General features: G+C 58.4%; 92 protein-coding genes and 4 pseudogenes. 21 read left to right on the top strand and 75 right to left on the bottom strand.

Annotation, left to right across the window (positions count from 1 at the left end; genetic code table 11):
• The first annotated feature begins 207 nt into the window (after positions 1-207).
• Positions 208-1,449 carry an NAD(P)/FAD-dependent oxidoreductase gene (locus B9Z45_RS08900; protein WP_108406868.1) on the top strand — a complete coding sequence of 414 codons (1,242 nt, stop codon included), beginning with the start codon at positions 208-210 and terminating at the stop codon, positions 1,447-1,449.
• Positions 1,450-1,614: 165 nt separating this feature from the next.
• On the opposite strand, the gene B9Z45_RS08895 is transcribed toward B9Z45_RS08900, so the two are convergent.
• The 7 genes from B9Z45_RS08895 to B9Z45_RS08865 all read right to left on the bottom strand — a co-directional run bounded on the left by B9Z45_RS08895 (position 1,615) and on the right by B9Z45_RS08865 (position 10,283).
• A complete protein-coding gene (locus B9Z45_RS08895; RefSeq protein ID WP_108406867.1) occupies positions 1,615-2,757 on the bottom strand; it encodes a glycosyltransferase in 1,143 nt (380 codons plus the stop codon).
• Between the two features lie 29 nt (positions 2,758-2,786).
• Positions 2,787-3,977 (bottom strand): Wzz/FepE/Etk N-terminal domain-containing protein, encoded by a 1,191-nt coding sequence (locus tag B9Z45_RS08890; RefSeq protein WP_233252143.1) that lies wholly within the window; start codon positions 3,975-3,977, stop codon positions 2,787-2,789.
• A gap of 92 nt (positions 3,978-4,069) precedes the next feature.
• Positions 4,070-6,619, bottom strand: a complete 2,550-nt coding sequence (locus B9Z45_RS17370; RefSeq protein WP_233252142.1) for an SLBB domain-containing protein — start codon at positions 6,617-6,619, stop codon at positions 4,070-4,072.
• Between the two features lie 77 nt (positions 6,620-6,696).
• Positions 6,697-7,419, bottom strand: coding sequence for a polyprenyl diphosphate synthase (uppS, locus tag B9Z45_RS08880; protein ID WP_255561998.1), 723 nt, complete (start codon positions 7,417-7,419; stop codon positions 6,697-6,699).
• A 235-nt stretch (positions 7,420-7,654) separates the two neighbouring features.
• Positions 7,655-8,173 (bottom strand): transcription termination/antitermination protein NusG, encoded by a 519-nt coding sequence (locus tag B9Z45_RS08875; protein ID WP_233252141.1) that lies wholly within the window; start codon positions 8,171-8,173, stop codon positions 7,655-7,657.
• Between the two features lie 240 nt (positions 8,174-8,413).
• The gene (locus tag B9Z45_RS08870; RefSeq protein WP_108406864.1) at positions 8,414-8,716 is read right to left on the bottom strand and encodes an H-NS family nucleoid-associated regulatory protein; all 303 of its coding nucleotides are present in this window, start codon (positions 8,714-8,716) and stop codon (positions 8,414-8,416) included.
• Positions 8,717-8,990: 274 nt separating this feature from the next.
• Complete coding sequence (locus B9Z45_RS08865) at positions 8,991-10,283, bottom strand: hemolysin family protein (protein WP_108406863.1); 1,293 nt, start codon at positions 10,281-10,283, stop codon at positions 8,991-8,993.
• 85 nt (positions 10,284-10,368) lie between these two features.
• On the opposite strand from B9Z45_RS08865, the gene B9Z45_RS08860 reads away from it, so the two are divergent.
• Positions 10,369-11,196 (top strand): symmetrical bis(5'-nucleosyl)-tetraphosphatase, encoded by an 828-nt coding sequence (locus B9Z45_RS08860; RefSeq protein ID WP_108406862.1) that lies wholly within the window; start codon positions 10,369-10,371, stop codon positions 11,194-11,196.
• A gap of 57 nt (positions 11,197-11,253) precedes the next feature.
• On the opposite strand, the gene B9Z45_RS08855 is transcribed toward B9Z45_RS08860, so the two are convergent.
• From B9Z45_RS08855 to B9Z45_RS08745, 23 genes are all read right to left on the bottom strand, one after another.
• Positions 11,254-11,892, bottom strand: a complete 639-nt coding sequence (locus B9Z45_RS08855) for a Smr/MutS family protein (protein ID WP_108406878.1) — start codon at positions 11,890-11,892, stop codon at positions 11,254-11,256.
• 56 nt (positions 11,893-11,948) lie between these two features.
• Complete coding sequence (locus B9Z45_RS08850) at positions 11,949-12,353, bottom strand: group II truncated hemoglobin (RefSeq protein WP_108406861.1); 405 nt, start codon at positions 12,351-12,353, stop codon at positions 11,949-11,951.
• Between the two features lie 36 nt (positions 12,354-12,389).
• On the bottom strand, positions 12,390-14,909 hold the full coding sequence (locus tag B9Z45_RS08845) for an ABC transporter permease (RefSeq protein ID WP_108406860.1): 2,520 nt from the start codon (positions 14,907-14,909) through the stop codon (positions 12,390-12,392).
• A gap of 112 nt (positions 14,910-15,021) precedes the next feature.
• A complete protein-coding gene (locus tag B9Z45_RS08840) occupies positions 15,022-15,933 on the bottom strand; it encodes a formate dehydrogenase accessory sulfurtransferase FdhD (RefSeq protein ID WP_108406859.1) in 912 nt (303 codons plus the stop codon).
• A 70-nt stretch (positions 15,934-16,003) separates the two neighbouring features.
• Entirely contained in the window at positions 16,004-16,342 is a 339-nt protein-coding gene (locus B9Z45_RS08835) for a hypothetical protein (protein WP_108406858.1), read from the bottom strand.
• Positions 16,343-16,356: 14 nt separating this feature from the next.
• Positions 16,357-17,535 carry a formate dehydrogenase subunit gamma gene (locus B9Z45_RS08830; RefSeq protein WP_108406877.1) on the bottom strand — a complete coding sequence of 393 codons (1,179 nt, stop codon included), beginning with the start codon at positions 17,533-17,535 and terminating at the stop codon, positions 16,357-16,359.
• A 17-nt stretch (positions 17,536-17,552) separates the two neighbouring features.
• On the bottom strand, positions 17,553-17,777 hold the full coding sequence (locus tag B9Z45_RS08825) for a hypothetical protein (protein WP_108406857.1): 225 nt from the start codon (positions 17,775-17,777) through the stop codon (positions 17,553-17,555).
• A gap of 2 nt (positions 17,778-17,779) precedes the next feature.
• Positions 17,780-18,382: a formate dehydrogenase FDH3 subunit beta gene (gene fdh3B / locus B9Z45_RS08820; protein WP_108406856.1), complete on the bottom strand. Its 603-nt coding sequence runs from the start codon at positions 18,380-18,382 to the stop codon at positions 17,780-17,782.
• 18 nt (positions 18,383-18,400) lie between these two features.
• Positions 18,401-21,361: a formate dehydrogenase subunit alpha gene (locus B9Z45_RS08815; RefSeq protein ID WP_108406855.1), complete on the bottom strand. Its 2,961-nt coding sequence runs from the start codon at positions 21,359-21,361 to the stop codon at positions 18,401-18,403.
• A 49-nt stretch (positions 21,362-21,410) separates the two neighbouring features.
• A complete protein-coding gene (locus B9Z45_RS08810) occupies positions 21,411-21,617 on the bottom strand; it encodes a formate dehydrogenase (protein WP_108406854.1) in 207 nt (68 codons plus the stop codon).
• Positions 21,618-21,833: 216 nt separating this feature from the next.
• On the bottom strand, positions 21,834-23,789 hold the full coding sequence (locus B9Z45_RS08805) for a TRAP transporter large permease subunit (protein WP_108406853.1): 1,956 nt from the start codon (positions 23,787-23,789) through the stop codon (positions 21,834-21,836).
• Positions 23,786-24,409 carry a TRAP transporter small permease subunit gene (locus B9Z45_RS08800; RefSeq protein WP_108406852.1) on the bottom strand — a complete coding sequence of 208 codons (624 nt, stop codon included), beginning with the start codon at positions 24,407-24,409 and terminating at the stop codon, positions 23,786-23,788. Before B9Z45_RS08800 ends, B9Z45_RS08805 begins: the two co-directional genes overlap by 4 nt.
• A gap of 71 nt (positions 24,410-24,480) precedes the next feature.
• Entirely contained in the window at positions 24,481-25,614 is a 1,134-nt protein-coding gene (locus tag B9Z45_RS08795; RefSeq protein ID WP_108406851.1) for a TRAP transporter substrate-binding protein, read from the bottom strand.
• Between the two features lie 144 nt (positions 25,615-25,758).
• Entirely contained in the window at positions 25,759-26,385 is a 627-nt protein-coding gene (locus B9Z45_RS08790) for a molecular chaperone (RefSeq protein WP_108406850.1), read from the bottom strand.
• Between the two features lie 10 nt (positions 26,386-26,395).
• A complete protein-coding gene (locus tag B9Z45_RS08785) occupies positions 26,396-28,543 on the bottom strand; it encodes a 4Fe-4S binding protein (RefSeq protein ID WP_233252139.1) in 2,148 nt (715 codons plus the stop codon).
• A complete protein-coding gene (locus tag B9Z45_RS08780; RefSeq protein WP_108406848.1) occupies positions 28,470-29,168 on the bottom strand; it encodes a DUF3306 domain-containing protein in 699 nt (232 codons plus the stop codon). The genes B9Z45_RS08785 and B9Z45_RS08780 overlap by 74 nt, the downstream gene beginning before the upstream one ends.
• The gene (locus B9Z45_RS08775; protein WP_108406847.1) at positions 29,165-29,722 is read right to left on the bottom strand and encodes a DUF3305 domain-containing protein; all 558 of its coding nucleotides are present in this window, start codon (positions 29,720-29,722) and stop codon (positions 29,165-29,167) included. Before B9Z45_RS08775 ends, B9Z45_RS08780 begins: the two co-directional genes overlap by 4 nt.
• Positions 29,723-29,945: 223 nt before the next feature.
• A complete protein-coding gene (gene fdhF / locus B9Z45_RS08770; RefSeq protein ID WP_108406846.1) occupies positions 29,946-32,744 on the bottom strand; it encodes a formate dehydrogenase subunit alpha in 2,799 nt (932 codons plus the stop codon).
• A complete protein-coding gene (locus B9Z45_RS08765) occupies positions 32,741-34,468 on the bottom strand; it encodes an NADH-ubiquinone oxidoreductase-F iron-sulfur binding region domain-containing protein (RefSeq protein WP_108406845.1) in 1,728 nt (575 codons plus the stop codon). Before B9Z45_RS08765 ends, fdhF begins: the two co-directional genes overlap by 4 nt.
• A gap of 127 nt (positions 34,469-34,595) precedes the next feature.
• On the bottom strand, positions 34,596-35,906 hold the full coding sequence (boxA, locus tag B9Z45_RS08760; protein WP_108406876.1) for a benzoyl-CoA 2,3-epoxidase subunit BoxA: 1,311 nt from the start codon (positions 35,904-35,906) through the stop codon (positions 34,596-34,598).
• A gap of 336 nt (positions 35,907-36,242) precedes the next feature.
• Positions 36,243-37,670 carry a benzoyl-CoA 2,3-epoxidase subunit BoxB gene (gene boxB, locus B9Z45_RS08755; RefSeq protein ID WP_108406844.1) on the bottom strand — a complete coding sequence of 476 codons (1,428 nt, stop codon included), beginning with the start codon at positions 37,668-37,670 and terminating at the stop codon, positions 36,243-36,245.
• Positions 37,671-37,757: 87 nt separating this feature from the next.
• The gene (boxC, locus tag B9Z45_RS08750) at positions 37,758-39,416 is read right to left on the bottom strand and encodes a 2,3-epoxybenzoyl-CoA dihydrolase (RefSeq protein ID WP_108406843.1); all 1,659 of its coding nucleotides are present in this window, start codon (positions 39,414-39,416) and stop codon (positions 37,758-37,760) included.
• Between the two features lie 157 nt (positions 39,417-39,573).
• Positions 39,574-40,488, bottom strand: a complete 915-nt coding sequence (locus tag B9Z45_RS08745) for a helix-turn-helix transcriptional regulator (RefSeq protein ID WP_108406842.1) — start codon at positions 40,486-40,488, stop codon at positions 39,574-39,576.
• Between the two features lie 321 nt (positions 40,489-40,809).
• On the opposite strand from B9Z45_RS08745, the gene B9Z45_RS08740 reads away from it, so the two are divergent.
• Positions 40,810-42,369: a benzoate-CoA ligase family protein gene (locus B9Z45_RS08740; protein ID WP_108406841.1), complete on the top strand. Its 1,560-nt coding sequence runs from the start codon at positions 40,810-40,812 to the stop codon at positions 42,367-42,369.
• Between the two features lie 95 nt (positions 42,370-42,464).
• On the opposite strand, the gene B9Z45_RS08735 is transcribed toward B9Z45_RS08740, so the two are convergent.
• The 4 genes and pseudogenes from B9Z45_RS08735 to apbC form a co-directional block, all read right to left on the bottom strand.
• Positions 42,465-43,700: an ATP-binding protein gene (locus B9Z45_RS08735; RefSeq protein WP_108406840.1), complete on the bottom strand. Its 1,236-nt coding sequence runs from the start codon at positions 43,698-43,700 to the stop codon at positions 42,465-42,467.
• On the bottom strand, positions 43,700-43,942 hold the full coding sequence (locus tag B9Z45_RS08730; RefSeq protein ID WP_233252138.1) for a PAS domain S-box protein: 243 nt from the start codon (positions 43,940-43,942) through the stop codon (positions 43,700-43,702). Before B9Z45_RS08730 ends, B9Z45_RS08735 begins: the two co-directional genes overlap by 1 nt.
• Before the next feature lie 20 nt (positions 43,943-43,962).
• Positions 43,963-44,208, bottom strand: a complete 246-nt coding sequence (locus tag B9Z45_RS08725) for a hypothetical protein (RefSeq protein WP_146180902.1) — start codon at positions 44,206-44,208, stop codon at positions 43,963-43,965.
• 86 nt (positions 44,209-44,294) lie between these two features.
• A pseudogene (gene apbC, locus B9Z45_RS08720) lies at positions 44,295-45,386 on the bottom strand (iron-sulfur cluster carrier protein ApbC); the annotation flags it as partial.
• A gap of 94 nt (positions 45,387-45,480) precedes the next feature.
• On the opposite strand from apbC, the gene metG reads away from it, so the two are divergent.
• The 7 genes from metG (at position 45,481) to panC (ending at position 53,087) form a co-directional block, all read left to right on the top strand.
• Positions 45,481-47,574 carry a methionine--tRNA ligase gene (gene metG, locus B9Z45_RS08715; RefSeq protein ID WP_108406836.1) on the top strand — a complete coding sequence of 698 codons (2,094 nt, stop codon included), beginning with the start codon at positions 45,481-45,483 and terminating at the stop codon, positions 47,572-47,574.
• A 27-nt stretch (positions 47,575-47,601) separates the two neighbouring features.
• Positions 47,602-48,339, top strand: coding sequence for a YoaK family protein (locus B9Z45_RS08710; protein ID WP_108406835.1), 738 nt, complete (start codon positions 47,602-47,604; stop codon positions 48,337-48,339).
• Positions 48,340-48,378: 39 nt separating this feature from the next.
• Positions 48,379-50,058 (top strand): SulP family inorganic anion transporter, encoded by a 1,680-nt coding sequence (locus tag B9Z45_RS08705; RefSeq protein ID WP_108406834.1) that lies wholly within the window; start codon positions 48,379-48,381, stop codon positions 50,056-50,058.
• Between the two features lie 76 nt (positions 50,059-50,134).
• A complete protein-coding gene (locus B9Z45_RS08700) occupies positions 50,135-50,341 on the top strand; it encodes a DUF3460 family protein (RefSeq protein WP_108406875.1) in 207 nt (68 codons plus the stop codon).
• Between the two features lie 63 nt (positions 50,342-50,404).
• Entirely contained in the window at positions 50,405-51,262 is an 858-nt protein-coding gene (locus B9Z45_RS08695; protein ID WP_108406833.1) for a ScpA family protein, read from the top strand.
• 85 nt (positions 51,263-51,347) lie between these two features.
• Entirely contained in the window at positions 51,348-52,217 is an 870-nt protein-coding gene (gene panB / locus B9Z45_RS08690) for a 3-methyl-2-oxobutanoate hydroxymethyltransferase (RefSeq protein ID WP_108406832.1), read from the top strand.
• A 21-nt stretch (positions 52,218-52,238) separates the two neighbouring features.
• Entirely contained in the window at positions 52,239-53,087 is an 849-nt protein-coding gene (gene panC / locus B9Z45_RS08685; protein ID WP_108406831.1) for a pantoate--beta-alanine ligase, read from the top strand.
• On the opposite strand, the gene B9Z45_RS08680 is transcribed toward panC, so the two are convergent.
• The 4 genes from B9Z45_RS08680 to B9Z45_RS08665 all read right to left on the bottom strand — a co-directional run bounded on the left by B9Z45_RS08680 (position 53,084) and on the right by B9Z45_RS08665 (position 55,391).
• The gene (locus tag B9Z45_RS08680; protein WP_108406830.1) at positions 53,084-54,088 is read right to left on the bottom strand and encodes an NAD(P)H-dependent glycerol-3-phosphate dehydrogenase; all 1,005 of its coding nucleotides are present in this window, start codon (positions 54,086-54,088) and stop codon (positions 53,084-53,086) included. The genes panC and B9Z45_RS08680 overlap by 4 nt on opposite strands.
• A gap of 27 nt (positions 54,089-54,115) precedes the next feature.
• A complete protein-coding gene (gene secB, locus B9Z45_RS08675; protein ID WP_108406829.1) occupies positions 54,116-54,589 on the bottom strand; it encodes a protein-export chaperone SecB in 474 nt (157 codons plus the stop codon).
• A 125-nt stretch (positions 54,590-54,714) separates the two neighbouring features.
• Positions 54,715-54,975 carry a glutaredoxin 3 gene (gene grxC, locus B9Z45_RS08670; RefSeq protein WP_108406828.1) on the bottom strand — a complete coding sequence of 87 codons (261 nt, stop codon included), beginning with the start codon at positions 54,973-54,975 and terminating at the stop codon, positions 54,715-54,717.
• Positions 54,976-54,989: 14 nt separating this feature from the next.
• A complete protein-coding gene (locus B9Z45_RS08665) occupies positions 54,990-55,391 on the bottom strand; it encodes a rhodanese-like domain-containing protein (RefSeq protein WP_108406827.1) in 402 nt (133 codons plus the stop codon).
• 114 nt (positions 55,392-55,505) lie between these two features.
• Between B9Z45_RS08665 and gpmA the strand changes: the two genes are divergently transcribed.
• From gpmA to B9Z45_RS08650, 3 genes are all read left to right on the top strand, one after another.
• The gene (gpmA, locus tag B9Z45_RS08660) at positions 55,506-56,249 is read left to right on the top strand and encodes a 2,3-diphosphoglycerate-dependent phosphoglycerate mutase (protein ID WP_108406826.1); all 744 of its coding nucleotides are present in this window, start codon (positions 55,506-55,508) and stop codon (positions 56,247-56,249) included.
• 104 nt (positions 56,250-56,353) lie between these two features.
• Positions 56,354-57,805, top strand: a complete 1,452-nt coding sequence (locus B9Z45_RS08655) for a S41 family peptidase (protein WP_108406825.1) — start codon at positions 56,354-56,356, stop codon at positions 57,803-57,805.
• Positions 57,806-57,823: 18 nt separating this feature from the next.
• The gene (locus B9Z45_RS08650; protein ID WP_108406824.1) at positions 57,824-58,579 is read left to right on the top strand and encodes a molybdopterin-synthase adenylyltransferase MoeB; all 756 of its coding nucleotides are present in this window, start codon (positions 57,824-57,826) and stop codon (positions 58,577-58,579) included.
• 13 nt (positions 58,580-58,592) lie between these two features.
• Here B9Z45_RS08650 and B9Z45_RS08645 read toward each other — a convergent pair whose 3' ends face one another.
• Complete coding sequence (locus B9Z45_RS08645) at positions 58,593-59,090, bottom strand: thermonuclease family protein (protein WP_233252137.1); 498 nt, start codon at positions 59,088-59,090, stop codon at positions 58,593-58,595.
• Positions 59,087-59,611, bottom strand: coding sequence for a MarR family transcriptional regulator (locus B9Z45_RS08640; RefSeq protein WP_108406823.1), 525 nt, complete (start codon positions 59,609-59,611; stop codon positions 59,087-59,089). The genes B9Z45_RS08645 and B9Z45_RS08640 overlap by 4 nt, the downstream gene beginning before the upstream one ends.
• 119 nt (positions 59,612-59,730) lie before the next feature.
• Here B9Z45_RS08640 and B9Z45_RS08635 point away from each other — a divergent pair, with 119 nt between their 5' ends.
• From B9Z45_RS08635 to B9Z45_RS08620, 4 genes are read left to right on the top strand one after another with little or no spacing between them, the layout of a single operon-like run.
• Positions 59,731-60,717, top strand: a complete 987-nt coding sequence (locus B9Z45_RS08635) for a tripartite tricarboxylate transporter substrate binding protein (RefSeq protein WP_108406822.1) — start codon at positions 59,731-59,733, stop codon at positions 60,715-60,717.
• 28 nt (positions 60,718-60,745) lie between these two features.
• Entirely contained in the window at positions 60,746-61,717 is a 972-nt protein-coding gene (locus tag B9Z45_RS08630) for a tripartite tricarboxylate transporter substrate binding protein (RefSeq protein WP_108406873.1), read from the top strand.
• 19 nt (positions 61,718-61,736) lie between these two features.
• Complete coding sequence (locus B9Z45_RS08625) at positions 61,737-63,077, top strand: sulfatase (RefSeq protein WP_108406821.1); 1,341 nt, start codon at positions 61,737-61,739, stop codon at positions 63,075-63,077.
• Positions 63,078-63,100: 23 nt separating this feature from the next.
• A complete protein-coding gene (locus tag B9Z45_RS08620) occupies positions 63,101-64,786 on the top strand; it encodes a SulP family inorganic anion transporter (protein ID WP_108406820.1) in 1,686 nt (561 codons plus the stop codon).
• Positions 64,787-64,812: 26 nt separating this feature from the next.
• Here B9Z45_RS08620 and B9Z45_RS08615 read toward each other — a convergent pair whose 3' ends face one another.
• From B9Z45_RS08615 to B9Z45_RS08570, 10 genes and pseudogenes are all read right to left on the bottom strand, one after another.
• A complete protein-coding gene (locus B9Z45_RS08615) occupies positions 64,813-65,769 on the bottom strand; it encodes a putative transporter (protein ID WP_108406819.1) in 957 nt (318 codons plus the stop codon).
• Positions 65,770-65,774: 5 nt separating this feature from the next.
• Positions 65,775-66,173, bottom strand: a complete 399-nt coding sequence (locus B9Z45_RS08610; protein ID WP_108406818.1) for a cupin domain-containing protein — start codon at positions 66,171-66,173, stop codon at positions 65,775-65,777.
• 68 nt (positions 66,174-66,241) lie between these two features.
• On the bottom strand, positions 66,242-66,706 hold the full coding sequence (locus B9Z45_RS08605; RefSeq protein WP_108406810.1) for a pyridoxamine 5'-phosphate oxidase family protein: 465 nt from the start codon (positions 66,704-66,706) through the stop codon (positions 66,242-66,244).
• Between the two features lie 10 nt (positions 66,707-66,716).
• Positions 66,717-67,253 carry a GNAT family N-acetyltransferase gene (locus B9Z45_RS08600; RefSeq protein ID WP_108406817.1) on the bottom strand — a complete coding sequence of 179 codons (537 nt, stop codon included), beginning with the start codon at positions 67,251-67,253 and terminating at the stop codon, positions 66,717-66,719.
• 30 nt (positions 67,254-67,283) lie between these two features.
• Positions 67,284-67,838, bottom strand: coding sequence for a cysteine hydrolase family protein (locus B9Z45_RS08595; RefSeq protein WP_108406816.1), 555 nt, complete (start codon positions 67,836-67,838; stop codon positions 67,284-67,286).
• Between the two features lie 5 nt (positions 67,839-67,843).
• Positions 67,844-68,338 carry a DinB family protein gene (locus tag B9Z45_RS08590; RefSeq protein WP_108406872.1) on the bottom strand — a complete coding sequence of 165 codons (495 nt, stop codon included), beginning with the start codon at positions 68,336-68,338 and terminating at the stop codon, positions 67,844-67,846.
• A 95-nt stretch (positions 68,339-68,433) separates the two neighbouring features.
• Positions 68,434-69,306: a hypothetical protein gene (locus tag B9Z45_RS08585; RefSeq protein WP_108406815.1), complete on the bottom strand. Its 873-nt coding sequence runs from the start codon at positions 69,304-69,306 to the stop codon at positions 68,434-68,436.
• A gap of 140 nt (positions 69,307-69,446) precedes the next feature.
• The gene (locus B9Z45_RS08580) at positions 69,447-70,052 is read right to left on the bottom strand and encodes a hypothetical protein (RefSeq protein WP_146180900.1); all 606 of its coding nucleotides are present in this window, start codon (positions 70,050-70,052) and stop codon (positions 69,447-69,449) included.
• A 340-nt stretch (positions 70,053-70,392) separates the two neighbouring features.
• Positions 70,393-70,974: a DUF429 domain-containing protein gene (locus B9Z45_RS08575; RefSeq protein ID WP_108406813.1), complete on the bottom strand. Its 582-nt coding sequence runs from the start codon at positions 70,972-70,974 to the stop codon at positions 70,393-70,395.
• A 4-nt stretch (positions 70,975-70,978) separates the two neighbouring features.
• Positions 70,979-71,188: pseudogene (locus B9Z45_RS08570) on the bottom strand (blue light sensor protein); the annotation flags it as partial.
• 137 nt (positions 71,189-71,325) lie between these two features.
• Here B9Z45_RS08570 and B9Z45_RS08565 point away from each other — a divergent pair.
• Positions 71,326-72,876: an IS91 family transposase gene (locus B9Z45_RS08565; protein ID WP_108406812.1), complete on the top strand. Its 1,551-nt coding sequence runs from the start codon at positions 71,326-71,328 to the stop codon at positions 72,874-72,876.
• Positions 72,877-73,017: 141 nt separating this feature from the next.
• On the opposite strand, the gene B9Z45_RS08560 is transcribed toward B9Z45_RS08565, so the two are convergent.
• From B9Z45_RS08560 to B9Z45_RS17365, 6 genes and pseudogenes are all read right to left on the bottom strand, one after another.
• Positions 73,018-73,557 carry an SbmA/BacA-like family transporter gene (locus tag B9Z45_RS08560; RefSeq protein WP_233252136.1) on the bottom strand — a complete coding sequence of 180 codons (540 nt, stop codon included), beginning with the start codon at positions 73,555-73,557 and terminating at the stop codon, positions 73,018-73,020.
• Positions 73,558-73,561: 4 nt separating this feature from the next.
• Positions 73,562-73,960 (bottom strand): cupin domain-containing protein, encoded by a 399-nt coding sequence (locus B9Z45_RS08555; protein ID WP_108406811.1) that lies wholly within the window; start codon positions 73,958-73,960, stop codon positions 73,562-73,564.
• Positions 73,961-74,028: 68 nt separating this feature from the next.
• Positions 74,029-74,493, bottom strand: a complete 465-nt coding sequence (locus tag B9Z45_RS08550; protein WP_108406810.1) for a pyridoxamine 5'-phosphate oxidase family protein — start codon at positions 74,491-74,493, stop codon at positions 74,029-74,031.
• Between the two features lie 10 nt (positions 74,494-74,503).
• Positions 74,504-75,040, bottom strand: a complete 537-nt coding sequence (locus tag B9Z45_RS08545) for a GNAT family N-acetyltransferase (protein WP_108406809.1) — start codon at positions 75,038-75,040, stop codon at positions 74,504-74,506.
• Between the two features lie 42 nt (positions 75,041-75,082).
• A pseudogene (locus tag B9Z45_RS08540) lies at positions 75,083-75,559 on the bottom strand (isochorismatase family protein); the annotation flags it as partial.
• A 71-nt stretch (positions 75,560-75,630) separates the two neighbouring features.
• Positions 75,631-75,888: a DinB family protein gene (locus B9Z45_RS17365; protein WP_233252135.1), complete on the bottom strand. Its 258-nt coding sequence runs from the start codon at positions 75,886-75,888 to the stop codon at positions 75,631-75,633.
• 6 nt (positions 75,889-75,894) lie between these two features.
• On the opposite strand from B9Z45_RS17365, the gene B9Z45_RS17360 reads away from it, so the two are divergent.
• Complete coding sequence (locus tag B9Z45_RS17360; protein ID WP_233252134.1) at positions 75,895-76,098, top strand: hypothetical protein; 204 nt, start codon at positions 75,895-75,897, stop codon at positions 76,096-76,098.
• Between the two features lie 99 nt (positions 76,099-76,197).
• Here the strand turns inward: B9Z45_RS17360 and sodC are convergent, their stop codons facing one another.
• The 8 genes from sodC to nudB form a co-directional block, all read right to left on the bottom strand.
• Positions 76,198-76,719 carry a superoxide dismutase family protein gene (sodC, locus tag B9Z45_RS08530; protein WP_108406808.1) on the bottom strand — a complete coding sequence of 174 codons (522 nt, stop codon included), beginning with the start codon at positions 76,717-76,719 and terminating at the stop codon, positions 76,198-76,200.
• A gap of 698 nt (positions 76,720-77,417) precedes the next feature.
• Positions 77,418-78,242 (bottom strand): DUF429 domain-containing protein, encoded by an 825-nt coding sequence (locus tag B9Z45_RS08525; protein WP_108406807.1) that lies wholly within the window; start codon positions 78,240-78,242, stop codon positions 77,418-77,420.
• 1 nt (position 78,243) lies between these two features.
• A complete protein-coding gene (locus tag B9Z45_RS08520) occupies positions 78,244-79,125 on the bottom strand; it encodes an EamA family transporter (RefSeq protein ID WP_108406806.1) in 882 nt (293 codons plus the stop codon).
• Positions 79,126-79,168: 43 nt separating this feature from the next.
• Complete coding sequence (locus tag B9Z45_RS08515; RefSeq protein WP_108406805.1) at positions 79,169-79,591, bottom strand: BLUF domain-containing protein; 423 nt, start codon at positions 79,589-79,591, stop codon at positions 79,169-79,171.
• Between the two features lie 3 nt (positions 79,592-79,594).
• On the bottom strand, positions 79,595-80,305 hold the full coding sequence (gene folE / locus B9Z45_RS08510; RefSeq protein WP_233252133.1) for a GTP cyclohydrolase I: 711 nt from the start codon (positions 80,303-80,305) through the stop codon (positions 79,595-79,597).
• Between the two features lie 103 nt (positions 80,306-80,408).
• Positions 80,409-81,638 (bottom strand): cardiolipin synthase ClsB, encoded by a 1,230-nt coding sequence (clsB, locus tag B9Z45_RS08505; RefSeq protein WP_108406803.1) that lies wholly within the window; start codon positions 81,636-81,638, stop codon positions 80,409-80,411.
• 2 nt (positions 81,639-81,640) lie between these two features.
• A complete protein-coding gene (locus tag B9Z45_RS08500; protein WP_108406802.1) occupies positions 81,641-82,393 on the bottom strand; it encodes an endonuclease/exonuclease/phosphatase family protein in 753 nt (250 codons plus the stop codon).
• Positions 82,393-82,848, bottom strand: coding sequence for a dihydroneopterin triphosphate diphosphatase (gene nudB, locus B9Z45_RS08495; RefSeq protein ID WP_108406871.1), 456 nt, complete (start codon positions 82,846-82,848; stop codon positions 82,393-82,395). The genes B9Z45_RS08500 and nudB overlap by 1 nt, the downstream gene beginning before the upstream one ends.
• 53 nt (positions 82,849-82,901) lie before the next feature.
• Here nudB and B9Z45_RS08490 point away from each other — a divergent pair, with 53 nt between their 5' ends.
• Together B9Z45_RS08490 and B9Z45_RS08485 are read left to right on the top strand one after the other, a co-directional pair.
• Positions 82,902-83,507, top strand: a complete 606-nt coding sequence (locus tag B9Z45_RS08490; RefSeq protein WP_108406801.1) for an ATP-binding cassette domain-containing protein — start codon at positions 82,902-82,904, stop codon at positions 83,505-83,507.
• 350 nt (positions 83,508-83,857) lie between these two features.
• Complete coding sequence (locus B9Z45_RS08485) at positions 83,858-84,304, top strand: RNA-binding protein (RefSeq protein WP_108406800.1); 447 nt, start codon at positions 83,858-83,860, stop codon at positions 84,302-84,304.
• Positions 84,305-84,582: 278 nt separating this feature from the next.
• Here B9Z45_RS08485 and aspS read toward each other — a convergent pair whose 3' ends face one another.
• From aspS to B9Z45_RS08430, 11 genes and pseudogenes are all read right to left on the bottom strand, one after another.
• Positions 84,583-86,397: an aspartate--tRNA ligase gene (gene aspS, locus B9Z45_RS08480; protein ID WP_108406799.1), complete on the bottom strand. Its 1,815-nt coding sequence runs from the start codon at positions 86,395-86,397 to the stop codon at positions 84,583-84,585.
• Positions 86,398-86,449: 52 nt separating this feature from the next.
• The gene (locus B9Z45_RS08475; RefSeq protein ID WP_108406798.1) at positions 86,450-87,124 is read right to left on the bottom strand and encodes a DUF502 domain-containing protein; all 675 of its coding nucleotides are present in this window, start codon (positions 87,122-87,124) and stop codon (positions 86,450-86,452) included.
• 24 nt (positions 87,125-87,148) lie between these two features.
• The gene (locus tag B9Z45_RS08470) at positions 87,149-87,496 is read right to left on the bottom strand and encodes an FmdB family zinc ribbon protein (protein WP_108406797.1); all 348 of its coding nucleotides are present in this window, start codon (positions 87,494-87,496) and stop codon (positions 87,149-87,151) included.
• A gap of 128 nt (positions 87,497-87,624) precedes the next feature.
• Positions 87,625-89,100 carry a sodium:solute symporter family protein gene (locus B9Z45_RS08465; protein ID WP_108406796.1) on the bottom strand — a complete coding sequence of 492 codons (1,476 nt, stop codon included), beginning with the start codon at positions 89,098-89,100 and terminating at the stop codon, positions 87,625-87,627.
• 24 nt (positions 89,101-89,124) lie between these two features.
• Positions 89,125-90,702 carry a ubiquinone biosynthesis regulatory protein kinase UbiB gene (ubiB, locus tag B9Z45_RS08460; protein ID WP_370445821.1) on the bottom strand — a complete coding sequence of 526 codons (1,578 nt, stop codon included), beginning with the start codon at positions 90,700-90,702 and terminating at the stop codon, positions 89,125-89,127.
• A complete protein-coding gene (locus B9Z45_RS08455) occupies positions 90,699-91,211 on the bottom strand; it encodes a hypothetical protein (RefSeq protein WP_233252132.1) in 513 nt (170 codons plus the stop codon). The genes ubiB and B9Z45_RS08455 overlap by 4 nt, the downstream gene beginning before the upstream one ends.
• A gap of 96 nt (positions 91,212-91,307) precedes the next feature.
• Entirely contained in the window at positions 91,308-92,297 is a 990-nt protein-coding gene (locus B9Z45_RS08450) for a Tim44 domain-containing protein (protein WP_108406794.1), read from the bottom strand.
• Positions 92,298-92,336: 39 nt separating this feature from the next.
• Complete coding sequence (ubiE, locus tag B9Z45_RS08445) at positions 92,337-93,068, bottom strand: bifunctional demethylmenaquinone methyltransferase/2-methoxy-6-polyprenyl-1,4-benzoquinol methylase UbiE (protein ID WP_108406793.1); 732 nt, start codon at positions 93,066-93,068, stop codon at positions 92,337-92,339.
• Positions 93,069-93,078: 10 nt separating this feature from the next.
• Positions 93,079-93,498 carry a gamma-butyrobetaine hydroxylase-like domain-containing protein gene (locus tag B9Z45_RS08440; RefSeq protein WP_108406792.1) on the bottom strand — a complete coding sequence of 140 codons (420 nt, stop codon included), beginning with the start codon at positions 93,496-93,498 and terminating at the stop codon, positions 93,079-93,081.
• 41 nt (positions 93,499-93,539) lie between these two features.
• The gene (locus B9Z45_RS08435) at positions 93,540-97,415 is read right to left on the bottom strand and encodes a DUF3683 domain-containing protein (protein WP_108406869.1); all 3,876 of its coding nucleotides are present in this window, start codon (positions 97,413-97,415) and stop codon (positions 93,540-93,542) included.
• Positions 97,416-97,582: 167 nt separating this feature from the next.
• Positions 97,583-98,088, bottom strand: a pseudogene (locus B9Z45_RS08430) (IS3 family transposase); the annotation flags it as partial.

Below are 98,088 nucleotides of genomic sequence, written 5' to 3'. Positions count from 1 at the left end.
ATCGTGAAAAGGCTCTCGGTGAAGGTGTCAGCGCCGCGCATCATGTGTCCGTGTAGTTGCTCAACAATTAACGTTTCTCAGGGGCTCGGCGTGGACCTAAACATGGGAGTATTTCAGCAGCCTGCTAAGGGCCATTATAGAATTCAAACGAATCCAAAATTAAAGAGGATACAAGCCCTTGTGCACACCCACCAAGCTCTGCAACCTATGAACACCCCTGCCGAATTGTTACCCCCACGCTGCGAAGTGCTGATCATCGGTGCGGGCCCTGCAGGCTCTGCAGCAGCCATCACCCTGGCCAAGGCAGGGCTTGACGTGGTGCTCGTTGACCAACACGCCTTTCCCCGCGACAAGGTCTGTGGTGATGGCCTGATTCCTGACGCCCACCAGGCTCTGGCAAAACTGGGAGTTCTCGCTGAAGTCATGCAACTGGCTCAACAGGTCAGTCATCTGTCGTGCACCAGCCCACGGGGCAAACAAATAGACATTGAGGGGACGTTGGCTGTACTGCCGCGCAAACAGCTTGACGACATTGTCTGCAAAGCCGCCGTGGTTGCAGGGGCCCGGATGTTTGCCCCTCTGCGCTTTGCCCAACTGATTGAGGAAGACGGCCGAGTGGTCGGTGCCACCCTCAGCCAAGGCACGCACACCAAGAGCATCCGTGCCAGTTGGGTGATCTTGGCCACCGGCGCCGTACCTGCTGCGTTGACTGCAGCAAGCATCTCACATCGCCAGGGCCCCAGCGCAGTCGCCATGCGCTGCTATATCAAAAACGAAGCCATGGCCAACCAGATCACGAAGCTGGAAGTCATTTTTCACAAGTCCCTTGCACCCGGCTACGGCTGGATTTTCCCCTGCGGCAATGGCGTATTCAATGTCGGCGTCGGCGTATTCAACACAGGCGGTGGCCTTTTCGGATACCGCCCCACAGCACGCAGCAAAGTGGCTGATACCAACTTGCGCGATATGTTCGACAAGCTCAGCGAACTGTCCGAGTCTGCCAACAAGTTGATCCAGGGCGGCGTACAACTCGGGCCCCTCAAAGGCGCGCCACTGCGCTGCACACTAGAGGGCGCACAACTGTCGCGACCTGGGCTGATCGTGACAGGCGAGGCAGCAGGCAGCACCTACGCACTGACTGGCGAAGGCATTGGCAAAGCCATGGAAACAGGCATGCTCGCGGCCGAAGCCATCTTGCTGGGACCGACATTGGACGACACCCAGACGCGCGCACATTACCAAAACCAGATCGATGCGCTGCGCCCCCGCTTCAAACTTTATGAGCGGGCGCAAATCTTCAGCATTCACCCTTGGCTGGCAGATGTTGTCATCTGGCGCGCCCAAAAAAGCGCTCGACTGCGCCAACGCTTGAGTGGTGTGTTGAACGAAACCAGCAATCCTGGTCAGTTGTTCACGCTCAAAGGCTTGGTGCGCCTGTTCACGCACTGAACCTCACACCTATAACGGGTCTTTGCTGACCGCCCCTCGCAATCAAGGGCGCATCAGATTGAAGTATGGCCACTGGAAGTTTGCCAAACGAGCACTGCTTGCCCCTACGCTGGCTCAGACGGATGAATGCTGTCCGTTACGGCTCTCAATAGCTCAGGTTTCAATTCAATTGTTGCCACCACCTTGGTTTTTGACCAATGGCTTGAACAACAAAAATTGGACTGGCGAACACCAACGCTGCCTCACCATGCGGGCATACATGGCGACATAACCCAAGCTCAGTGCCACGTACAACACAGTAGACCCACTTTTTGACGCATAAGTCAAATTGGCCAGGACGATGGCAGTCAGGGTCATAAACCCAATCAGTGCACCCGTGATCGAATTTCGGACGGCGTTGGAGTAATGGCCAAACCATCGGGCCACATAGCGCCGCTTGACCAAACTGTGAAAATGCAAACTGTCGGGCATGCCAGGGTGATCTTTGCGCACCTTTCGGCGAAAAATGCTGAAGAGCACTTCGGTCACAGGATGAACACAGACAGCGAGTGCCGCAAAGGTGGAAACACCCGGATTGCGTTCTACCAGCAGCACAGCCACCCAGGCCATTGCAAAGCCGATGAAGTAAGCCCCACCGTCACCCAGAAAAAGCTTGCCAAAGGGCCAATTGACCCAAAAGAAACCCCACACGCAAGCGGCCAAAACCAGTGACACCCTGGCCAGCGTGATGTCCCCCACTTGCCAGGCAATCATGGCGTAGCCAACAAATGCCAAGGTGGACATGGTGCTGGCCAAACCATTGAAACCGTCAATGATGTTGACGCTGTTGGCTACACCCCCCACCACAAAGGCCGTAAAAATAACTGACACCAGCGTGAACTTCATGAGCCAGTCCACCCCCCAAATATCAACCCGACTGATGGCGTAATCGGTCATCCACCAAGCCAGCAGGCCTGAGGCCATGGTCGCCAGCAAGCGCGGCATGACGCCCACGCGCTTGGTGATGTCTTCGGCAAGACCAAACAAAAATGCGGGCATGCCGGCAAACAGGATGGGGGCCAACATGGTTTGCACATCTGGCGGAGATTTGGCCCAAGCCATGGTCAGGCCCAACACGATGGGAATGCCCCCAATGCGGGGAGTGAGTGCCGTGTGGAACTTTTGAATGCCGTCGGTAAAGTCCATGCTGAGTTTGCCGTGCCAACTTTTGGTCAACACCAGGAAAGCGCTCAGCAACAGGGTCGTCGTGAAACCCCAGCCTGCAGCATGCAATGCCGGTGATTCACAGATGGCCTGAACGATGCTCATGGGTTGGTTGAACCGGTTTACAACCGTGCTCAGCTGGCTTTGCCCAAAGCTTTGGACCAAGACGCCTTGAGCTTGCCCAGCTTTTGGGCGGATTCCGGATCTTGTGTGGCGTTGCGCAAAGCCTGACGGATGAAAACAAAGAGCAGCAAGGCAAAGCCCGCGGCCAAAGTGGCGATGATGGCAATCAGGGCTTTTTTGGGTTTGGCTTTGCGCTCGGGGGGCTGGGCTGCATCCAAGACCTGGATGACGGCGCCTTCGCGCGATTCGTCGATCTTCGCCACTTCAAACTGTTTGGCAAACAGTTCAAAAAGAGTTTCTTGGTATTTGAACTCGCGGTATTTGGACACGTAGTCGCCCTGCCCGGCAGTGGCAGGTTCATCTTTTTCTTGTTTGGCCAGTTGGGCGCGCAGGTTCGCCAGTTCGTTCAAAGCCAGCTTGAAGTCAGGCGCACTTTCAGCCAAATAGCCACGCATGGCACCCAGTTTGACTTCTTGGACAGTGACTTGGGCTTTCAGCCCAGCCACTGCTGCGACCGCCGATGTGGGGTTGGATTTGAGCACGCTGCCACTGATGCCCGTGGCACGCAGCGCCTGCTCTGCAGCAATCATTTTCTCTTTGACCTGGAGGAGTTGTTTTTCAAAGAAAGCGCGCCGTTGCTGAGCTTCTGTCACGGCCAGGCGGGCCAGCAATTTTTGCAGCTCATCCACATGTGCGTTGGCCAGATCAGCAGCAAACTGGGGGTCTTTGTCATCCACTTCAACAGTGATCAAACCATCTTTGCCACTGGTGGCCCGGGTGCTGCCGGTCAATGCCAAGCGGGTGTCGGTTTTGAATTTGCTTTGGTAGCGGTCTTGCAATTTGAACCGCTCGATCAACACATCTTGCACGCTGTTGCTTTTCATGAAGACAAGGTACTGATCTGCAGGACTTTTTATACCCGCTGCAGCTCCGGCCAAGCCGCCCAGCCCGCCCAGACTGGCCAGCATGCTGGCGGCAGCGCTTTGCTGCTGTTGCGGTGGCAAAAACTTGACCGTGGCGGTAAAAGTGGGAGGCACGGTAAAACTGATGCCCAATGCAGCCAGTCCCACAACCAGCGGGCCAAGAATGAGCAGGCGCAGGTTGTCAAAGATCGTTTGCAGCAGATCGAGCAAACTGATCTCGTCTTCAACTTCTGTGGGGGGTGTGGAGATATCGGTCACTGTGCTTATGGGGTTGTTCAATTACAAGGTCAAATGATGGATCAGGTGGTTGTTCAGCTGACAAGTGCTGGCAGACACCTGCACGCAGCAAGCATGTTTCCTGCTGGTGAATGTCAGTTTCTGAGTGTTCTGATAGCCGCTGCACCGATTCCCAGATTGCTGAAGATTTGGGTCCAGTCGCGCAGGCCGCGAACAAGGAAGTTGTAACCGCTTTCGCGGTCAACCCTGGAGGGCACGACAACGGTATCGCCTGGCATGACCTTAAGGCTTTCGAAGCTGCTGAAGAAGCCTGTGGCACGGCGACCCAAAACAGAGCCATCGGCACGCAGTACGAAGGCTTCGCTGACTTCAGCGTCTTCGGTCAAACCAGCTGCTTTGATGATGTCGCCCACGGTACGACCCGCTTTGTAGATCATCACGTTTTCGTTGTTGACGCTGCCTACGGCTGAGACAAACGCAGGCAGGCTGGGCACCAAAATGGCGTCACCATCTTCCAGAGGCAGGCTGGGCAGCACATTCAGCTGATTTTGCAGCAGTTTGAATGACGAACTGTCCAGCGTCAGGGACCGATCTGGCAGGGTTTCGTTCATGACGGCAGGCTCAAGCTCCAGAGACACACGTCCTTGGCTGCGCATGCTTTTGAGTTTATCAATCTGCGCGCGTTGCTGAGCCTGTTGCTGCTGCTGCAATGTCGCAGCTTGTGCAGCGCGATCACCCGTGAGGTTGGCGGCCAAATTAGCGCTGGCAGTCAAGGATTGTGCCTCCATGCGGCGAATGACCAGGTCAAGGTTTTGTTGCTGCTGTTTACGCACCGATTCACGGGTGAATTCGGCACCAAACAAATAGGCTTGAGGCGTGATGCCCCCAACGCGACCAATAAGTTGCGACAAGGTTTCGCCAGGCTTGGCTTGGTAGATACCGGGCGCAGCCACCTCACCCTCCACGCGCACCATACGGGTTTGGCGCTCGGTGGGCATTCGCATGTCTTTGCTGCCCACGATGGTGACGACGTCCCCCGCCTGCAGCAGCAAATTGTGCACGGGGTCTTTTTGGACCACGGCTTTGCCGAGGTTGAAGGGGATCAATTCGGTGCGCAAGTCATTTGGGTTCAGCCGCTCTATGACTGCGTAGTCCCAGTTGATCTGGTCGACCATGCCGCGCACGCGTTCGCCGATGCCGGCCCCTGCAAGAATATCTTTATTTCGGGTTGGGCCCCCAGTGATGATTTCAGTCGCCATACCCACGTCTTCGGGCATTTGTTGCGCTTTTTCGATGGCCTGGATTTGTGGGGCTGTGAGGCCTTGGGCTTTGAGGCTGGCCGAACGGTTTTGCACCAACTGGTTTTTACGGCGGTAGTAATCAGAAGTGATGAGTGCTTCACGGTCGGGGATCAGGTCTTGCACACGCATGCCGTTAAACCACGCGTTACGCAGGGGCTGAGCCACCGTACCCTGCAACGTGACAGCGTTGCCAAATGCGGGGCGGATGGGCAGCAGGGTGATGACATCGCCGTCCTTCAATGGCTGAGCCAGACCTTGGGCATTGAGCGCCACGTTTTGCACTTGGCGCGGCGCTGCAGTTTGACCTGGATCAATGCGCTCGATCAAGGCTTTTTGCAGACTGGCCAAGATGGGCACGCCACCGCTCAGGGTCAATATCTCTTGCAAAGTGGTACCCGACTTGATTTCATAAATGGTACTGAGATCAATCGTGCCAGTCAGCGCAACGCGAGGGCCAGCGGGGGGGATCATGATGACGTCGCCAGGTTGCAGTGCGGCATCTTTCGATTTATCGCCTTGACCGATGAAATCGTACAAATCCAGCGTGGTGATGGTCTTGCCACCACGCTTGAGCTGGATGCCACGCATGCTGCCGTTGGCTCCAGGGCCGCCACTGGCAAAGACAGCATTGACCAGGGTCGCCAAACTGTTGAGGTTGTAAGTCCCGGGTTGCTGGGCTTGACCCACCACATAAACGGTGATGCCGCGCAGTTTGCCCAGGCTGGCGTTCACAGTGACATTGTTGAACACAGTGGCCACTTGCTTGCGCACGGTGGCTTCAAGGTCTTTCACCTGGACGCCACTCAAGTTGAATGTGCCGATTTTGGGCAGGTTGATCTGGCCGTTGCGGTCAATGGTTTTGCTACCCGAGTAGTCAAACGCACCCCAGATTTGAATGCGGACTTCATCGCCTTGGCCCAGCACATATTCAGCGGGCGCAGGGGTTGCAGCATCGGCCATATAGGCTCGGGGGTTGTCAAACAAATCAACACCAAAGTGAGGCAACAAACGCCCCGTGCTTTCTTGCACAAAACGCTGAAACTGACTGGGCTGCTGGGGCTTGCGAGGGGGCAACGGCTCTGGCAGTTGACGAAGGGCATCTGCAGCACCCAGATCAATATTCAGCGGAAGACCGGACGGTGTTGATAAGGCGCCCCCCAAACCTTGCAAGGCGCCAGCGCCTGTGCCCATGCCCATGCCTGCGCCTGCGCCTGCGCCTGCGCCTAAGGCAGCAATGGCTGAGGCAGCGTCCATGCCCACTTGGGGTTGCGCTTGAGACTGTGCGGCCAAAGGCAAGCTGAAGCTCACCCAGGCAAACAGGAGCAAAGCGCTGAGTGAGGCGGAGGTACGTCGTGCAATTTGCGAAATGTGTGTGGTGGGCATGAAGAAGGTCAATAGAACACGTGAAAGGCGGTTGGATTTACGGGCGAAGTCAGTTTGCCAGATCAAGCTACCCCTGCTCAAAGCGGTGCTGACGAGCCGAAGCGACGGTCACGGCCTGCAAACCAGGCCACCGCTTGCTGAAGACGCTCTGGTGAAAAGTCTGGCCAGAGGTCATCTGTGAAAAACATTTCGGCATATGCCGCTTGCCAGAGCATGAAATTGCTGATCCGGGACTCTCCGCCGGTACGCACGAGCAGATCAACTTCTGGCGCGTAACCATTGCTAAGGTAGTGAGCCAGGGCTTCTTCGGTCAGGGCTTGCAGACTCTCTTCAGGGTGTGCTTTTTGCCAGGCTTGGGCGGCCTGGATCACATCCCAGCGACCACCGTAGTTGGCGCAAACGGTCAGGGTGATTTTGGTGTTGTGGGCCGTTTGTTGCTCCGCCCGCAAAATCAATTCCTGCATGGCTTGCGAAAAGCGACTTTTGTCACCCACCAGCTTGAGGCGAACGCCATTGGCATTCATGTCGTTGACCTCATTTTGCAAATAGGACATGAAAAGACCCATCAGGCTGGAAACCTCTTCATCGGGACGCTTCCAGTTTTCGGTGCTGAAAGCGAACAGGCTCAGGTGGGCAATCCCCATGTCGGAGCAGGCGCGTACGATGTCACGCACGCGTTTAGCCCCAGCTGCGTGCCCGAGTGCTGCGGGCATAAAGCGCTTTTTGGCCCAGCGGCGGTTGCCATCCATGATGATCGCTATGTGCTGAGGCAATGGGTTACTGGGGATGGGGTTGGACAAAACAAGTCTCTTGAAAAAATCAGTTCTTTATTTTATAGGGAATTGTCAACCATTACCTTTTTCAACTTTTCACATTTTCCCACGAAAAAACATCGGTTTTTGAAGACCCAAAATTATCATTGGCTCTTGACCGCCTCTGTTCAGGATTTTGTGGGCGCCTGCCATCTCGGTACCATTATCTAACAGCGTCCGTGACGACCGCAACATCGCCATGCATGCGTCAATTCATCCAGGCTCAAGTATTGACTTCGACTTGGTGGTGTTCGAGCTGGACCACGGTTGGACGACCCAGGATTTCGAGAAGAACGGCAACCCGTTTGCTGGAGACACTTTGGATCAAGCCTTCAATGCCACCCAATGCGGTGTGTTTGAGCCGCACGGACTGCCCGGGCTTGAGGTCACTGAGCTCTTGCAGAGTGGCGTGGTTACGGTCTTGTTCGAGTTGGCGAATGCGTTGCACCAAGGTGTCGTGCAGCATGGCAGGCTCAAAACCGAAGCGAACGATGGTGGCAACGCCTTTGGTACTGCGTACCGCCGAAATGCTTTGTTCTGGTTTGCTGGGCCTGAACAGCATGTAGCGAGGAAACATGGGCTCAAACAAAGCGACCGGGCCTTGTTCGGTTTTTTTAAACTTTTTGTAGCGCGGCAAATAAGCCTCGAAAGCTTGTTGCTCCAGGTTGACCAAAGCGATTTGCTCTTGCCTGGGTTTGGTGTAGGCCAGGTACCAGCGGTCTGGCGGTGAGGTTTCGCCCATTGGTTGGTCAGTGCTTTTCGGGGGCTGGGGCATGCAATCTATTTATCAGGCATTTGGATGATTCATTTTAGATGGCTTGCAAGATTGAAAGCTTGACCCTATAAGACGATGGCAAAAAAACTCCGCTTGCGCGGAGTTTGATGGATTTCCCGGGATAAGGAAGCCGATAGGCTGAATTAATCCCGGTGAATCAGTCTGCTTTGTAAAATGGCATTCAAATTACAAAGAAACCGATTCGATTCAAGCAGTAATGACAAATGCGGCGCGGTCTTTGCCATCAATCCATTTGGGGGCTTTGCCACGGCCTGTCCAAGTTTGGCCAGTGGCAGGATCGCGGTATTTGGCTGCGACTTTGCTGACCGTTTTGGTGGCGCCTGATTTACCAACGCGGCCAGGAAAAATATCTTGAACGGTCAAACCGTATTCAGCCACCAGTTCTCGCACTTTTCCGAGGGCGCTTGAAATTTCATTTTGACGGGCCTGGGCAATGGCTTGCTCCAGTGCTTCGCGTTGGGCCAATAATTCTTTGTAGCTGGCAGTCATGTTCAATCCCGATAAAAATAAAGAACCCTAAATATACACCATGTCATGGGTAAATATTTGGTTATTTGGGTATAGATCGTGTTTTATATTGAGGGAATCATTGATGCATGAATGATTATTTAATTCTCAATGAATGCATCTGAAATTGATAGTTAAACGATTGAAAAATGGGCAGAAACCACAATACTTGCGCACATCCAATTTACGCAAGAAAGAGGGAATGAACAATTGCTGCCAACTTAAATCAGGAAAGCCCCCCTGCTCACAGCGGAATTCAGCTGGCCTTTTTTGAGGCTGAGACCTTCTCGATCCGGCGGCCCTCAAGAGTGACCACTTGAAATCGCCAGTTCGCGATTTCGATCACCTGACCCAGGGCGGGCAATTGACCCAGCGCGTACATGAGAAGACCCGCCAGCGTGTTGTAGCGGTTTTTGTCTTCTGCCGGCAGTTCCTTGATATCGAGGCGCGCTTTGAGCTCATTGACCGGCATGATGCCGTCGAGCAGCCAACTGCCGTCGTCGTTTTGGGTGGCCCAGGCGTCGGTTTGGGTGTCCGGCTTGAGCTCTCCGGTGATGGCTTCGAGCAAATCGAGCGGCGTCAGCAGCCCCTGCACCTCGCCATATTCATCCACCACAAACAGCATGCGGCTGGATTGGTCACGCATTTGTTCGAGAAGTTCCATGCCCGTCAGGGTCTCGGGCACAAAGTGGGCGGTTTGCGCATGGTTTTCAAGGCTTCGCTCGTCGCTGTGCGGCAGCGCCAACAAGTGAGAGAGACTGATGACGCCGATGATGTGGCCCAGCCCATCCCGGCAAACGGGGTACCAGGAATGGTTGCCCTCATCGCGCATTTGGTTGATGCGGTCCATGGCTTGTTGTGGCGTGAGGCTCGCTTCCAGCCACTGGATATCGCCGCGGGGCGTCATCATGGACGTGAGGGCCCGGTCGTCGAGGTGGAACACATTGCGAACCATTTGGTGTTCGTGCTCCTCGATCAGTCCGGCATCAACGCCTTCAACCAGGCTGGCGGTGATTTCCTCTTCGGTCACGGCACGACTGCCTTTGCTGTCGATGCGCATGAGTTTGAGCATGCCCTGGGTGCACAAGGAAAGCAGTTTGACAAACGGTCCAGCGGCTTTGGCCAGCCAGGCCATGGGACGGGCCACCAGTCGGGCGACGGCCTCAGGGTAAAGCTGGCCGATGCGCTTGGGCACCAGTTCGCCAAAGATGATGGTGATGAAGGTGATGAGGGTCACGACAATGGCGGTGGCCGAGATGCCTGCGGCGGCTTCGGTCAGGCCCAACTCAACCAATTGCAAAGCCAGTCTTGCACTGAAAGCAGCTTCGCCCACGATGCCGTTGAGCACGCCAATCGAGGTGATGCCCACTTGCACGGTCGACAAGAACTGGGTGGGCTCTTCAAGCAGTTTGAGCGCGGCTTGGGCACCTTTGTCACCAGCCTCCTCCATGGCGGCCAGGCGGGCCTTGCGGCTGGAGGCCAGTGCCAATTCGGACATGGCAAACACCCCGTTGAGCAGGGTCAAAAACGCAATCAGTAAGAAATCCATAGCCGCCATTGTGCCAACAGTGGCCGATGGCTCTTGGCATTTGTGCTTGCAAGGCAATTTGGGACAATGCACCCATGAGGTACATATGGCTATTTATTGGTTAGGCGATATTCAAGGCTGCGATGCACCCTTGGGCCGAATGCTGGACACGCTGGGCTTTTCGCCAAGCAGGGATACCTTGTTTGTCTTGGGCGACTTGGTGAACCGTGGGCCAGCATCTCACGAAGTGCTGCGCCGTTTGATGGCGTTGGGCAGTTCGGTGCACTGCGTGCTGGGCAACCATGACATGCATTTGCTGGCCGTGGCGGCCGGTGCTGGGCGGCTCAAGCCAATGGACACGCTGGACGGCGTTTTGAACGCCAGCGACCGAGCTGCCTTGCTTGACTGGCTAAGGCACCAGCGCATGGCCATTTGGGATCACGGCGTGCTGATGGTGCATGCGGGGGTGTTGCCATCCTGGTCGGTGGCGCAAACTTTGGCCTTGGCAGCCGAGGTGGAGTCGGTGCTGCGCGGGCCCGATTTGACTGACTTCTTGCACCAGATGTATGGCAACGAGCCGACAAGCTGGCGCGATGACCTGACAGGGGTCGCGCGCTTGCGCATGGTGGTGAATGCTTTGACGCGTTTGCGTTTTTGTTCTGCACAAGGCGTGATGGAGTTCACAGCCAAAGAGGGCGCAGATGCGGCGCCGGCAGGCTTCATGCCGTGGTTTGATGTACCGGGGCGCAAAACGTCGGATGTGACGGTGGCTTTTGGCCACTGGTCGACCTTGGGTCCACTTCAACGCACCGATGTCTGGGCGCTGGACACGGGTTGCGTCTGGGGAGGCTGCCTGAGCGCCATGTGTTTGGGGGCTGATGGGCAGCGCGAGTTGATTCAGGTGAAGTGCGAGCAGGCGCAAAACCCGGGGTGAATGCCTCACGGCTTCAGGCATTGGGGCTGACCCCGATGAAACACCGACAGCAAGTTTTCAGTGGCCCGGTTTCAACAGCACCACCAAGGCGCCAGCGCCGCCCTCTGCGGGTTTGGCCTGGACAAAGGCCATGACCTGGTTTTTTTGAATCAGCCAGCTGTGCACCTTGGATTTGAGGACCGGTGTTTTGCCGGGGGAGCCCAGGCCTTTGCCATGAACCACGCGAAGGCAGCGCAGGCCTTGACGCTGGGCAATGCGAATAAACTCGGACAGCGCCACACGGGCTTCGTCGCTGCGCAAGCCGTGCAGGTCGATTTCACGCTGGATGGACCAGTCGCCCTTGCGAAGTTTCTGGGTCACATCGATGCCTATGCCTGGGCGCCGAAAACTCAAAGCGTCATCGGTCTCGAGCAAGCTGCTCACATCAAACCCATCGCTCAGGGCGTCTCGCAACACGGCTTGTTCGTCTTTTTGGCGCTGCGCGGCCACGGGTGCCGGGGCCGGTGATCTGATGCTGGCCTGGTCACTCAGAGGCATGCACTGGACGATACCGACCGCACGTGCAAACAGGTTAGCCTCGGCTTCGCGCTGGCGAGCCATCGCAATCCGCGCGACCTCCTCGGACCGCGCTTTTTCGTGGGCCTCGGCCAATTTTTTCTGGACCTTTTTGAGGTCTTGCAAGGAGTTGATTTTCACCCTCGGATCGTGCCACAAAAGCAAGCCTTCTGACGCGACGTCAGGGGCAATATTGGTCATCCGCCTCGGTTGCGCATCCAGTCGGCGGTCTTCAGAAAGCTGGCGTTCAAGCGTTCGCGCAGTACAGGGTCAACCCGTGTTTCCTGCATGGCCTGGTCCATGCAGGCCAGCCATTGGTCACGCTCTAGGATGCCAATCGAGAACGGCATGTGGCGCATGCGAAGACGAGGATGGCCAAAGCGTTCGGTGTAATGCGCTGGGCCACCCAGCCAGCCGCACAAAAACCAGAACAGCTTGTCACGCGCATCCTGCAAGGTGCTGCCGTGGGCCGCGCGCAAGGCTTGGTAGCCAGGCTCCAAGTCCATGAGGTCGTAAAAACGTTCGGCCAATGCCTTGACCCGGGACTCTCCACCCATCCACTCGAACGGACTGTCAAAAGGGGCTTTTTCTTCAATTTGCATAGGCTTGTCGTATGACCGTGACAGTGTTTTGGGGCATCACTCGGCAGCTTGCCGCAAGGTTTGCATGACAGGTTGGCGTAGCACACCGGACAGGCTCAGGCTACCGGCGGTCCATGCAAGCAAGGCACCCAAACCGCCTCCGGCCAGGGGCGCCCAAAGCGGCGGTTGCCAGGCAAATTCAAATGCAAACCGGGCCAATGCCCAACCCACCACCAAGGCCATGCTGCTGGCCATGAAGCCAGCGAGCCAACCGAGACCCAGCAATTCGGTGCGCTGCACTTGGGCCAGCAAAGAGCGCCCGGCCCCCAGCGCCCGCATGATGGCGTATTCGCGTTCGCGTGCCTGGCGACTTGCCCCCACGGCAGCCAAGAGCACCATCAGGCCAGCGGCCAGGGTGAAGGCGAACAAATACTCCACCGCACGAATGACCTGGTCCATGACCCGCTGCACTTGGGCCAAGGTGCTGCGCATGTCGACACTGGTGATGTTGGGGAACTGGTTGACCAGGGCGTTCTCAAATCCGGGTTGACCTGCCGGTGACCTGAAGGCGGCCATGTAGGTCATGGGCAAATCCGGCATTTGCGAAACCGGGAACATCATGAAGAAGTTGGCGCGCATGGAGGTCCAGTCCACCTTGCGCAAACTGGTGATGCGGGCCTCCCGGGCCTGGCCTGCGATGTCAAAGCGCAATTGGTCACCCAGCTTGAGCCCCAGCGTGTCGGCAATGCCTTGTTCCACGCTCACACCATCGGCCTCTTCAGCCAGCCAGCGGCCAGCTGTTAAAGGGTTGTGCTCGGGCAAGATGGCCGAATGAGACAGGTTGATTTCGCGGTCAATCAGGCGTTTGGCACGCTCGGCTTCAAAGTCGGCGGGACCGATTTCACGGCCATTGATGGCCACCAAGCGGCCCCGGATCATGGGAAACCAATCGGGCGACTGCACACCGGATTTTTTCAGTTGCCCCAGAAAGTCTGTGGTTTGCTCGGGTTGTACGTTGATGACAAATCGGTCGGGTGCGTTGGCAGGCGTGGACTGGCGCCAGCTGGCAATCAGGTCGGTACGCAGCAAAACCAGCAAGGCCAGCGCCAGCAAACCCACCGACAAGGCACTGACCTGGACCACGGCAAACACGGGGCGAGCTGCCACCTGGCGCGTGGCCAGCCGCAACCAACGCGGGGCTTGCTCTCCAGGAATGGTGCGCCTGAGCAACCACAGAGCAGCGGCAGCCAAACCAGCAAATACCAGCAAGGCCAGCGCGAAGCCCCCCACGGTGATCAGACCCAAAGTCAGGTTGCGGCTGACCATCAGCAGGGTCAGGGCAAAGCCCACCAGACCCATGAACAACACCAGGCCCGAGCGCACTTGCAAGTTACCCAGGTCACGTCGGATGACGCGCAATGGTGGCACCTGGGCCAACTGCAGCACAGGCGGCAAACCAAAAGCCACCAGCAGTGTGAGGCCCATGGCCATGCCCATCAAGGCGGGTTGTGCGGTGGCTGCAGGCAATTGCGCATCGACCAAACCCGCCAGCAAGACCACAAAACCCAGGTGCACGGCATAACCCACCAGCACGCCCAAGGCGCTGGCCAGCAAACCCGCACCCAAAAACTCCAGGCCATAACTCAAAGTAAGTGTGCGCTGGCTTTGGCCCAAGACGCGCAACAAAGCACAAGCGTCCAGTTGCCGTTCTGCAAAGCTTCGAGCGGCCAAAGCCACGGCGACGGCGCAAAGCAAAGCGGCCAACAGCGCGACCAGGTTCAAAAATTGTGCGGCTCGGTCCAGCGTTTGGCGCATTTCAGGGCGCCCACTGTCCAGCGACTCGATCTGCACGCCGCGCACATGCAACTGCTCCACCTCAGGCCTGGCCCATTGCACAAAGCGCTCCGCAGCCACGGCATCACCTGCCACCGCCATGCGCCAAGTCACGCGGCTGGCCGGTTGCACCAAGCCGGTCGATGCCAAGTCGGCTGCATTCATCATGACGCGGGGTGCAAACGTCATGAAACCCGCACCCCGGTCGGGTTCGCGTTCGATGACGGCCGAAATGAGAAAACTGCGCTCACCCAAACCAAGCATTTGCCCGGTTTGCAGGTTCAGGTTATCGAGCAAAGCGGGGTCGACCCACACTTCGCCAACAGGAGGGATGGGGGATGCGCCAGTTGTGGGGGATGCCTTGAGTTGGCCTCGCAAGGGATAGCCGGTCTCTACCGCCTTCAAGGCGACCAAGCGACTGGCACCGCCTTGCGGGACCAGGGCGCGGGCCATGGTCGGAAAACTCACATTGGTATTGGTCTGCAAGCCCATGCTGCGGGCTTGCAGCACAAAGGCGGCAGGCGTGCTTTGGTCACTGACAACGACAGCATCGCCACCAAGCAATTGGCGGGCATCGCGCCACAGACCGGACTGCATGCGGTCGGCCAAAAAACCCACAGCCGTCAGAGCTGCCACGGCCAAAGCGACCGAGAGCATGAGCAGTTGCAATTCACCCGCACGCAGGTCGCGCCATAAATTGCGCCTACCTAGCCGAAGGCCGTGCATCCATCCTTGTTGTTTCATGCCGCCACCTTACCGCACAAGCCAATCACGGCGATCTGACAAGGCATTTGCAGGCCCTTTTTCAGCTGGCTTGAAGAACGATTGTCGGCAGCATGGGCAGCGTACGTGCAGCCTAAAGGAGGCGCACGCCGAGGCCTGCTAAGGGCTTGGCCAGTTCGTTTTGCCAAACCAGACGCTCGGGGGCACTGAAACACAAAAAGCGTTTGTTGGTGGCTCGGCCAATGGCACACAGGCCCAATCGGTTGGCGACATCCAGGCCCATTTGCGTGATGCCGCTGCGGGACACGACCACCGGCACACCCATTTGCGCGGACTTGATGACCATCTCGCTGGTCAAACGGCCAGTGGTGTAGAAGACCTTGTCTTGTCCACCCACATCGTTCATCCACATCCAGCCAGCGATGGTATCCACCGCATTGTGACGGCCAACGTCTTCGACAAACATGAGCATTTGCTCACCCTGGAAAAGCGCGCAACCATGCACCGAACCCGACGATTTGTAGGTGGTTTCCTGGACACGAATAGCGTTCACCAGCCCATACAGTTGAGCTTGGGTGATTTGGGCGGGTGGCAGTTGAATCTCTTCGATGTGCGCCATCAAATCACCAAACACACTGCCCTGGCCACAACCGGTGGTGACCACTCTGTCAGCACTGCGTTGCACCACCACTTGGGACCCAGGTCGGGTTTTGACTGCGGCCACACCCGGTTCACCCACCTCGCCCTCGCCAATGGTCCAGTCTACTGTGATGGATTCAATCTGATTGACCGAGTCGATCAAACGCTGGTTTCGCAAAAAACCCAATACCAGCCATTCGGGCTCAGCGCCCAGGGTCATCAGGGTGACCAGTTCTTTTTTGTCCAGGTAAATGGTCAGCGCCCGCTCTGCAGGAATTTGGGTTTCGGATTTTTCACCAAACTCGTTGCACACGTTCACCGTGCGGGTCAGCGCCGCACGGGCGCTGGTGAGGTGAGGCTTGGGCAGGGCCAAAGAGGCGACGGAGGCGTTCATAACAACAGACATGGCGTGAGCCTAACGTAAAAGTCCCCCGCCGTTACCGACGGGGGACTTTCGGTAACGTGCAAAAAGGCGATCAGCCTTTTTTGGCAGGTGCAGCGGCAGGCTTGCCCGCTGCAGGTGCGGGCGCTGCAGGTGCAGCAGCCGTTTGTTCTGCAGGCTTGTAAGCACCAGGGTCGGTGCAAGCAGGCGTGGCTGTGGGCGAGGCCTTGCCTTTGCCCTGAGTTTTGTAATAGTGGGCAGCTACTTTCTCGCGCGATTTGCACAATTGAAAGTCAGCCACTTTGTTGCCGTGCGCTGTTTTGGCAGCTGCCTCGGCCGCTTTGGCCTTGGCCTCTTCACTGAGGGCCGGCAGTTTGGCTGCGGCGCTCAAGCTGACAGCCAGTAAAGACGCAGCAAGCAGGTATTTTTTCATGGGTTTCTCCTGGCTCAAACTGAAGCCGTTGAAGCAGATGAAGTGGGTGCCGCAGCAGCTGGCACAGAACGCTGGGTGGGGATCTTGCCAGCCTTGATGTCGTCGTACCAGAGCTCGTGGTGCTCTTTGGCCCAAGTCTCGTCGACGTAACCTTCACGCATGGCCTTGTAGGCACCGCGCATGCCGATGGTGCCCATGTAAATATGTCCGATGAACATGGCCATCATGAACAAGGTGGCCACACCATGAACCATGTTGGCGATCTGCATGGTGCTGCGCTCATAAATCAGACCTGGGATGAGCATGTCAAGCACTAAGCCCGATGCCACCACGATCACGCCGAGGAACAGCACGCCGCCCCAGAACACCACTTTCTCGCCGGCATTGAATCGGTGCGAGGGCACCTCTTCACCAGATAAGAGACCACCGCCCTTGAGCAGCCAGACCCAGTCTTCCTTGCTGGGCATGTTGTCTTTCAGGAAGGTGACAAACACCACGACCAGGGACACCGCAAACAAGGGACCTGCAAAGTTGTGCAGGTTTTTCAGTGCATAGGTCAGCCATCCAAACAAGGTAGCGCCCATGATGGGCAACAAGAAGTATTTGCCATAGGCCATGACAATGCCCGAAATAGCCAGGGCACAAAAAGCGATCGCGTTGGACCAGTGGGCCGAGCGCTCGAATGGGGTGAATCGTTCGATCTTGCGTCCGGTTTCCTGCCCATGCAATTCCATCGTTCCCTTGCTCATGTAAAACAGGGCCATGGCACCAATCGCAATCAGCAACAAGGCTGCACCACAGGGAATGATGATGTTGTTTCGCACCTGGCGCCAAGATTCACCGGCCGAGGCCAGGCGCGAGCCGGGGTATTGAACAAAAGGCTGGATCAGGTTGCCTGCTTCCGGTGCCTGACTTTTGGGCAGGCTGATGTAACCCGTCACGCCTTGCCCCACGGCACGCCACATGGGCGCGTTGTTACCAGGCTGGACCTGGCCCCGCTCGGCATTGCTTTGGTCTTTGTATTTCGGATCGGCATCGGCACCCGGCGCGATCTGAAAGATGTTGGCGCTTTTCACGCCCATGGCAGTTTCAGCCGGAGCAGCAACTGCTGCAGGTGCGACCGGAGGCGGCGTCTGAGCAGCCACACCCAGCGCAGCAAGCGCCAGCCCGAAAGTCAGTAAGAAGCGACGCATGAACTTCTCCTTGGCGCTCACTTGGGCGCGCGGACGTGGTCGTTCATGCCGTAAGTGGCACGGGCCTTGAGGTGGTTGGACCACCCGTCTTTGTCACCGGCTTTCCAGCCGGGATCGGTGAAGGCGGCAACGCCTGTTCCATTTTGAACAGGCTTGTCGGTGCGGTGGCCCAGTGTGTCTTGCGCCTTTTCGCCACAAGCTGCCAGCAAGGCCACGCTGCAAATGAGGAAAGCTGTTTTCATGCTCAGGCTCCTTGCTTGGTTTGGTTGCCGTAGGCGGTGCCCCAGCCCCAGACCTCGGCACCCTTGCCGCGCTGAACCACTCGGCCACGCAGGATGTCGGCCACCACATCGCCGTCACCAGCGAGCAGGGCTTTGGTAGAGCACATTTCGGCGCAGGCAGGCAGCTTGCCTTCGGCCAGACGGTTGCGTCCGTACTTGTCGAACTCTGCCTGGCTGCCGTGTTCCTCTGGGCCACCGGCACAGAAGGTGCACTTGTCCATCTTGCCGCGCACACCAAACGTGCCTTGCGAGGGGAATTGTGGCGCGCCAAACGGGCAGGCATAAGAGCAGTAGCCACAGCCAATGCAAATGTCCTTGTCGTGCAGAACCACACCTTCGTCGGTTTTGTAAAAACAATTGACGGGGCAAACTGCCATGCAAGGTGCGTCCGAGCAATGCATGCAAGCCACCGAGATCGATTTTTCTCCTGGAACACCGTCGTTCAGGGTGACCACACGGCGGCGGTTCACACCCCAAGGGACTTCATGTTCGTTTTTGCAGGCAGTGACGCAGCCGTTGCATTCGATACAGCGCTCTGCATCGCAGATGAATTTCATTCGTGCCATCGTTTTCTCCTTGAGCGCTTAGGCTTTTTCGATGTTGCAGACGGTGGTCTTTGACTCTTGCATCATGGTGACGCTGTCATAACCATAGGTGGTGGCGGTATTGACCGCCTCGCCGCGAACAATGGGCGCGGCCCCTTTGGGGTAATGCGCCAGCATGTCGGCACCTTGCCAACGACCCGAAAAGTGGAAGGGCATCCACACCGTGCCGGTGTCCACGCGTTCGGTCACCAGGGCTTGCACGTTCAGACGTGCGCCTGTGGCACCCAACAACCAGACCCGGTCACCGTCGCGCACACCGCGATCGGCCGCCGTCTTGGGGTTGATCTCGACATAAGCCTCTTGCTGCAACTCGGCCAGCCAAGGGTTGGATCGGGTTTCTTCGCCCCCACCTTCGTACTCGACCAGACGACCCGAAGTCAGGATCAGCGGGTACTTCTCATGCACCTTGTCGGCGATGTTCTTGTCCTGCACGGTTTTGAACAGGGTGGGCAGTCGCCAGAAAGCTTTTCTGTCGTCGTGCGTGGGGTACTTGGCCATGAGGTCTGGCCGCGTACCGTACAAAGGTTCGCGGTGCTGCGGAATCGGGTCAGGGAAGTTCCAAACCACAGCACGTGCCTTGGCGTTGCCAAACGGGTGACAACCGTGGCCTTTCATGAAAACGCGAATCATGCCGCCCGACGAGTCGGTCTTCCAGTTCTTGCCTTCGGCCTTGGCTTTTTCAGCTTCGCTCAACTCATCCCACCAGCCCAGTTTTTTCAGCAGGATGTGGTCGAGTTCGGGGTAGCCCGTGGTGATATCGGCGCCCAGAGAATGCGAGCCATCTTCGGCCAGCAGGCTCTTGCCTTCACGCTCCACACCGAAGTTGGCGCGGAAGTTACCACCGCCCTCCATGACGTGCTTGGAGGTGTCGTACAGGTTGGGAGAGCCCGGGTGCTTGAGTTCGGGCGTGCCGTAGCAAGGCCATGGCAGGCCGAAATAATCACCCGTGAAGTCGTAGCCGGTTTCCTTGTCTTTGCCGCCTTTGGCCTTGAGGGTTTTCACGTCGAACAATTGCATGTTCTTCATGTGCGCCTTGAGCCGCTCAGGGCTTTGCCCTGTGTAGCCGATGGTCCAGACACACTTGTTGATTTCGCGCAGGATATCCTCGGGCACAGGTTCTTCCAGGCCCTTGATCTTTTGCATTTTGTAGTTCTTGCTCAACTCTTTCGCAAAGCCAAGCTTCTCAGCCAACTGGTGCATGATCATGTGGTCTGAGCGGCTCTCCCACAAGGGGTCGATGACCTTCTCGCGCCACTGCAAGGAGCGGTTGGATGCCGTGCAGGAGCCACTGGTTTCAAACTGGGTGGCAGCGGGCAACAGGTACACGGCGCGGTTGGGGTTCAGGTCTTCGGCCTTGCCGGGCATCGCGGCCATGGCAGCAGTTGCCGATGGATACGGATCTACCACCACCAACAAATCGAGCTTGTCCATGGCGCGCTTCATGTCGAGGCCACGGGTTTGCGAGTTGGGGGCATGGCCCCAATAAAAGACACCGCGAAGGTTGCTGTCCTGGTCGATCAGCTCGTTGTTCTCGAGCACACCGTCAATCCAGCGGGAGACGGTGATGCCATTCTTGCCCATCATGGCGGGGCTGGCGAATTGCTTCTTGATCCACTCGAAATCCACACCCCAGGTGCTGGCGAAATGCTTCCAGGAGCCTTCGGCCAGGCCGTAGTAACCGGGCAGCGAATCGGGGTTGGGGCCCACATCGGTGGCGCCTTGGACGTTGTCATGGCCGCGGAAAATGTTGGTACCGCCGCCGGACTTGCCGACGTTGCCCAAGGCCAGTTGCAAGATGCACGAGGCGCGCACGATGGCATTGCCAATGGTGTGCTGGGTCTGGCCCATGCACCAGACAATGGTGCCCGGGTTGTGGTCGTGCAGCATTTTGGCGACCTTGAACATCTGGTCTTCTTTGACGCCGCAGGCTTCCTCGACCTTGTCGGGCGTCCACTTGGCCACCACATCGGCCTTGATGGCTTCCATGCCATACACACGGTCGTTGATGTATTTTTTGTCTTCCCAGCCATTTTTGAAGATGTGGTACAGCAAGCCAAAAAGGAAAGGGATGTCGGTGCCGGAACGGATTCGCACGAACTCGTCCGCCTTGGCCGCTGTGCGCGTGAAGCGTGGATCGACCACGATCATCTTGCAACCGTTCTCCTTGGCATGCAGCATGTGCAGCATGGACACGGGGTGGGCTTCGGCGGCGTTGGAGCCGATGTACAACGCGACTTTGCTGTTTTGCATGTCGTTGTACGAATTGGTCATGGCGCCATAACCCCAGGTATTGGCCACACCCGCAACGGTGGTGGAGTGGCAAATACGGGCCTGGTGGTCGCAGTTGTTGGTGCCCCAGAAGCTGACAAACTTGCGCAGCAAATACGCTTGCTCGTTGTTGTGTTTGGAAGACCCAATGAAGTAGACGCTGTCGGGGCCGCTGGCTTTTTTGAGCTCCAGCATCTTGGCGCTGATTTCGGTCAGGGCCGTGTCCCAGCTGATGCGTTCGTATTTGCCCTTGACCAGTTTCATCGGATAACGCAAGCGGTACTCGCCATGACCATGCTCACGCAGGGCTGCACCCTTGGCGCAGTGGGCGCCCAGGTTGATGGGCGAATCAAAAACCGCCTCCTGGCGTACCCAGACACCGTTCTCGACCACCGCATCGACCGCGCACCCGACCGAACAGTGGGTGCACACAGTGCGTTTGACTTCGACCTTGCCCGCACCGATGTTGGCCAAGCCAGTGGCTGCCTGGGCTTTTTGCACCAGGCTCAGCTGGGATGCAGCCAGACCAACGCCAACGCCCAAACCTGAACGGCGCAGAAAACTGCGTCGGTCCAATGTGGGCAACGCCTGCGACAAACCACGGCGCAAGCTGTGGATGAACGGAGAGGATGCAGCGCCGGCAGTGCCGGTTTGTTTTTTGGTCAGCAACATGGAAGGCTCCAGTTGGGAGGGATGAAAAGGGATGAAAACAAAAGCAGGATCAGACGCGGGTGGTCTTGTAATACTGCTGAACGTGCTCGCTCAGGGTGTACCCACCACCCCGCGTGGGTTTGGGCAAGGCTGCAGTGGTGGGTGCAATCGACTTGACCACACCGGGCAGCGCAGCAGTAACTGCGGCCACAGCACCCACGGTGGCAGCACCCGAAAACAGGCCACGACGCGAAAGGGAAGTTGTTTTGGAAGACATAAAGACTCCATTAAGTGATTCACAAGCAGAACGCCAGCGTAGGCAAGTCGCTGCACAGGTCATGGTAACGGCTCAAAGGATTCGCCTCAAGCGGAAAACCCTTACTTCGCCATGATCAGAGTCAAGCTGGTGACTCCTAAAGAGTACAAAGTCACAACAAAAGGGCCAACACACACAGAATCAATGCGTTGTGTGTGTTGGCTCACCTTTGTTTTTTTATTTGTAAAGTACTTCAGGTAGCCACAAGCCAATCGCCGGGAACATGTAGAGCAACACAATCGCCAGAACCTGGATCGCCATGAAAGGCAACATGCCAGCAAAGATCTGGTTCAGCGTCACATGCGGTGGGCTGACCCCCTTGAGGTAGAAGGCGGCCATAGCGACGGGTGGGCTCAGAAAAGCGGTCTGCAGATTCAAAGCCACCAGCAAGCCGAAGAACAGCGGGTCGATGCCAAAGTGCGGCAACAAGGGAATGAAGATCGGCATAAAAATCACGATGATCTCGGTCCACTCCAATGGCCAGCCCAGCAAGAAAATAACCACTTGAGCCAGGATCATGAACTGCACTGGTGTCAGGTCCATGCCCAGCACCCAGGTGTTGATGATCTCCTGCCCCCCCAACAGCGCAAACGCCGCCGAGAAAATGCTCGAGCCCACAAACAGCCAACACACCATGGCACTGGTTTTGGCGGTCAGATAAACCGACTCGCGCAACACCACATAGTTCAGCCGACGGTAGGCGGCCGCCAGCAACAACCCCCCTAACGAACCCATGGCCGCCGCCTCGGTCGGTGTGGCCAAGCCAAACACAATGGTGCCGAGTACTGCCAGGATCATCAGGGCCAAGGGGAAAAATGAACCCAGCAGCATCTTGAAAATTTCAAGCCGCGCAAAGCTGAAGTAAGCATAGAAGAGGGCCAAGGCCACGGCACAACTGGCCAAACCCACCCAGAAGGAGGTCGGTGCAGCCTGACGCTCTGCTTCGGCCACGGGGGCTTCAGCAACAGCGCTGGCGACAGCAGGAGCTTGTTCTTTGGCTGGCTCAGCGGTCACCGCATCGGGTGCGGCCTTGGCCGTTTCAAAAGATCCTGGAGGTGTTTGCAAGCCATCGGCTTCGGGCTCAGCCAGGCCGCTGACGCTGTCCTCTTCTTTTTGATCATCAACAGAGTCAGCCAGCTCACCGCCCATGGCCACCACACCTTCCACCACCTCGGGAGGCAATGGGGCCGTGACCTTCAAATAAATGGTGCCCATGATCGCAGCAACTGCCAAAACAGGCAGCAGTGCAATGGCCAAGTGGTTCAGCAAATCGCGCATGGGCACAGCCGCATTGCGCTTGCCTTTGAGGGCACCGATCAAACCTGGCAACACGTTGTTGCTGATGTCTTTGGAAACCACTTGTGCAAATGCAGGCAGGGGCACGATGCGGTCTTCAGCCGACATGGGCGGTGCCATATGGGGCTTGATTTTGGCCAGAATCACCACGTACAGTACATACAAGGTAGCCAGCATCACACCCGGGAAAAATGCTCCCGCATACAGCTTGACCACCGACACACCGGCAGTAGCGCCATACACGATCAACATGACCGAAGGCGGGATCAAAATACCCAGACAGCCACCGGCCGTGATGGCCCCTGCGGAAAGTTGCACGCTGTAGCCAGCGCGCAGCATGGCGGGCAAGGCCAGCAAGCCCATGAGCGTGACCACCGCACCCACAATGCCCGTGGCGGTTGCAAAAATAGCGCAGGTCACGATGGTGGCCACCGCCAGAGAGCCCGGCACACGGGCCATGGCCAGGTGCATGCTCTTGAACAGCTTTTCGATCAGGTTGGCGCGTTCAATGAGGTAGCCCATGAAAACAAACAACGGGATAGAGATCAGCACGTCGTTGGACATGACGGAGTAAGCACGCTGGACCATCAGGTCCAGAGTTTGCTGAATCGCCAGATCGGGGTTCTGACTACGGTAGGCGATCCAAGCGAAGATCATGCCCATGCCCATGAGGGTGAACGCAGTGGGAAAACCCAACATGATCGCCACCACCACCAAGGCCAGCATCAGCAAACCCAGATGCCCACTGCTCATCTCGGAAGGTGCGGGCAACAAAACAAAGGCCGACAAAACGACCAAGGCCATGATCGTCAGGCCAAACCAGACTTCTTTTTTCATTTGTGATTTCCCTTGCCGGTCACCAATGCATCAAGCTTGGCGATGTCTTCGTCCTTGACGTTGACCATTTCCTTGAGTTTTTCGACATCTACCTCGTCCACGTCATCACCGCGCTTGGGCCACTCGCCTTGTTGGATACAAACAATGCATCGCACGATTTCAACCAAGCCCTGAGCCAGCAAAAAGGCGCCAGCAATGGGCAAGATGGTTTTAAAAGGGTAAACCGGTGGGCCGTTGGCCGTGATGTTGGAATGCTCGTTGATGGCCCAGGATTCGGCGGCAAAACCGTAGCCAGCATAAGCCAACGCCACCACACCAGGAATGAAAAACACAATGTAGAGCGTCAGATCCAGCCAAGCTTGTAAACGCGGCGGGAAAAAGCCATAAAGCACATCGCCACGCACATGACCGTTCTTGGACAAGGTGTAGGCACCCGCCATCATGAAGAGCGAGCCGTACATCATGCTCATCACGTCAAAAGCCCAGGGGTGAGGATTGTCCAGCACATAGCGGGAAAATACTTCCCACGAAATCAAAAAAGTCAGCGCCATGATCAGCCAGGAAAAAAACTGGCCAACCCATGTGCTGATTTTGTCAATGAAAAGCAATAGATTTTGCATAAGGGTATCGCGTAAATGAATCAGCCATCCAGAAGGTCTGGATGGCTGATCGGATCGGATCGGTTAAAAAATCAACCTTTTTTCGGTGCAGCGGCTTTGGCTCCGAAGAAGTGATTCACCGCCATGCGACGGCTGATGTTGGTGTCCTGGTCCCACTTCACAGCGCGGGCTGCAAAAGCTTTTTGAGACTCGACGATTTCCTTGAACAAGGGGTTTTCAGCAGACTTCTTTTCAACAATTTCGGTCCAAATCTTGAGTTGATCTTGCAGGATGGCATCTGGTGTCTTGTAAAACTTGACCTTGTCCTTGGTCTGCAACTCAATGTAGTCCTTGGAGTAACGGTCAATGGCTTTCCAAGACATGTCGGCAGATGCGGCTTCCGTGGCGCCCGCAATCACTGCTTTGAGCTTTGCAGGCAAAGCATCGTACTTGGTCTTGTTGAACATGATCTCGAAAGTCTCGGCGCTCTGGTGGTAGCTTTGCAACATGCAAACCTTGGAGACGTCCGGGAAGCCCAAAATACGATCAGAAGTGGCGTTGTTGAACTCGGCACCATCCAGCAGGCCACGGTCCATCGCAGGCACGATTTCACCACCTGGCAAGGCGTTCACGGCAGCACCCATGGCGGTGAAAAGGTCAATGGCCAAGCCGTTTGTACGGAACTTCAAACCCTTGAAATCGGTCGACTTGGTGATTGGCTTTTTAAACCAGCCAAGCGGTTGAGTGGACATCGGACCGTAAAGGAAAGACTGCACGTTGCCGCCAATGGAAGCGTACAACTTGGCCAGCAATTCGGCACCACCGCCGTACTTGTGCCAAGACAAAATCATGTTGGCGTCCATGCCAAAAGCAGGGCCGGAGTTCCACAAAGCCAAAGCATTTTGCTTGCCATAGTGGTAGCCCAGCACGCCATGACCACCGTCCAAAGTACCTTTGGAGACGGCTTCGAGCAAGCCGAATGCAGGCACCACGGCACCGGCGGGCAAGACTTCGATCTTCAGATCGCCACCAGTCATGTCATTGACTTTTTTGGCGTAATCCAAAGCGTACTCGTGGAAGATGTCTTTGGCAGGCCATGTGCTCTGCCAACGCATGGAAATTGGGCCGGTTTGGGCCTTGGCGACCATGGGGGCAGAGATGGCACCAGCGGCCAAGGCTGCGCCTTTGAGAAGTTGACGACGGCGTGGGGTTTTGTTGTCTGACAAGGTGGATCTCCAATCGTTGTTGAACTTGCAAGCGTGTAATAACGGCTTGGAGGATCATTATGCGATTGCCACCCTGCGAGGCACTAAGTGAAAACCCGCGTACGGATCGTCATTTTTTTCAATTTATAGCGCAAAAAGTTTCAATCACTCGATCAGGTCAAACCCTTGCGACTCCACGCTGATGAAAGCTTCGGTGAAAGCGGCCACGCGGGCATAAAAAACTGCCCGAGGCTGTTCTTGCAGCACTTGGCACAGGGCTGGCAACCAGGGTTGGATGTGCTGTGTAAAAAAAGCTTGCTGGCGGGTCAGGTTGGAGACGGACACATCGTCGCCTGCAATCAAATACCGCATAACCTCAAAGACATAGGCCACATGGTCTTCGGTTTCAGACATCTCGCCGTTGCGGGCCAGGCCGAGTTCTGCCAAGTCGTCGCGCAAGCGCACGAGGGGTTTTTCGTTCAAAAATCCACTCAGGTAATGCGAACCAAACAAATACACCTCGGGCTTGCCCACGCCGCCAAACAGGCTATTGAATTCGGCGGCCACCTGAACCTGGGTCAAGCTGCGGGCACAGGCCACCAACTCTCGCCACGGCTCTTCCAGAAATCCACCCGCATCGGGCGCCTCGGTCACGGCCACTTGCAACTGCCCCAAAAGCGCATCGTCAGGGGCCTGGTAATACAGCTGCGACAGCAGGCCATAGACCTCTGCGCGGGCGGTTTCTTCGTCCAGCGCACGGCTGCTGGCGGAAAGGTTCAGTTCTTGGCTCATGGTGGGTCGCTTATTGGGGTTTGGGCGGGTTAACGCCCGTGATGCGCACCTGGTTTTCATCGGTGAACATGTCGACAACGCGGCAGTCACCACACATCTTCAGGCGCTCGAGAGCAAGCCCCTGGAACATGCTGTGGCCAGCCAAGCGGCCCAGCATGGTCTCGATGCCCTTGTGTGTGCCAAAGGGTTTGCTGCAGCGTATGCAGGCGTAGGGCGGGCTGCCGTGCAGCACCCGGGACTGTTGCCGCTCAGGCACAAGTGACAGGCGCGATTGCAGCGTGATGGCGTCTTCCGGGCAGGTCTTGGCACACAGGCCGCATTGCACACAATTTTTTTCGATGAAGCGGATCTCGGGCTGCAGTGGATTGTCTTGCAGGGCCGACGAGGGGCAAGCCCCAACACAACTCATGCACAAGGTGCACTTGCCACCATCGACCACGATGGTGCCCAGGGGTGAACCCGAGGCAGGCAAATCGAGCGCCTTGGGGCGCATCTGTTCCTCTTGCGCCATCACAGGCGACTGGGCCATCAGGTGGTCCAGCACCAGTTCGAGGTTGCTGCGCTTTTCAGCTTGCACGGCATGGCGGGCCGCCGCGACCGGCCCAGCAGGCATGGCAGAAGCCTTCAGACCACGGGCGGCCAGGCGCTGCAAGTCCGCGTCGAGCGATGCGGGGTTCTTGGCCTCGATCAATTGGAAATGCACACCGGTGTAACCCAGGCCATTGAGCAAGCTTTGGGCCACGGCCATCTGGTCCATGAGGGCGGCGCGGTATTGCGGCGCTTCTTCGTCGGTGAGCAGCACCATGACCTGGCGAGCGCCGTAAGCAACGGCCGACAACCAGAGTTCCAGGCCCACGCTGGCCGTGTGCCACAAGGCCACAGGCATCACACGGGCGGGCACGCCCTGCATGACTTTGAGCTGCGCACCCCGGCCCAATTCGTCGATCAGGGCTTGGCCTTTGTTTTGGCTGTGCAGCAGCAGCGCGGCATCGCGACCGCCTGCCGCCTGGTAGGCGGTGAGCAGGCTGCGGATTTTGGCGCCCTGCTCGGCCGGGCGCGGGTAGGCATAGGTCAAGGCGCCCGTGGGGCAAACCGTGGTGCAGGCACCGCAGCCCACACACAAGTTCGGGTTGACCACAATTTGCTGGCGGCTTTTGTCAGAGCGGATGGCCTCTGCCGAACAAATGTCCACGCAGGCATTGCAGCCCACCTGCTCGTTGCGGCTGTGGGCACACAGTTTTTGCTTGTAGGCAAAGAAACGGGGCTTTTCAAATTCGCCCACCAACTCTCGCACCTTGAGCAAAGTTTGCAGTTCTTGCCCATCCCAGCGGAAATAGCCTTGGGGCAAGGCGTGCGAACTGAAAGTGGGTGAAGCTTTGTCGCTGCGCAGGTCCAGCACCACATCGAAGCGCTCGGTTTGCGGGCGGGCTTCGCGGCTGAAGTCGATGGCGCCAGCGGCCTCGCACACCTTGACGCAATCGCGGTGCGAAGTGCAGCGTGACAGGTCCACCTGGTAATCGAGGCCAATGGCCTGCTCGGGGCAAGCTGCGACGCAGGCATTGCAGCGGGTACACAAATCCAGGTCAATCGGGTTGCTGGCGTCCCATGAGACATCAAACGCCCCGAGCCAACCTGTCAGGCTTTGCAAGCGCCCCGCCACCACCGGAAAGCGCCGCTCCTGGCTGCCACCGGCCTTGCCCGCCCCTTCGGACCAAATGGTGACCTGCATCGCGTCGGATAAAAAGCTGGCGGCGCGCTCTGCAGCATCCAACGCGCCCATGATCAAAACCCTGCCAGAGCTTTTGTAGGTGACCGTGGGCACGGGCTCGGGTTCGGGCAGACGGGCTGCGGCCAGCAAGGCGGCCATTTTGGGCGTGGCGTGTTCGGCCTCACGGCCCCAACCGCCGGTTTCGCGGATGTTGACGAAGCGGATCGGCGAGATGGCCCCCTCGGTTTGCTCGGCCAGCTCTGAAAACAGGCGCTTTTCCTGCGTGCAAGCCACCACCACGGTCTCACCGGTTTTCACGGCTTTTTGGAAGTGCCCGGCTTCCCGGCGGCACAAGGTGGTGTGCAGCGTTAAGTCTTCACCCAGTGCTTTGCCCAGGGCCTGGGCCTGCAGGGGCATGGTTTGGTTGCAATTGCAAATCAGAGTGGTCATGTTCAGTCGGTACGGATGCCTGCGGCGCCGGTGTGGCCTGCAATGCAGATGGGGGCTGTGATTGCGGCGACTGTGCCACAACTGGCGAGCCTTCTACCGCGTCGGGACTTTGATCAGGGTTTTCCTGTGTGCCGGCCCCGGACGTCGGAAGCGGCAAGTTTTTGGGTTTCTTGGGGAACAGGTTCAACAACTCGGCGCCCACCATTTTCTCGAGCATGCCTGCTGGCAGGGGGTCTGGCGTGTTGTAGTCGCCAATGTAAATGTCCAGACCGTCCATCACATTGAAGTGAGGGTCGGTGAAGAGTTTTTTCATGGCCGCGTTGCGCACCTCACCGGGCACACCTTCGCGCATGAAGGTCTGAAAATCCGAGTTGGGGGTCAGACTCTGCACATCCTCCAGGGTGGGCAAGGGAGGCTGCTGCTGGCCATCGGCTGGTGATGCGACTGTGTGCGAATCGGTCTTGCGCAATGCAGTTGCCGGTGGTTTGGCAGAAGCCAGCGCTGAGCCATTGACCCCAGCGTGCACACTGGTTGCCTGGGGCTTAACTGGATCGGGCTGAGGCGCCTCTCCTTTTTCAAGGCCTTGTTTGCGGCGCGACCAGCGGCTGAAAAAATCGTCGCTCATGGCGTGGGCCTTGCACCCTTGCGTTTGCTGTCGGTGCTGACCGAGACCGGCTGCCCGAAACGATCGGTGAGGCGCTGGAAGCTCTGAGGACGCTGGCGCTTTTTCTCTTCAGGCACAAAGTGCTGCGCTGCAAATGCTTGCATCCAGGCGACCACTTCAGCGGGGGCAGGAATGGTTTCCACGGTTTCTTGCGCATCAAGCCAACGGCCTGCATCGTGGTAGCTCAGGCTCACCGCTTGGGGAACGGCCATAGGCTCACCCCCATCTTGGGCATCAATGAGTCGCCACATCACAAAGTAGCACGGCGTGGGCGAGGTGGCGTTGAGCCAATAGCCTTCGGCATCGTCGCTGAAAAGTGTCACCACCCAAGCCGGGTGCAACCAAAGTTGCTCGGTCTCGGTCTGGCGCAAGTTGCGCGCAGCAGTGCCAAATCCGGCGTCGTGAGGCACCACATCGGCCAGCACCCAGCGCCAGGCTTGCCAGCGTGCCATGGGCCCTTGCACGGCCTCTCGGCGCATCAGGACAGCCACATCGATTTGCGGACGTGAAGACATGGACAGCAAACTCCTGGAAAAATGAAAAGGCGAGTTGCCAGCACGTCTTCTTAAAACGGCAAGCGCAAGAAGAATAACGCACCTTGCCACGTCGCGCTCCAGCAATCCCAATCACCGCCGGATGACACGACCCGCTATGGGAAGAGCCGTGGCCCCCATTCATGTCAGGACTGGTGTGGTGAATGCACGGATTTCAAGTCACTGAAAGCTCATTGGGCAAGCATCAAACAGTCAGTGGCTCAACCAAGGCAGCCTCTACCCGGACTGGACAGAACTTGAATTCAGGGATCTTGCCAAAAGGGTCGAGCGCGGCGTTGGTCAACTCGTTCGCCGCTGCCTCGACATAAGCAAACGGCATAAACACGGTGCCCGCGGGCGTGCCTTCGTCCTGACGCAGCGAGAGCTCCAGCGCACCTCGGCGCGAAGACAGTCGGATGCGTTGCCCAGGTTTTAGATTCAAGCGCGACATGTCTGCAGCACACATCGAAGCCGTGGCAGCAGGCTCCAACGCATCGAGCACACTGGCTCGGCGTGTCATGCTGCCGGTGTGCCAGTGCTCCAGTTGCCGCCCGGTGATGAGCACCATGGGGTACTCGGCATCGGGTTGCTCGTTGGTCGCAATCAGGTTCACGGGCACCAGCCAGACGCGGCCGTCTTTCGTGGGAAAGTGGTCGTGGAACACGATGGCTTGGCCCGGGTCTTCGGCACTGACACATGGGTAGGTGACCGAGCCTTCGTTCAGGCGCGCCCAGTCGATGCCCCCAATGGCAGGGGCCATGGCTTGGCGCATTTCTTCGTACACAGCGGCCACGCCTTCGTGCGCCCCCGCATACGCCCAGTTCAGGCCCATGCGCTGTGCGATCTGTTGAATGATCCACAAATCAGGCTTGGCATCGCCCGGCGGCAGCAGGGCCTGTCGCCCCATCTGCACCGTGCGGTCGGTGTTGCTGACGGTGCCGGTTTTCTCGGGCCAGGCGCTGGCAGGCAGCACCACATCGGCCAGCCAGGCCGTTTCGGTCAAGAAGATGTCTTGCACGACCAGGTGTGCAAGGCTGGCCAGCGCGTGGCGGGCATGGTTCAGATCGGGGTCGCTCATGGCCGGGTTCTCACCCATGATGTACATCCCGCGCACCTTGTGCGGGTCGCTGTCAGGGGCCAGCGCCTTGTGCATGATTTCGACCACGGTGTAGCCAGGCTGGTCGTCGAGTGTCGTCTCCCAATATTTCTCGAACCAGTCGTGCGCCGTTTTGTCGCTCACCCGCTGGTAATTGGGGTACATCATCGGGATCAGGCCAGCGTCGCTCGCGCCTTGCACATTGTTCTGGCCACGCAAGGGGTGCAGACCGGTTCCGGGGCGCCCGATCTGGCCGGTGATGCTGGCCAGCGCGATCAGGCAACGCACGTTGTCGGTGCCGTGCACATGCTGGCTGATGCCCATGCCCCACAAAATCATGGCGGCCTTGGCCTTGGCATAAGCGCGCGCCACTTCGCGGATGGTCTCGGCGGGGATGCCGCAGACAGCGCTCATGGCTTCCGGCGTGTAGTCACGCACATGGGCCTTGAGTTCGGCCACGTTGTCAGCGCGTTCGCTCAAGAACTTTTCGTCGCACAAGTTTTCTTCGACGATGACGTTCAACATCGCATTGAGCAGGGCCACATCGGTGTCGGCCTTGAAGGGCAGCGTGCGCCAGGCATGACGGCCAAGGTCGGTGATGCGCGGGTCGGCCAGGACGATGCGGGTGCCACGTTGGGCTGCATTCTTCATCCAGGTGGCGGCCACCGGGTGATTGGACGTGGGATTGGATCCAATGACAAGGATGAGGTCCGAGTGCTCGACATCGCGCACCGGGTTGCTGACCGCGCCCGAGCCCACGCCTTCCAGCAAAGCCGCCACGCTCGATGCATGGCACAGGCGGGTGCAGTGGTCCACGTTGTTGCTGCCAAAGCCGGTTCGCACCAGTTTCTGAAACAGATAAGCCTCTTCGTTGCTGCCCTTGGCCGAGCCAAAACCGGCGAGTGACTTGGGCCCGTGTTGTTCACGCAGCGCATTCAGCGGCTGGGTTGCCAGCGCCAGGGCTTCGTCCCAAGTGGCTTCCCGGAACACCTCACGCCAGTCAGCGTGTCCATCGATCAAACTGAGATCTTTGGCAACGCCCGCTTTGCGGATCAGCGGCTTCGTGATGCGGTCGGGGCTGTGGATGTAGTCCATGCCGAAACGCCCCTTGACGCACAAGCGCCCCTCATTGGCTGGGCCTTCGCGGCCTTTGACGCTGATGATTTTTTCATCCTTGACCTGGTAAGTGACCAGGCAACCCACGCCGCAAAACGGGCAGACGGAGTCGACCTCACGGTCCACCTTTTGCGGGCCGATGTGGCTCTTGGGCATGAGCGCCCCGGTGGGACAGGCCTGCACGCATTCGCCGCAGCCCACACAACTGCTGCCGCCCATCGGGTCGGCCAGGTCGAACACCACTTGCGTGTGGGCACCCCGAAAAGCAAGACCGATCACGTCATTGACCTGCAGGTCTCGGCAAGCGCGTTGGCAGCGGTTGCACTGGATACAGGCATCCAGGTTGACGGCCATGGCCGGGTGAGACAAATCTGCGGGCACAGCCTGGCGGCGCAAACTGGCCAAGGCCGGGCGCACCTCAACGCCATGGTGATCGGCCCACTGGCTCAACTCGCCATGCGGCGCTTGCGCGCGGTCATCAAGCCATTTGTAGCCTTGCTCGGGCAAATCGGCCAGCAGCATTTCCAGCACCATCTTCTGGCTTTTGAGGGCACGTGGGCTGGCGGTTTGCACCTGCATGCCTTGGCTGGGGCTGCGGCAGCAACTGGGCGCCAATGTGCGCTCGCCGTCGATCTCGACCACACAGGCGCGGCAGTTGCCGTCGGGCACCAGGCCTTCCTGGTGGCACAGGTGCGGGATGGCGATGCCCAGATCCTTGGCGATGTTGAAGATGCTTTGGCCAGCAGGTGCCTGGACGCTTTGGCCGTTGAGGGTGAATTCAATGGTGCTCATGCCGTGGCCCCCACTTCGTGCGGGAAATAATCGAGCACGCACCGGATCGGGTTGGGGGCCGCCTGGCCAAGGCCACAAATGGACGCATCGCCCATCACCTGTGCCAGGTCTTGCAAGGTGCCAGCGTCCCACACATCCACGGCCATGAGTTGCGCCGCTTTGTCGGTGCCCACGCGGCAAGGCGTGCACTGCCCACAACTTTCGTGGGCAAAGAACTTCATCACATTCAAGGCCGCCGCACGGGCGCTGTCGTGCTGGCCGAGCACCATCACAGCGGCCGAGCCAATGAAGCAGCCATGAGGCTGGAGCGTGTCAAAGTCGAGCGGCACATCGGCCAAGCGGGCGGGCAAGATGCCACCACTGGCACCGCCAGGCAGGTAGGCATAAAGGGTGTGACCATCGGCCATGCCGCCGCAGTATTCATCGACCAGTTCGCGCAGCGTGATGCCCGCCGGGGCGAGCTTGACGCCCGGCAGCTTGACACGCCCACTCACGCTGAAGCGGCGCAGGCCCTTGCGCCCATGCCGGCCCTGCGCGGCAAAACTTTCAGCGCCCTGCTCTACCAATTCACGAACCCAGTAAAGCGTCTCGAAGTTGTGCTCCAGGGTGGGGCGACCAAAAAGGCCGACTTCAGCGATGTAAGGGGGCCGCAGGCGTGGCTCGCCACGCTTGCCTTCGATGCTTTCGATCATGGCGGATTCTTCGCCGCAAATATAGGCGCCAGCGCCGCGACGCAACTCGATGCGCGGCAAGGCACAAGGCGGGTTCAATTTCAACGCGGCCAGTTCTTCGGTCAGCATGATCCTGGCTTCGTGGTACTCGTCGCGCAGGTATATGTAGACCGCATCGCAGCCCACCACGCTGGCGGCGATCAGCACACCTTCCAGAAAACGGTGCGGGTCGGCTTCCAGGCAAGTTCGGTCTTTGAAGGTGCCGGGCTCGCCTTCGTCGATGTTGACCGCCATCAGGCGAGGCCCGGGCTGGTCGCGCACGATGCGCCACTTGCGGCCCGCCGGGAAACCTGCGCCACCCAGACCGCGCAAGCCAGCAGAGGCCAGGCACTCGATCACCGACTCATGGTCTTTCAGTCCCGTCGCCACTTGCAGGGCGAGTTGATAGCCCCCCGCTTTTTTGTAGGCGTCATAACGCAGCGCATAAGGCAAAGGCAGGGGCTGTGTTTGTTGCCGGGCCAGCAGCGAGGTCAATTTCTCGGGGGTGGCAAAAGCAACGGCTTGCTGGCCGACTTGCGCCGCAGGTGCTTGCTCGCAACGGCCCAGGCAAGGCACGGACTGAAGCTTGACATCCGGTCCCAGCAGGGCCGGCAGTTTGTCCAGCAAGCTTTGGGCGCCGGCCAGGCTGCAACTGAGGCTGTCGCACACACGCAATGTCACACCCGGTGCCGTGTCGTGGTCCTTGAGCAATTCAAAGTGGTGGTAGAAAGAAGCGACCTCGAACACCTCGACCACGGGCAGGCGCATCTCGGCAGCTAAGGCCACGATGTGGCGCTCAAACAGCCCCTGAAAATGATCATTGAGCACATGCAAGTGCTCGATCAGCAGATCGCGGCGGTGGCCGTTGCCAGGCGCGGCACCGATGAGGGCACGCACCTCGGCCAAGGCTGCCTCAGAAGGCTGACGCCCTTTGAGCTGGGCACGAGGCAGTCGCAACTGTTCACGAACCTGGCTCAGCGCAATGTGGGTTGGGGATGGCGTGATGGCCTGCATGAAAAAGCGCCTCGGGTCTGTTGTCCGGATGATAGTTGGAATGGCCTCAGGCCCGGATCCACATCAAAACTCGCACATCGCTACAGTTCGCGGCCAGAGGCCGCTCCTGCAAAAATATGCGCCAAGCTCAATAGGTCTCAAGGTGCAGCCGACCTTCTTTTTTGAGCGCAGCACCCACGGTATCCCAATCGAGTCCAGCATTCTGTGCGATGTCACGCAAGGCCATCACCACACCCTCTTCCATGCTTTTGAGGCCGCACACGTAAAAGCTTGTGTTGCCATCTATGAGTTGCGCCGCCAGGTCGGCAGATCGGTCACGCATGGCGTCTTGCACGTAGCGTTTGGATTTTCCCGTCTCGCGCGAAAAGGCAAACTCGATGTCAATGAAGTCTTTCGGCAAGTTGTTGAGTGGTCCGAAGTAAGGCAACTCTTGCGGTGTGCGGGCGCCGAAGAACAACATCAGTTTGCCGCCTTCAAACTTGCCACTGGCCCGCAGCCGACGACGCCACTCGGTCATGGCACGCATGGGCGCACTGCCCGTGCCGGTACAGATCATGACGATGTTGCTCTTGGGATGGTTGGGCATCAGGAAGCTGGCTCCAAACGGACCGATCACCTGAACCTTGTCACCCACCTGCAAGTCGCACATGTAGTTGGAACCCACGCCACGCACGGGCTGGCCGCTGTGGTCTTCCAGCACCCGCTTGATGGTCAGCGACAGGTTGTTGTAGCCGGGGCGCTCGCCGTTGCGGGGGCTGGCGATCGAGTACTGGCGAGCATGGTGCGGCTTGCCTTTGGCATCCGAACCTGGCGGGATGATGCCGATCGACTGGCCTTCAAGCACCGGAAAGGGCATGCTGCCGAAGTCGAGCACGATGTGGTGTGTGTCGTAGTCGTTCCCTGCTGTTTTACCCACTTCGGTCACTCGCACGTTGCCGGTGACCGTGGCGGTGATGGTTTTTTCTGCAGCCTTGGGGCCATACAAGTTGGTGTATGCGTGTGCAGCAGACCAAGGCGGGGTGATGGCACCAAAAGCCGCTGAGTTGAAGCCCGAGGTGATGGCTGTGCTCACGGCCGATGCAGACGATGCGGCAACCGCTTGAACGGCACTTTGCGCTTCTTGAAGGGCATCAGCTTCAGCACCCCCTGCATCGCCCAATTCATCTGGGCTGAGTTCGGCAGGCAATTCATCCCACTTGAGTTGTTCTTCGATGCTGTAGGCCTTGGCCTTGGGCATCATGCGCCAGTTGTCAATCGAGCCTGTGGGGCATGGTGAGATGCAGTCCATGCACAGGTTGCAGATGTCCGCCTTGACCACGTAATTGAGCGAGTCATGGGTAATTGCCCCCACCGGGCAAATCGCTTCGCAGGTGTTGCAGCGGATACAGATTTCCGGGTCGATGACGTGCTGTTTGATCAGGGTCGATGCTGTGGTCATGGAAGATCTCCTCAGGCTTTCGGTTTTGTGCTTTTTGTCTGCGCTCGAATTGGCTTGCCAGAACGAGTGGTCTGCGCGTTCCGCAACGCAATGGGTGAGTGCCGTGCACCACATACGGGGCACCGGAAAATCGGCGCCCGGCACTCACCCATTGCGTCGCTCTGTGACGGCTTTGAGGGGCACAGTCTACAGGCGCTTTGGACCGCCTTGAACCATGCAGTTGACAGAGGAAGGGGCGGGTGACGATTTTCCGGTAACCGCATGAGGAACCCGCCCCTTCCTCTGTCAACTGCTGCCCCCAACAAGGAAGCAGCAGTCGATCAAACGTTCAACGCATCAGTTAAAACGAACGTAATCGAAGTCCACTGGCTGACGGTTGATGCCCATGACGGGTGGCGCAATCCAGTTGGCAAATTTGCCTGGCTCGACGACACGGCCCATCAGGCTGGCCACATAAGCGCGGTCTTCGTTGGTGGGCAGCCACTCGCCCACCTTGGACATCCACTCGGCATCGGTCACGACACGGCCATCGGGCGTGATCTTGCTGCCGGACAGGGCACCAATGTTGCGGTGGAACGCTTTGTGGGGCGCGGTCAGTGTGAAAGGAATGCCGGCTTTGGTGATCACACGGTTCCAACGGTCGATGCCGCCTTTGGAGTCGGTGATGTAGTCGTCGCGCAGCACTTCGTTCAAAGCGTTGAGCATCGGCACTTCTTTTTCGACCAGCTTGCCTTCTACGACCGACAGGATCTTGTAGCTGTTGCCCTTGAGCACGTGGTCATCACCGCGCTTGCCTTCTTCGTAGCGGCCTTTCAGGCCGGAGCTGTAGAAAGTGGCGGCGTTGGATGACTCGTCGGCACCGAACAAGTCGATGGTCACCGAGAAGTGGAAGTTGATGTAGCGCTGGATGGTGGGCAAATCGATCACGCCAGCTGCACGCAACTTGCCCACGTCGTCGGTCTTGAGCTGGTTCATCACATCCACGGTGCGCTGGATGGTGCGGCTCACGCCGGACTCACCCACAAACATGTGGTGCGCTTCTTCGGTCAGCATGAACTTGGTGGTGCGGGCCAGCGGGTCGAAGGCGGATTCGGCCAGAGCGCACAGTTGGAACTTGCCATCACGGTCGGTGAAGTACGTGAACATGAAGAACGACAGCCAGTCAGGGGTCTTCTCGTTGAAGGCCTGCAAGATGCGCGGATTGTCTTCGTTACCGCTGTTGCGCTGCAGCAAAGCATCGGCTTCTTCACGCCCATCTTTGCCGAAGTATTTGTGCAGCAGGTACACCATGGCCCACAGGTGGCGGCCTTCTTCAACGTTGATCTGGAACAGGTTGCGCAGGTCGTACATGCTAGGGGCCGTCAGGCCCAGGTGGCGCTGCTGCTCAACGGATGCTGGCTCGGTGTCGCCTTGGGTCACGATGATGCGGCGCAGGTTGGCGCGGTGCTCGCCAGGCACGTCTTGCCAGACTTTTTCGCCGATGTTGTCGCCAAAGTGGATCTTGCGGTCTTGCTCACCAGGGTTCATGAACACGCCCCAGCGGTAGTCGCGCATCTTCACGTGGCCAAACTGTGCCCAGCCTTGCGGGTCCACGCTCACAGCGGTACGCAAGTAGACATCCATATCGGTGGAGCCTTCGGGGCCCATGTCGTCCCACCAGTTGATGAAGTTGGGCTGCCACTGCTCGAGCGCACGTTGCAGGGTGCGGTCTTCGCTCAAGTTGACGTTGTTGGGGATTTTTTCGCTGTAGTTGATACCGGACATGAGAGTCTCCAGAAATTAAAGCAACGGTGGGGTCAAATTTCGGTTGCAGCGCGGACCACCGGGAACCACGCTACACAACGTTAAAAATCAAACCCGGTTCATGTCGAACTGGACTTTTTCGCCTTTGCCGTAGACCTTCAGAGCGCCTTTTTCGCCGACGGCGTTGGGGCGCTGGAAGATCCAGTTCTGCCAGGCAGTCAAGCGGCCAAAAATACGCGTGGCCATGTTTTCCTTTTGTGCAAATCGCAAGTTGGCCTCAAGGCCGGTCAATGCATCAGGCGACATAGAGGTGCGCTCTTCCAGAGCCATTCGTATTTCATCTGTCCAGTCAATATCATCTGGCGCCGCAGTCACCAAGCCCAAGGCCAAAGCAGCGTCAGCGTCCAGTGCTTTGCCAATGGCACCGCGAGCAGCCTCCATGGCGGGCACTTCTTCATAAAAGCGGCGCTGTAGGCGGGTCTGGTCATTGACCATGGGGAAGAAACCAAAGTTCATTTCATTCAACTGGATCTTGGGGGCTTTGGCCAGGTCATCAGGCAGAGCCAGCATGTAGGCACGGTCGGCGCAAAAAGCCAATTCGGCGAGTGTGCCGACAAAACATGTCCCCTCTTCGACCAAGGCGAACAGGCTGCGTGAGGTCACGTCCATGCGGGCCAGGGTGCGGCGCAGGTGCCCAATGGTTTCACGCACAAACCAGTGGTCCTTGTGGGCCAGCATGGTGGCGTCCGAGGCCAGCACGGCGGCGGCGTCACCTGCGGTCTTGATGACCCAGGTGCCAATGTCGAGTTCGTTGGTTCGCATGTGCAGGATGGCGTCGTCCAGTTCACGCACCATTTGCAGTGGCCACCAGTTCATGCCTGCGGCTTTAATGCCGGCGATGTCGGTGGGCTGGGCGGTGGCCGGGGCCTTGACGGTGAAGGTGGCGATGCGCTTGGCACGGTCGATTTCAACAGTGACGTTGGTGTAAGTCAGGGCGTCGGCAGTAAAGGTGCGGTTCAATGGGGTCAGTATCACACCCTTGACACCGACAGGGCGGTTGCTGCCAGCGGCCAATTTCGTGGCGCGGGCTTGAACGGCTTCCTTGAACACGGCTGGCTTGGCGATGGCATCCACCAGGCGCCAGTCCACGGCTTTTTGACCGCGCACACCTTCCACGCTGGTGCAGAAAATGTCGGCCAAGTCGTGGCGCACATGGCGTTTGTCGGTCACGCGGGTCAGGCCACCGGTGCCGGGCAACACCCCCAGCAAAGGCACTTCAGGCAAAGACACCGCTGACGAGCGGTCGTCCACCAGCACGATTTCATCGCAAGCCAGGGCCAACTCATAGCCACCGCCAGCGCAAGCGCCGTTCAAGGCGGCGACGAATTTGAGGCCATCGTGCTTGCTGGAGTCTTCGATGCCGTTGCGGGTTTCGTTGGTGAACTTGCAGAAGTTGACTTTCCAGCCGTGGGTCGAGACCCCCAGCATGAAGATGTTGGCCCCCGAGCAGAACACGCGGTCCTTCAAACTGGTCACCACCACCGAGCGAACCTCAGGGTGCTCAAAGCGGATGCGCTGCAGGGCGTCGTGCAATTCAATGTCCACACCCAGGTCATAGCTGTTGAGCTTGAGTTTGTAACCTGGGCGGATGCCGGCGTCTTCGTTGATGTTGATCGACAGGGTGGCGATCTCGCCATCAAAGGCCAGGCTGATGTGTTTGTATTCTGCGGGCGTGGTCTGGTAGTTGACCTGAAGGGAAGTTGTCATGGCTGTCTCCGTCGGTAAGGGGAATTTGATTTCAGTCAAAAATGCATTTCAGTGCATGCTGCATTGAAGTTTAGTGCATGTCTTATTCGTCATAAATATGCACTTTAATGCATTTACTAAGTGTTTTCCCTAATCCTCAAAAAAAACCCACCAGGCCCTAACCAGCCATTTGCAAGTGCTGGCGAACGGAAGTACGCAAAGCCTTGAAAGCTTCGTCTTCGCTGCGTCCACTGGTGTTGATGGCCAGATCGGCTTTTGAATAAAAGGCCGCGCGCCCTTCCAGAATGCGCTTGAGGTCTTCCATGGCTTCTCGGCTTGCGGCCATGGGGCGCATGTCGCCTTGTGCAGCGACACGGCCCATGTGATCGGCCGCATCGGCCTGCAGCCACACAGTGGTGCAATGCGAGAGCAACACGTTGAAGTTGGCCGACTCGGACACCAGACCGCCAGGCGTGGCGACCACGACTTCGGGGTAAATCTGGATGGCTTCCTCGAGGGCGCGGCGTTCGTAACGGCGGTAGGCGTTGGCCCCATAGAGGTTGTGGATTTCGCTGATCTGGCAACCGGCAAATTTCTCGATTTCGCGACTCAACTCGATGAAGGGAAAACCCAGATCGTCCGCCAGGCGCTGGCCCAGTGAGGTTTTGCCCGCACCACGCAAGCCAATCAAGGCAATGCGGTTCTTGCGCTCTTGTGCGTTGCCACCTTCGCCAAACATGTCACTCAGTTGCACCCTTGCGCGGCGCAAATCAGCTTCACTGCGCTTGGACAGCAATTCGCGAATCAACAGCCACTCGGGCGAAGTGGTGGTCACGTCACCCAACAACTCGGCCAGTGAGCACTGCAGCGCATTGGCGACTTGCAGCAAGACCAGCACCGACACGTTGCCGGTGCCGTATTCCAGATTCGCCAGGTGACGCTCTGACACATCGGCAGCAACGGCCACAGCACGGCGTGTCATGCCTTTGCGGGAGCGGAGGGTGCGCACACACTCACCCAGGGCTTCCAGAAAAGGACTGCGCTTTGCTTCTGGTTCAGACGTTTCCATCCGTGTGGGTTCAGGGGATGTCATGCTCGACCTTTGATCATTACTAGGGAAAACCCTTTTATTTCAACCAACCCGAAACATGCACTTTAGTGCATACTGCCAGGCACGCACAATAGTGCATCAACCCCTGTTTATACCGCCAACTGGACACCTGGAACAGTTTTTTATGGCATTACCTTGCATATTCACCCAGAACCAGGCCCCCTGTTGACAAAGAACCGAACGCCCAGCGCAGGGCATCACCTTGCTTCTGTGACCCCCAGAGGAAAGCCCCGGATTGCCTGAGCCCACCTTTTGAACAACACTTTCGATACGGCAAATACAAAGACCCCAAGGAGACAAAACATGCGCCCTGTGACCCCACCCCCAGCCGACTTCAATTTTTCCCAGCACCTGATCGCCACCAACGCCCATCGCGCCGGCAAAACCGCGCTGATTAACGACATGGGCACCACCACCTACGGCGAGTTGACCGAGCAGATACGCCGTTTTGCCGGCGGCCTGCAGGCCATGGGGCTCAAGCGCGAAGAACGCGTGCTGCTGCTCATGCAAGACAGCAGCGACTGGGTGGTGGCCTTTTTGGGCTCACTTTATGCCGGTGTGGTGCCTGTGGCGGTGAACACCCTGCTGACTGCTGAAGACTATGCCTTCATGCTGAGCAACAGCCGGGCGCAAGCCGCACTGGTGTCGGGCAGCCTGCTGCCAACGCTGCAAAGTGCGCTGGATATCGGCAAAACCGAAGTGCGCCATCTGCTGGTGTCCCGCCCCGCCGCAGCCTTGACGCCAGGCCAGCTCAACATGGCCGACTTGGTGGCGCAAAACAACCCTGCGCTGCCGGCCATCACGCTGGCTGACGAACCCGCTTTCTGGCTTTACTCATCCGGCTCAACAGGCAAGCCCAAGGGCACCGTGCACAGCCAAGGCAACCTGTACTGGACGGCCGAGTTGTATGGCAAAGGCGTGCTGGATTTGCGCGAGAGTGACACCGTCTTTTCGGCCGCCAAGCTGTTCTTTGCTTACGGCTTGGGCAACGCCCTCACCTTCCCCTTGAGCGTGGGTGCCACGGTGGTGCTGATGGCCGAACGCCCCACCCCACAAGCCACTTTCAAGCGCCTGGTGGACCACCAGCCCACCGTGTTTTATGGTGCGCCTACCGGCTACGGCGGCATGCTTGCGAGCCCGGATTTGCCCCCAAAAAGTGCTGTGGCCTTGCGACTTTGCTCGTCTGCTGGTGAGGCTTTGCCGCGTGACATTGCCGAGCGCTGGTCGGCCCATTTTGGCTGCGAGATCATCGACGGCATCGGCTCGACCGAGATGCTGCACGTCTTTTTATCCAACCGACCCGGCGATGTGCGCTACGGCACCACCGGCAAGGCTGTGCCCGGTTACGAGGTCCAACTGCGCAACGAAGACGGCAGTGTGGTCACCGGCGACAACGAGATCGGAGACCTCTACATCCAGGGCCCGAGCAGCGCGCTCATGTATTGGAACAACCGCGACAAAACCCGAGACACCTTTCAGGGTATCTGGACCAAGAGCGGCGACAAGTACACGCGTGATCCCGATGGTTACTACACCTATGCAGGGCGCAACGACGACATGCTGAAGGTCAGCGGCATCTATGTTTCACCCTTTGAGGTGGAAGCCACGTTGGTGCAGCACCCCGCCATTCTGGAAGCAGCCGTGATCGGCAAAGAAGACGTCGACGGGCTGACCAAAACCAAGGCCTTCATCGTGCTCAAACAAGGCCAAAGCCTGACCGAGGCCGAAGTCAAAGCCTTTGTGAAGGAACGCCTGGCCCCTTACAAATACCCGCGCTTTATCGACTTTGTGGCCGAACTGCCCAAGACGGCGACCGGAAAAATTCAGCGATTTAGATTGCGGGATCTGGAAAAAACGTCCTAATGACAAGTCAGCTTCTCCGGTTCACCAAGCCTTTTTCGGCAGAGCTTTATGGAGTGCATCGGTGTGGTGTAGCGAATGCATCACCCAATCAGCGCTCATGAATTTTTGTGCTCTGCCTCTGTGGATGAAATCACCCGACTGATTTCAGTTTGCAGTTCAGCCAATGACATGGGTTTGGACACATAGCCGTCCGCACCGGCCGCGATGAAACGTTCTTTGTCGCCCGTCATGGCATGCGCCGTGACCATCAACACCGGCGTTCGGCGGCCGCCGCCAGCCTCTCTGGCTCGCAACTCGCGCAAGGCGGTGATGCCATCCATCACGTCCATCAACACCACATCGAAGCGCTCCTCGGCCGAACGGTCAAGTGCCTGCTGCCCATCAGCGGCAGTGGCATAGCGGTAACCCATGCGTTGCAGCATGATTTCCGCCAACTTGCGGTTGATCTCATGGTCTTCGACCAGGAGCACAGAACAATCCACTGGCTTGGCAACAAGGGGTAAACCACCATCTTGCTTTTCTAAGAGCACAAGGTCGGAAGCAGGCATGCTCGGCCGGATGACTTTTTTGACCGGCAAAGTGGCAACAAAACTTGCGCCTTTGCCAGGTTGCCCTTCAGCTGCAATGTAGCCGCCCATCAACTGCAGCAAACTGCGCGTGATGGCCAGGCCAAGTCCTGTGCCACCAAAAGAGCGCGTCACAGAGCCATCTGCCTGCGTGAAGGGACTGAACAAGGCTTCGGTGCGCTCAGGATCAAAACCGATGCCTGTGTCAATGACGCTGATGCGCAGCAGCACCGTCTGGTCGTCCATCTCGCACAGCAATTCGGTTTTGACAACGACCGAGCCTTGGTCTGTGAACTTGATGGCATTGCCGAGCAGATTGGTCAAGGCCTGCCGCATGCGCACAGGGTCCATCCAGACCAAGTCCGGCATGTTGTCTGCCATCTTCAACTGAAGATCCACACCTTTGACCCGGGCCAACTGCTCCAGAGACTTGACTGTGTGCCGAATCAACTGGGCCGGACTGACCTCGCGCAGCTCCAGTTCCAGCGCCTTGGCCTCGATTTTGGAAAAATCCAGAATCTCATTGATGATTTGCAGCAAATGGTTGGCCGAGTCTCGCGCCAGCGTCAGATACTCCTTTTGAAGCTCAGGAGATGAAGTGTCAAGCGCCAACTCGGTCATGCCCACAATGCCGTTCATGGGCGTGCGAATTTCATGGCTCATGTTGGCCAGAAACTCACCGCGCATGCGATTGGCTTGCTCGGCCTTTTCCTTGGCTTCAACCAACAGGTCTTGAGCGCTCTGGATGGCGCTGAAATCCTGCATCACGCCCACAAAAAATGCTCATTGTCCCGATGGGTTTCACTGACGGTCAGGCGCACAGGAAAAACGCTGCCATCACGCCTTTGGCCGGGCATGACGCTTGGCTGGTTGCCCAGTTTTTCCCGCCACTTCATCAGATTGACTTTCGTTTCACTGTTGTGTGGACTGCCTTCTTCTGGGGGCATCAGCAGGCTGATGCGCTCCCCTATCAACTCGTCCATGGTGTATCCAAAGATGTCACACATGGCATCGTTGCATTGAGCGATTATTCCCATTGAATCGGTGACAACAATCGCCTCGGGACGCTCCCATCGACCTTGGACAGGAAATGCTCAAGGTCGATGGTCAGAGTGGCAGGCAGGGGTAAAGCACTGTCAAGCGACTTGTAGTCATGCGAGATTTCCAGGCAACCCTTCACGGCCAGAGTCACCAGTTCCTGGATGTAGAAGTTGCGAAACTGCGCCACAGAATCGGCATGAGTTTGGGCGCTTTTGGTGGCGTGTTGCTGCACCACAGCCTCCCTCTCAAGACGCCAAGTTGCTGAAATGTCAGCCTCAGTCCGGTCATGGCGACCGGAAAATCCTGCCGACTGGCCGATCAGGTGTCCTTGCTGACCTTGATGGTAGGGAACTTGGCCGAGAAGTCCTTGGCCTTGGCCGCAATCTTGACGGCCACTTGACGCGCCACCGCCTTGTAGATTTGGGCCACTTCGCCATCGGGGTCGAACACCACCGTGGGTTTGCCGCTGTCCGCCTGCAGGCGAATTTGCATGTCCAAGGGCAAGGCACCCAGGTAATCCATGCCGTATTCAGCTGCCATCTTCTTGCCACCATCGGCGCCAAAAATATGCTCCACATGACCACAGTTGGTGCACACATGCACGGCCATGTTTTCCACCAGGCCCAAGATCGGCACGCCCACTTTTTCAAACATCTTGACGCCCTTTTTGGCATCCAGCAGGGCGATGTCTTGCGGCGTGGTCACAATCACGGCACCCGTCATGGGCACGCGCTGGCTCAAGGTGAGCTGGATGTCACCGGTGCCCGGCGGCATGTCGACGATCAAGTAGTCGAGTTCTTTCCAGTTGGTTTGGCGCAAGAGCTGCTCCAGCGCCTGGGTGGCCATCGGGCCGCGCCAGATCATGGCCTCGTCCTGGTTGACCAGAAAGCCGATCGACATGACCTGCACGCCGTAGTTTTCCATCGGCTCCATGGTCTGGCCATCTTCGCTTTCTGGGCGACCTTCGATGCCCATCATCATGGGCTGGCTGGGGCCGTAGATGTCGGCATCGAGCAAACCGACCTTGGCACCCTCGGCAGCCAGCGCCAGCGCCAGATTGACGGCAGTGGTGCTTTTGCCCACACCGCCTTTGCCCGAGGCCACAGCCACGATGTTTTTCACCTGCGGCAACAGCGCCACGCCACGCTGGGCTGAGTGGGCCGTGATCTTGCTGGTGACGTTGGCCGACACATTGGCCACGCCGGCCACGCCCTTGGCTGCAGCAATCAGCGATTGGCGCAGCGTCGGGATCTGACTTTTGGCGGGATAGCCCAATTCCACGTCAAAAGACACGTCAGCGCCCGCGACTTGCAGGTTTTTGAGGCATTTGGTGGAAACGAAATCTTTGCCCGTGTTCGGATCGATCACGGTTTGCAGGGCTTGCAGGAGTTGTTCGGTGGTCGCCATAGGTGCTTGTCGTTGCTTTCAGAGGTTGGGCAGGAGTTTACCGACAAGCGCACCGGTAGACCCTAAAATCAGCGATTCCCCTACAAGTTGCCCCACCATGTCTGCCCCCAACGCCCCGCGCCAGCTTTTTGTCACCACCGCCTTGCCTTACGCCAATGGCAACTTTCACATCGGTCACATCATGGAATACATCCAGGCCGATATCTGGGTGCGGTTCCAGCGCATGCAGGGCAGTCAGGTCAACTTCGTGGGAGCCGACGACACGCACGGCGCGCCCATCATGATCGCCGCCGAAAAAGCGGGCAAGACGCCCCAGCAGTTCGTGGCAGACATCGCTGCTGGCCGCAAACCCTATCTGGACGGCTTTCACATCGCCTTTGACAACTGGCACAGCACCGATGCGCCCGAGAACCACGAACTGGCCCGCCAGATTTACCGCGACCTGCGTGACATTCCCATGTCTGCAGGCGGCTCACTCGTTGAAGTGCGCACCGTGGAGCAGTTCTTCGACCCCGAAAAGAACATGTTTCTGCCCGACCGCTTTATCAAGGGCGAGTGCCCCAAGTGCCACGCCAAAGACCAGTACGGCGACAACTGCGAGGTGTGCGGTGCCGTATACGCCCCAACCGACCTGATCAACCCGTTCTCGGCCTTGTCGGGCGCCAAGCCCGAGCTGAAAAGCTCGGAACACTTTTTCTTCAAGCTGTCCGACCCTCGGTGCGTCGAATTTTTGACCCAATGGACGCAAGACGGCAAGCTGCAGCCCGAGGTGGCCAACAAGGTCAAAGAGTGGTTCAGCGTGCGCACCAACCCCGACGGCTCCACCAGCGAAGGTCTGGGCGACTGGGATATTTCCAGAGACGCGCCCTACTTTGGCATCGAGATTCCGGATGCGCCGGGCAAGTATTTTTATGTCTGGCTCGATGCCCCGGTGGGTTACCTGGCGTCCCTGAAGAACCTGCTGGACCAACGCGGTGAAGACTACGCCGCCTACATGGCCCAGCCGAATCTGGAGCAGATCCACTTCATCGGCAAGGACATCGTGACCTTCCACACCCTGTTCTGGCCCGCCATGCTGCACTTCAGTGGCCGCAAGACGCCCGACAAAGTCAACGTGCACGGGTTTCTGACGGTGAACAACGGCGAAAAAATGAGCAAAAGTCGGGGCACAGGCCTGGACCCACTCAAGTACCTGAGTCTGGGCATGAACCCCGAATGGCTGCGTTACTACCTGGCCGCCAAACTGTCGGCCCGCAACGAAGACATCGACTTCAACGCCGAAGATTTCATGGCGCGGGTGAACAGCGATCTGGTGGGTAAATTCATCAACATCGCTTCGCGCTCGGCCGGTTTCATCGCCAAACGGTTTGACGGGAAACTGGGCGCCGTGAGCGCCGATGGCCAGGCATTACTGGCCGCATTACAAGGCATGGCCCCCTCAGTGGCAGCCTTTTACGAAGAACGCGAATACGGCAAGGCTTTGCGCGAAATTATGCTGCTGGCCGACAAGGTCAACGCCTATGTGGACCAGAACAAGCCTTGGGAGTTGGCCAAACAAGCCGGCATGGATGCCCGGCTGCACGATGTGTGCACCGCCTGCATCGAAGCCTTTCGCCTGCTGACCCTGCAACTCAAGCCTGTGCTGCCTGCCCTCGCCACACAGGTCGAGGCCTTTCTGAATGTGTCGCCCTTCACCTTTGCGCAGGCGCAAAGCCTGCTGGGTGCGGGTCACAGCATCCAGGCCTACCAGCACCTGCTGCAGCGCGTCGACGCAAAGCAACTCGAAGCCCTGTTTGAAGCGCCCGAACCCGTCACGCAGGCACTCATTCCCGGCGGTGAAGATATCGCCCCCACCATTTCCATCGACGATTTCGCCAAGATCGATTTGCGCATTGCCGAGATCGTTCACTGCGAAGCCGTGGAAGGCTCGGTCAAGCTACTGCGCCTGACGCTGGATGTGGGCGAGGGACGCACACGCAATGTCTTTTCAGGCATTGCCAGCCTGTACAAACCCGAAGACCTGATCGGCAAACTCACGGTGATGGTGGCCAACCTGGCCCCGCGCAAGATGAAGTTTGGCGTGAGTGAAGGCATGGTGCTGGCGGCCAGCCATGCCGACGAAAGTGCCGAGCCCGGCATTTACGTCCTGCACCCCTGGCCCGGCGCCAAGCCGGGCATGCGGATCCACTGAGCCACCCACACACCGAGAACGCTGCACATGTTTCCCCTGATCCGCGGATGGACCGATGTGCAGCGAAGCCCTGAGGCCAATTTGCGCCTCGGTCTGGTGTTGAGTTTTATCGCAGGCGCCACCAATGCCGGGGGCTTCCTGGCGGTGGGCCGCTACACCTCGCACATGACGGGCATCGTCTCCTCGGTGGCTGACGACATGGTGCTCGGCCATTTTGGTATGGCCTTGGCCGGAGTGACTTGCCTGATCGCCTTTTTAATGGGTGCCATGTGCACGGCCATCATGGTCAACTGGGGCCTGCGCCAGCAATTGCGCAGCAGCTACAGCCTGCCGCTTTTGCTCGAATCTTTTGCCTTGCTGGTGTTTGGCCTTTTTGGTGCAGCCATAGGGGCCTGGTCACAGGTGTTCCTGCCCATCACGGTGGTCTTGCTTTGTTTCATCATGGGTCTGCAAAACGCGGTCATCACCAAGATCTCCAAAGCAGATATCCGCACCACCCACATCACCGGCCTGGTGACCGACATCGGCATAGAACTGGGCAAATGGGTTTACATCAACCGTTCAAGCGAGACGCCTTCAGTCCGGGCAAACCGCCAACGCCTGCGGGTCCATTCGGGCTTGGTCCTAGGCTTCCTGCTGGGGGGACTGTTCGGAGCGCTTGGCTTCAACTATGTGGGCTATGTGACCACGGTGCCCTTGGCGGGCCTGCTTTGGCTGCTGAGTCTTCGCCCCTTGCTCGACGATTTGCGCCAGCGTGCCGCCTGATTTTTCTGCCCTGGCCTGAACGCACAACACCCAAACCCCATGAATTGGCTGCACGCAACCCATTTCTTCAGGCCCCGATTGCTCGACAGCCTGCAAGGCTACAACCGCAAGCGCCTCGCTCAGGACATTGGGGCCGGCATCACCGTCGGGGTGGTGGCCTTGCCCCTGGCGATGGCTTTTGCGATTGCCTCGGGGCTCAAACCCGAAGCAGGCTTGTTCACGGCCATCATTGCGGGCTTCCTGATCTCGGCTTTGGGCGGGAGTCGCGTGCAAATTGGCGGGCCTGCAGGCGCCTTCATCGTGATTGTTTACGGCATCGTCGAGCGCTATGGCCTGGCCAACCTGATATTGGCCACCGCCATGTCGGGCATTTTGCTGTTTCTGCTGGGCTTGTTTCGGCTGGGCACCTTGATTCGATTCATACCGGTGTCGGTCGTGATCGGTTTCACGAATGGCATTGCAGTTTTGATCATGCTCTCGCAAATCAGGGATTTTCTGGGGCTGAAAATCGAGTCCATGCCCGCAGATTTTTTCGGCATGCTGCGTACGCTGGGGCAAAACCTGCACTCTGCCAATTTGGCCGCCTTGCTGGTGGCCCTGGGCTCCTTGTCGCTGCTGGTCGGCTGGATGCGTCTGGGTCGCCGCCTGAACGACACCCCATACCGCTGGGTCAGCTTGGTGCCCGGATCCATCGTGGCGCTGGTATTTGCGACGCTGGCCTGCATGGGGCTGTCCTTGCCGGTAGAAACCATTGGCAGCAAATTTGGCGGTATCCCCGCCGTCTTGCCCAGTTTTCAGTGGCCCGAGTTCAGTTGGGACAGCGCCCGGTTTTTGCTCATGCCCACCCTGACTTTGACCCTGTTGGGCGCGATTGAGTCACTGCTGTGCGCGCGCATTGCCGACGGCATGATTGGCGACCGTCACAACCCCAACCAGGAGTTGATGGCCCAAGGCTTGGCCAATTTTGTGACCCCATTTTTTGGGGGCATGCCCGCCACTGGCACGATTGCCCGAACCGTCACCAACATCAAAAGCGGAGGCACCAGCCCCATCGCGGGCATGGTGCATGCACTGACGCTGCTGGCCGTGGTGCTGCTGGCCGCCCCACTGGCTGGGCATGTGCCCCTGGCAGCGCTGGCGGCACTTTTGATGTTTGTGGCCTGGAACATGGGCGAGTGGCGCGAGTTTTTATTGCTGCGCCAGTACCGGCTGCCCTACCGAATCACTTTGTTGGCGGTGTTTTTCCTCACGGTGGTGTTTGACCTCACCGTGGCGGTCGAGGTCGGCCTGATTGCGGCCTGCCTGACCTTCATCTATCGCATCTCCAGTTTGAGTCGGAGCGAAACTGTCAGCCGTCTGGACCTTCCTGGATTGGCAGGGCATGAAACCCATGTCCAGGCTTGGCGGTTGTACGGCGCCTTGTTTTTTGGTGCCGTCCAGCTGGTTGAGGACATCGAAGACAAAATCGCCACGCCGGCTTTGGTGATTGACCTGAAAAACGTGATTTACGTGGATTCTTCGGGCGCCGATGCCTTGATGAATTTGATCGATACCTGCCGCAAAAAAGAGGTGCAGTTGATCATTTGCGGATTATTGCACCAGCCCTTGGACATCGCCAAACGCACAGGCTTGCTTGACCATCTGGAAGGGCGACTCGAGCCCGACCTGCCGGCAGGCATTCAGCGCGCTGTCAGCCTGATGACGCGCCCGGGCCCGTAAAATGTCTTCATTCGATGCAAGCTGTGTGCTTCATGCCCCCTCAGCCCATGTCACCTTGTCCCCCAGAAAGCCCAACATGTCCATTTTCCGTCGCCCTGACTACACCTCAGACACCACCCAGTTCATCGCCCAGCTCAAGGCGCAGCGCCCCGAGCTGGAGGCCGAGCAGCGCCAAGGCCGTGCATTGCTGTGGGACAAGTCACTGAGCCGCGACGAGCAGCAGGCCTTCAAGGATGCGCGCGTGGCCCAAAAGCCATACGTTTACCAGAACCAGTCCTCCTGAAATTGCCGTTGAACGACACTTCGGGCAGATATCCCGTTGTGTCGTGCACCCACAGCGCCGCCCATGACCACCTTTGCCCCCCCCACCGAGCTGCCAGTGCCGCTGAACGACACACCTGTGTCCATGCCGCAAGTGGTCGACCATGTGGCCGTGGCGCGGCTGTATGGCGAGCCCCTATTCTCAATGCCTACCGACCTGTACATCCCACCGGATGCCCTGGAGGTTTTTTTGGAGGCGTTCGAAGGCCCGCTGGATCTGTTGCTTTACCTGATACGCAAGCAAAACTTCAACATTCTTGATATCCCCATGGCGGGGGTGACTCGCCAATACCTGACTTATGTCGATGAGATACGGCAGCGCAACCTGGAACTTGCAGCTGAATATTTGCTGATGGCGGCCATGCTGATCGAAATCAAATCGCGCATGTTATTGCCCCCCAAAAAGCTCAGTGAGGGCCAGGAAGCCGAAGACCCTCGCGCCGAGTTGGTGCGCCGACTGCTCGAATATGAGCAAATGAAGCTCGCGTCGATGCAACTGAACCAGATTCCACAATACGGCCGAGATTTTTTACAAACGGAGGTCCACATCGAACAAAGCCTGCAGCCACGCTTTCCCGATGTCAACATGGACGAACTCCAATCGGCCTGGCGCGACATCCTGAAACGTGCCAACTTGGTCCAGCACCACAAAATCAGCCGCGAAGAACTCAGCGTACGCGAGCACATGACCATTTTGCTCAAGCGCCTGCAAGGCCGAAAATTTGTGGAGTTCGAAAACCTGTTCGATCCCACCTTGGGCACACCCGTGCTGGTGGTGACTTTCATCGCCTTACTGGAGTTGGCCAAGGAAACCCTGATCGAGATCACCCAGGCCGAGGCCTTTGCCCCCATCTACGTGCGGCTGGCCTACACAACAAATTAAAAACTACATTTCAATATTTTTTGGAATTACTATAATAATAAAAATAATTAATTATTATTAAAAATATTCACCTCTGAACCCAGCCATGGAAAATGCTTTGATCAACACCTACAGCACGCTTCCCCCTGTATCACTCGTGAGTGGTCGCAAACCCATTAGCCTGCCACGCCTGCAGGAAATGCGGGCGCACAACGAAAAAATAACCATGCTCACGGCCTACGACGCCACCTTTGCCGCAGTGGCTGACGCTGCTGGCGTCGAATGCATTTTGGTGGGTGACTCGCTTGGCATGGTTTGCCAGGGCCTGCCCAGTACTGTGGGCGTAAGCCTGGACGCCATGCGTTACCACACCGCATGCGTGGCCCAGGGTGTGCAACGCGTGACGGGAGCTTCCTGGATCATTGGCGACCTGCCATTTGGCTCATACCAGGAATCTCGAGAACAAGCCCTGCGCAGCGCTACCGTGCTGATGCAGGCGGGCGCTCACATGGTCAAACTCGAAGGCGGTGGCTGGACCACCGAGACCGTTCGATTTTTAACCGAGCGTGGCATTCCGGTCTGCGCCCACTTGGGCATGACCCCGCAAACCGTGCATGCCCTGGGTGGCTACCGGGTGCAAGGCAAAGGGGACTCTGCCGACCAACTGCGAAAGGAAGCTCTGGCTCTGCAGGATGCAGGCGCGACCATGCTGGTACTGGAGATGGTGCCCGCTGCCCTGGCGGCCAGCTTAACCCAACACCTGCCGCGCTGCCACACCATCGGCATCGGGGCGGGCGATGGCACTGTCGGCCAGGTACTTGTGATGCACGACATGCTGGGCATCAACTTGGGCAAGAACCCTAGGTTCGTTCGCAACTTCATGACTGGACAAAGCAGTGTGCTGGACGTCATGAAGGCTTATGTGTGTGCTGTCAAAAACGGCAGCTTCCCCGACAACACATTGCACTCTTGGTAACAGACTCACCCAACCTCCACCATGCTCATCGCCCGCTCCATCGACGAACTGCGCCAACACCTGGCTGGCCGCCAAAGCCCCGCTTTTGTACCCACCATGGGCAACCTGCACGCAGGCCACATCAAACTGGTACAGCTGGCCAAGCCCAAGGGCGACAGCACCGTTGTCAGCATCTTCGTCAACCGCCTGCAGTTTCTGCCACATGAAGACTTTGACAGCTACCCCCGCACCTGGGAAGCCGACTGCGCCAAGCTCGAAGCGGCAGGTTGCGACGTGGTGTTTGCACCGCGCGAAACAGACCTCTACCCCGAAGCACAAACGGTAAAAGTCCATGCTGACCCGGCGCTGGGTGACATCCTTGAGGGCGAGTTCCGTCCCAGCTTTTTCATAGGCGTGTCCACCGTTGTCATGAAGCTGCTCAACAGTGTTTTCGCGGGCAAGGCGCAGGGGGTTGCCATTTTCGGCAAGAAGGACTACCAGCAACTCATGGTGATTCGCCAGATGGTGCGCCAATTTGCACTTCCCATTGAAGTCATGGGCGTGGACACCTGCCGCGCTGAAGATGGCCTGGCACTGAGTTCGCGCAACGGCTACTTGTCGGAGACCGAACGCACCGAGGCGGTGCAACTGCAACTGGCTTTGCGCGAATTGGGAAGGGGTGCTGTGGCTGCTGCCGATGCACTGAACACCCATTTGCCGGCACTGGAGGCCCAAGCCATGGCAGGCCTGCGCCAGCGTGGCTGGCAGCCGGATTACCTGACGGTGCGCCGACGCCAAGATCTGCAAGCGCCGCAGGCAAAGGACGCCTTGGTGGTGTTGGGTGCGGCACGCTTGGGAAACACGCGCCTGATCGACAACTTCGAAATTTAGACCGACTCGCCGCGAGGGCCTCGGTCCATCAAAACCTGAACAGCCTCACGGGCCTGCAAACGCCCGTCCAGTAAGGCCACCACCGCTTCGGTGATGGGCATTTCCACACCCAGACTTTGGGCGCGCTGCCAGACGGTACGCGCACTGTAGACCCCTTCGGCCACATGTCCAAGTGAGGCCACAGCTTGTTCAAGGCTGAGGCCTTGCGCCAGCAGCAGGCCGACTTTGCGGTTGCGGCTCAAGTCACCCGTAGCGGTCAACACCAGATCGCCCAGTCCGGAGAGTCCCATGAAAGTTTCGGCGCGGGCGCCCAGTGCCAAGCCCAGGCGGGTCATTTCTGCCAAGCCACGTGTGATGAGTGCCGCACGGGCGTTCAGGCCCAAACCCAGGCCATCACACAAACCAGTGGCGATGGCCAGCACGTTTTTCACGGCCCCGCCCACCTCCACCCCGACGATGTCGTCGTTGGCGTACACACGCAATGCCGGGCCGTGAAAGGCCTGGACCAAGGCTTCGCGCACAGCGGCATGTTGGCTGACGGCGACCAAAGCGGTGGGTTGGTTACGGGCTACCTCGAGGGCAAAGCTGGGTCCGCTGAAGGCCCCCGCCTGCAAATCGGGGGCAGTTTCGGCTTGCACTTCATGGGGCATCAAACCGGTCCCCGACTCGAACCCCTTGCACAGCCAAGCCACCGGAGCACTCACATGCTGCAGCAGCTGTAAGCTGAGGCGCAAACCCGACATCGGGGTGGCCACCACCCACAAATCAGTGGGCCCGGCCTGCTGCTGAACCCAAGGGCCCAGCGAACCGTTCACGACCATCAAACCCGATGGCAACTCGATACCCGGCAAATAGCGGCTGTTTTGGCGTTGCTGCACCATGGCATCGGCCTGATCCGGGTCGCGGGCATGCAGGCGAACCGTGTGAGAGGCGGGATGGCGGCAAGCCGCCATCGCGATGGCCGTGCCCCAGGCTCCTGCCCCAATGACCGTGATGTGCATCAGAAACCGCCCAGCAAAGCCAAGGCTTTATTGTGCAGTTGCAGCGGCTTGTTGCGCTTGTTGCTGCTCGTACATGGCCTGGAAGTTGATTTCAGCCAAGTGCACAGGCGGAAAGCCGGCACGGGTGATCAGGTCGGCCACACTGGCACGCAGGTAGGGGTAGACGATTTGCGGGCAAGCAATGCCCATGACCGGGCCCATCTGGTCTTCGGGCAGGTTGCGGATTTCAAAAATGCCGCCTTGCTTGCACTCCACCAGGAAAACGGTTTTGTCCTCGATCTTGGTATGCACCGTGGCGGTCACGCACACTTCAAACACACCTTCTGCAACGGGCGTGGCTTCTACGCCCAGTTGGATGTCCACGCTGGGCTGCTGCTGCTCGATAAGAATGGCAGGTGAGTTGGGTTGCTCGAGCGATGTCTCTTTGAGGTAAACGCGCTGAATCTGGAAAACAGGGGCCAGATTTTCAGTGTTGACGGCGTTGGCAGCGGTATCGGTCATGAATTTCTCTTCAGATAGGAACACAGGCAGTCCGGGGGAACCACCAAAGGATTTAAAAAGATGGATTATCGGGTATCGGCTCCAAGCTTCGGGTCGAAGCCGGCCTGCGAAAACCCCAAGATTGTTCAGGCCGCTTGCAGCAAAGGCACCAAACCGCCTTTGGCGTCGAGCGCCATCAGGTCATCGCAGCCCCCCACATGGGTGTCGCCCACATAAATTTGCGGCACGGTGCGGCGCCCGGTGATTTGCATCATGTGATCGCGCTGGACAGGGTCTAGGTCAATGCGGACTTCTTCAATTTGCTCAACACCCTTGGATTTGAGCAACTGCTTGGCTCTCACGCAATAAGGGCAAACAGCGGTGGTGTATATTTTGACGGCTTGCATGGCGACTCCTTGGTTCAAGCTTTTTCGACGGGCATGCTGGCCGCCTGCCAGGCCTTCAGGCCCCCAGCAAGAGACTGCACATTTTCAAAACCGAGTTTGCGAGCGGTTGCCGCCGCACGTGCCGACCGGGCACCCACCTGGCAAACCATCACCACCTGGGACGTTTTGCTTTTGACGAGCTGAGCCAATTTGTCTTCCAGTTGGCCCAACGGCAGGTTTTTGGCGCCAATCACATGCCCTTTGGCGAACTCGTCGGGCTCGCACACATCGATGACGATGGCTTTTTCGCGGTTCATCAGCTGCACCATGTCCTGCGGGCTAAGACCACTGCCTTTGTTCAGGGCAGGAAAGAGCAAAGCCACACCTGAAGCCAAAGCCACAGTGATGAGCATCCAGTTGTCGAGGAGAAATTTCACGAATCAGACCTTTTTAAGCCACAAAATACCGGCCCGTCAGCGGACCGCCAAGCCCCGATTCTAAAATGATGGTCTTGTCCTTTTGTTTTTCACAGCCTCTGCTGCTTTTTCACCATGTACAAAATTGTCCTGATCCGCCACGGCGAATCCATCTGGAACCTTGAAAACAGATTCACCGGCTGGACCGATGTGGACCTGACCCCCACCGGCGTGAGCCAGGCCATGTCGGCTGGCAAACTGCTCAAGGCCGAAGGCTGGGACTTTGACCTTTGCTACACCTCGGTGCTCAAGCGCGCCATTCACACCCTCTGGTACGCGCTGGACGAAATGGACCGAGCCTGGCTGCCGGTGCTCAAGGACTACCGCCTGAATGAGCGCCACTACGGCGCCCTGCAAGGCCTCAACAAAGCCGATATGGCCAAAAAATTTGGCGAAGAGCAGGTCATGGCCTGGCGCCGCAGCTACGACACCCCGCCGCCTGCGCTGGAAGTCACCGACCCGCGCTGCGAACGTGGCGACCGCCGTTATGCTCAGATTGACCCGCAAGCCGTGCCGCTGACCGAATGCCTGAAAGACACCGTGGCGCGTGTGTTGCCCGCCTGGAACGACAGCATTGCCCCCAACATCCAAGCGGGCAAACGCTTGCTGATCGCCGCCCACGGCAACTCCATCCGCGCCCTGATCAAGTACCTGGACGGCATTTCTGACGCAGACATTGTCGGCCTGAACATCCCCAACGGGATTCCACTGGTCTACGAACTGGATATAAATCTGAAACCGATCCGTCACTATTACCTGGGCGATGCCGAGGCGGTGGCCCAAGCCGCAGCGGCTGTGGCCAGCCAGGGCAAAGCCTGATGCCTGAAGGGCCCTGCCATGACAGGACTATTGCCTGCGATCTCACAAAACACGCTGCTCACGGGTGTATATTGACTCGCTTCTGATTGGGGAAATACAAGCATATGGGACAAAAACTCAAGATCGCGGGCTGGATCAGCGTGGGGGCCTTGGCAGGGGCATTGACCACTGTATCCCTGCAAACCGTGGCACGCGGCAACATGGCCCCCTTGCCACTCGAAGAGCTGCAGCAATTGGCCGCGGTCTTTGGCATGGTCAAGAGCGACTATGTGGAGCCCGTCGACGAAAAAAAGTTGATCACCGAAGCCATCTCTGGCATGGTCGCCAGCCTGGACCCCCACTCCCAGTATTTCGATAAAAAAAGCTTCAAGGAATTCTCTGAAGGCACTTCTGGCAAGTTTGTCGGTGTGGGCATCGAGATCAGCCAGGAAGATGGACTGGTCAAGATCGTCTCTCCGATTGAAGGCTCTCCGGCCGACCGGGCGGGCCTGAAACCCAACGACCTGATCACCAAGATCGATGACACCCCTGTCAAGGGCCTGACTTTGAACGAAGCCGTCAAGCGCATGCGCGGTGAGCCCAAAACCAAGGTGCTGCTGACGATCTTCCGCAAATCCGAAAACCGCAGCTTCCCGGTGACCATCTTGCGCGAAGAGATCAAGACCCAATCGGTCAAGTCCAAGATCGTGGAGCCGGGTTACGGCTGGATTCGCGTGTCCCAGTTCCAAGAACGCACAGTGGACGACTTCGCCCGCAAGATCGAGGAAATGTACAAACAAGAGCCCCAGCTCAAAGGCCTGGTGCTTGACCTGCGCAATGACCCCGGAGGTCTGCTGGACGCAGCCGTGGCTTTGTCTGCAGCCTTCCTGCCTGAAAACGTCACCGTGGTCACCACCAATGGCCAGCTCGAAGAAAGCAAATTCACCTACAAAGCCACGCCCCAGTTCTGGCGTCGCAACAGCAGCAACGACCCCATTGCCCGCATGACCGCGGCCACGGGCGGTGCGCTGAAAAAAGTGCCTTTGGTGGTGCTGGTGAACGAAGGCTCGGCCTCAGCCAGCGAGATCGTCGCTGGTGCCTTGCAAGACTACAAGCGCGGCACCCTGATGGGCAGCCAGACCTTTGGCAAAGGCTCGGTGCAGACCGTGCGCCAACTGGGGCCTGACACGGCACTCAAGATCACCACCGCCCGCTACTACACACCCAACGGCCGAGCCATCCAGGCCAAAGGCATCGTGCCCGAGGTGATGCTGGACGAAACCGAAAACGGCAACGTGTTCTCTGCTTTGCGCACTCGCGAAGCCGATCTGGAAAAACACCTCTCCAACGGCAAAGAAGCCGAAGAGAAGAAAGACCCAGCCCGCGAAAAAGCCCGTGAAGACGCGATCAAGAAGCTGGAAGAAGAATCCAAAAAGCCCGTGGCTGAACGGCGTTTACCCGAGTTCGGCTCGGACAAGGACTTCCAGTTGATCCAGGCCTTGAACCAACTCAAAGGCCTGCCCGTCAAGGTCAGCACCACGCTGGCCGTGCGCAAGGCCGAGAAGAAAGAAGACTGAGCGCCATGGGTGACGCGCATGGATGACGCACAGTTACTGCGCTATTCGCGGCATATTTTGCTCAACGAGCTGGGCATCGATGGCCAGGAGAAACTGCTTGCTTCGCATGCCCTGATCATTGGTGCAGGGGGCCTTGGCTCACCCGTGAGTCTGTATTTGGGCAGCGCTGGGGTGGGTCACATTACGGTGGTCGACCACGACCACGTGGACGCCACCAACTTGCAGCGCCAGATTGCCCACACCCTTGACCGCGTGGGTCAATTCAAAGCCGAATCGGTTCGCACAGCCATTGCTCAAATCAACCCCGATGCGACCGTGACGCCCATCACGCAACGCGCCGATGCGGCCACACTCGACGCCCTGGTCGCCTGCGCCGATGTGGTGCTCGACTGCAGTGACAACTTCGAAACCCGCCAGGCCGTGAACCTGGCCTGCGTGCAACACCGCAAGCCGCTGATTTCCGGTGCAGCCATCCGCATGGACGGGCAGGTCTCGGTGTTTGACACCACGCAGGCCGATGCACCTTGCTACGCCTGCATCTTCCCGCCGGAACACATGCCAGAAGAAACCCGCTGCGCCACCATGGGGGTGTTTGCACCCCTGGTCGGCATCATCGGCACAGTGCAAGCAGCAGAGGCCCTCAAGATATTGAGCGGCATGGGCAGCCACATGGCCGGGCGTTTGCTGATGCTGGATGGCCGCGAACTGTCATGGACCGACATCCGCATGCAACGCAACCCGGCTTGCCCTGTGTGCGCGGCGCACCGTTCCTGATCGCCACAAACCGTCAGTTGCCATGGCAAGTGCCATGGAATTTTCTGAACACATGCGGCGACATGGCAACCTCAGGTGCCGCAAATAAACCCGTCTTTTGCGTCTGGGCCTGTCGCTGCAAGCCCGCATAAGGGCCTTTGCCCGTTTCAAACCGGTACGCCCAGGCCATGCCGGAACGCACCATCTCGGCCCCCAGATCCACCCCATCGACCGACAGCCGCCCAACTTGCCTGCCATAGACGTCCTGCCCGCGGTCGTCGACCTCAACCGACTTGCGCAGCGCCAGTCGGGTCATGGCGTCCCGGGCTTGCACGCCACCAGGCTGGCAGATTTCAGGCGCATCAATGCCATCGATGCGCAACTTGACTGGCTCCAATTGGCCATGCCGGACCAGCAAAACCGTGTCACCATCCATCACCCAGCTGACCCAGCCTGTCCAGACCTCAGAAGCCTGAGCACCCCAATGGCCTGACAAAGCCAGCACAAGCCAACAGTGGGCCCAGCATTTCATGCAACACCCTTGCCACGTCGGCCCTGGCGGCGGTTGGCTTTGGGCAAGTCGGGGCTCAACTCGGCGAGCAAAGACTGCGCGCGCACTTGCAAACGTGCAAGCGCTTGGTCAAAACGCATGGTTTCATCCGTTTGCAGCGCACTCAAAATCTGGCTGTTGATGACCTGCACTTGAGGCATCAAGGCCTCATAGAGTTGCCGCCCTGCCGGCGTGAGGGACACCAGCGCACTGCGCCGGTCGTTGGCGGGAATCGTTCGCAGCACCAATTGCTTGCGCCCCAAGGCGGTCAGGGTGCGCGATGTGCGCGCGCGGTCGCGGTGCATGCGCTCGGCCAATGCAGAAGGCGGCAAGCCGCCGTTTTCATACAACTGCGCCACCACCGCCCACTCACGCCGGGTGATGCCATAACCCCCCTCGCACAACCGCACCACCATCGCCCCCGCCACGCTCGACAAACGACCCAACCGGTACAGCAGCAGATCGTCGATCGAAGCCAGACGTTGAAAGGGAGAAGGCGACATCAGGGTTTTCCGGGGGGATGGTTGTTTAGATCAATTGTCTGTCAAGGCGCTACATTCTGTAGCTGATCAGCGTTTTCAACCAGAGGCCGCCCTGGTCCAACTTATCGGAGACTTTCCCCATGACCACATCCCACCGAACAGCCCAACGCATCACACGCAGAGCCTTGGGCCTGCTCGCCCTGTCATTGGCCGTGCTGTCGCCCGGCCTGCAGGCACAAGACAAACCCCCGTTGAAGATTGTGGTGGGTTTTCCACCAGGTGGCTCGGCCGACATTCTGGCCCGCATGGTGGCCGATGCACTGCGTGATGACTTTGGCACGATCATTGTGGACAACAAACCCGGCGCGGGCGGACGCATTGCCCTGAACGCCGTGAAGGCCGCCAAGCCCGATGGCCAGACCGTGATCGTCTTGCCCAGCGGCCCGATGGTGCTTTTCCCCCATGTTTATAAGAAGCTCGACTACGACGCCGTCAAGGACTTCACGCCGGTCTCGCAAATCGCACGCTTCCAGTTTGGTGTGGTCTCCGGCCCTGCCACCAATGTGAAAAGCGTGGCCGAGATGGTGGCCAAAGCCAAAAGTGACCCCGGCAGTGCCAGCTATGGCACACCCGGCGCAGGCACCTTGCCCCACTTCATGGGTGTGTTGATGGAGCAGTCTGCCGGCATCAGCCTCAACCACGTGCCCTTCCAGGGCGGCGCCCCAGCCAACAATGCCTTGCTGGGTGGCCACATCGGCTACAAGTTTGATGTGGTGTCCGAAACCGCCGAAATGCACCGTGCGGGCAAAGTGCGCATCATTGCCGTGACCGGCAGCCAGCGCGACCCACAAGTGCCCGAGGTGCCCACCCTCAAGGAATCGGGCATCAACATGGATGCCAGCGCCTGGTTTGCCATGTACGGCCCCGCAGGCTTGAAGGGTGACGCCCTCACCCGCCTGGAAAAAGCCATGATGAAAATCGCCCGCGACCCGGCCATGAAAGACAAGATGCTCAAGCTCGGTTACGAACCGATCGGCTCCAACTCGAACGACTTGGCAGCAGCACAAAAAACCGATCTGACCCGCTGGGAAAAGCCCATCAAGGCCACGGGCGTTCAGCTCGACTGAGAACTATCACCCCCGTTTGGAGATGCACATGCACACGTCTTTTCTTCGCGCCTTGCTAGTGGGCAGCCTGAGCCTGCTGGTCAACAGCGCCACCATGGCCCAAAACGCAACTTGGCCGAGCAAGCCTGTCAAATTCGTCAACAGCTGGCCAGCCGGCGGCCCCTCTGACGTCCTGGCCCGTGCCGTGGGGGATGTGCTGCAAAAGCAATTCGGGCAAGCCTTTGTGGTCGACAACAAACCTGGTGCGGCAGGCAGCGTCGGGGCCGATCTGGTGGCCAAGTCCATGCCCGATGGCTACAGCCTGCTGTGGGGCATTGACACCACCCACACCATCAATCCGCACATCTACAAGTCGATGCCCTTCAAGGAAGCCGACCTCAAGCCACTGGTGGTGATCTCCAATTCCGGCTTGCTGCTGGGCGTTCATCCCAGCACGGGCTACAAAACAGTGAAGGATTTCATGCAGGCTGCACGCGAGCGCAGCCTGAACTTCAGCTCTGGCGGCAACGGCTCGCCAGGCCACCTGTGGGTCAACATGAGCAATGTGTCGGCTGCAACTCGACTGGTGCATGTGCCCTACCGGGGCAATTCACCTGCGGTGATGGCGGTGGTTTCGGGCGAAGTGGAGGGTGGCACGCTGGCCACACCGGGCATGCTGCCGCAGGTCAAGGGCGGCAAGGTGACGGCATTGGCGGTGACCAGCCGCAAACGCTCACGCCTGGCCCCCGAAATACCCACTGTGGCCGAAGCCGGCTTCAAGGACCTGGAAAGCGAAGTGCTCTACGTGGTCATGGCCCCGGGCAACACGCCTGAGCCCCTGATGCAAACCATGGCGAAAGCCATCACCGATGCCCTGCTCCGCCCCGAGCTGCAAGCCCGCCTGAACGACCTCGACATGGCCTATGAAGGCCTGACCGGGACAGCCGCCAACGCACGACTCAAGAAGCTCTCTGACCAATACGGCCGCGTGATTCGTGCCACCGGCATGAAGGTCGATTGACCCCCTCTGAACAACATCCATGACAGCGCCCTCCACCCAACGCCCCAACATCATCTTCATCGTGGCCGACGACCTCGGCTTTGCCGACCTGGGCTGTTACGGCGGCCGCGATGCGAAGTTCGGCAAGGTCTCGCCCGTCCTCGACCAGCTCGCCGCTGCGGGTCTCAAATTCACCCAGGGTTACGCCAACTCGCCGGTTTGCTCGCCAACCCGCTTTGCGCTGATGACAGCACGCTACCAATACCGCCTGCGCGGAGGCGCTGACGAACCCATCAACAGCAAGAGCAAAGGCAGCCAGGTACTTGGCCTGCCGCCCGAGCACCCCACGCTGCCCTCACTGCTCAAAGCCAGCGGCTACCGCACGGCGCTGATCGGCAAATGGCACCTGGGCTACCCACCCCACTTCAGCCCCATCAAGTCGGGTTACGAAGAATTCTTCGGCCCCATGTCGGGCGGCGTGGACTACTTCACGCACGCCAGCAACAACGGCACACACGATCTCTACACCAACGAAGAAGAAAAACACGAAGACGGCTACCTGACCGACCTGATCTCGCACAAGGCGGTCGATTTCGTCGAACGCATGGCCCCCGGCGCTGCGCAGGGCACACCTTTCTTTTTGAGCTTGCACTACACCGCGCCGCACTGGCCTTGGGAAACCCGCGACGACCACGCGCTGGCGCAAGAGGTCAAGGACAACCTGTTCCACCTGCACGGCGGCAACATCCACACCTACCACCGCATGATCCACCACATGGACGAAGGCATTGGCTGGGTGGTCGAAGCGCTGAAAAAAACCGGTCAACTCGACAACACCCTGATCGTCTTCACCAGCGACAACGGCGGCGAGCGCTTTTCAGACAACTGGCCACTGGTGGGCGGCAAGATGGACCTGACCGAAGGCGGTATCCGCGTGCCATGGATCGCACATTGGCCCGCAGTGATCGCAGCCGGCGGGTCATCGACGCAGCACTGCATGACCATGGACTGGTCCGCCACCATGTTGGAGCTGGCAGGCGCACAAGCCGATGCCAAGCTTCCTTTTGACGGCGTGTCGCTGGCCCCGGTGCTGCGCGACCCCTTGCATCAATTTGAGCGGCCCCTTTACTGGCGCATGAACCACCGGGGCCAGCGCGCCCTGCGCATGGGCGACTACAAATACCTGCGGGTGGATGGCAACGACTACCTGTTCAACATCCCGACCGACGAGCGCGAGCGCGCCAACCTGGCCAAGCACCAACCCGAAAAGCTGCAAAGTCTGCGCGCAGCCTGGGAAGCCTGGGACGCCACGGTGCCCGCCATTCCTGAAGACGCCACCGTCAGCCTGGGCTACTCGGTCCGTGACATGCCCCAGCGCTAAAAGGATGGCGGCTAAGATCGCACATGGCTTCTACAAACCGATTCCTCACCTCCCGTGAGTGGCCTCGCCTGACCGCCCCGCTGGCCCGCACCGAAGTGCTGGCGGGCTTGACGGTGGCACTGGTCATGATTCCGCAAGCCGTGGCTTATGCGGGCCTGGCCGGAATGCCCTTGGTCACCGGTCTTTACACCTGCCTGATTCCAGCCCTGCTGGCGGTGCTGTTTGGCAGCGCCAACCGCTTGTCCGTGGGCCCTGCCGCGCTGACCTGCGTGCTGATTGGTGCCTCCCTCACGGGCATGGCCGAACCCGGCTCACCCGAGTGGGTGTCACTGGCCGTGTGGTTGTCGCTGCTGTCGGGCGTCATGCAGTTGATGCTGGGTCTGGGCAACTATGGCTGGCTCATCAACCTGGTCAGCGCCCCGGTGATGATGGGCTTCACCCAGGCCGCTTCCTTGCTCATCATGGGCTCGCAAGTGCCTGGTTTGCTGGGCATCAAAGCCTGGAGCTGGAATCTGTCGACTTGGTCCTCATGGCTGACCGGGTGGCCTGCCCTGTTTGGCCTGTCCAGTCTGGTGGTGCTGTTGTTGCTGCGCAAATTCAAACCCCGTTGGCCCGGCATCATGCTGGTGATGGGCATCGCTTCGGTCATAGGTTATGCCACCAACTACCAGGACCATGGCAGCGTGGTCGGGCTGCTGCCATCAGGCCTGCCCGATTTTTATTGGCCTGTCTGGCCTGGCCTTGATGTGCTCAACCAACTGTGGGTGCCTGCCATAGTGATCGCCCTGGTGAGCTTTCTGGAAACCGCCTCCAGCGCCCGCATCGAGTGCCAGCGCGATGGCAAGCGCTGGAACGACAGCACCGAACTTTTCAGCCAAGGGCTGGCCAAACTGGCCTCTGCTTTTTCAGGCAGTTTCCCGACCAGCACCTCGTTTTCGCGCTCGGCCCTCATGCTTTACTCGGGTGCGCGTTCGGGTTGGGCCGTGGTGGCCTCGGTGGGCTTTGTGCTGCTGGCCTTGCTCATCCTCATGCCTGCGCTGCAATATGTGCCTCGCTCGGTCATGGCGGCGGCCGTCATCGTGGCCGTGCTCAACTTGTTTCAGCCCAGGCAATTTTTGAAACTCTGGCGAATTGACCGCGTGGAAACCGTCACAGCGGGGGTGTCCTTTGCGATCACCCTGGCCACGGCACCGCGCATTTACTGGGGCGTGATGACCGGGGTACTGGTGGGCCTGAGCCACTTTTTACACACCCGATTGCACCCCCGCATCATCGAAGTGGGGCTGCACCCCGATGGCAGCCTGCGCGATCGTCACTTGTGGAAACTGCCGCCGCTGGCCCAGCACCTTTACGCCTTGCGCATGGACGCCGAGCTGGACTTTGCCGCTGCCAGCGACTTTGAACGGGCCATCACAGACCACCTCATGCAGCACCCCGATGTGCGCCATGTCTGCTTGTTTGCGCAACCGATCAACCGGGTCGATGTCACCGGCGTGGAGACTTTTGGCCAATTGCACCGCCAACTGGCCAGCCGTGGGATCTGCCTGCACATCAGTGGCATCAAACTGCCCATCGAGAAGGCGCTGCGCCGTGCGGGTGAACTGCACGATGGCCCTTGTCTCAAGCTCTACCGCACGGACGCCGAAGCCCTGCAAGCGCTCAATTCGCTGGACCCCTTGCCCGCAGACATTGCGGCAGCGGCCATCTGAATGGTCGTCGCGAATCCTTGGCTGGATCAGGCCAAGGCCTTTTCAAATTCGGTCAGGCGCTTGTAAATGGATCGCAACTCGGTGATGTCGGTCCAGCGCTCGATGAGGTATGAAAACGCTTCATTGACCTTGCCAAACGCATTGCTCACTTGCTGGATCACGCCCAGGGTGATCAAGCCTGTAAAGAGCGAAGGTCCCATCAGCAAGTACGGAAAAATAACCATCGTCTGGCTGTAAAAATTGCTCCACAGGTGAAAGTAAGCGTAGTGGTTGAACAAGCGAAAGTTGTTCAAGCGCACGCCTGCGAACAGGCTGAGCACCGTGGGCAAATCCATGCGACTGCGATCGTCTTCGGCATAAACCAGATCCTTGCGCAGCGCCGCCTCGGTCTTCTGGTTGTTGTACTCCAGCCCTGGCAGGCGAATGCCCACGTACCACGACAACACGGTGCCACCCACAGCCGTGACCAGCGCCACCCAAAACAGCGAGCCCTCAAATTGCAGCCAGGCGATCGCCATGCCCTTGGACAACAGCCACAAAATAGGAATGAAGGACACCAGTGTCAACACCGCACGCACCAGGCCCAAGCCCAGGTTCTCGGTCTGGCGCGCAAATCGCATGCAGTCTTCCTGAAGGCGCTGCGAAGCGCCCTCGACCGTCTCCAGCGTGCCTTGCCAGCGCGGCAGGTAAACCTCGGTCATGGCCTGACGCCAGCGAAAGGCGTAGTGCGAGGCAAGATACGTCTCCAGGCTACGCAGCAACATGTAGGGAAAAGCGATCCAGGCAAACTGCTGCATGAAGCCCCAGAACTTCTCCAAGCCACCCGGCTGCTCGGGCTTTTGCAGCAAATCGTAAAACTCGCCGTACCAGGTGTTCAGCTTGACCGTCTGCTGCACCGTGATGAACACCAGCGCCACCAGCACCAGCAAGCCGCCCCAGGCCCACAAAGCCCAACCGCGGGAAAGAAAGAAACTTCGGAACACCTGTCTTACCTCGTTTCAGGGTTGACGCTGGCCACAGTTTCCGTCTCGAAATCTGCGGGCAAGACCACCTCCAGCAATTCCAGATCGTCGCTGTGCCCCATCTCACGGTGACGGATGCCGGGCGGTTGGTGCACGCACGAACCGGCCTCCAGCCGAACAACGCCCTGGCCTTCATACTCAAACTCGATCCAGCCCTTGAGTACATAAACCAGCTGGAACTGCGTTTTGTGAAGGTGAGGCTGACTGGAAAATTCATGGCTGCCTGCAGCGCGGATCACGCTGGCCGTCACACGCCCACCGGTCGCCGCCTTCATGCCCAGGTCACGGTATTCAAAAAAGGAACGCAGCCCTTTCTCGAACCGGGCGTCCTTGGCGTGGGTCACCACAAAAACTTGTGTCGTCATTTGTATTTCCTGAATGGGTGTGGGCTATCGTAACGGCTTGTGCAGTGGCGACGTGTCCGCTTGCGGCCTCAGGCCATGGGCAGCACACCATAAGTGCGCATGGCCCCTTCGATTTGCGAAGTCTCGCTGGTCTCATTCGGGAAAAACTGATAGCCGGGTGCCAAGATGGCGGCCACGGAAGTGACGCGGATGACAAAGCGCTGCCCCGCCATGGCCAACAGGGGCGAGGCGCATGCTGCAAAGGCCTGGTCATCGGCACAGACCTCATGGGCTGTGCCGATCAGCTTGAAGCCCTTTTGCACCCACACATCGACAAAGCTCAGGCACACTTGCGGCTGCTGACGGATGTTGCGTGCCGTCACAGGCGATGCGATATGAGCCACCACCACATGCTGCTCGTCCGCGATGGCCCAGACTTCTTTGGGTGAGACATTGGGCTGACCGTCGGCGTCCACCGTGGCCAGCCAGCACAAGACACTGCGGCGAGCGGCTTCTCGGACTGCCGTGGACAAGATGGGATTCTTGGTCTTCATGGCGATCTGTTCAAGAAGGTTGACTCATGCGAGCGCCCATTGACGTCAAATCCAACCACATGTGAACTTTGGATCGGTATCCGTCAGGCGTACAAACAGCCATGGGCTCCACCCCGAAAGACTCAAAACCCAGACTTTGGTAGAGATGCTCTGCGGGGGCATTGCCTTGTGTCACTACGAGCTGTAGCACGCGAAGGCCTTGGCGTGCCATGCCATGTTCAATAGCTGCACGCATCAGTTTGCGAGCCAGGCCTTGGCCGCGAAAATTTTCATGCACGAACATGGCCACGATCAAACCCTTGTGGCGTGTTTTGGTTCTTGCGGCGTACTCGACGGACACCGTGCCCACCAGCTCAACCTCTGCAAAAGCGCCCCACGCCCATGTAAGCCCTGACGGGTCGTCGATGCGGCCTTGCCACCAACTGTCCGGCTCCAAAGCGCGCTCTTGAGGCGTCGAGGTGAATGAATCGGCAGCATGCTCGTAGGCATGCAACATCAAGGCCTTGTAAGCCATGGCATGTACGGCGGTGAGTTGGGATATGTGCATGTTGGTGTGCGATCCATCAAAACAAGATTTTCATGGCGCTGGCAAATCAGTCAAAAATCGAACAGCATCGTGCGCAATCGCCGTGACACTGGGGCCAAAGCTGGAGATGTTGGTCAATGTTGCGTTGTGATGCGCAATCACCTGTTGCGGGCTGATGGCCGAATTGCCTGCCGAGGTGTGCGCATCGGACACCAGTAACACCGGATAGCCCAACGCCAGTGCCTTGCGCGTGGTGGTGTCCACACAAAATTCTGTGTGCATGCCGCAAACCACCAAGTCCTCAACGCCCAAGGTCTGTAATGCACCGTGCAACTCTGTTCGCAAAAATGCATCGGGTGTGGTCTTGCGAATGCGCCGATCACTGGCTTGCACTTGCAAACCTGTCGCCAATTGCCATTCGCGGCTGCCGTGCACCAGATAGTCCGCGCTAGATTCGTGTTGGATGAAAAACACAGGAATGCCAACAGCGCGTGCCCGTTGCGTGACCGCATTGATGCGTGCGATCGTGCCAGGGCAGTCGTGCGCGGCATCGGGGCCTTCGCACAGGCCTTGTTGTACGTCGATGACCAAAACAGCAGAATGCATGATGCTTACCTCCTTCTCTCTGGCTCGGTGACATGAAGAAATTTGGTGAGAAGGTCACGCGGGGGTGCCACAGAAATGGACTTGAGAATTTGACCCAAATTGCCCCGGTGATAGGCGCCATGCGTGATGACATGGAGGAGCATTTCTTCTTTTGTCATTTCACCGGCATCGCCATCGGTAAAGCGGAACCGAATGGACTGACCGAACTCGCTTTCCGGTGATTGCTTGACGTATTGCAAGTACCAAGCGTCCGTTTCTGCAACCGAGAAATGCAATTGACCAAGTTCCGGCGTTTCCGGGGTATTGGTTGCCGTGTACCGGTGTTGCTGTCCGCACAGATGTGCCCGAAAAATTTCATCCACCACATAGATGTGATTCAGCGTGCGAATAGCAGTTGTAATGGCTTCTGCGTGCGCATCCTCGGAGATGGTTGCCAGTGCATTGAACAGCTCATGGTTGGCCCATGACTTTTGAGCGAAGAGTGTTTCGAGGTAGTTCATGGTTGCGAATCGTGGGTTTAAGTAGGTCTGACGTTTGAGATGAGAGGCTTGACCCGGCTTGCCGGGGCAAGTCCTCTCGATTGAAGGGTTGGGCATCACTGTTGGCTACCTGCATTCTTGGAATTGAAATCCTGCTTCACAAATGCGTTTAGCCAATCGGTGTATTGACTGTCTGAGGGAATGATTCCCTTCTCTCGAAGCCCACTGAAATCCACGGTGCTGACATTCGGTGCCCCTTTGCGGAACCGCTTGGTATATTCCTCATGGACGCTGTTGCCGTGAGCCACTAGGTCGCCGCATAGCAGTGAGCCGAAGAAAATTATGTCGTCCACGTAGCTGTGAATGGCAAAAACCAAATCAGGAAATTCTTGGTTTGTATCGCCACTCGGCAACTTCTGGCCGAAGTAGTAGTTGTGAACTAGCTCCTTGGAGATATGGCCGCTGGCAAACCGATGAATGAGTGCATCACGCTTCGAGATGACTTCTCGTAGCCCAATAAAAGACTGCTCAAGCACAGAGACAAGCGCAAGCGGTCGGCCATACGCAGAAAGTTTGTTGAAAGCGAGATCCTTGAGTGTCTCGATTGGCGCCAGCGGTGCGGAGAAGGTGCGCATGTCAGCCGTGAAAACGTACTCCGCATTTCCCTGACGCTGTCCGGTAGCTCGCTCAGCCTTGTATGCATTCAGCTTGGCCTTGGCATTCTCGAACTCGTCATACATTCGCTGAACGTGCTGCTTTTTCAGGGCGGCTCCTGCGTTGAAAGCCGAAAAGGCGACCATCGTTGCAGCGTTCGTTGCACGTATTTGAGAAATCAGCTGTTCGCGCTCCTTCGCGCGCTCAGTGATCTTCTGCGCAGCCCGAGCACCTGCATACGCTCCCGCGAGAGCTCCAATAAGCGAAGTGGTGAAAGCGGAGTTGAAAAAGCTGGCTGCGTTTGACCATGTGAGCCATTCAGGGAGACAAATCATGTTTGTTCGCTCAGCTGCTTCCAAGTGACGCCCAACGCCCAAGGTAAGCGGCGCCGAAGCCCGACAGGGCACAGGGCGCCGATGCTGGCCATGAAAATGGCGAAGCCATGGCCAGTGTTGGCGTCCGCTTGACCGCACAGTTAGGCATTTACGCGCCCTGGTGGTTTGATTGGAGTGAGGGCATATTCGATTGATATGAGCCCGGCGACAAGTGATGCTGCCGTCTGCTCGAACAGGCTGCGAGTGCCAAGGGCGGTGCGAAGTATGTGAGGGCCGCTTTTGTTGCGGTTATGCTCCGTGGCAGCCCGTACCTCTGGGTCTTGAACAATCGACTCCCACAAGGATCGTATTACGGGCTCTTCGTTGTCGAAAATGGCTAGTACCCTATCGTGGATGCTCGGCGTGGAGAAAGAAATATCGGAGGCCATGTGAGCGAAATCGTTGCGCAAACGCCTGAACATGTGGAGGCTCTTGTGCGTGTGTTGATGCAAAAGCCCGAGACGTAAGCAGAGATCAATCTTGGCGGCGGCGTCGCCTACAGGGCGACCGACGCCGAGAAGCTCATCTGCTTTTGCGGATTGTTGCGCTGACGGTAGAAGGAACTTTCTGAGGTTGTTGGTCAGTTGGTCGTCCATCCACGCGAACGCCAAAACTACGCACCCGCGCTCGCTTTCACCTTTGAGTTCACTCGCAACCTTCTGCATGGCCATTGCCATGCGCTGATATTTTTCTTCGGGGGTGTCCATGGCTTTGCCTAACGTAATGTAGACCGCATAACCCGGTGGATACATCCGGGCACAGTAGATACATTTTTTGGATGAAATGCCCGCAAGCCGCTTGCGTATTTGCCTACAGGCTCATCCTTTGCGATTCCATACAGGTATAAATTTGTCATGAAACCCAGTGCCCCTTTTTTGCAGTCCACCCGCTGACTCGATCATGTAAACGAGCGGGTACGGCATATGCACTATAGCCTCAAAAATTATAAAAATTACCCCTAATAAATTCGTTTTTTGCTCGACGGTCAACCTATTCGAATGGCCCGATGAGTCACACCAAAGACATGGGGGCGGCTGAAATCAAAGCCTAGGCCGTCACGATCCACCCCTCCAACGGGTCGCACGGCGGCAAGCCGTATTGCGGGTGACCGGCTGCGTGCTGCTGCTGCGCCCAGGCCGCTTGCATCAGGCACAGGGTGGCATCGAGCGCATCGCCGCTGGCATCGTCAGCCAGGCGGCCCAGCAGGGCGTTGCTGGCCACCAGGCGCAGGCCCAGGCGGGTCTCGCCGCGCTCCAGCGCACCGAGCAACTCGCGCCGTGCCAGCAGGCGATCGGGAGTTTGCTTGGCTTTGTCATCGCTTTTGTAGCTGCGGTTGCCCAGCACCTCACGGGCCAGCAAGCCAGGGTAGGCTTCCAGGGCCACGCGACGCTGATCGCCGTTTTGCAAACCCGGCAAATGCACACCCGCTTGCCGGAGCAAAGGCACCCCGGCGTGCAGCATGTAGGCCACGGGCGGGTTGACCCATTTCATGGAGGGGCTGGAACCTGCGGGCCGGTCGGCAGCGCGGTGCGCAAATTTGCCACCCACCGGGCGGGCCTGGCCCAGCGCCAGAACGATGGGTTTGCGTTTGCTGGGGCTGCTGGAAAAGTCGCAGCCGATGAGCTGCATCGGCTCAGGCGCGCCCGATGGTCGACGCGGTGGCCATCAACTCTTCGAGCAAGGCCAGCGAGACTTTGCCCGACACGTTGTAAGGGTCCAGCTCGGCGCGCTCGGAATATTTGAGCAAGATGTTGGTATTGACCCGCGAGGTGTCCACCTGGCCCATGGTCCAGCCACCAAAGCGTCGCTCTGAAATTTCTTCGTAATGCAGCAAGACCACTTCTTAAAGCCCTCGTGGAATGTGCGCAAGCAACTATCAAATCAGGAGTATTTGGCGCGCCCAGTGGTTGGCTTTGCCCGCGATGAAGCTGGATATAACCCCAGTATGATCGGGCACCCAGCCCACGCTGGCACTGCCCCATGCCCGCCACTGCCCGCCCAACGCACTCGCATTCACACGCGGGCGGACAAGCGGGTGCAAAGCCCAAACTCTACAACCCGCGCCACCCCGAGCGCACGCTGCTATACCAAACCATAGCCGAGCACTTCGAGACTTGGCATGAACTTGCCAGCGCAGGCCAGTTTGACGGGCAGGGCGACCATCGCACCCCCAAGCCCTACGTCCGTCAAGCGTTTCGCAAGTACCTCGAATGCGGCATCTTTGCCCACGGCTTTGCCAGGGCGTGGTGTGACGATTGCGGGCACGACTACTTTGTCGCCTATTCCTGCAAAGGCCGTGGCGTCTGTCCCTCGTGCAACACGCGACGCATGGTGGAGACGGCGGCGCACCTGACGGATCACGTCTTTCCGCGTCTGCCGGTGCGCCAGTGGGTGTTGCCGGTGCCAAAGCGGCTGCGCTACTTCATGCAGCGTGACGGGGCAGTGCTCAACATGGTGCTGCGCATCTTATTGCGGGTCATCGCGCAAAGCCTGCAGACCCACAGCCCAGGTGCGGTAAATGTGGACAAGGCGACGCTGCACATCGGCGCAGTCGCCTTCATCCACAGGTTTGGCTCCAGCCTCAATGAGCATGTGCACTTCCATGTGTGCGCGGTCGATGGGGTGTTTGAGGAAGTGCCGGGCATCGCTTTTCACCCGGCCAGTGCGATCGACGAGACCGCTGTGGCCCAGGTACAGACTGATTTGCACCGACGCATTCTGCGCGCCTTCGTGGGCCGAGGTCTGCTGGAGAGTTTCGAGGCCAAAGAAATGCTGGCCTACAAACACAGCGGTTTCTCAGTCGATGCGGGTGTGTGCATCGAAGCGCACGACCGCGCCGCGCTGGAGCGCTTGCTGCGCTACTGCGCCCGCCCACCCTTTGCTTGTGAACGCCTGCGCAAAGAGGGCTCTGGCCAGGTGTACCGCTGCGCCAAACAGCACAGCGAGCCTGGCTCCGACAAGCGTGGTGCCAAGGTCGACGAGTTGCACCTCACACCGCTGGAACTGATAGCCCGCATTGCGGCGCTGGTGCCACCGCCGCGCACCCACCGGCATCGCTATTTTGGTGTATTGGCCCCGAGTTCGCCGCACAGGGCTGCGGTGACGGCGCTGGCACAACCGCTTACGAGGCAAACCGAGCCAGCCAACATGAGCGAGGGCGCGCCGGGGGGGGTGGTGCCGGGCAACGCGGTCCCACCCACGCCCGAGCCTGCGCCGCCCAAGCGTTCACCGGCGCACTACCTGTGGGCGGTGTTGATCGCCCGCATCTACGAAGTGTTCCCGCTGCTGTGCCCAATGTGCGGTGGGCAGATGCGCCTGATCGCATTCATTACCGAGGGCACGCAGATCAGGAAGATCCTCGATCACATCGGGGTGGACTCCGAGCCACCACACATAGCACCGGCGCGCGGGCCACCGCTGTGGGATGACTGCGATGCGCAGACGGATGACGGGGTGCACATGGAGCCCGATTGGGATCTGGCGGAGCAAGCGGCACCGGACTTTGAGGTTGATCAGCGCATCAGTTGGTGAGGGGTTGAGGCGGCGATTTTGACTTGCTGCCGGCTAGGCCTGCGCCTGGCATACCCGGCGCACCGCTAATTCCTCTTGTGAACAGTGAATTTTGCGGTGGATCGGCCAGGCACGGCCTTGCTGCGGGCGCGGCGCGGGTTTCTACGTGGGTTGAGGGCTCTTCCAAGGGGCGATACTTGGCCTCATGTGGTTGAAATGCTTATCCGTAATGGCCATGCCTTTGGACAACAACCACAAAATCGGGATGAAAGACACCAAGGTGAGCACCGCCCGCACCAACCCCAGCCCCAGGTTTTCGGTCTGACGGGCAAAACGTATGCAGTCTTCCTGAATGCGCTGCGAAGCGCCCTCCACCGTTGCGTCGGTGCGCTGCCAGCGCGGCAGGTACACCTCGGTCAGGGCCTGACGCCAACGAAATGCGTAGTGCGAGGCCAGATAAGTTTCCAGGCTGCGCAGCAACATGTAAGGAAAAGCGATCCACGCAAATTGCAGCATGAAGCCCCAGAACTTCTCGACCCCGCCCGCCTGCTCGGGCTTTTGCAACAAGTCATAGAACTCGCCATACCAGGAGTTGAGCTTCACGGTCTGCTGCACCGTGATGAAGACCATTGCCACCAACACCAGCAAACCACCCCAAGCCCACAAAGCCCAACGACGCGAAAGAAAAAAACTGCGAAACATCGGCTCAAGCCTCTTTCGGATTGACGTCATTCACCGTCACGGTATCGAAGTCGGCAGGCAGCACCACCTCCAACAACTCAACATCATGGCTGTGCCCCAACTCACGGTGGCGGATTTCGGGCGGTTGGTGCACGCACGAGCCAGCCTCAAGCCGAACAACACCCTGCCCTTCGTACTCAAACTCGATCCAGCCCTTGAGCACATAGACCAACTGAAACTGCATTTTGTGAAGGTGCGGCTGACTGGAAAATTCATGGCTGCCTGCAGCGCGGATCACGCTGGCCGTCACACGCCCACCGGTCGCTGCCTTCATGCCCAGATCGCGGTACTCAAAAAAGGAACGCAGCCCTTTCTCGAACCGTGCGTCCTTGGCGTGGGTCACCACAAAAACTTGTGTCGTCATTTGTATTTCCTGAATGGGTGTGGGCTATCGTAACGGCTTGTGCAGTGGCGACGTGTCCGCTTGCGGCCTCAGGCCATGGGCAGCACACCATAAGTGCGCATGGCCCCTTCGATTTGCGAAGTCTCGCTGGTCTCATTCGGGAAAAACTGATAGCCGGGTGCCAAGATGGCGGCCACGGAAGTGACGCGGATGACAAAGCGCTGCCCCGCCATGGCCAACAGGGGCGAGGCGCATGCTGCAAAGGCCTGGTCATCGGCACAGACCTCATGGGCTGTGCCGATCAGCTTGAAGCCCTTTTGCACCCACACATCGACAAAGCTCAGGCACACTTGCGGCTGCTGACGGATGTTGCGTGCCGTCACAGGCGATGCGATATGAGCCACCACCACATGCTGCTCGTCCGCGATGGCCCAGACTTCTTTGGGTGAGACATTGGGCTGACCGTCGGCGTCCACCGTGGCCAGCCAGCACAAGACACTGCGGCGAGCGGCTTCTCGGACTGCCGTGGACAAGATGGGATTCTTGGTCTTCATGGCGATCTGTTCAAGAAGGTTGACTCATGCGAGCGCCCATTGACGTCAAATCCAACCACATGTGAACTTTGGATCGGTATCCGTCAGGCGTACAAACAGCCATGGGCTCCACCCCGAAAGACTCAAAACCCAGACTTTGGTAGAGATGCTCTGCGGGGGCATTGCCTTGTGTCACTACGAGCTGTAGCACGCGAAGGCCTTGGCGTGCCATGCCATGCTCAACAGCTGCACACATCAGTTTTCGGGCCAGGCCTTGGCCACGAAAATTTTCATGCACAAACATGGCAACGATCAAACCTTTGTGGCGTGTTTTGGTTCTTACGGTGTACTCGACGGACACCGTGCCCACCAGTTCAGCCCCTGCAAAAGCACCCCACACCCATATCAGCCCTGAAGGCTCATCGACGCGGCTGCGCCACCAACTGTGCGGCTCCAATGCGCGCTCTTGAGGCGTGGACGTGAATGCATCGGCCGCATGCTCGTAGGCATACAACATCAAGGCCTTGTAGGCCATTGCATGTGCGACGGTGAGCTGGGTTATTTGCATGCTGGTGTGCAACCATTCAAGACAAGATTCTCATGACGCTGGTCAATCTGCCAAAAAACGAACTGCATCGTGCGCAATAGCCTTGGCCCTAGGGCCAAAGCTGGAGATGTTGGTCAGCGTGGCGTTGTGGTGCGCAATGACCTGTTGCGGGCCGATGGCCGCATTGCCTGCCGAGGTGTGCGCATCAGACACCAACATCACCGGATAGCCCAGCGCCAAAGCCTTGCGCGTGGTGGTATCCACACAAAACTCGGTATGCCTGCCGCAAACCACCAAATTCTGGACACCCAGAGCTTGCAAAGCCTCGTGCAGCTCTGTGCGCGAGAAAGCGTCTGGTGTCGTCTTGCGAATGCGCCGATCGCCCGCCTGCACCTGCAAGCCTGTCGCCAATTGCCACTCTCGGCTGCCGTGCACCAGATAGCCTGCGCTCGACTCGTGCTGAATGAAGAATACCGGAGTGCCCGCAGCGCGTGCCCGGTGCGTGACTGAGTTGATGCGCGCAATCGTGCCGGGGCAGTCGTGCGCGGCGTCAGGGCCTTAGCACAGACCTTGTTGTACGTCAATGACTAAAACAGCAGTGTGCATCATGTCTACCACCCTCTCTCTGGCTCAGAAATATGAAGATATTTGGTGAGGTGGTCACGCAGGGGTGCCACAGAAATGGACTTGAGTATTTGCTCCACATTGCCCCAGTGATAAGCGCCATGCGTGATGACATGGAGGAGCATTTTTTCTCTTGTCATTTCTCCGGTATCGCCATCGGTGAAACTGAATCGAATCACCTGATCGATCTCGCTTGCCGGTAATTGCTTGACGTATTGCAAGTACCAAGCATCTGTTTCACTCACCGAGAAATGCAGCTGGCTGAGTTCAGGCTTTTCTTTGGTATTGGTTGCCGTGTCATGGTGCTGCTGTCAACACAGGTGCGCCCGAAAGATGTGATCAACCACGAAGATGTGATTAAGCGTCCGGATGCTTTAGTGATGGCTTCAGCGTGCGCATCGTCGGGGATGGCTGCCAATGCATTGAACAGTTCATTGTTAGCACATGACTTTTGAGCGAAAAGTGTTTCGAGGGACTTCATTGGTGCAACTCTTGGGTATGAGCGAACAGACCAGTCTGCTCGGCTTTTCGCGCAAGTTCGTTGGATTGCTGGGTCAGCCGTCGATCACTCCGCACGCTACACGGGCACCGCCACCTCCAAGGGGCATTGGGTGATCGGCGTGGTTATCGCCACCGGCGTGAATCATCAGCGATCGATTTCTCACGTCGCCAATTCTCAACCTCGGCCCATGCACCGGACTCACTGCGGTACCGTCAGCTGCCACATACAGAGATGGCAAATCGCCAAGATGCCCGTCCGCCCACGGCTCGCCGTGCTTTTTCGTTCCCTTGGGATCAAGATGACCTCCCGCCGCCAATGCGGGAACCATCAAACCATCCTTTTCAGCTGCTGCGCAAGACGGATTTTCGTGGATATGGAATCCATGCAACCCAGATGGCAGCGCCTTGAGCGTTGGGTAGAAGGCCAGCCCATAGGCAGTTTCAACAATGCGAACGGTGCCTACAGGGGCACCTACCCCTTCCTTTTGCGCCACGCTCATGAAAACCGTAATCTCTGCGCCTATTGCCGATGCACCAACAGCAATGAATGCCAATGCGGACAAGATTTTCTTCATGTAATTCCTACTTGAGATGAACCGAAGTTCAATTGTTGACGGCTAACGTGATAAGTGGGACGCCCGCTTTAGCGAATTTAGTTTCGACTGCCGGGTCAGGCTATCTGATGAAAGAAACCTCCAGGGGCAATATTAATGTATTAAATTTATTTAATAAAAAATTTTGTAACTATATGTGTTCATTGTCTCCAAGTACGAAGCGCATCAAAGATCAACCCGGTCATGGGCTACGGATGGCGTAAAAGCCTCACGGCCGAATAAACAACCAAGGCGGGGTGTAAACAATCACTTGGTCGAATTTGTGGTGGTTCGTATATTTGAACGAAGACGGAACCCAAGCGGTCTTGCTCTGTACCAAGCTTGGTAAGCCTCTTGGTGTGACTTTCTGACAGTCAGGTTACCTGGGAGAAAATTCCCCAATTGGCTGGTATCGTGAGTTCGAGCGGGATCATGATCTTCAAGTGAGCTTTGCCCGATCCAGAAGCAAATGCTCTTTGTCTCAAATGCAAGTGGCATTGCCAAATATGCTTGAACATTGGGCAAATGTCAGGTTAACCGTGATCAGCACAGCCACTTTCTTAAAAATTTTGCACAACCAATTACATTACAAGACTCCTCGGGCTTGGCAGAACGGCAAACACCCTCACTCATACTTACCTGACACCATTTATGAGTCGCGAGGACGCGACTCCCACAGATCAAGCCGTGACAATCCACCCTTCCAAAGGGTCGCACGCTGGCAAGCCGTATTGCGGGTGACCGGCTGCGTGCTGTTGTTGCGCCCAGGCCGCCTGCATCAGGCACAAGGTGGCATCGAGTGCGTCGCCGCTGGCGTCATCAGCTAGGCGGCCCAGCAGCGCGTTGCTGGCGACCAGCCGCAGGCCTAAGCGGGTCTCGCCTCGCTCAAGGGCACCGAGCAACTCACGCCGGGCCAGCAGGCGCTCTGGGGTTTGCTTGGCTTTGTCATCGCTTTTGTAGCTGCGGTTGCCCAGCACCTCGCGCGCCAATAAACCAGGGTAGGCTTCCAGCGCCACGCGGCGCTGATCGCCATTTTGCAAAGCCGGTAAATGCACCCCCGCTTGCCTAAGCAACGGCACCCCGGCATGCAGCATGTAGGCCACGGGCGGGTTTACCCATTTCATGGAGGGGCTGGAACCTGCGGGTTTGTCGGCAGCGCGGTGCGCAAATTTTCCACCCACCGGGCGGGCGTTGCAAAAGGCGGCAAACTGGTCACGAACGTGTGCGCGGTCCAGCGCGCAGTAATGGTCCATGCAAGCAGCCCAATTGGTGGGCCAGCCCAGTGTCTCGACCAACTCGCGCGGCAAGCCGAATGGCAAATCAAAACCTCCCACCCAATCGGCGGGCTGCGTTAACCAGTTACCAAAGGCTGCAAGTGTTTCAAAGCTTTGCAGCGCTTGCAACTGGACTCTGCCCTGGCGGGACTGACCCAGCGCCAGCACGATGGGTTTTCGTTTGGAGGGGCTGCTGGAAAAATCGCAACCGATCAATGGCGATGCGTTCATGTCAACCCACCCCCAGGGCCATCACGCCCAATGCGATCAGTGCGGCCCCAGCGACCCGCAGTCCCCGGTCTTTTTCGCCCAGCAAGTGCCCCCCCAGCAGGGCCGCAAACAGCATGGAAACTTCTCGTGCCGGCGCCACATGGGACAGTGGTGCCACCTGCATGGCATAAAGCACCAGCACATAAGAAACCGGACTGAAAATACCAACCACCAGCGCGTAGGGGCGCTGCTGCTGCCACAGGGCCCAGACCGCCGGGCGATCGCGCAGCAACGTCGGCAGCAACAACACAAAGCGCACCAGGTTGCCCAAATAGTCAACCAGGATGGGCGACATCAGCGCCACCTTTACGGCATAACCATCGACCACGGTGTAGCTGGCAATGAAAAGACCCGTGAAGGCGCCATAAAAAATGCCAGTGCGCACCCTCGCCCTCCGATGCGGCTCGTGCGCCGCTTTCCAAAGGTCAGGTCCGCCCGCAATCAAAAACACGCCGCCCACCACGCCCAAAATGCCCACCAGGCCGAGCGAGGAAATTTCCTCACCCAGAAAAACAATGGCCACCATCGATGACAGCAACGGCCCCGAGCCCCGCGCCAGCGGGTAAACCACCGTCAGATCGGCCTGTCGGTAGCCACGCAACAAAACAATGAAGTAACCCACGTGCAACAAGGCGCTGGCCAGCACAAGCGCCCACTCCACCAGGCCCCAGGCCGGCGCCTGTTGCCAGGCCGCCCACAAACCCACGGGCGCCCAGAACACCATCATCACCACCGAAGTGAACCCGACAAAGCGCACATCGCCCCCGGCCTTTTTGGCGGCGATGTTCCAGCAGGCATGGATCAAGCCTGCCAGAACGACCAACGCAAGCGCACTCAGGGGCATGGGCGTGAAAAAGCCCCTTGCGGGGCTTGCGGTGAGAGGGTTTTTAAGCGCGCCCGATGATGGAAGCGGTGGCCATCAACTCTTCGAGCAAGGCCAGAGAGACTTTGCCTGACACGTTGTACGGGTCTAGCTCGGCCCGCTCAGAATATTTGAGCAAGATGTTGGTATTGACCCGAGAGGTGTCCACCTGGCCCATGGTCCAACCACCAAAGCGGCGCTCTGAAATTTCTTCGTAATGCAGCAAGACCACTTCTTTGTGGCGCGGGTCTTTTTGGATATGACCGTAAAGATCGCTGACCGCCTGGCGCCCGCCTTCGATGGCTTGCAAGAAGATACCACCACCGTAGCACAGGATGCCGGTGATGCCCGTGCTGGGGTTGAACTGGCGGGAATGAGCCAAAATCGAATCGATGGTTTCGACCCGGGGATCAACCGTGCGGCTGGCGTAAAGCAGGCGTACCAACATGGATCAGCTCCTTCCGGGAATCAAGGCCAAAAATTCACGACGCAAATTGACGTCTTTGAGGAATGCACCGCGCATGACCGAATTGATCATCTTGCTATCCATGTCTTTCACGCCGCGCCAGCCCATGCAGTAGTGGCTGGCTTCCATGACGATGGCTAGGCCATCGGGCTGGGTTTTACGCTGGATCAGGTCAGCCAGTTGCACCACGGCTTCTTCCTGGATCTGAGGCCGACCCATGATCCATTCGGCCAGACGGGCGTACTTGGACAATCCAATCACGTTGGTGTGCTCGTTGGGCATGATCCCGATCCAGATCTTGCCGATCACTGGGCAAAAATGGTGGCTGCAGGCACTGCGCACGGTGATGGGGCCAACGATCATCAACTCATTGAGGTGCTCGGCGTTGGGGAATTCAGTGATCTCGGGGCCTTCTGTGTAGCGGCCCTTGAACACTTCCTTCAGGTACATCTTGGCCACACGCCGGGCGGTATCGCCGGTGTTGTGGTCGTTCACCGTGTCGATCACCAAGCTGTCGAGGACACCGGCCATCTTGGCCGTGACTTCATCCAGCAGCTTATCTAATTCGCCGGGCTGGATGAACTCGGCAATGTTGTCGTTGGCATGGAAGCGTTTGCGGGATGCATGGATGCGTTCGCGGATCTTCACGGAAACAGGAACGCCTTCGTCTTCAAGCGAGGCAGCAGATGCAGTCATGGCGTCTGGGGCATTTATAAACATAGTCGGAATCGTAACAGCGATTAAAGACCCTGCGCCACCTGCGACATAAGTCCCATGTCGGGCGGGGGTTGCTCACGGGTCAATAGCGGTTACCGGTCAAAAACAAGGCCAAACGCATCAAACCAAACGCCACCCGGTCACGCAGCCTTTGGTGCCAGGGCCTTTGGGTGTAAACCGCAGCCACCACCGGGGTGCTTTGTTGCTCAATGGCCATGCTCAAACGCTGGTACAACTGTTGCGCAAAAGCTTTGTCAGCCACCACCACATTGGCCTCACGCGCCAGCAGCAAGCTGAGCGGGTCCAGATTGGATGAGCCCACTGTGGCCCAGGGCCGCTCATTGTGCGGGTCGATCACGGCCACTTTGGCATGCAAAAAACTGGCCTTGTACTCATGGATTTCAATGCCCGCCGCCAGCAGCACGCCATAAACCGGGCGGGCTGCGTGGTATTGCATGAAGTATTCATAGCGCCCCTGCAACAGCAAGCGCACCCGCACGCCCCTTTGCGCGGCATGGATCAAGGCTTTTCGAAGACGGCGGCCTGGCAAAAAATAAGCGTTGGCAATGACGATTTCATGCCGGGCAAGGCCAATCGCTTTCAGGTACGCACGCTCGATTTGGCTGCGGTTCAAGACGTTGTCCCGCAGCAGCAAACCGGCCTTGGCCACCAAGTGGGCTTCGAAGGCATGGGCATCTTGCCGCGTCCAAGGCAAATGCAGACCCGCCGCCCTGAAAGAGCTGAAAGCCTTGGGAAACTGTTGCTCCCTCGCATGGCGCACGCCCTGAATGCGCCACCAAAGCTGCGACATCGTTTCCTGCATTTGCTGCACCAAAGCGCCACGTGCACAAACCGCAAAATCAAGCCGGGGCTGATGCAAGGCGCCATGGTGCGGGTCGTACCAGTCGTCCAGAATATTGATGCCGCCACAAAAAGCCAGGTGGCCATCGATCACGCACAGTTTGCGGTGCAGGCGTCGCCAGCGGCTGGGGATCAACAAGCCCCAAGTGCCAAGGGGAGAGTACACGCGCCAGTCGACGCCGGCACGTTCAAAACGCTCACGCCATTCGGGCGGCAGACCAGGGGTGCCCACGCCGTCCACCACCACCCAAACACGCAGGCCCCGCAAAGCGGCCCGCTCCAAGGCCTCGGCCACCATGGCGGCTGCGCCATGAAAGTCAAAAATATAGGTTTCGATCTGCACTTGCGAGCGCGCCTGCTCCAGCGCCGCCACCAACGATTCAAAATAGGCTTGCCCACCTTCGATCAAGCGGATCTGGTGACCGTCGCGCAAGGCTGGGCTGTGCCGCATGCTCAGTCCGGCCAGGCAAACTCGGCCACCAGGGGCAAGTGATCCGACATGCGCTGCCAAATGCGCCCTGACGGGGCCATCGCATGGACCGGCGTCAGGCCGCGTGCATAGACATGGTCAAGCTGATTCAAGGGCAGTCGCGAAGGGAAAGTGGGTGTGGGCTGCTCTCGCCATTCGCGAAAACCGGCCCCTGCCATGCGCCGCCCCAGGCCCGTGCCCCAGTCATTGAAATCGCCCGCCACCAAAACCGGCGAATGGGGAGGGATGACCCGGTCAACAAAGGCCAGCAACTGCGCCAGCTGGCGCACCCGACTGGCTGGCACCAGCCCCAGGTGCACCACGATCACATGCACCATACGGTCGACCACCTGGACTTCGGTGTGCAACATGCCGCGTTGCTCGAATCGGTGGTCAGAAATATCCTGATGCTGGTGCGACAGCACGGGCCAGCGCGACAACAAGGCATTGCCATGCTCACCATGGCGTGTGACGGCGTTGGTGCGATAGACCGACGCATAGCCTTCAGGGGCCAGGTAATCGGCCTGCGGCTGGCTGGGCCAATGAGAGAAATATTTTTCTTCCAGGCGGTGCATGAGGCGCACCTCTTGCAAGCACACGATGTCGGCATCGAGCTGCTCAACCGCATGGGCCAGGTTGTGAATTTCCAGACGCCGCGCGGGCCACATCCCCTGCACACCTTTGTGGATGTTGTAGGTCGCCACGCGCAGGATGGGATGCTCTTGTCGCAGGGGCATCAGCGACCAATCTGGTTTTCAAAACGGGGCAACATCAAAATGGCCTCGGCATTGGACGGTGAAAAACAATGGTCTGCTGCCTCCTGCCAATGCAGCCATTGCCAGTCAGTGTGCTCGGCGGGACTGAGGGTGACAGGCGTGTCTTCAGGCACGCTCAGTCCGAACACACGCTCGGTGTTGTGACTCACCTGGGGATCGTAGCGCCAGCGCCAGGCCGGGTAAATCTCGTACACGTTTTCGAGCTGCCAGTCTTCCAGCCGACATTGAGGGTGCAGGGCGTTGATGCCGGTTTCTTCTTGAACCTCGCGCACGGCGGTGGTGGTCCAGCTTTCGTCCAGGTGGTCCTTGCTGCCCGTAACGGATTGCCAGGTGCCAACGTCGGTGCGCCGAATCAGCAAGACCTGGCCACTGAGTGTGTAGATCACAACCAAAACGGATTGGGGAATTTTGTAAATTATTGAAGTCACATGGACATTTTAGGCACCCCCGGCCTTGTTAGGATTGAGCCATGTCGTCCCCATCCACACCCACTTTGTCTTTTTTGCTGCAAGCCCACAATCTGAGTGGCGGTCCATGTGGTCAAGCGGTCTTTGAACCTTTGAGCTTTTCCTGGCCTGCGGGCCTGAATTGGGTGTGTGGCGATGAAGGCTGCGGCAAAACCACCCTGCTGCGGCTGTTGGCAGGTGATTTGCTGCCACTGAACGGCAGCATAGAAACACCGCCCGGCGGCGTCTTTTGGCTTGATCTACAGGGCGCCGCACATGACGAAACCACGGTGCAAGCCTGCTGGGACAAGCTTCAAGCGCATTACCCCCACTGGAACAACGCCTTGCTACAAGACTTGTCAGAAGCCCTCAACATGACGTCACACCGCCACAAACGGCTGAACATGCTGTCCACGGGCAGTCGCCGCAAAGTGATGCTGGTCGCGGCCTTGGCCTCAGGCGCAGCCGTTACTTTGCTTGACCAACCCTTTGTCTCGCTTGACCAGGTGTCCATTCGCCTCATCAAGGACTTTTTGACAAATACGGCCAGCCAGCCAGACCGTGCCTGGATCGTGGCCGACTACGAAGCGCCTGAAGGCTTGGTACTGGCCAGCTTGCTGGAGCTCTGAGCGCAGCGCATTAACTGCTGACAAATTAAGCGGCACCGACAAGCCATATTGCTGCAACAGCCCGCAAGCAACAGAACCCCACCAAAATTCACCACCGGGGCAACAAGGTGTAAAAACGACAAGTTCCCCCGGTAAACCCCAAGTTTTGTCACAAAACACAACAGATGGGTGGCCAGATATCCAAAAAAAAACCTTTTTTCTGTCTATGCCCCATAATCTCACGTGTGCACGTTTAAATACGTCACAAGTCAGGTGATCGGTCAGTTTCGCGCGCTACGGCGGCACTTTTCAGGTTTGTTGTGCTTTCGGGACCCCATCGCTTTGTTTTTTGTGTTTTTCAGGAGTCCCGCATGGGCAATAAACTTTACGTCGGCAACCTGCCGTACACCGTTCGCGATGAAGACCTGCAACAGGCTTTCGGCGAATTCGGCGCAATCACCAGCGCAAAAGTCATGATGGAACGCGACACAGGTCGCTCAAAAGGCTTTGGCTTTGTTGAAATGGGCAGCGATGCCGAAGCGCAAGCCGCAATTGCCGGCATGAATGGTCAGTCCTTGGGCGGCCGTAGCATCACTGTGAACGAAGCCCGTCCGATGGAAGCTCGTCCTCCACGTACCGGCGGTTTCGGTGGTGGTGGTGGCGGCGGTTACGGCGGTGGCGGTGATCGCTCCGGCGGTGGCGGCTACGGCGGCGGCGGCGGCGGTGGTCGCTCCGGTGGCGGCGGCTACGGTGGTGGTGGCGATCGCTCCGGCGGTGGCGGCTACGGCGGTGGTGGCGGCGGACGCGGCGGCTACTAAGCCCTGCAAACCCCGTCAACGGCAGAGATGCCGTTGCACAATTTTTGGCCCAGCTTCATGCCGGGTACAAGCATCAAAGGCTTCCAGACTTCGGTCTCGAGGCCTTTTTTTGTGCGCGCTCGTTGCGCGGCACCCCCTGCATCGGTTGCGGTTGCGGCACCGTTTCAGAATCGCCCCTGTTGCTGCGCCCGAAACCCGTGTTCAGGTTTCAGGCGTTCAGGCAGCACAAAAACCAACGCCACCCGAAGGTGGCGTTAGGCTGGGTGGTGTCGCGCCGGTCAGGCTGCTTTGACAGCGTCCGGTGTGCGCAAGCGAATGTGCAATTCGCGCAACTGCTTTTCATCCACTGGGCTGGGTGCCTGGGTCAACAGACACTGGGCACGCTGTGTCTTGGGGAAAGCGATCACATCACGGATGGATTCGGCACCGGTCATCAGGGTCACGATGCGGTCCAGACCAAAGGCCAAACCACCGTGGGGTGGTGCACCGTATTGCAGGGCGTCGAGCAAAAAGCCGAACTTGAGCTGGGCCTCTTCTGGGCTGATCTTTAAAGCGTCAAACACTTTTTGCTGAACGTCCGCGCGGTGTATACGCACCGAACCGCCGCCCATTTCCCAGCCGTTCAAGACCATGTCGTAGCCCTTGGAAATGCATTTTTCGGGGGCGGTGACCATCCAGTCTTCGTGGCCGTCTTTGGGGGCGGTGAAGGGGTGGTGCACGGCGGTGTAGCGCTGGTTATCTTCGTCGTATTCGAACATCGGGAAGTCCACCACCCACATCGGTGCCCAACGGTCCTCAAACAGGCCATTTTTCTTGCCAAACTCGCTGTGACCGATCTTGATTCGCAGGGCGCCTATGGCATCGTTGACGATCTTTTCCTTGTCGGCGCCAAAGAAGATCAGGTCGCCATTTTGGGCGCCACTGCGCTCCAGCACCGCGTTCAGGGCGGTGTCGTGAATGTTCTTCACGATGGGCGACTGCAAGCCCTCACGGCCTTTGGACAGGTCGTTCACGCGGATGTAGGCCAGCCCCTTGGCGCCGTAGATCTTGACGAACTCGGTGTAAGCGTCGATCTCGCCACGGCTGATACCACCGCCTTCGACCGAGCCATTGGGCACGCGCAGGGCGACCACGCGGCCGCCTTTCATGTTGGCAGCGCCCGAGAACACTTTGAAGTCCACATCGCCCATGACATCGGTCACTTCGGTGAACTGCAGTTTCACGCGCAGGTCGGGCTTGTCCGAACCGTAGATGTGCATGGCGTCTTGGTAGGTCATGACCGGAAACTCGCCCAAGTCTACGCCAATGGTTTTCTGAAAAACCCTTTTGATCATGCCCTGGAACATCTCGCGGATTTCTTCTTCGGTCAGGAACGAGGTTTCAATATCGATCTGGGTGAATTCGGGCTGCCGGTCAGCGCGCAAGTCTTCGTCGCGGAAGCACTTGGTGATCTGGTAATAGCGGTCGTAGCCTGCCACCATCAGCAACTGCTTGAACAACTGAGGCGACTGGGGCAAGGCGAAGAAATGGCCATCGTGCACACGGCTGGGCACCAGGTAATCGCGGGCACCTTCGGGCGTGCTCTTGGTGAGCATGGGTGTTTCAATGTCGACAAAGCCGTTTTCATCGAGGTACTTGCGCACTTCCATCGACACTTTGTAACGCAGCATCAGGTTGTTTTGCATGTACGGACGGCGCAGGTCCAACACGCGGTGCGTGAGGCGGGTGGTCTCGGACAGGTTTTCTTCGTCGATCTGGAAGGGTGGCGTGACGGATGGGTTGAGCACGATCAACTCGTGGCACAACACCTCGATCTTGCCGCTTTTCATGTTGTCGTTGCTTGTGCCGTCAGGGCGGGTACGCACCACGCCTTTGATCTGCACACAAAACTCGTTGCGCACGTCTTCTGCCACTTTGAACATCTCTGGACGATCAGGGTCGCACACCACCTGCACATAGCCTTCACGGTCGCGCAGGTCGATGAAGATCACCCCGCCATGGTCACGGCGACGGTTGACCCAGCCGCACAGGCTCACGTTTTGACCGGTCAGGGCTTCGGTCACCAGACCGCAATAGTGGGAACGCATGGACATGTTGTTTTACTTTCTAGATTCGCAGAAACAGGGGGGCAAAAAGGCGCCAGGATCACGCAGATGGCGGTGGAACCAAGGCCGTTTTCGGGGGTTTGGGAACAGGTGTGCCTGGCACCACCACCCCCATGGAAATGATGTACTTGAGGGCGTCGTCGACGCTCATGTCGAGCTCGATCACATCGGCTGTGGGCATCATCAAGAAAAAGCCCGAAGTCGGGTTGGGCGTGGTGGGCACATAAACACTCACCATGGGCTGGTCCAGGTGCTTGGCCACTTCACCGCCGGGCGTGCCGGTCAGAAAGGCGATGGTCCATGAACCCTGGCGCGGGTATTGCACCAGCAAGGCTTTGGAAAATGCATTGCCACTGCCCGAAAACAAGGTATCCGCCACTTGCTTGACGCTGGTGTAAATGCTGCGCACCACCGGAATGCGGTTCATGATGCCGTGCCATTTGCGCAACCACCATTGGCCAAACATATTGGCCACAAAAACACCCGTTGCAAAAATGAACACGGCCACAATGGCGACGCCTAAACCGGGGATGCCCCGCAGGTACTCGGCGCTGGCATGAATCCCAGGAATCAAGGTGTCGGCCGCATGCAGCACCGCCAGAAAGATGGCGTCGAGCATGCCGACCAACCACATGATCACCCAGACGGTGATGCCCATGGGCAGCCAAACCAGCAAGCCGGTGACGAAATACTGTTTGAAGCTGCGGTGTTTCATGGGGTGGCGATCAATGTGGAAAGGTCAATGGCAGGCGCAAGATGGCGCGCAGCCAGCCGCCGGGGCTGAAGCAGAGGATTCGGTTGTGCCCGTGCTGGCACCGGGAGCGGCAGAGCCGGCACTGGCAGCGTCAGAGCTGGCCGGTGCAGCGGCATCTGTGGCCACTGCTGCGGCCGCTGGCGCGGCGCCACCACCCTTGAAGTCCGTGGCGTACCAGCCTGTGCCCTTGAGCTGAAAACCAGGGGCTGTGAGTTGTTTGCTGAATTTGGGGGCACCGCAAGCCGGGCAGTCGGTCAGGGGTTCATCGCTCATTTTTTGCAGCACATCCTTGGCATGGCCGCAGGCGTTGCATTTGTAAGCATAAATGGGCATGTCAAGAGCCTTTGAAGGTGATGCAAGAAAACCTTCAATTATAGGCTCGGCAGTGCCCTTCAGGTCCCAGAGCCCATTGCTGAACCCCTTCATGGGCCCGCGTGAGCCAGGGCAGTGACTGCGGTGGATCAACGACTGGCGCTGTCTTGGGCGGCATGCCCCAAGGCGCTGGCCAGGGACTGACCGCGGTTGGCAATCACGGTCGGGGCCAGAGAACCTAGCAGCATGCCCACGATGGACGCCATCAAGCCCAGCAAGTTGGCCGGCACCAAGGTTCCGGGTGCCAGGAAGTTGAACACCAGCCAGGTGCCCACACCCAATACCACGGAGAACAAGGCCCCCTGCGTGTTGGCCCGCCGCCAGAAAGCACCGGCCACCAGCGGCACAAAGGCCCCGGTCAAGGTGACGTTGTAGGCGTTTTGCACCATCTCGTACATGGTGCTGGTGCTGTTGAGGGCAAACAGCAAGGCAAACGAGGTGAAGGTGACCAAGATGACACGCAGCAGCAACAGGAACTGACGGTCGCTCATGTGGGGCACAAATGGCTTGGGAACGTTCTCGGTGAAGGTGGCCGTGGGGGCCAGCAAGGCCCCACTGGCGGTAGACAAGATGGCCGAGAGCAAAGCGCCAAAAAACAAAATCTGCGCCCAAATGGGCATCTTGCCCAGCACCAGATCGGGCAGGATGCGCTGGATGGCGCGGGCGTCTTCCGACTCGAACAAGGCCTTGAGCTCGGGGTGGGCGATCAGCGCCGCATAAGCAATGTACAGCGGAATGAAAGCGATCACAAAGTACATCAAGGCCCCGATGACGGTGCCGCGCACCGCGGTTTTTTCGTCCTTGGCACTGGTCATGCGCTGAAACACGTCCTGCTGCGGGATCGAGCCAAAAGCAAACGCAAAGAAAGCACCGGCCATGGCCCACCAGGCGGCGGCATCCATGTCGGCCGGGAACATGTCGAACTTGCCATCGGCCGCCGCTTGCGCCACCACCTTGTCAAAACCTCCGGCATTGCCACCCACCAGGGTGGCCACGAGAACCAGGCCGACCACAATGATCACCGTCTGGAACAAGTCGGTGAAGGCCACCGACCACATGCCGCCAAACACGGTGTAGACCAGCACTACGGCCGCGCCCATCATGATGGCGTAGTTCAGGTCAATGGCCCCTGACGACAGCACATGGATGACCAGGCCCAGCGCTGTCAATTGCGCCGAGGTCCAGCCCAGGTAAGACAACACAATCGCCACACTGGTGAGCACTTCCACCGACTTGCCGTAGCGCACCTTGTAAAAGTCGCCAATGGTTAGCAGATTCAGGCGGTAAAAAAGTTTGGCAAAGAGCAAGGCGGCCAGCACCAGGCAGACGGTGGCACCAAACGGGTCACCGGGGATACCGTTCAGGCCATCCTTGGCAAAGGTGGCCGACACCGACAGGACGGTTTCGGCCCCGAACCAGGTGGCAAACACGGTGGCCACGTTCATGTACAGCGGCAAACTTCGACCCGCTACCAGGTAATCCTTGGCCCCATGGACCCGGCGTGCAGCCAACAAACCAATGCCGATGGTCACGGCCAAGTAAGCGATCACAAAAGTCAGCAGCACCTGCGGCTCCTTCAGATATCAAGTTCAGGCGAAGAGTTGCAGGTGCAAGCCCACCTGCAAAACGAGCAAGGAGACCACAAAGCCAAGCCCGGTGTAAATCAGGGTTTGCAGCAACTTGTTGGTGCGCCGCTGCTCGGCCAGCAGCTGCTCGATCTGCCGTGCATCGTTTTGGCGCGGCTGCTTGAGGTAGTCGTGCAGCAAGCGTGGCAATTGCGGCAGCAGTTTGGCGTAATGCGGGGCCTGGTCTTTCAATTGCTCGAGCAATTTTTTGGGGCCAATTTGATCCAGCATCCACTTTTCCAGGAATGGCTTGGCGGTGCTCCACAAATCCAGTTCGGGGTCCAGCTGGCGGCCCAGACCTTCGATGTTGAGCAGGGTTTTTTGCAACAACACCAATTGGGGCTGAATCTCCACCTGGAATCGGCGTGAGGTCTGGAACAAACGCATCAGCACCATGCCCAGCGAGATCTCTTTCAAGGGCCGGTCAAAGTAAGGTTCGCACACCGCGCGAATGGCCGATTCGAGTTCGTCCACGCGGGTGTCGGCAGGCACCCAGCCCGATTCGATGTGAAGCTCGGCCACGCGCTTGTAGTCGCGCCGGAAAAAGGCTGTGAAATTTTGCGCCAGGTATTCTTTGTCGTATTCAGTCAGTGTGCCCACAATGCCGAAGTCGAGGGAAATGTAGCGTCCGAAGGTTTCTGGTGTCAGGCTGACCTGGATATTGCCCGGGTGCATGTCGGCGTGGAAAAAACCATCGCGAAACACCTGGGTAAAAAACAGCGTCACGCCGTCACGGGCCAGCTTGGGAATGTCCACACCGGCTTCACGCAGGCGGTCCACTTGGCTGATCGGCAAGCCATTCATGCGCTCCATCACAATGACCTCGGGCTGGCAGAAGTCCCAGATCATTTCAGGAATCAGCACCAACTCCAGGCCCTGCATATTGCGGCGCAACTGTGCGGCATTGGCCGCTTCACGCACCAGGTCGAGCTCATCGTTCAGGTATTTGTCGAATTCGGCCACCACCTCACGCGGTTTGAGGCGTTTGCCATCGGCGCTCAGGCTCTCGACCCAACCGGCCATCATGCGCATCAGGCTGAGGTCTTTCTGAATCACTGGCAGCATGTCCGGGCGCAACACCTTTATAGCCACTTCACGGACATGGCCTGTTTTACCCCGCAAGGTGGCAAAGTGCACCTGCGCAATGGAAGCGCTGGCCACAGGCTGGCGCTCAAAGGTTTCGAATATTTCGTCCACCGGTTTGCCAAAAGCACGCTCGATGGTCGCCACGGCAATGTCGGAACTGAAGGGGGGCACGCGGTCTTGCAACTTGGCAAGCTCTTCGGCAATGTCCCAAGGCAGAAGATCACGCCGGGTAGACAGCACCTGGCCAAACTTCACAAAAATCGGACCCAGACGCTCCAAGGCTTCCCTCAGGCGCACAGCGCGCGGTGAGCGCAGGTCGCGGCCCACCGATAGCACTCGGGCAAGCATGCGAATCCAGGGTTTTTGAAAGCTTGACAGCACCAACTCGTCAAGGCCGTAGCGCAAGACGATGAAGACAATGAATGTACCCCGTCCGAAGCGACCCCAGCGCATCATGCTGCGCTACCGCGGCGAAGGTCAGCACCCGGGCGGCGTGCCACAAAGCCACGCAAGGCCTCCAAGGCTTTGTGCGCTGTCTGAGCCAAGGTGTGGGCTGCAGCATCGCCAATCAAACGTGCCAGGTCTTCTTCGGCATCCCAGCGAACATGGTCGATCAACCAGTTGACTTCAGCGGCCAGTTGCACATCGCCTTCGATGCGGACCTTGGGTTTGTCGCCACGGGCCAAGGACGAGGCGAGGGAGATGGGCGACTGTTCAGTCACGGTCAGGCGCAGGTCGAAGCCATCGAAATGGCCGCGCTCCAGCAGGCCTGCCGGGGTGGGCGACAGCTGAAGATGAACTCGTTCCCAGACCAGTTCAATGCGTTGGCCTTTTTGCCTGGCCAGACGGGCCAGGGCCTCGGGTTCACTCATCAACACATGGTTGAGAAACGAGACAAGGCGGTTGACGGACTCGTCAACCACCCAGGCAGGGGGTTGAAAATCGGTGGCCAAGCGAGTGGCCATTTGGGGCAGCGCCTGAGCGGCCCAAGAAAAAGGGGACTGTGTTGCCATAGTCCCCGATTATTCCCGAAAGTACAGGCCCCCCAGTGGAGCCGGTCTTTATGCCAGCGCTTGCACGCCGGCAACGAGCCAGCCGCCACCTTGTTTGGATTTGGTCATGTTCCAGACTTCGCGGAAAGCACTCGGACCTGCAGCTGCGTCTTCACGGATCATGCCGTTGAACTCGACACTGGCCAGATAGGTATCGGCCTGCTCTTCAATGCCCAGGAGTTGGGCTTCGAGCATGACCACTTCGGTCTTGTTGGGTTGCCCAGGGAACTGGCTTTCGCGCTCGCTGAGTTGGTTGCGGATTTCCATGACCATGGTGTCGGTCATCATGGAACGCAAAGCAGCAATGTCTGAACGGTCCCAAGCATCTTGCAAAGTCACAAAATTGCGTTTGGCTGCTGTGATGAAGCTCTCCACATCGAAACCGGCTGGGATCCCCCAGGTTTGGCTGCCCCCCAAGGCCGCGCCGATCATGGAGCCGTTGCTGGCGTCGACAGCCGAACTGTCAAAACGGGTGTTTTGCGACTCCCAAGGCCGGGCTGAAGCGTCGTTACCGACTTTCTCAGGGTTGTATTGCTTCATCGAGGCAGGTTGATCTGCCGACGAGCCAGCGCCCTGGTAAGCAAAACCGCCCTGGTTTCCGGCGGCCGCATTGCGGCGTGAGCGCATGAACAGCCCAATCGCAGCCATCACAGCCACACCGATCAAAAGGAACATCAGAATGTTGCCGAAGGCCTCACCCATACCCAGCGAATGGGCCAACCAGGCCAAGCCCAAACCAGCGGCAAGACCGCCCAACATGGCACCCCAAGGCTTCTTGGGTGCGGCAGCGGCAGGCGCTGCTGCACCAGGCTTGGCGGCATTGGCAGGAGCAGCATTTTGGGCCGGTGCAGCAGGTGTCTGAGGCGCTGCATCACGCTTGGTGACCTGGTTCGATTGCTGCCCAACGGATTTGCCACCGCCCATGCGCCGAGCGGCTTCTGCATTGAGGCTGCCCAAGGCCAATACGCCTGCGAGCATCAGTGTCATCAATTTGTTCATGGTGTCTCCAACTCAGGTCCGTAATTCAGTTTGTGGGCATCAACATTTGATGCCTGCGTGCAAGGCTACCACCCCTGCCGACAAGTTGTGAAAATCCACATGCCCGAATCCGCTATTTTTCATAAGGCTTTTCAACTCCTCCTGACCAGGGTGCATCCGGATGGATTCAGCCAAGTAACGGTAACTGTCCGCGTCCCCTGCGACCAGCTTGCCCAATTGAGGCAGGATGTTGAAGCTGTACCAGTCGTACATTTTTTCCAGTGGCTTGGCCACTTTGGAAAATTCCAGCACCAGCAATTTACCGCCAGGCTTGAGCACACGGCACATTTCTTTAAGCGCTATCTCCTTGTGGGTCATGTTGCGCAGGCCAAAGGCCACGCTGACCAAATCGAAATGCTTGTCGGGGAAAGGCAGCTTCTCGGCGTCACACACCAGTGTGGGCAAGGCCAGGCCGTGGTCCACCAGGCGATCGCGTCCGGTGGACAGCATGGCCTCGTTGATGTCGGTGTGCACCACGCGGCCCGTGGCCCCAACTTTTTTCGCAAAGGCCATCGCCAGGTCGCCCGTGCCGCCAGCGATGTCCAGCACCTGGTCGCCCTCTTTCAGGTTGGCCACCTGCACGGTGTAAGCCTTCCAGACGCGGTGCAGACCCATGGACATCAGGTCGTTCATGACATCGTATTTGGACGCCACCGAATCAAACACGCCACGAACGTGCCGGGCTTTTTCTTTTTCATCGACGGTCTTGAAACCGAAATGCGTGCTGCTCATGGCTTGGCCTTCAATGCTTGTGCCCACAACTGCCGCCCGCCGAGGCTTCGATCATGGGCGCGTCACGGCTCATGCCTGCGGCTTGCAAACGGTCTTCGTACTGTTTCCACAAGGCATCTTGCTGGTCGCCCAGAAAGTACAGGTATTCCCAGGTGAACAGGCCCGACTCGTGCCCGTCGGTGAAGGTCGGTTTCACGGCGTAATTGCCCACGGGTTCGATTTCGACGATACCCACCTCGCGCTTACCGGTTTGCAGCACTTCCTGGCCGGGGCCATGGCCCTGCACCTCGGCCGAGGGCGAGTACACGCGCATCAACTCAAACGGGATGCGAAATTGCGCACCGTCAGAAAATCCGATCTCCAGCACCCGGGTTTGACCGTGCAGGGTCAGCGACTCGGGGTGGGGCATGTCTTTTTTCAATCCGGCCATGTTGTGCTTTCGAAATGTTCCTGTCGGTTTGCGCTTTGGGCTTAGACCAACACGCGCTCGATGCCGCCTGCATTGGCCGCATTCACGTACTCGGGCATCCATTCTTCGCCCAAGATATGTTTGGCCATTTCGACCACGATGTAATCGGCTTCGAGCAGGCCGTTTTGCAGGTCGTCTTGGTAACGGTTCAACCCCATCAAACAGCTCGGGCAGGATGTGAGAATTTTGACGTTCTCGTCGGCCTTGACCGCACCGGACTGACGCAAAGCAACTTCGCCTTTTCGAATTTCCTCTTCTTTTCGGAAACGAATCTGTGTCGAAATATCAGGGCGCGATGTGGCCAAGCCTCCACTTTCACCGCAGCAACGCGTGCTTTCCAAGACACCATCGCCCAACAGTGCGGTGACGGTTTTCATGGGTGCTTGCAGCTTCATCGGACTGTGGCAAGGGTCGTGGTAAAGGTAAGCACCTTGCGATTCAAGCTTGATGCCTTTTTCGAGCAAGTACTCGTGGATGTCCACAATGCGGCAACCGGGGAAGATCTTGTCGAACTCGTAACCCTGAAGCTGGTCATAACAGGTGCCGCAGCTCACCACCACCGTCTTAATGTCCAAGTAGTTGAGTGTGTTGGCAACGCGGTGGAAAAGCACGCGGTTGTCGGTGATGATCTTCTCGGCCTTGTCGAACTGGCCAGATCCTTTTTGCGGGTAACCGCAGCACAAATAACCGGGTGGCAGCACGGTCTGCACTCCGGCATGCCAGAGCATGGCCTGGGTGGCCAAACCCACCTGACTGAACAGGCGCTCCGAACCACAACCCGGGAAATAAAACACCGCTTCGGTCTCAGCACTCGTGGTTTTGGGATCACGGATGATGGGCACGTAATCTTTGTCTTCAATGTCGAGCAAAGCGCGAGCGCCCTTTTTGGGCAAGCCTCCAGGCATCTTTTTGTTGATGAAGTGAATCACCTGCTCTTTGATGGGCGGCTGACCCACCGTTGCGGGGGGGGTTTTGGTTTGTTGCCGCGCAAAAACATTCAATACGCGGTTACCCAAGCGCTGAGCCTTGAAGCTGATTTTGGTCAAAGCTTGACCCAATGCAATCGCATTCGGACTGGCCGTGCCAATGAACCAAGACTGGAACTCAGCCGCTGGACGGAAGCTCTTTTTCCCCATCTTGCGCAGCAAGTTACGCATGTTCATCGACACATCACCAAAGTCAATATTCACCGGGCAAGGCGTCAGGCACTTGTGGCACACGGTGCAATGGTCGGCCACGTCTTCAAACTCTTGCCAATGCTTGATCGAGATCCCACGGCGTGTTTGCTCTTCATAGAGGAAAGCCTCGACCAGCAAGGAGGTCGCCAAAATCTTGTTGCGTGGGCTGTAAAGCAAATTGGCACGCGGCACATGCGTGGCGCACACGGGCTTGCACTTGCCGCAGCGCAAGCAATCCTTCACGCTGGCGGCAATCGCGCCAATGTCGGACTGCTGCATGATCAGCGACTCGTGGCCCATCAGGCCAAAGCTGGGGGTGTAGGCGTGCGTCAAATCGGCCGCATGCACATCGTCGCCCAGGCCCGTGAGGGCCGCGCCGCGCAGCAGCTTGCCTTTGTTGAAGCGACCTTCGGGGTCCACTTTGGCTTTGTAGGCGGTGAAGTTGGCCAACTCGGCGTCGGTCAAAAACTCCAGCTTGGTGATGCCAATGCCGTGCTCGCCCGAGATCACGCCGTCCAGACTGCGGGCCAGCACCATGATGCGGGCCACCGCCTCGTGCGCGGTTTGCAGCATTTCGTAGTTGTCGGAGTTGACCGGGATGTTGGTGTGCACATTGCCGTCACCCGCGTGCATGTGCAGCGCCACCCACACGCGGCCTTTGAGCACGCGCTGGTGAATGGCATTGACCTCGTTGAGGATCGGCAAAAACGCCGAGCCGGAGAAGATGTTCTGGAACGCCGGGCGAATTTGTGTCTTCCAGCTGGCCCGCAGGCTGTGCTCTTGCAGTTGAGGAAACAGCGCGTCGACATCGTTCAACCAGCCTTGCCACTGTGCACGCACCTCGCGCACCACCGCCAAGGCTTGCGCCACGCGGTCTTCCAGCAACTCGGCCGATGGGATGTCACTGGCGTCGTCTTGTTTGCCCAGCGGCAGGTTGCCCCGCTCTAAGAAAGCTTCGATTTCGCGGCACAGCTTGAGCTTGTTGCGCAGGCTCAGCTCGATGTTGATGCGCTCGATGCCGTCGGTGTACTCGGCCATGCGAGGCAGCGGAATCACCACGTCTTCGTTGACTTTGAAGGCGTTGGTGTGGCGCGAAATGGCGGCGGTTTTTTTGCGGTCCAACCAGAACTTTTTGCGGGCTTCGGGGCTGATGGCGATGAAGCCTTCGCCACTGCGCGAGTTGGCAATGCGCACGATCTCGCTGGTCGCCTTGGCCACGTCGTCGGCATTGTCCCCGGCAATGTCACCGATCAACACCATCTTGGGGAAACCGCCGCGCTTGCTCTTGGTGGAATAACCCACGGCACGCAAATAGCGGTCGTCCAGATGCTCCAGGCCCGCCATCACGGTGCCGGTGCGTTTTTGCTCGGCAAACATGAAATCCTTGATCTCGACGATGCTGGGCACCGCTTCGCGGGCATGGCCAAAAAACTCCATGCAAACGGTGCGGGTGTGCGTGGGCATGCGGTGCATCACCCAGCGGGCGCTGGTGATCAGGCCGTCACAGCCTTCTTTTTGGATACCTGGCAGGCCTGACAAGAACTTGTCGGTGACGTCCTTGCCCAGCCCTTCCTTGCGGAAAGTCTTGCCCGGAATGACCAAAGTTTCGGTGCGGATCGGGGTCTTGCCATCGGCCTTGAAATAGCGCAGCTCGAAGGTGACGACTTCGGCGTCGTGGATCTTGCCCATGTTGTGGTCCATGCGCACCACGTCCAGCCATTCGGCATCGGGCGTGACCATGCGCCAGCTGGCCAGGTTATCGAGTGCGGTGCCCCACAGCACAGCTTTTTTGCCACCTGCGTTCATGGCGATGTTGCCGCCAATGCAGCTGGCTTCAGCTGAGGTCGGGTCCACCGCAAAGACAAAACCACCGCGCTCGGCCGCATCGGCCACGCGCTGGGTGACCACACCGGCTTCGGTCCAGATGGTCGGGATCTTGTGGCCAATACCGGGCAGGTCGACCATCTCGACCTCGGTCATGGCCTCGAGTTTTTCGGTGTTCATCACCGCACTCTTCCAGGTCAGGGGAATCGCGCCACCGGTGTAACCCGTGCCGCCGCCCCGAGGCACGATGGTCAGGCCCAGATCGATGCAGCCCTTGACCAGCCCGGCCATTTCGGTCTCGGTGTCAGGGGTCAGCACCACAAAGGGGTATTCCACACGCCAGTCGGTCGCATCGGTCACATGGCTCACGCGTGAGAGCCCGTCAAACTTGATGTTGTCCTTTGCCGTCAGGCGCCCCAGGGTCTTTTGCACCTGGCTGCGCAGCTTGGCCATGCGGATAAATCGCTGGCCGAATTGCGCCACGGCATGGCTTGCCATTGCCAACAATTGGCCCACCAGCGCGTCACGGGCCTCGTCAGCGCCGGGGGTGCGGCGCTTTTGCACCTCGCCCAGACGGTGCTGCATCGCGTCCACCAGCAGCTTGCGACGGGCCGGGTTGTCCAGCAGGTCGTCTTGCAAATAAGGGTTGCGCTCGACCACCCAGATGTCACCCAACACTTCGTAGAGCATGCGGGCCGAACGGCCTGTTCCGCGCTCCTGGCGCAACTGGTTCAACAAGTCCCAGGCTGGCTCGCCCAGCAAACGCACCACGATTTCACGGTCAGAGAAGCTCGTGTAATTGTAAGGAATCTCGCGCAGGCGCGGCGCATCGGCGTCGGCTTGCATCAAATGTTGGAGCGTGGTGGGTGCATTCATGGGGGTGGCGCGGTCAAATGCGTTCAAAAACGCGGTCATCCAGCCCTGGACAAAGGCGTCAAACCGGCTGGATGTGAATATTACCGCACTGCAACAAACACGCGCAGAGGGTGGGGCCACCTGTACCCTGAACCTGCCCCTGTTTGACGTACTGCTTAGCCACTTCATTATGCGGCCTTCAATTGCTGTGCCGCGTCCCAGCGTTTTTCAAACTGCATCGGACTGACGTAGCCCAACGTGGAGTGCAACCGCCGGTGGTTGTAGAACGTCAGCCAGTCAATCACCTCATCCATTGCCTGCCTGCGGGTTGCAAACCTCTGTCCGTACAGCCTGCCCACCTTCAAGCGACCCCACAGACTCTCCGTAGGTGCGTTGTCCCAGCAGTTTCCCTTGCGGCTCATGGAACTTCTCATTTTGTAACCCGCCAGCGTGCCCTGGAACTCATGCCCGCAGTATTGGCTGCCTCGGTCCGAATGGAAGATCAGGCCTGGCGCTGGCTGACGCCGGAACCATGCCATCTTTAACGCGTCTGTCACCAGGCTGCTCTGCATGTGAGGCTGCATGCTCCAGCCCACCACCTGTCGGCTGAACAGGTCTATCACTGCTGCCAAGTACAAACCAGCCCTCGTCGGTGGCGATATAGGTGATGTCTCCCGTCCAGACCTGGTTAGGG

Origin of the sequence: Limnohabitans sp. 2KL-17 (genome assembly GCF_003063415.1) — a bacterium.
In the GTDB taxonomy this organism is placed as follows: Bacteria; Pseudomonadota; Gammaproteobacteria; order Burkholderiales; family Burkholderiaceae_C; genus Limnohabitans_A.
The sequence above is the reverse complement of the archived record's forward strand: the minus strand, read 5'-3'. Positions and strand labels throughout refer to the sequence as shown.

What these genes read in the sequence shown, in the direction of transcription:
- B9Z45_RS08900 (WP_108406868.1), top strand. Translation starts at nt 208, where the DNA reads ATGAACACCCCTGCCGAATTGTTACCCCCACGCTGCGAAGTGCTGATC.
- B9Z45_RS08895 (WP_108406867.1), bottom strand. Translation starts at nt 2,757, where the DNA reads ATGAGCATCGTTCAGGCCATCTGTGAATCACCGGCATTGCATGCTGCA.
- B9Z45_RS17370 (WP_233252142.1), bottom strand. Translation starts at nt 6,619, where the DNA reads ATGCCCACCACACACATTTCGCAAATTGCACGACGTACCTCCGCCTCA.
- B9Z45_RS08875 (WP_233252141.1), bottom strand. Translation starts at nt 8,173, where the DNA reads ATGGGCGAAACCTCACCGCCAGACCGCTGGTACCTGGCCTACACCAAA.
- B9Z45_RS08870 (WP_108406864.1), bottom strand. Translation starts at nt 8,716, where the DNA reads ATGACTGCCAGCTACAAAGAATTATTGGCCCAACGCGAAGCACTGGAG.
- B9Z45_RS08865 (WP_108406863.1), bottom strand. Translation starts at nt 10,283, where the DNA reads ATGGATTTCTTACTGATTGCGTTTTTGACCCTGCTCAACGGGGTGTTT.
- B9Z45_RS08860 (WP_108406862.1), top strand. Translation starts at nt 10,369, where the DNA reads ATGGCTATTTATTGGTTAGGCGATATTCAAGGCTGCGATGCACCCTTG.
- B9Z45_RS08850 (WP_108406861.1), bottom strand. Translation starts at nt 12,353, where the DNA reads ATGCAAATTGAAGAAAAAGCCCCTTTTGACAGTCCGTTCGAGTGGATG.
- B9Z45_RS08845 (WP_108406860.1), bottom strand. Translation starts at nt 14,909, where the DNA reads ATGAAACAACAAGGATGGATGCACGGCCTTCGGCTAGGTAGGCGCAAT.
- B9Z45_RS08840 (WP_108406859.1), bottom strand. Translation starts at nt 15,933, where the DNA reads ATGTCTGTTGTTATGAACGCCTCCGTCGCCTCTTTGGCCCTGCCCAAG.
- B9Z45_RS08835 (WP_108406858.1), bottom strand. Translation starts at nt 16,342, where the DNA reads ATGAAAAAATACCTGCTTGCTGCGTCTTTACTGGCTGTCAGCTTGAGC.
- B9Z45_RS08830 (WP_108406877.1), bottom strand. Translation starts at nt 17,535, where the DNA reads ATGCGTCGCTTCTTACTGACTTTCGGGCTGGCGCTTGCTGCGCTGGGT.
- B9Z45_RS08825 (WP_108406857.1), bottom strand. Translation starts at nt 17,777, where the DNA reads ATGAAAACAGCTTTCCTCATTTGCAGCGTGGCCTTGCTGGCAGCTTGT.
- fdh3B (WP_108406856.1), bottom strand. Translation starts at nt 18,382, where the DNA reads ATGGCACGAATGAAATTCATCTGCGATGCAGAGCGCTGTATCGAATGC.
- B9Z45_RS08815 (WP_108406855.1), bottom strand. Translation starts at nt 21,361, where the DNA reads ATGTTGCTGACCAAAAAACAAACCGGCACTGCCGGCGCTGCATCCTCT.
- B9Z45_RS08810 (WP_108406854.1), bottom strand. Translation starts at nt 21,617, where the DNA reads ATGTCTTCCAAAACAACTTCCCTTTCGCGTCGTGGCCTGTTTTCGGGT.
- B9Z45_RS08805 (WP_108406853.1), bottom strand. Translation starts at nt 23,789, where the DNA reads ATGAAAAAAGAAGTCTGGTTTGGCCTGACGATCATGGCCTTGGTCGTT.
- B9Z45_RS08800 (WP_108406852.1), bottom strand. Translation starts at nt 24,409, where the DNA reads ATGCAAAATCTATTGCTTTTCATTGACAAAATCAGCACATGGGTTGGC.
- B9Z45_RS08790 (WP_108406850.1), bottom strand. Translation starts at nt 26,385, where the DNA reads ATGAGCCAAGAACTGAACCTTTCCGCCAGCAGCCGTGCGCTGGACGAA.
- B9Z45_RS08785 (WP_233252139.1), bottom strand. Translation starts at nt 28,543, where the DNA reads ATGACCACTCTGATTTGCAATTGCAACCAAACCATGCCCCTGCAGGCC.
- B9Z45_RS08780 (WP_108406848.1), bottom strand. Translation starts at nt 29,168, where the DNA reads ATGAGCGACGATTTTTTCAGCCGCTGGTCGCGCCGCAAACAAGGCCTT.
- B9Z45_RS08775 (WP_108406847.1), bottom strand. Translation starts at nt 29,722, where the DNA reads ATGTCTTCACGTCCGCAAATCGATGTGGCTGTCCTGATGCGCCGAGAG.
- fdhF (WP_108406846.1), bottom strand. Translation starts at nt 32,744, where the DNA reads ATGAGCACCATTGAATTCACCCTCAACGGCCAAAGCGTCCAGGCACCT.
- B9Z45_RS08765 (WP_108406845.1), bottom strand. Translation starts at nt 34,468, where the DNA reads ATGCAGGCCATCACGCCATCCCCAACCCACATTGCGCTGAGCCAGGTT.
- boxA (WP_108406876.1), bottom strand. Translation starts at nt 35,906, where the DNA reads ATGACCACAGCATCGACCCTGATCAAACAGCACGTCATCGACCCGGAA.
- boxB (WP_108406844.1), bottom strand. Translation starts at nt 37,670, where the DNA reads ATGTCCGGTATCAACTACAGCGAAAAAATCCCCAACAACGTCAACTTG.
- boxC (WP_108406843.1), bottom strand. Translation starts at nt 39,416, where the DNA reads ATGACAACTTCCCTTCAGGTCAACTACCAGACCACGCCCGCAGAATAC.
- B9Z45_RS08745 (WP_108406842.1), bottom strand. Translation starts at nt 40,488, where the DNA reads ATGACATCCCCTGAACCCACACGGATGGAAACGTCTGAACCAGAAGCA.
- B9Z45_RS08740 (WP_108406841.1), top strand. Translation starts at nt 40,810, where the DNA reads ATGCGCCCTGTGACCCCACCCCCAGCCGACTTCAATTTTTCCCAGCAC.
- B9Z45_RS08735 (WP_108406840.1), bottom strand. Translation starts at nt 43,700, where the DNA reads ATGCAGGATTTCAGCGCCATCCAGAGCGCTCAAGACCTGTTGGTTGAA.
- B9Z45_RS08730 (WP_233252138.1), bottom strand. Translation starts at nt 43,942, where the DNA reads ATGTGTGACATCTTTGGATACACCATGGACGAGTTGATAGGGGAGCGC.
- metG (WP_108406836.1), top strand. Translation starts at nt 45,481, where the DNA reads ATGTCTGCCCCCAACGCCCCGCGCCAGCTTTTTGTCACCACCGCCTTG.
- B9Z45_RS08710 (WP_108406835.1), top strand. Translation starts at nt 47,602, where the DNA reads ATGTTTCCCCTGATCCGCGGATGGACCGATGTGCAGCGAAGCCCTGAG.
- B9Z45_RS08705 (WP_108406834.1), top strand. Translation starts at nt 48,379, where the DNA reads ATGAATTGGCTGCACGCAACCCATTTCTTCAGGCCCCGATTGCTCGAC.
- B9Z45_RS08700 (WP_108406875.1), top strand. Translation starts at nt 50,135, where the DNA reads ATGTCCATTTTCCGTCGCCCTGACTACACCTCAGACACCACCCAGTTC.
- B9Z45_RS08695 (WP_108406833.1), top strand. Translation starts at nt 50,405, where the DNA reads ATGACCACCTTTGCCCCCCCCACCGAGCTGCCAGTGCCGCTGAACGAC.
- panB (WP_108406832.1), top strand. Translation starts at nt 51,348, where the DNA reads ATGGAAAATGCTTTGATCAACACCTACAGCACGCTTCCCCCTGTATCA.
- panC (WP_108406831.1), top strand. Translation starts at nt 52,239, where the DNA reads ATGCTCATCGCCCGCTCCATCGACGAACTGCGCCAACACCTGGCTGGC.
- B9Z45_RS08680 (WP_108406830.1), bottom strand. Translation starts at nt 54,088, where the DNA reads ATGCACATCACGGTCATTGGGGCAGGAGCCTGGGGCACGGCCATCGCG.
- secB (WP_108406829.1), bottom strand. Translation starts at nt 54,589, where the DNA reads ATGACCGATACCGCTGCCAACGCCGTCAACACTGAAAATCTGGCCCCT.
- grxC (WP_108406828.1), bottom strand. Translation starts at nt 54,975, where the DNA reads ATGCAAGCCGTCAAAATATACACCACCGCTGTTTGCCCTTATTGCGTG.
- gpmA (WP_108406826.1), top strand. Translation starts at nt 55,506, where the DNA reads ATGTACAAAATTGTCCTGATCCGCCACGGCGAATCCATCTGGAACCTT.
- B9Z45_RS08655 (WP_108406825.1), top strand. Translation starts at nt 56,354, where the DNA reads ATGGGACAAAAACTCAAGATCGCGGGCTGGATCAGCGTGGGGGCCTTG.
- B9Z45_RS08650 (WP_108406824.1), top strand. Translation starts at nt 57,824, where the DNA reads ATGGATGACGCACAGTTACTGCGCTATTCGCGGCATATTTTGCTCAAC.
- B9Z45_RS08645 (WP_233252137.1), bottom strand. Translation starts at nt 59,090, where the DNA reads ATGAAATGCTGGGCCCACTGTTGGCTTGTGCTGGCTTTGTCAGGCCAT.
- B9Z45_RS08640 (WP_108406823.1), bottom strand. Translation starts at nt 59,611, where the DNA reads ATGTCGCCTTCTCCCTTTCAACGTCTGGCTTCGATCGACGATCTGCTG.
- B9Z45_RS08635 (WP_108406822.1), top strand. Translation starts at nt 59,731, where the DNA reads ATGACCACATCCCACCGAACAGCCCAACGCATCACACGCAGAGCCTTG.
- B9Z45_RS08630 (WP_108406873.1), top strand. Translation starts at nt 60,746, where the DNA reads ATGCACACGTCTTTTCTTCGCGCCTTGCTAGTGGGCAGCCTGAGCCTG.
- B9Z45_RS08625 (WP_108406821.1), top strand. Translation starts at nt 61,737, where the DNA reads ATGACAGCGCCCTCCACCCAACGCCCCAACATCATCTTCATCGTGGCC.
- B9Z45_RS08620 (WP_108406820.1), top strand. Translation starts at nt 63,101, where the DNA reads ATGGCTTCTACAAACCGATTCCTCACCTCCCGTGAGTGGCCTCGCCTG.
- B9Z45_RS08610 (WP_108406818.1), bottom strand. Translation starts at nt 66,173, where the DNA reads ATGACGACACAAGTTTTTGTGGTGACCCACGCCAAGGACGCCCGGTTC.
- B9Z45_RS08605 (WP_108406810.1), bottom strand. Translation starts at nt 66,706, where the DNA reads ATGAAGACCAAGAATCCCATCTTGTCCACGGCAGTCCGAGAAGCCGCT.
- B9Z45_RS08600 (WP_108406817.1), bottom strand. Translation starts at nt 67,253, where the DNA reads ATGCACATATCCCAACTCACCGCCGTACATGCCATGGCTTACAAGGCC.
- B9Z45_RS08595 (WP_108406816.1), bottom strand. Translation starts at nt 67,838, where the DNA reads ATGCATTCTGCTGTTTTGGTCATCGACGTACAACAAGGCCTGTGCGAA.
- B9Z45_RS08590 (WP_108406872.1), bottom strand. Translation starts at nt 68,338, where the DNA reads ATGAACTACCTCGAAACACTCTTCGCTCAAAAGTCATGGGCCAACCAT.
- B9Z45_RS08585 (WP_108406815.1), bottom strand. Translation starts at nt 69,306, where the DNA reads ATGATTTGTCTCCCTGAATGGCTCACATGGTCAAACGCAGCCAGCTTT.
- B9Z45_RS08580 (WP_146180900.1), bottom strand. Translation starts at nt 70,052, where the DNA reads ATGGACACCCCCGAAGAAAAATATCAGCGCATGGCAATGGCCATGCAG.
- B9Z45_RS08575 (WP_108406813.1), bottom strand. Translation starts at nt 70,974, where the DNA reads ATGCAGCTCATCGGCTGCGACTTTTCCAGCAGCCCCAGCAAACGCAAA.
- B9Z45_RS08565 (WP_108406812.1), top strand. Translation starts at nt 71,326, where the DNA reads ATGCCCGCCACTGCCCGCCCAACGCACTCGCATTCACACGCGGGCGGA.
- B9Z45_RS08560 (WP_233252136.1), bottom strand. Translation starts at nt 73,557, where the DNA reads ATGTTTCGCAGTTTTTTTCTTTCGCGTCGTTGGGCTTTGTGGGCTTGG.
- B9Z45_RS08555 (WP_108406811.1), bottom strand. Translation starts at nt 73,960, where the DNA reads ATGACGACACAAGTTTTTGTGGTGACCCACGCCAAGGACGCACGGTTC.
- B9Z45_RS08550 (WP_108406810.1), bottom strand. Translation starts at nt 74,493, where the DNA reads ATGAAGACCAAGAATCCCATCTTGTCCACGGCAGTCCGAGAAGCCGCT.
- B9Z45_RS08545 (WP_108406809.1), bottom strand. Translation starts at nt 75,040, where the DNA reads ATGCAAATAACCCAGCTCACCGTCGCACATGCAATGGCCTACAAGGCC.
- B9Z45_RS17360 (WP_233252134.1), top strand. Translation starts at nt 75,895, where the DNA reads ATGCAGCTGGCTGAGTTCAGGCTTTTCTTTGGTATTGGTTGCCGTGTC.
- sodC (WP_108406808.1), bottom strand. Translation starts at nt 76,719, where the DNA reads ATGAAGAAAATCTTGTCCGCATTGGCATTCATTGCTGTTGGTGCATCG.
- B9Z45_RS08525 (WP_108406807.1), bottom strand. Translation starts at nt 78,242, where the DNA reads ATGAACGCATCGCCATTGATCGGTTGCGATTTTTCCAGCAGCCCCTCC.
- B9Z45_RS08520 (WP_108406806.1), bottom strand. Translation starts at nt 79,125, where the DNA reads ATGCCCCTGAGTGCGCTTGCGTTGGTCGTTCTGGCAGGCTTGATCCAT.
- B9Z45_RS08515 (WP_108406805.1), bottom strand. Translation starts at nt 79,591, where the DNA reads ATGTTGGTACGCCTGCTTTACGCCAGCCGCACGGTTGATCCCCGGGTC.
- folE (WP_233252133.1), bottom strand. Translation starts at nt 80,305, where the DNA reads ATGACTGCATCTGCTGCCTCGCTTGAAGACGAAGGCGTTCCTGTTTCC.
- clsB (WP_108406803.1), bottom strand. Translation starts at nt 81,638, where the DNA reads ATGCGGCACAGCCCAGCCTTGCGCGACGGTCACCAGATCCGCTTGATC.
- B9Z45_RS08500 (WP_108406802.1), bottom strand. Translation starts at nt 82,393, where the DNA reads ATGCCCCTGCGACAAGAGCATCCCATCCTGCGCGTGGCGACCTACAAC.
- B9Z45_RS08490 (WP_108406801.1), top strand. Translation starts at nt 82,902, where the DNA reads ATGTCGTCCCCATCCACACCCACTTTGTCTTTTTTGCTGCAAGCCCAC.
- B9Z45_RS08485 (WP_108406800.1), top strand. Translation starts at nt 83,858, where the DNA reads ATGGGCAATAAACTTTACGTCGGCAACCTGCCGTACACCGTTCGCGAT.
- aspS (WP_108406799.1), bottom strand. Translation starts at nt 86,397, where the DNA reads ATGTCCATGCGTTCCCACTATTGCGGTCTGGTGACCGAAGCCCTGACC.
- B9Z45_RS08475 (WP_108406798.1), bottom strand. Translation starts at nt 87,124, where the DNA reads ATGAAACACCGCAGCTTCAAACAGTATTTCGTCACCGGCTTGCTGGTT.
- B9Z45_RS08470 (WP_108406797.1), bottom strand. Translation starts at nt 87,496, where the DNA reads ATGCCCATTTATGCTTACAAATGCAACGCCTGCGGCCATGCCAAGGAT.
- ubiB (WP_370445821.1), bottom strand. Translation starts at nt 90,702, where the DNA reads ATGATGCGCTGGGGTCGCTTCGGACGGGGTACATTCATTGTCTTCATC.
- B9Z45_RS08455 (WP_233252132.1), bottom strand. Translation starts at nt 91,211, where the DNA reads ATGGCCACTCGCTTGGCCACCGATTTTCAACCCCCTGCCTGGGTGGTT.
- B9Z45_RS08450 (WP_108406794.1), bottom strand. Translation starts at nt 92,297, where the DNA reads ATGAACAAATTGATGACACTGATGCTCGCAGGCGTATTGGCCTTGGGC.
- ubiE (WP_108406793.1), bottom strand. Translation starts at nt 93,068, where the DNA reads ATGAGCAGCACGCATTTCGGTTTCAAGACCGTCGATGAAAAAGAAAAA.
- B9Z45_RS08440 (WP_108406792.1), bottom strand. Translation starts at nt 93,498, where the DNA reads ATGGCCGGATTGAAAAAAGACATGCCCCACCCCGAGTCGCTGACCCTG.
- B9Z45_RS08435 (WP_108406869.1), bottom strand. Translation starts at nt 97,415, where the DNA reads ATGAATGCACCCACCACGCTCCAACATTTGATGCAAGCCGACGCCGAT.